This window comes from Paenibacillus suaedae (assembly GCF_032337355.1).
Taxonomy (GTDB): Bacteria; Bacillota; Bacilli; order Paenibacillales; family Paenibacillaceae; genus Paenibacillus_B; species Paenibacillus_B suaedae.
In genome coordinates this window covers 57672-173014 of sequence record NZ_JAVYAA010000005.1, presented here as the reverse complement: position 1 = coordinate 173014, position 115343 = coordinate 57672, and the positions used below count along the sequence as shown (strand labels likewise).

At 47.9% G+C, this 115343-nt stretch carries 100 protein-coding genes and 1 riboswitch (2 of these 101 cut by a window edge); of the genes, 61 read left to right on the top strand and 39 right to left on the bottom strand.

The genetic code is table 11. The annotated features are described in order from the left end of the window. Positions 1-572, top strand: partial view of a DNA alkylation repair protein gene (locus RQP50_RS20270; RefSeq protein WP_072729197.1) — the 3' portion only. The gene continues 136 nt to the left of window position 1, outside the view; only the last 572 of its 708 coding nucleotides appear in the window; its start codon lies off the left edge, out of view; its stop codon occupies positions 570-572. A 76-nt stretch (positions 573-648) separates the two neighbouring features. Here RQP50_RS20270 and dnaN read toward each other — a convergent pair whose 3' ends face one another. Next, positions 649-1791, bottom strand: a complete 1143-nt coding sequence (gene dnaN / locus RQP50_RS20265; protein WP_315746521.1) for a DNA polymerase III subunit beta — start codon at positions 1789-1791, stop codon at positions 649-651. Then, positions 1781-2050, bottom strand: a complete 270-nt coding sequence (locus RQP50_RS20260; protein ID WP_072729195.1) for a ribbon-helix-helix domain-containing protein — start codon at positions 2048-2050, stop codon at positions 1781-1783. Before RQP50_RS20260 ends, dnaN begins: the two co-directional genes overlap by 11 nt. Before the next feature lie 200 nt (positions 2051-2250). On the opposite strand from RQP50_RS20260, the gene RQP50_RS20255 reads away from it, so the two are divergent. After that, positions 2251-3264 carry a medium chain dehydrogenase/reductase family protein gene (locus RQP50_RS20255; protein ID WP_083545117.1) on the top strand — a complete coding sequence of 338 codons (1014 nt, stop codon included), beginning with the start codon at positions 2251-2253 and terminating at the stop codon, positions 3262-3264. 30 nt (positions 3265-3294) lie between these two features. Beyond that, positions 3295-3720, top strand: a complete 426-nt coding sequence (locus tag RQP50_RS20250) for a MerR family transcriptional regulator (RefSeq protein WP_072729194.1) — start codon at positions 3295-3297, stop codon at positions 3718-3720. Positions 3721-3822: 102 nt separating this feature from the next. On the opposite strand, the gene RQP50_RS20245 is transcribed toward RQP50_RS20250, so the two are convergent. After that, complete coding sequence (locus tag RQP50_RS20245) at positions 3823-4584, bottom strand: tyrosine-protein phosphatase (RefSeq protein ID WP_315746519.1); 762 nt, start codon at positions 4582-4584, stop codon at positions 3823-3825. Positions 4585-4711: 127 nt separating this feature from the next. Between RQP50_RS20245 and RQP50_RS20240 the strand changes: the two genes are divergently transcribed. Continuing rightward, the gene (locus RQP50_RS20240; RefSeq protein WP_315746517.1) at positions 4712-6664 is read left to right on the top strand and encodes a TetM/TetW/TetO/TetS family tetracycline resistance ribosomal protection protein; all 1953 of its coding nucleotides are present in this window, start codon (positions 4712-4714) and stop codon (positions 6662-6664) included. Between the two features lie 179 nt (positions 6665-6843). Here the strand turns inward: RQP50_RS20240 and pepT are convergent, their stop codons facing one another. The 3 genes from pepT to RQP50_RS20225 all read right to left on the bottom strand — a co-directional run bounded on the left by pepT (position 6844) and on the right by RQP50_RS20225 (position 10231). Beyond that, positions 6844-8082, bottom strand: a complete 1239-nt coding sequence (gene pepT / locus RQP50_RS20235) for a peptidase T (RefSeq protein ID WP_072729191.1) — start codon at positions 8080-8082, stop codon at positions 6844-6846. 143 nt (positions 8083-8225) lie between these two features. Continuing rightward, entirely contained in the window at positions 8226-9110 is an 885-nt protein-coding gene (locus RQP50_RS20230; RefSeq protein ID WP_072729190.1) for an AraC family transcriptional regulator, read from the bottom strand. Between the two features lie 14 nt (positions 9111-9124). Continuing rightward, positions 9125-10231, bottom strand: coding sequence for a C45 family peptidase (locus tag RQP50_RS20225; protein ID WP_315746516.1), 1107 nt, complete (start codon positions 10229-10231; stop codon positions 9125-9127). 399 nt (positions 10232-10630) lie between these two features. Between RQP50_RS20225 and RQP50_RS20220 the strand changes: the two genes are divergently transcribed. The 4 genes from RQP50_RS20220 (at position 10631) to RQP50_RS20205 (ending at position 14119) form a co-directional block, all read left to right on the top strand. Continuing rightward, on the top strand, positions 10631-11326 hold the full coding sequence (locus RQP50_RS20220; RefSeq protein ID WP_072729188.1) for a response regulator transcription factor: 696 nt from the start codon (positions 10631-10633) through the stop codon (positions 11324-11326). A gap of 23 nt (positions 11327-11349) precedes the next feature. Next, complete coding sequence (locus RQP50_RS20215) at positions 11350-12639, top strand: HAMP domain-containing sensor histidine kinase (RefSeq protein ID WP_315746515.1); 1290 nt, start codon at positions 11350-11352, stop codon at positions 12637-12639. Between the two features lie 224 nt (positions 12640-12863). Next, complete coding sequence (locus RQP50_RS20210) at positions 12864-13622, top strand: threonine/serine exporter family protein (protein ID WP_021257357.1); 759 nt, start codon at positions 12864-12866, stop codon at positions 13620-13622. A 68-nt stretch (positions 13623-13690) separates the two neighbouring features. Then, positions 13691-14119 carry a threonine/serine exporter family protein gene (locus tag RQP50_RS20205; protein WP_072729186.1) on the top strand — a complete coding sequence of 143 codons (429 nt, stop codon included), beginning with the start codon at positions 13691-13693 and terminating at the stop codon, positions 14117-14119. Between the two features lie 180 nt (positions 14120-14299). Here RQP50_RS20205 and RQP50_RS20200 read toward each other — a convergent pair whose 3' ends face one another. From RQP50_RS20200 to RQP50_RS20190, 3 genes are all read right to left on the bottom strand, one after another. Further along, a complete protein-coding gene (locus RQP50_RS20200; RefSeq protein ID WP_315746514.1) occupies positions 14300-14572 on the bottom strand; it encodes a hypothetical protein in 273 nt (90 codons plus the stop codon). Positions 14573-14625: 53 nt separating this feature from the next. Next, positions 14626-15300, bottom strand: coding sequence for a hypothetical protein (locus tag RQP50_RS20195; RefSeq protein WP_072729185.1), 675 nt, complete (start codon positions 15298-15300; stop codon positions 14626-14628). Positions 15301-15661: 361 nt separating this feature from the next. After that, positions 15662-16987, bottom strand: coding sequence for a PepSY-associated TM helix domain-containing protein (locus RQP50_RS20190; protein WP_072729184.1), 1326 nt, complete (start codon positions 16985-16987; stop codon positions 15662-15664). 237 nt (positions 16988-17224) lie between these two features. On the opposite strand from RQP50_RS20190, the gene RQP50_RS20185 reads away from it, so the two are divergent. Together RQP50_RS20185 and RQP50_RS20180 are read left to right on the top strand one after the other, a co-directional pair. Beyond that, the gene (locus tag RQP50_RS20185; protein ID WP_072729183.1) at positions 17225-17488 is read left to right on the top strand and encodes an SMR family transporter; all 264 of its coding nucleotides are present in this window, start codon (positions 17225-17227) and stop codon (positions 17486-17488) included. A 1-nt stretch (position 17489) separates the two neighbouring features. Then, positions 17490-17804 carry a DMT family transporter gene (locus tag RQP50_RS20180; RefSeq protein ID WP_072729182.1) on the top strand — a complete coding sequence of 105 codons (315 nt, stop codon included), beginning with the start codon at positions 17490-17492 and terminating at the stop codon, positions 17802-17804. 123 nt (positions 17805-17927) lie between these two features. Here the strand turns inward: RQP50_RS20180 and RQP50_RS20175 are convergent, their stop codons facing one another. Together RQP50_RS20175 and RQP50_RS20170 are read right to left on the bottom strand one after the other, a co-directional pair. Beyond that, positions 17928-18086: a hypothetical protein gene (locus RQP50_RS20175; protein ID WP_315746513.1), complete on the bottom strand. Its 159-nt coding sequence runs from the start codon at positions 18084-18086 to the stop codon at positions 17928-17930. A gap of 162 nt (positions 18087-18248) precedes the next feature. Continuing rightward, on the bottom strand, positions 18249-19376 hold the full coding sequence (locus RQP50_RS20170; RefSeq protein ID WP_315746512.1) for a stalk domain-containing protein: 1128 nt from the start codon (positions 19374-19376) through the stop codon (positions 18249-18251). Between the two features lie 251 nt (positions 19377-19627). On the opposite strand from RQP50_RS20170, the gene RQP50_RS20165 reads away from it, so the two are divergent. From RQP50_RS20165 to RQP50_RS20150, 4 genes are all read left to right on the top strand, one after another. Continuing rightward, a complete protein-coding gene (locus RQP50_RS20165; RefSeq protein WP_315746511.1) occupies positions 19628-21814 on the top strand; it encodes a helix-turn-helix transcriptional regulator in 2187 nt (728 codons plus the stop codon). Between the two features lie 181 nt (positions 21815-21995). Next, positions 21996-22931: an ABC transporter permease gene (locus RQP50_RS20160; protein ID WP_028533330.1), complete on the top strand. Its 936-nt coding sequence runs from the start codon at positions 21996-21998 to the stop codon at positions 22929-22931. 12 nt (positions 22932-22943) lie between these two features. Next, positions 22944-23810 (top strand): carbohydrate ABC transporter permease, encoded by an 867-nt coding sequence (locus tag RQP50_RS20155; RefSeq protein WP_315746510.1) that lies wholly within the window; start codon positions 22944-22946, stop codon positions 23808-23810. Positions 23811-23840: 30 nt separating this feature from the next. Then, positions 23841-25391 (top strand): extracellular solute-binding protein, encoded by a 1551-nt coding sequence (locus RQP50_RS20150; protein WP_315746509.1) that lies wholly within the window; start codon positions 23841-23843, stop codon positions 25389-25391. 67 nt (positions 25392-25458) lie between these two features. On the opposite strand, the gene qoxD is transcribed toward RQP50_RS20150, so the two are convergent. Genes qoxD through qoxA form a run of 4 tightly spaced genes read right to left on the bottom strand, consistent with a single transcriptional unit; the run spans position 25459 to position 29288 of the window. Next, positions 25459-25746, bottom strand: a complete 288-nt coding sequence (qoxD, locus tag RQP50_RS20145; RefSeq protein ID WP_005545125.1) for a cytochrome aa3 quinol oxidase subunit IV — start codon at positions 25744-25746, stop codon at positions 25459-25461. Position 25747: 1 nt separating this feature from the next. Continuing rightward, a complete protein-coding gene (gene qoxC / locus RQP50_RS20140) occupies positions 25748-26344 on the bottom strand; it encodes a cytochrome aa3 quinol oxidase subunit III (protein WP_021257346.1) in 597 nt (198 codons plus the stop codon). Continuing rightward, the gene (gene qoxB / locus RQP50_RS20135) at positions 26341-28284 is read right to left on the bottom strand and encodes a cytochrome aa3 quinol oxidase subunit I (protein WP_021257345.1); all 1944 of its coding nucleotides are present in this window, start codon (positions 28282-28284) and stop codon (positions 26341-26343) included. The genes qoxC and qoxB overlap by 4 nt, the downstream gene beginning before the upstream one ends. Before the next feature lie 29 nt (positions 28285-28313). Further along, a complete protein-coding gene (gene qoxA, locus RQP50_RS20130; protein ID WP_021260887.1) occupies positions 28314-29288 on the bottom strand; it encodes a cytochrome aa3 quinol oxidase subunit II in 975 nt (324 codons plus the stop codon). A 685-nt stretch (positions 29289-29973) separates the two neighbouring features. On the opposite strand from qoxA, the gene RQP50_RS20125 reads away from it, so the two are divergent. Further along, the gene (locus tag RQP50_RS20125; protein ID WP_315746508.1) at positions 29974-30921 is read left to right on the top strand and encodes a prenyltransferase; all 948 of its coding nucleotides are present in this window, start codon (positions 29974-29976) and stop codon (positions 30919-30921) included. Between the two features lie 112 nt (positions 30922-31033). Here the strand turns inward: RQP50_RS20125 and RQP50_RS20120 are convergent, their stop codons facing one another. From RQP50_RS20120 to RQP50_RS20095, 6 genes are all read right to left on the bottom strand, one after another. Next, complete coding sequence (locus tag RQP50_RS20120) at positions 31034-31402, bottom strand: MmcQ/YjbR family DNA-binding protein (RefSeq protein ID WP_036620387.1); 369 nt, start codon at positions 31400-31402, stop codon at positions 31034-31036. 179 nt (positions 31403-31581) lie between these two features. Then, positions 31582-32790, bottom strand: coding sequence for a cytochrome P450 (locus tag RQP50_RS20115; RefSeq protein WP_072729176.1), 1209 nt, complete (start codon positions 32788-32790; stop codon positions 31582-31584). After that, positions 32774-33319 carry a PadR family transcriptional regulator gene (locus tag RQP50_RS20110; RefSeq protein ID WP_315746507.1) on the bottom strand — a complete coding sequence of 182 codons (546 nt, stop codon included), beginning with the start codon at positions 33317-33319 and terminating at the stop codon, positions 32774-32776. Before RQP50_RS20110 ends, RQP50_RS20115 begins: the two co-directional genes overlap by 17 nt. A gap of 113 nt (positions 33320-33432) precedes the next feature. Beyond that, the gene (locus RQP50_RS20105) at positions 33433-34146 is read right to left on the bottom strand and encodes a GNAT family N-acetyltransferase (RefSeq protein ID WP_315746506.1); all 714 of its coding nucleotides are present in this window, start codon (positions 34144-34146) and stop codon (positions 33433-33435) included. Between the two features lie 255 nt (positions 34147-34401). Then, entirely contained in the window at positions 34402-34533 is a 132-nt protein-coding gene (locus tag RQP50_RS20100) for a DUF4023 family protein (RefSeq protein ID WP_021257338.1), read from the bottom strand. A 98-nt stretch (positions 34534-34631) separates the two neighbouring features. After that, the gene (locus RQP50_RS20095; protein ID WP_315746505.1) at positions 34632-35003 is read right to left on the bottom strand and encodes a hypothetical protein; all 372 of its coding nucleotides are present in this window, start codon (positions 35001-35003) and stop codon (positions 34632-34634) included. Positions 35004-35044: 41 nt separating this feature from the next. Here RQP50_RS20095 and RQP50_RS20090 point away from each other — a divergent pair, with 41 nt between their 5' ends. Beyond that, complete coding sequence (locus RQP50_RS20090; protein WP_315746504.1) at positions 35045-35179, top strand: hypothetical protein; 135 nt, start codon at positions 35045-35047, stop codon at positions 35177-35179. A 253-nt stretch (positions 35180-35432) separates the two neighbouring features. On the opposite strand, the gene RQP50_RS20085 is transcribed toward RQP50_RS20090, so the two are convergent. Continuing rightward, positions 35433-36641, bottom strand: a complete 1209-nt coding sequence (locus RQP50_RS20085) for an MGDG synthase family glycosyltransferase (protein WP_072729173.1) — start codon at positions 36639-36641, stop codon at positions 35433-35435. A gap of 317 nt (positions 36642-36958) precedes the next feature. Between RQP50_RS20085 and RQP50_RS20080 the strand changes: the two genes are divergently transcribed. The 11 genes from RQP50_RS20080 to RQP50_RS20030 all read left to right on the top strand — a co-directional run bounded on the left by RQP50_RS20080 (position 36959) and on the right by RQP50_RS20030 (position 50801). Next, a complete protein-coding gene (locus RQP50_RS20080; protein WP_072729172.1) occupies positions 36959-37663 on the top strand; it encodes a response regulator transcription factor in 705 nt (234 codons plus the stop codon). 9 nt (positions 37664-37672) lie between these two features. Continuing rightward, complete coding sequence (locus RQP50_RS20075) at positions 37673-38608, top strand: sensor histidine kinase (RefSeq protein WP_394358422.1); 936 nt, start codon at positions 37673-37675, stop codon at positions 38606-38608. A 247-nt stretch (positions 38609-38855) separates the two neighbouring features. Beyond that, positions 38856-39779 carry an ABC transporter ATP-binding protein gene (locus RQP50_RS20070; RefSeq protein WP_072729170.1) on the top strand — a complete coding sequence of 308 codons (924 nt, stop codon included), beginning with the start codon at positions 38856-38858 and terminating at the stop codon, positions 39777-39779. Continuing rightward, positions 39772-40461 carry an ABC transporter permease gene (locus RQP50_RS20065; protein ID WP_083545115.1) on the top strand — a complete coding sequence of 230 codons (690 nt, stop codon included), beginning with the start codon at positions 39772-39774 and terminating at the stop codon, positions 40459-40461. The genes RQP50_RS20070 and RQP50_RS20065 overlap by 8 nt, the downstream gene beginning before the upstream one ends. A 374-nt stretch (positions 40462-40835) precedes the next feature. Continuing rightward, positions 40836-42239: a cytochrome ubiquinol oxidase subunit I gene (locus tag RQP50_RS20060; RefSeq protein WP_072729169.1), complete on the top strand. Its 1404-nt coding sequence runs from the start codon at positions 40836-40838 to the stop codon at positions 42237-42239. After that, on the top strand, positions 42226-43242 hold the full coding sequence (gene cydB / locus RQP50_RS20055; RefSeq protein WP_021257329.1) for a cytochrome d ubiquinol oxidase subunit II: 1017 nt from the start codon (positions 42226-42228) through the stop codon (positions 43240-43242). Before RQP50_RS20060 ends, cydB begins: the two co-directional genes overlap by 14 nt. Next, positions 43242-44972, top strand: a complete 1731-nt coding sequence (gene cydD, locus RQP50_RS20050) for a thiol reductant ABC exporter subunit CydD (protein WP_315746502.1) — start codon at positions 43242-43244, stop codon at positions 44970-44972. Before cydB ends, cydD begins: the two co-directional genes overlap by 1 nt. Then, entirely contained in the window at positions 44969-46732 is a 1764-nt protein-coding gene (cydC, locus tag RQP50_RS20045) for a thiol reductant ABC exporter subunit CydC (protein ID WP_315746501.1), read from the top strand. Before cydD ends, cydC begins: the two co-directional genes overlap by 4 nt. Positions 46733-47211: 479 nt before the next feature. Then, entirely contained in the window at positions 47212-47775 is a 564-nt protein-coding gene (gene ahpC, locus RQP50_RS20040; RefSeq protein WP_021257326.1) for an alkyl hydroperoxide reductase subunit C, read from the top strand. Positions 47776-47789: 14 nt separating this feature from the next. Next, on the top strand, positions 47790-49319 hold the full coding sequence (gene ahpF, locus RQP50_RS20035; protein WP_315746500.1) for an alkyl hydroperoxide reductase subunit F: 1530 nt from the start codon (positions 47790-47792) through the stop codon (positions 49317-49319). 255 nt (positions 49320-49574) lie between these two features. Next, positions 49575-50801: a multidrug effflux MFS transporter gene (locus tag RQP50_RS20030; protein ID WP_394358418.1), complete on the top strand. Its 1227-nt coding sequence runs from the start codon at positions 49575-49577 to the stop codon at positions 50799-50801. A 163-nt stretch (positions 50802-50964) separates the two neighbouring features. On the opposite strand, the gene RQP50_RS20025 is transcribed toward RQP50_RS20030, so the two are convergent. After that, complete coding sequence (locus RQP50_RS20025) at positions 50965-52584, bottom strand: PTS sugar transporter (protein WP_315746499.1); 1620 nt, start codon at positions 52582-52584, stop codon at positions 50965-50967. 309 nt (positions 52585-52893) lie between these two features. Beyond that, positions 52894-53436 carry a cob(I)yrinic acid a,c-diamide adenosyltransferase gene (locus RQP50_RS20020; RefSeq protein WP_072729162.1) on the bottom strand — a complete coding sequence of 181 codons (543 nt, stop codon included), beginning with the start codon at positions 53434-53436 and terminating at the stop codon, positions 52894-52896. Positions 53437-53688: 252 nt separating this feature from the next. Between RQP50_RS20020 and RQP50_RS20015 the strand changes: the two genes are divergently transcribed. From RQP50_RS20015 to RQP50_RS19950, 14 genes are all read left to right on the top strand, one after another. Then, entirely contained in the window at positions 53689-56139 is a 2451-nt protein-coding gene (locus RQP50_RS20015; protein WP_315746497.1) for a spore germination protein, read from the top strand. A gap of 35 nt (positions 56140-56174) precedes the next feature. Beyond that, positions 56175-57380: a Ger(x)C family spore germination protein gene (locus tag RQP50_RS20010; RefSeq protein WP_072729161.1), complete on the top strand. Its 1206-nt coding sequence runs from the start codon at positions 56175-56177 to the stop codon at positions 57378-57380. Between the two features lie 5 nt (positions 57381-57385). Continuing rightward, positions 57386-57604, top strand: coding sequence for a hypothetical protein (locus RQP50_RS20005; RefSeq protein ID WP_072729160.1), 219 nt, complete (start codon positions 57386-57388; stop codon positions 57602-57604). 54 nt (positions 57605-57658) lie between these two features. Beyond that, positions 57659-58924: a GerAB/ArcD/ProY family transporter gene (locus tag RQP50_RS20000; RefSeq protein WP_315746496.1), complete on the top strand. Its 1266-nt coding sequence runs from the start codon at positions 57659-57661 to the stop codon at positions 58922-58924. Between the two features lie 74 nt (positions 58925-58998). Next, the gene (gene cls, locus RQP50_RS19995; RefSeq protein WP_315746495.1) at positions 58999-60450 is read left to right on the top strand and encodes a cardiolipin synthase; all 1452 of its coding nucleotides are present in this window, start codon (positions 58999-59001) and stop codon (positions 60448-60450) included. Positions 60451-60528: 78 nt separating this feature from the next. Next, the gene (locus tag RQP50_RS19990; RefSeq protein ID WP_021257316.1) at positions 60529-60942 is read left to right on the top strand and encodes a BlaI/MecI/CopY family transcriptional regulator; all 414 of its coding nucleotides are present in this window, start codon (positions 60529-60531) and stop codon (positions 60940-60942) included. A 3-nt stretch (positions 60943-60945) separates the two neighbouring features. Then, positions 60946-61794 carry a M56 family metallopeptidase gene (locus RQP50_RS19985; protein WP_315746494.1) on the top strand — a complete coding sequence of 283 codons (849 nt, stop codon included), beginning with the start codon at positions 60946-60948 and terminating at the stop codon, positions 61792-61794. A 98-nt stretch (positions 61795-61892) separates the two neighbouring features. Further along, the gene (locus RQP50_RS19980) at positions 61893-62291 is read left to right on the top strand and encodes a DoxX family protein (RefSeq protein ID WP_315746493.1); all 399 of its coding nucleotides are present in this window, start codon (positions 61893-61895) and stop codon (positions 62289-62291) included. A 129-nt stretch (positions 62292-62420) separates the two neighbouring features. After that, positions 62421-63521: an AI-2E family transporter gene (locus RQP50_RS19975; protein ID WP_072729156.1), complete on the top strand. Its 1101-nt coding sequence runs from the start codon at positions 62421-62423 to the stop codon at positions 63519-63521. A gap of 268 nt (positions 63522-63789) precedes the next feature. After that, positions 63790-64443: a hypothetical protein gene (locus RQP50_RS19970; protein WP_072729155.1), complete on the top strand. Its 654-nt coding sequence runs from the start codon at positions 63790-63792 to the stop codon at positions 64441-64443. Positions 64444-64536: 93 nt separating this feature from the next. Then, entirely contained in the window at positions 64537-65112 is a 576-nt protein-coding gene (locus tag RQP50_RS19965; RefSeq protein ID WP_072729154.1) for a putative ABC transporter permease, read from the top strand. A 326-nt stretch (positions 65113-65438) separates the two neighbouring features. Beyond that, on the top strand, positions 65439-68513 hold the full coding sequence (gene ebgA / locus RQP50_RS19960; RefSeq protein ID WP_139295330.1) for a beta-galactosidase subunit alpha: 3075 nt from the start codon (positions 65439-65441) through the stop codon (positions 68511-68513). A 121-nt stretch (positions 68514-68634) separates the two neighbouring features. Beyond that, the gene (locus RQP50_RS19955) at positions 68635-69711 is read left to right on the top strand and encodes a LacI family DNA-binding transcriptional regulator (RefSeq protein ID WP_072729153.1); all 1077 of its coding nucleotides are present in this window, start codon (positions 68635-68637) and stop codon (positions 69709-69711) included. 341 nt (positions 69712-70052) lie between these two features. After that, on the top strand, positions 70053-70694 hold the full coding sequence (locus RQP50_RS19950) for a hypothetical protein (RefSeq protein WP_315746492.1): 642 nt from the start codon (positions 70053-70055) through the stop codon (positions 70692-70694). Positions 70695-70785: 91 nt separating this feature from the next. Here RQP50_RS19950 and RQP50_RS19945 read toward each other — a convergent pair whose 3' ends face one another. After that, on the bottom strand, positions 70786-71031 hold the full coding sequence (locus RQP50_RS19945; RefSeq protein ID WP_315746491.1) for a hypothetical protein: 246 nt from the start codon (positions 71029-71031) through the stop codon (positions 70786-70788). A 150-nt stretch (positions 71032-71181) separates the two neighbouring features. Between RQP50_RS19945 and RQP50_RS19940 the strand changes: the two genes are divergently transcribed. The 3 genes from RQP50_RS19940 to RQP50_RS19930 all read left to right on the top strand — a co-directional run bounded on the left by RQP50_RS19940 (position 71182) and on the right by RQP50_RS19930 (position 74771). Continuing rightward, complete coding sequence (locus RQP50_RS19940; RefSeq protein ID WP_315746490.1) at positions 71182-72438, top strand: lipase family protein; 1257 nt, start codon at positions 71182-71184, stop codon at positions 72436-72438. A 40-nt stretch (positions 72439-72478) separates the two neighbouring features. Then, entirely contained in the window at positions 72479-72769 is a 291-nt protein-coding gene (locus tag RQP50_RS19935; protein ID WP_021257301.1) for a hypothetical protein, read from the top strand. A 67-nt stretch (positions 72770-72836) separates the two neighbouring features. Continuing rightward, a complete protein-coding gene (locus RQP50_RS19930; protein ID WP_315746489.1) occupies positions 72837-74771 on the top strand; it encodes a M48 family metallopeptidase in 1935 nt (644 codons plus the stop codon). Positions 74772-74876: 105 nt separating this feature from the next. On the opposite strand, the gene RQP50_RS19925 is transcribed toward RQP50_RS19930, so the two are convergent. Together RQP50_RS19925 and RQP50_RS19920 are read right to left on the bottom strand one after the other, a co-directional pair. Next, on the bottom strand, positions 74877-75833 hold the full coding sequence (locus RQP50_RS19925) for a cation diffusion facilitator family transporter (protein ID WP_072729146.1): 957 nt from the start codon (positions 75831-75833) through the stop codon (positions 74877-74879). A 617-nt stretch (positions 75834-76450) separates the two neighbouring features. Continuing rightward, on the bottom strand, positions 76451-76939 hold the full coding sequence (locus RQP50_RS19920; RefSeq protein WP_072729145.1) for a hypothetical protein: 489 nt from the start codon (positions 76937-76939) through the stop codon (positions 76451-76453). Between the two features lie 175 nt (positions 76940-77114). Between RQP50_RS19920 and RQP50_RS19915 the strand changes: the two genes are divergently transcribed. From RQP50_RS19915 to RQP50_RS19905, 3 genes are all read left to right on the top strand, one after another. Further along, positions 77115-77336, top strand: a complete 222-nt coding sequence (locus RQP50_RS19915; RefSeq protein WP_021257296.1) for a YwbE family protein — start codon at positions 77115-77117, stop codon at positions 77334-77336. A gap of 63 nt (positions 77337-77399) precedes the next feature. Continuing rightward, positions 77400-78899 (top strand): DEAD/DEAH box helicase, encoded by a 1500-nt coding sequence (locus tag RQP50_RS19910; RefSeq protein ID WP_315746487.1) that lies wholly within the window; start codon positions 77400-77402, stop codon positions 78897-78899. 295 nt (positions 78900-79194) lie between these two features. After that, positions 79195-80982 carry a diguanylate cyclase gene (locus tag RQP50_RS19905; protein ID WP_315746485.1) on the top strand — a complete coding sequence of 596 codons (1788 nt, stop codon included), beginning with the start codon at positions 79195-79197 and terminating at the stop codon, positions 80980-80982. 155 nt (positions 80983-81137) lie between these two features. Here RQP50_RS19905 and RQP50_RS19900 read toward each other — a convergent pair whose 3' ends face one another. Beyond that, positions 81138-82571: an erythromycin esterase family protein gene (locus RQP50_RS19900; RefSeq protein WP_315746484.1), complete on the bottom strand. Its 1434-nt coding sequence runs from the start codon at positions 82569-82571 to the stop codon at positions 81138-81140. 114 nt (positions 82572-82685) lie between these two features. Next, positions 82686-84119: an erythromycin esterase family protein gene (locus tag RQP50_RS19895; protein ID WP_315746483.1), complete on the bottom strand. Its 1434-nt coding sequence runs from the start codon at positions 84117-84119 to the stop codon at positions 82686-82688. 702 nt (positions 84120-84821) lie between these two features. On the opposite strand from RQP50_RS19895, the gene RQP50_RS19890 reads away from it, so the two are divergent. Next, positions 84822-86111 carry an NCS2 family permease gene (locus RQP50_RS19890; RefSeq protein WP_142544902.1) on the top strand — a complete coding sequence of 430 codons (1290 nt, stop codon included), beginning with the start codon at positions 84822-84824 and terminating at the stop codon, positions 86109-86111. 305 nt (positions 86112-86416) lie between these two features. After that, positions 86417-87850 carry an amino acid permease gene (locus RQP50_RS19885; protein WP_251481481.1) on the top strand — a complete coding sequence of 478 codons (1434 nt, stop codon included), beginning with the start codon at positions 86417-86419 and terminating at the stop codon, positions 87848-87850. Between the two features lie 81 nt (positions 87851-87931). Here the strand turns inward: RQP50_RS19885 and RQP50_RS19880 are convergent, their stop codons facing one another. Continuing rightward, entirely contained in the window at positions 87932-88276 is a 345-nt protein-coding gene (locus RQP50_RS19880) for a DUF1360 domain-containing protein (RefSeq protein ID WP_021257289.1), read from the bottom strand. Positions 88277-88375: 99 nt separating this feature from the next. On the opposite strand from RQP50_RS19880, the gene RQP50_RS19875 reads away from it, so the two are divergent. From RQP50_RS19875 to RQP50_RS19850, 6 genes are all read left to right on the top strand, one after another. Further along, entirely contained in the window at positions 88376-88519 is a 144-nt protein-coding gene (locus tag RQP50_RS19875) for a hypothetical protein (protein ID WP_155987347.1), read from the top strand. 324 nt (positions 88520-88843) lie between these two features. Continuing rightward, positions 88844-89419, top strand: a complete 576-nt coding sequence (locus RQP50_RS19870; protein ID WP_315746482.1) for a TetR/AcrR family transcriptional regulator — start codon at positions 88844-88846, stop codon at positions 89417-89419. Between the two features lie 164 nt (positions 89420-89583). Further along, complete coding sequence (locus tag RQP50_RS19865) at positions 89584-90846, top strand: MFS transporter (RefSeq protein ID WP_268624163.1); 1263 nt, start codon at positions 89584-89586, stop codon at positions 90844-90846. Between the two features lie 100 nt (positions 90847-90946). Further along, entirely contained in the window at positions 90947-93565 is a 2619-nt protein-coding gene (gene hrpB / locus RQP50_RS19860; protein ID WP_315746481.1) for an ATP-dependent helicase HrpB, read from the top strand. Between the two features lie 156 nt (positions 93566-93721). Further along, positions 93722-94210, top strand: coding sequence for a CcdC family protein (locus RQP50_RS19855; protein ID WP_021257284.1), 489 nt, complete (start codon positions 93722-93724; stop codon positions 94208-94210). Positions 94211-94632: 422 nt separating this feature from the next. Beyond that, on the top strand, positions 94633-95973 hold the full coding sequence (locus tag RQP50_RS19850; RefSeq protein ID WP_315746669.1) for a radical SAM/SPASM domain-containing protein: 1341 nt from the start codon (positions 94633-94635) through the stop codon (positions 95971-95973). A 335-nt stretch (positions 95974-96308) separates the two neighbouring features. Here the strand turns inward: RQP50_RS19850 and RQP50_RS19845 are convergent, their stop codons facing one another. Next, on the bottom strand, positions 96309-97286 hold the full coding sequence (locus tag RQP50_RS19845) for an aromatic ring-hydroxylating dioxygenase subunit alpha (protein ID WP_315746478.1): 978 nt from the start codon (positions 97284-97286) through the stop codon (positions 96309-96311). Positions 97287-97572: 286 nt separating this feature from the next. Between RQP50_RS19845 and RQP50_RS19840 the strand changes: the two genes are divergently transcribed. Continuing rightward, positions 97573-98934 carry a nucleobase:cation symporter-2 family protein gene (locus RQP50_RS19840; RefSeq protein WP_315746477.1) on the top strand — a complete coding sequence of 454 codons (1362 nt, stop codon included), beginning with the start codon at positions 97573-97575 and terminating at the stop codon, positions 98932-98934. A 120-nt stretch (positions 98935-99054) separates the two neighbouring features. Here RQP50_RS19840 and RQP50_RS19835 read toward each other — a convergent pair whose 3' ends face one another. The 4 genes from RQP50_RS19835 to RQP50_RS19820 all read right to left on the bottom strand — a co-directional run bounded on the left by RQP50_RS19835 (position 99055) and on the right by RQP50_RS19820 (position 105192). Next, entirely contained in the window at positions 99055-100392 is a 1338-nt protein-coding gene (locus RQP50_RS19835) for a TrkH family potassium uptake protein (protein ID WP_028533357.1), read from the bottom strand. A gap of 473 nt (positions 100393-100865) precedes the next feature. Then, positions 100866-101822 (bottom strand): tetratricopeptide repeat protein, encoded by a 957-nt coding sequence (locus RQP50_RS19830; protein ID WP_021257279.1) that lies wholly within the window; start codon positions 101820-101822, stop codon positions 100866-100868. 405 nt (positions 101823-102227) lie between these two features. Further along, on the bottom strand, positions 102228-103523 hold the full coding sequence (locus tag RQP50_RS19825; protein WP_139295328.1) for an MFS transporter: 1296 nt from the start codon (positions 103521-103523) through the stop codon (positions 102228-102230). A gap of 283 nt (positions 103524-103806) precedes the next feature. Next, entirely contained in the window at positions 103807-105192 is a 1386-nt protein-coding gene (locus RQP50_RS19820; protein ID WP_315746476.1) for a YjiH family protein, read from the bottom strand. 281 nt (positions 105193-105473) lie between these two features. Here RQP50_RS19820 and RQP50_RS19815 point away from each other — a divergent pair, with 281 nt between their 5' ends. After that, positions 105474-105767: a YciI family protein gene (locus tag RQP50_RS19815; protein WP_315746475.1), complete on the top strand. Its 294-nt coding sequence runs from the start codon at positions 105474-105476 to the stop codon at positions 105765-105767. 80 nt (positions 105768-105847) lie between these two features. On the opposite strand, the gene RQP50_RS19810 is transcribed toward RQP50_RS19815, so the two are convergent. Further along, positions 105848-106060 carry a hypothetical protein gene (locus RQP50_RS19810; RefSeq protein ID WP_021257275.1) on the bottom strand — a complete coding sequence of 71 codons (213 nt, stop codon included), beginning with the start codon at positions 106058-106060 and terminating at the stop codon, positions 105848-105850. Positions 106061-107253: 1193 nt separating this feature from the next. Here RQP50_RS19810 and RQP50_RS19805 point away from each other — a divergent pair. Beyond that, on the top strand, positions 107254-108117 hold the full coding sequence (locus RQP50_RS19805; protein ID WP_315746474.1) for an MgtC/SapB family protein: 864 nt from the start codon (positions 107254-107256) through the stop codon (positions 108115-108117). A gap of 133 nt (positions 108118-108250) precedes the next feature. On the opposite strand, the gene RQP50_RS19800 is transcribed toward RQP50_RS19805, so the two are convergent. From RQP50_RS19800 to RQP50_RS19790, 3 genes are all read right to left on the bottom strand, one after another. Beyond that, complete coding sequence (locus RQP50_RS19800) at positions 108251-108964, bottom strand: ABC transporter permease (protein WP_072729131.1); 714 nt, start codon at positions 108962-108964, stop codon at positions 108251-108253. Further along, positions 108961-109815 (bottom strand): ABC transporter ATP-binding protein, encoded by an 855-nt coding sequence (locus tag RQP50_RS19795; protein WP_315746473.1) that lies wholly within the window; start codon positions 109813-109815, stop codon positions 108961-108963. The genes RQP50_RS19800 and RQP50_RS19795 overlap by 4 nt, the downstream gene beginning before the upstream one ends. A gap of 263 nt (positions 109816-110078) precedes the next feature. Continuing rightward, a complete protein-coding gene (locus RQP50_RS19790; RefSeq protein WP_315746472.1) occupies positions 110079-111338 on the bottom strand; it encodes a LytTR family transcriptional regulator DNA-binding domain-containing protein in 1260 nt (419 codons plus the stop codon). 313 nt (positions 111339-111651) lie between these two features. Continuing rightward, a riboswitch (purine riboswitch) is annotated at positions 111652-111750 on the top strand. A gap of 100 nt (positions 111751-111850) precedes the next feature. Here RQP50_RS19790 and RQP50_RS19785 point away from each other — a divergent pair. From RQP50_RS19785 to RQP50_RS19775, 3 genes are all read left to right on the top strand, one after another. After that, positions 111851-113287 (top strand): NAD(P)/FAD-dependent oxidoreductase, encoded by a 1437-nt coding sequence (locus RQP50_RS19785; RefSeq protein WP_021257269.1) that lies wholly within the window; start codon positions 111851-111853, stop codon positions 113285-113287. Positions 113288-113586: 299 nt separating this feature from the next. Further along, positions 113587-114474 (top strand): formate/nitrite transporter family protein, encoded by an 888-nt coding sequence (locus RQP50_RS19780; RefSeq protein ID WP_315746471.1) that lies wholly within the window; start codon positions 113587-113589, stop codon positions 114472-114474. A gap of 261 nt (positions 114475-114735) precedes the next feature. Continuing rightward, positions 114736-115343 carry the 5' end (the start) of a beta-N-acetylhexosaminidase gene (locus tag RQP50_RS19775; protein ID WP_315746470.1) on the top strand. The gene runs 1303 nt beyond the window's last position, so only the first 608 of its 1911 coding nucleotides appear in the window; its start codon is at positions 114736-114738; the stop codon falls past the right edge of the window.

The window sequence follows — 115343 nt, the reverse complement described above, 5'->3', positions numbered from 1 at the left end:
TTAAGAAGGATCAGCAGCTTGCGCGTGCGCTTTTCGATACAGGGAATAGCGATGCGATGTATTTGGCAGGGCTAACGGTCGATCCATCTGCAATGCCCAAGGAGCTTCTGCAATCATGGGCTCAACAGGCACACTGGCATATGATTGTAGAATGTACGGTAGCTGGTGTGGCTGCAGAAAGTCCGTATGCTCTCGAATTAGCACGCGAATGGATGGCATCCAGCGAAGAGCTGATTGCGACATGCGGCTGGAGCACCTATCTGCACTATATCTCGATTACGTCTGACGAGAAGCTGGATATCGAAGAATTGAGGAGAATGCTTGCGCTCGTCGAATCGACGGTTCATCAGGAACGCAATCGGGTGAGGTACGTGATGAATCAATTTGTCATTGTCGTAGGCTCGTATGTACTGGCTTTGCATGATGAAGCAATGCGAGTGGCAGAGGTCATTGGCAAGGTGCAGGTCAATATGGGCGAGACAGCTTGCAAAGTACCGGAGGCGGCGGCCTATATCCGCAAAGTGGAGGCCGCAGGCAAGCTCGGCGCTAAGCGCAAGACATGCATATGTTAAGGTGAAGCACAGGAGACGAAATCCTGTGCTTTTATTTATTATCAGCCAGGAGCGTAGAGGCAAGCGATTAGATTTGTCAGGATAAATCGGTAGTGTCACGAGTCCGAATTGGCGTGAGCAGGTATACCAATGGAGATCGGTCATAGGGCTTTATGACGACAGGACTTCGTGTGCCAGACAGTTGAATCGACAGCATATCGCTGCCGATTGAGCGAATGAGCTCGTGTAAATATTTCCCGTTCAGGGCAATGAGGGCATCGTCACCTTCACAATCATGGATATCAATATATTCCGATACATCTCCAATTCCATGAGCCTGGGCGCTAAGCTTCATTCTATGACCTGAAGTCTGCATATGAATAACGTGCGAGTCGCCAGAGAGAAGGATTGCACGTTCAACAGCCTGCTGCAATTGCGAAGTATGAAGCGTGATAGAGCTTTTAAAGGCAGGAGGGACTGTAACAGAGGGGAAATGGCCTCTAAGGAATGTACAGTGCATCATCCAATGCTCCGTGGAAAACTTGGCCTGATTAGAACTGACTCCAACCTCGAGTTCGTTCTGCTTGTCCCCAAGTAATTTCGCTACTTCCAAGAGCTGCTTTGCAGCAATGATAATGGGTGGGTAATCGCCAGACTGGTTGGATTGTATCCGATTCCACTCTACGGTTGTAGAAGCGTAGCGAACCCCATCTGTTGCGCGTAGTGTGAGAGAATCATGACTGATCTCGAACAGCACTCCAGCCAATACTGACGCGTGTTCTGCTGTAGAGGCGGCGAATGCAATTTGCCGAATGGCCTGCTGTAGAGACAGACAGGAGATACGGAACAAAGACGTGTAACGATTAACTGGCACAGCGGGAAATTCATCTGGAACCATGCCACAAATGCGGTAGACGGCCTGTTCCGTTGTAATTTCCATGACATGCTGTTCATTGAGTTGTAAGGATATATTGTCAGCAGGGAGCGCACGGATGATCTCAGTGAAATGCTTAGCAGGGACTACACTGCTTCCTGTTTGTTGAATATCGAGTTTATCTTGCTGTATAGGGACTTCATATTCAAGTATCATGCTGGGTTGACTGGAGGTAAGTGTTAATCCCTTGGAAGTTGCTGTGAGTTTGATTCCGGATAAGATGGAGCTCGTAGTGTGGGAAGAGATAGCTCTGTTCACTACTCGTAGAGCACGGGCAAGGATATCTTGCGAAATGTTAATCCGCATTCGGAATCCCACCTTTAGTCTCGGAGTCTAGAGCAAAATAGGATTCAATAATGTGCCTAATCGCCTCTGAACGTGAAAATTCATTCGCATGGCAATGTTGTTCGAGGGTTTCCCATATTGCTTCAGGTAGGGTTAGAGATATTTTCTTCGTGTCACCGAAGCCTTTTCTGCCTGCCCCTGGACGGGATCCCCCTTTTGTGAAGAGCATACTGATCTGGCCATCCTCGTTCGGAACGCCGATCCTCATATTATTTTGCATGTGACACCCCTGGTCTCTTTTGAATTAAGTAACCATATTCAAATACTACGGTACTTATACTGTAACATGCTTCATGATTGGAAGGCAATATAAGGAAAACAAAGGTTGGCTGCTCGTAATAATAAGATATTGACTTCGAGTTGACTCGAAGTACTACAATACAGCCATCAACGAAGAAGCTGCTGAAGGAGAGATGGCTTGTGTGGAATATCAAGATGACCGTAACTGAATATGGAGGTCCGGAGATGCTGCAGGCTGTGCAAGAGCCGCTGCGTGCGCCCGATGCAGACGAAGTTCGCGTGAAGGTGCAGAGTGCTGGTGTTGCACTGGCGGATATTATGCGCAGGGAAGGTCTGTATCCGATGTCGCCTGAGGTACCTTTTGTTCCCGGATATGATGCGGTTGGGATGGTAGATGCAGTTGGAGCTGGGGTAGAACAATATGCGGTAGGGGATCGCGTTGCTGTATTTTTTAACGGCACAGGCGGATATGCATCACATGTGTATGCCCGAATGGATGAGGTTGTTCCGATCCCTGCGGCAATAGATGCTACTGAGGCGGCAGCTTGTATGCTGAATTATGTGACAGCCTATCAGATGCTGCACCGCATCGCGAATGTATCGGAGGGGGAACGAATCCTTATCCATGGCGCGAGCGGCGGTGTAGGGACAGCGTTGTTGAACTTGGGGCGATTGGCGAAGCTGGAGATGTACGGAACAGCATCGGGAGCGAAGCATCAGGTTGTTGCAGCGTATGGCGCGTTACCGATAGACTATCAAGCAGATGACTTTGTTGAAGTACTCGCGAGCATTGCTCCTGAAGGAATGGCTGCCGTGTTCGATCCGATTGGGGGCTCCAATTGGGAGCGTTCTATGCGGACATTAGGTTCGAATGGACGATTTGTAGGTTATGGCTATACATCCGTACTGGAACAGGGTCATAATAACAACTGGGTCAAGGATTGGACAGGGGTGGCTGCCCGCGGGACAACGGAGAGCGGGAACCCTGTGCATATGTATAGTATTACTGCGCTGAAGAAGGAACGATTGGATTGGTTCCGTGAAGATGTGCAAGCCGTTATGTCCCTACTGGAAGCGGGTAAGATCCATCCGCTTATCTCTCATCGGATACCGCTGCAAGAGGCAGCTTACGCGCAGAATTTGTTGCAAGAATCCCGTTCTGTTGGGAAAATCATTCTTGTGGGAGAGGTGTAGGCGGGATAACTGAGAGGAGCTAATGAAGGGATGTATTCCATTGGGGAAGCAGCACGATTAACCGGGATATCTGCATATACGCTCCGATATTATGAACAGATAGGCCTTCTTCCTAGTCCGCAGCGGCAGGGAGGGAAGCCGGAAGGTGTAAGGCAGTATAATGATCAGGATTTGAGATTCATTCAATTTATCTATGGACTGAAGCAAACGGGCATGAAGCTGGAAGACATCGCCGCGTTTACTGAGGATGGATGTCTATTGTCTGGCGAGCGTCTGCCACATGATATAGAGGATACGTTACATAAACGAATGGATATACTTGATCACCATCTTGCGCGATTATCTGCCCAAATCGAGCAGTTGGAGTCTGTCAGAACGACGGCCGTTGGGAAAAGAAAAATGTATGCCGCAATGCTGCATGAACAGCAAAAGAGCAACAACGATCAAAAGGACTAACCTTACAAGGCTAGTCCTTATTTCTTTTATCGCTCACACGTTTAAGGGCAACTTTCTAAACATTCTGAACATTGCAAACTCGTGACTTCCCACTCATCCTAGTTACGAATCCAGCAGTTTATGTCTCAATGCTTGTACTTTCTCCTCAGGCAATCCAATTGCCGCTAAATAACGCTCTGATCCTCCATATGCTGCATGTAAATGTTGAAGCATCATCTCCATGTTGCTAGGATCGCATCCTAGGAAGCGTTCATATAAGTCAGCGGGCATTCCTTTTGGCCGACCGGCGCGAAGCTCATCCATAATAGGGAGGAGACATTCAGCTGTCATTGCATAATCTTCAATAATGGTTGTATGCGGTACACCTGCCAGATCCAGAAGCAAGGCAGCTACCATACCGGTTCGATCTTTGCCAGCTGTGCAGTGGAAGAGGACGGCTTCGTCAGAAGGATTAGCAAGAATTTCGAATATTCGTAGGAATGCACCTTGGCTATTGTCCAGCATACTGACATACAGATCGCCTAGACTGTTAACTTGAGGTTGGTTCGTGGTCGCTGGATTCAGAAGGTCGACATTATGATAGGCAATGTTGTCGGAATCAGCAAATGCATCCTTGGCGACGCTCACCTCTTGCGCGTGACGCAAGTCGATAACCGTATGAATTCCGCGTCCCAGCAATAGCGCTTGGTCACGCTCGGTCAGCTTGTGCTGGCCATCGCCGCGATAGAAGCGCCCCCATTGGATTGCACGTCCTTCTTTTGTTGAATATCCCCCTAGGTCACGCACATTGCATGCGCCTTCCAAGCTGATGATTCGTTCATTTTGCTTTGGCTGTGGTACGAATTGATTGTTGTCTTCGATCATTGTTTCTATCCGCCTCTCATGAAGTAGGTAAGTCTATGCTATCATAGACAACAGGAAAGGGACATAAGCGGAAATGGGCAAAATAGACGCAGGGGACAGACATTTATAGCAGCAATGAGGTGTCTTTATGAATATTACATTGGGCCTGTTCGCCCATGTGGACGCAGGGAAAACGACCTTTGCCGAGCAAGTGCTGTATCATACGCGAAGCATACAGCAACGGGGAAGGGTAGATAACAAGGATGCATTTCTAGATAGCCATGAGATTGAGAAGGAACGCGGCATCACGATATTTGCGGATCAAGCCGTGATGACATACAAAGGCAACACCTACACACTTATCGATACACCCGGCCACGTCGATTTTTCCGCGGAAATGGAGCGGGCGATACAAGTCATGGATGTGGGCGTCATCATTGTAAGTAGTGTGGAGGGTATTCAAGGGCACACCGAAACGGTATGGAAGCTGCTGCAGGAGCGGGGAGTGCCAACAGTCTTCTTCTTGAACAAAATAGATCGAGTGGGTGCGGATGTAGATCAGGTCATCGCAGATATCTACGAGAATTTGACCCCAGATATCATCAACATGACATCTTATGATCCGGATCAAGGGCTGAGTGAAGAGATCATTGCCTTCATGGCTGAGCGGAATGATCAGTTGTTCGAGCTCTATATGGAGGAAGGCTATGAGCAAGCAGTATGGCTGAGGGAGATGCGGCATATGCTTGCCGAGCGCAGATGGTTCCCTTGCGCATGCGGTTCGGCGCTTCAGGATGTAGGCGTGCAGCAGGCTTTAGAGCTTATCCATCAATTCGTACAGACTGAATATTGTACGACGGGGGAAATGGCGGGACTGGTGTATAAAGTCCGCTATGATGATCAGGGAACTCGTACGACCCATATGAAGGTCACGAGCGGGACGTTGTCTGTTCGGGATGAAATCCGATATGGAACAGAAGCGGATACCATCCTTGAGAAGATTACATCTATTCGTATCTATAATGGGCAGAAGGCGCAGAATGTCGAGCGAGTAGAAGCAGGACAGCTATGTGCGGTTACGGGGCTTACGGCTGCTTCTGCAGGAGTGGGTGTCGGCGCCTATAAGGACACTGCTATCTATCATATTGTACCTACACTCAAGTCTAAGGTTATCTTCCCAGCCGAGTTGCACGTGAAGGAGGTGCTGGCTTGCTTCCACCGGTTGGATGCGGAAGATCCTGCTCTTCGTGTGCAGTGGGATGAGCATGTTCAGGAGATTCACATTCACGTCATGGGTGCTATTCAACTGGAAGTGTTAGCGCGGATCGTGAAGGAACGGTTCGGCATAGCGGTATCCTTTGCGGATCCTGAAATTCTCTATAAAGAAACGATACGCTCTGCTGTGAACGGATGCGGACACTTCGAACCGCTTGGGCACTATGCGGAAGCGCGCTTGCGTCTGGAACCTGGAGAACGAGACAGCGGCATTCAGGTGTTCAACGAGTGTCATCCCGATGAGCTTGGCGTCAATTATCAGAATTTAATTATGCAGCATGCGCTGGAACGGGATCACCATGGGCTGCTAACGGGGGCGCCGCTAACAGATGTGCGGATTACACTGCTTACGGGACGAGCACATAACCGCCATACGAGCGGCGGGGATTTCCGAGAGGCTTCTTTCCGTGCGCTGCGTCAAGGGTTGGAGCAGGCGGATAACGTACTGTTGGAACCGTATTACGACTTCAAAATAACGGTGGATACGGATGATATGGGCAAGGTAATGGCGGATGTGCAGAAGGCGCATGGTACACTTGAACCCCCTGCATTTATCGGCAATAAGGCGGTCATCACAGGGAGGGTTCCGGTCTCCACTTTCATGAACTACAGCACGGAGCTTGCCGCCTATACACAGGGCAAAGGGATGATTCAGCTTCTATTCGGCGGATACGATGTGTGTCATAATGCGGATGAGGTGATTGCACGCAAGAGCTACGACAAGGACGCAGATCCGGCCTATACATCCTCTTCCATCTTCTGTGCCAAGGGACAGGCGTATCGAGTTCCATGGGATGAGGCAGATTCCCATATGCATAGTGAATAACATAGCTAATAACGGAGCTAGAATTTTTGTGCATCAGACCTACGTGTACAAGGAGGATCGTGCCCATAAGATTTCATTTCCGTACTACCATAAAGAAAGGCTGTCCAACAGAATGGGGAATCTCCCAACTTGGACAGCCTTCTTCCGTTCCTCTATTTTAGACAGAACGCGTGAAGCAATTATTCAGCGCCTTGCTGTTCGAACAGCTTCACAATTTCAACAATGACCTCCGTAGCCTTCTGCATATTATCGACGGACACATATTCATAGCGTCCATGATAGTTCTCTCCGCCTGTGAAAATGTTCGGTGTAGGCAGTCCCATATAAGACAATTGTGAACCGTCTGTACCGCCGCGGATCGGCTTGATATCAGGCTCTACGCCAACGTTCTTCATCGCTTTGTAGGCAATGTCGACTATGTGCTTTACAGGTTCGATTTTTTCACGCATATTGTAATACTGATCCTTCAGCTCAATGCTGACGCGTTCAGCTCCATACTTCTCCTGCAAGCTCTTCACGATGTTCTCCATGTTCTGCTTGCGAGCGTTAAAGTTGTCTCGATCGAAATCACGAATAATGTAGCGCAGCTTCGTCATCTCGACATCGCCGCTAATGGAGGACAGATGGTAGAAGCCCTCGTAGCCTTCAGTCGATTCAGGCGCTTCTTCAACAGGCAAATGGCTGTTGAACTCCATGGCTATTTTCGCTGCATTGACCATTTTGTTCTTGGCTGTACCTGGGTGAACGTTCTTGCCCTTGAAGGTCAAGGTAGCCTGTGCAGCATTGAAGCTCTCATATTCCAGCTCGCCAAGCGGGCCTCCGTCTACCGTGTACGCATAACGAGCATTGAAGGCTTCTACATCGAAGCGATGAGGGCCTCTTCCGATTTCCTCGTCTGGCGTGAAGGCAACGCGAACCTTCCCGTGCTTGATTTCTGGATTGTGAATCAAGTACGCCATCGCTGTCATAATTTCAGTAATGCCAGCTTTATCGTCTGCGCCAAGTAGTGTTGTGCCATCAGTTGTAACGAGCGTATGCCCGATGTAATTATGTAGTTCAGGGAAGTCCTTGGGCGAGAGAACAACGCCCTGTGCTTCATTTAGCACGATGTCCTTGCCGTCGTAATTCTCAACCAGTTGAGGATTCACGCCTTCGCCCGATAGTTCGGTAGCTGTGTCCACATGGGAGAGGAAGCCGATTGTAGGAATGTCCTTGTCTGTATTGGCAGGAAGCGTAGCCATGACGTATCCGTTCTCGTCCATTGTCACTTCTTCCATGCCGAGCGCTTTCAGCTCATCTACGAGCAGGCGAGCCAAGTCGAGCTGTCCAGGTGTGGAAGGGCAAGTTTCGCTGTCGTCATTGGATTGGGTATTCACTTTAACATAGGATGTAAAGCGTTCAATTAGTTCTTGTTTCACGACATTTCACCTCTGAATAGTAGCGTATCAATCTCCTTTCATCTTACCACGAATAGCAGGACTTTACCCTATTTGTGGCAGCGTCCCCTTGGAACATGTTTAAGAGGGGAGGGGGTGCCATTCCAACTTCTCATGAACCCTCCCTATTTTTGAATGGGGATGTGAATCCATATCGTCGACTGTGGATGCTGTGGTCCATAGAAGTCACGTCCATATACCTCGAAGTCTGCCCGATCATCGAGGCGAAGCGGTGTGTTGTTCAGCCATGTTCCCCAGATGTAATCGTAGGTGCTCCGGAGCTGCTGGGTAGAACCCTGATGCTTGAAGACAGCATAGGTACCGGCAGATATGGTGTACGACCGCATGCCGTGCGGAATGTCAGCAATACGCTCCACGGCGAATCCAGCCATATGCCCAAAAGTCGAATGCTCCGTGATGTCTCGGAACCTGACATCTTGTTGGGGTGGACATATTCCGTAGCTTGTGAGTTCCGACGTCAGAGCGCGGATTTCATGACGACGTTGAAGTAGTTCCTTCCACAGTTCCGGTATCGTATTGTGATCGGGAGAGACAGCCCCACTAACCCCTACGACATGAATATCATTCACGATATCTGTAATGCTTGGGACAAGGCTAATGGAGTCAAGCCGATGCTGCAGGCGATCGTCCAGCAGTGCATCCTTCTCGAGGAAGATGGGACGTCTGCTGCGCTTACGGAAACTGCCGGGCGTTGTACCGAAGACTTGCTTGAATGAGCGGGAGAAGGCCTCTTGGGACTCAAACTGAAACTCTAAGGCAATGTCCAATATGGAGCGCTCACTCGACAGTAAGACTACAGCAGCTTCGGTTAGTCTACGTTTGCGAATGTAGTCGCCGAGTTTCTCCCCTGTCATTGCAGCAAAGATACGATGAAAATGATAGTACGACAAATGGACAGAGGCGGCTACACGCTCTGCATCCAGCCGCTCTGTCAGATGCGATTCGATGAATCGAATCGCTTGTTCAATCTGTTCCTTATAGGTTTGCATAACCGGATCACCACTTATTTCATTTGCCAAAAATCAGGTGCATAATCATGATGACGTATCGATATCTGCACATGATCTACTGGCATTTTCCCGCCTACGGGCACAGTATACCATGGATTATCAATTGGAGAACCAAAGCATATATTGATCGTTCGATCATCCAAGTCGAACAGCATGGAACGCAATGTGCCGAACCACTGGTTGTAATTATGAACAGCCAAGCCTTGCGGGTATTCAGTTGAAACTAAGGATTGCAGATCCTCCATCGTTACAGAATCAGGCCGCTCCAGGAACTGCTGCAAGATGTGCTGGCGGACGACCGAATGATTCAATTTGCCGGGCTCCAATTGCTCAATATCCGCGAACAGCGGATGATTCGTGGCTGCGATATAAGGGGCTTGGCTTGTTTCGCTTACCTCGCGAATCGCTTTGTGCCCATCGAAGGTCTCGACCAATGCTGCATGGCCATGCGGATCGCAGATGATGAGATTCATGTTGGATGCAATCGGCATCTCCTTCACGAGATGCAGGGCTTCGCTGACGTCGCGGCACTGTTCTAGTAAAGCGCGCACGACTGCCCAGAATTGCAAGCCGCTAGCTCTAGGGGGTCTCATACCGGGTGCATTGCCTACAGGCATACCGCAAGCAGAGAAGGTGACGCATAGTCCATGCTCATTCATGCCTTCTGTTCTGCCGAACAGAAATACGGAAAAGCCAGTATGCCTATACGCCTTCTCAATGGATGTAGAGCATAGCCTCATATCATCCACATTGGGGGAGAGATCGTAATTGCGGAGCATGTACGTGTGCCCATTCTCGGTTTTAGCTGGAAGAATTGCACAATGGCTGCATCCTGAATGAAGCGCAGAGCTGGCATAATAAGAAATCAGCGACGGCGGCACTTCTAATGCTGCACAGAATCCGTCAATCTCCTCCGTTATTCCTGGACAATATTGTTCAAGCAGTGCGGCTGTTTCTTTCCATTGATCATCAGGTAACGGCTCGTTCAATAATATGCCCTGCAAAAAATGAGGATGCTTCTTCGCAAACTCTCCTTGCTGGTACCCCGCCTCAAAACGCGTTCCCTCGATATAAGAAAAATAGCCTTGGATTTGCTGCATACATAAATCCCCCTTCATGACATTGTTAGCTCTTGTTCTAGTGTAGCGGGATAAGCTTCCCGCGTTATGATATTTCCTGCTGTCTTCTCAGGGGTGTGCAGCAATACGGCATATTCAGATGTCTCTTGTCTCTGGTTGAAGGTCAATCCTTATCAAATTCTTAATTTCTTAACATTCACTTAACGGCAGGAACAATCCCCCTAACTGAGCGTCCTATTATATATCGCTTATTATCGCTTATTACGTAAGCTGCAGAGTTGGAACGGCGTAAGGGGTTCGTCCTCATCCCGCTGTTAGAAGAGGAGTAAGTAGTTGGAAGTCGAATTAATATGTACCAAGGGAAGACGCTCCTTCAAGCAGAAGCGTTTTGTTAGCATACATGGAAAGGGAGATAGTCACATGGGCAAGGAAACGATTCTTGTCGTTGATGATGAGAAGGAAATTATTGAACTGCTGCAAATTTATTTGAAGAATGAAGGGTACGAGCTGCTTCAGGCATCCAATGGAATCGAGGCTTTGGATCTACTGGAGAAGCATGAGGTGCAGCTGATTATTCTGGATGTGATGATGCCTCATATGGATGGCATTCAGGCATGCATGAAGATTCGGGAGGAACGCAATACACCTATTATTATGCTGTCCGCGAAGGATCAGGATATAGATAAAATTACAGGGCTTAGCATTGGCGCCGATGATTATGAGACGAAGCCGTTCAATCCGCTCGTGCTGATGGCGCGAATCAAATCTCTGCTGCGGAGAACGAAACAGCTCCGGCAAGAGGAAAATCCGCACACTGAACATGAAATCTTCATTGATGATATGGTGATCAATACAGCGACCTACACGGTAATGGTGGACGATATTCCGGTAAAGCTGACGCCGCGGGAGTTCTCCATATTGAAGCTGCTTGCAGTCAATCGTGGGATTGTGCTCAGCATGGAGAAGATATACGAAGAAGTGTGGAACGAACCCTTCATGGAATCTAAAAACACGGTAATGGTACATATTCGTAAGATAAGGGAAAAAATTGAGAAGGATCGCCAAAACCCGCAATATATTAAGACGGTCTGGGGAATCGGCTATAAAATGGGATAGGAGCGGATATGGAGAAGCGAAACATGACGACGAAATGGCTGAATTCGATTCGATGGAAGTTCCTGATTACGTTTATTGCGAGTATTGGTGCCACGGGTATTTTTTTGCTGCTCGGACAGCTGCTGGCCTCTTATTTGCTGCAGCACAGTCCGTATAATATAGCGCTGAAATGGGTGATCAACAATATCGGCTCCCAGCCCGTGTTTGTCATGTCGGGATGTCTGTTATTTATATTTAGCTACTATCAACTGAGTCGCCCTATAGTAAGTCAATTCACGCATATCTCGGATGGGCTTCAGGAGATGGCGAACGGGAACTTTGCTGTGAAGATCCAAATCGATTCGTCGGACGAATTAGGCGATATTGCACAAAGGATCAATGGCGTAGCGACTGAATTGGACAGCTACCTGCAAGAGATTACTCATGGATTGGGTGAAATCGCCACGGGCGAGCTCCAGCATGAAATACCGGTAAGATCAGCTCAAATGCTGGGCAATGTGGCGGAGAGCATTAACCAAATGAGCCGGCAGTTAAGCCAATCGATTGAGGAAGAACGGAAGGCGGAGAAAACAAAGAGCGATCTCATTACGGGGGTATCGCATGATTTGCGCACACCGCTGACATCGATACTCGGCTTCCTCGAGCTCATTGAGAAGGATCGCTATCATGACGAGGTGGAGATTCGTTATTATGTCAACATTGCCTATGAAAAAGCGCTCGACTTGAAAAAACTAATCGATGATTTGTTCGAGTACACACGCATCAATAACGGACTTCCGCTTCAAGTACAGGAACTGCACATTACGAGCTTCATCCGTCAATTAGTAGAGGAATTCGTACCGAGTCTGGAGAAGGCAGGCTTGGAATGCAGACTGCATGTAGAGAAGGACACGCTCAAGGTACTGGCAGACGGCGACAGGCTCGTTCGAGCTTATGAGAATTTATTGTCAAACGCAATTCAATATGGCCGCAAGGGGCGGTATATCGATATTGAGATCCAGTCGCTGGACGAACAGGCGGTTATTCGCATTATCAATTACGGGGATCCGATACCGGAACGGGATCTGCCATTCATCTTCGACCGATTCTATCGTGTGGAGCAGTCTCGTTCCAAGGAGACAGGCGGTACGGGGCTCGGGCTGGCCATTACGAAAAGTATTATCGAAGTTCATGGAGGACAAATCGCGGCATACAGCAATCCGTATCAGACGACATTCGAGACGATACTGCCAGCAGTATCGAAGAATTCATCGAGCAATGGAGTAATCGTTACAGCACCAACGATGTCCCGTTCAAGTGCTTCCGCAAGGTGATAGCGGAGGCATTCAACAAGGAGTTGAGGCATGAGCTCACTGCTTGAGCTCAGCGGTATGGCAAGGCTCATTGAAAACTCAATGGGCCTTTTTGAGATGTCGCTCATGCGCAAGGGGCATACCCCAAGGCTTGCGAATAGCCGCATAATCAGCAGGCATAGACTAAAGATTGTCCTGTCGGTTACAATATGGGAAATTCATGCCATTCATAGGGGAGACATCGGATGAGCCTACAAGCAAATGAAAGCTATGAAATTACACAGCTGTGCTTATTAGCCGGAAAGATTATGCTGCAGAGCGGCGGAGAGACGAATCGGGTGGAAGATACCATGATACGTATTGCTGCTTCCTATGGATACGAGAATTGCCACAGCTTCGTGACACCGACAGGTATTATTTTCGCGATAGATGGTTCAGCACCGATTACACGCTTGTATCGAATATCCGAGCGGTCGACTGATCTGAAGAAGGTGACACTCGTGAATGATATTTCACGGAAGATCAGCAGCGGCAGCTTGTCCTATACAGAGGCTCATCGTTTACTGAAAAAGATTGAGGTATCCAATCTGGCTTACCCCGTATGGCTGCAGATTGCTGCTGCGATGCTGTCGAGCGGCTGCTTTACGATTATGTTCCGGGGCGGATGGCCTGAGTTCATTCCCTCGCTGCTTGCTGGCGGGCTTGGATTTTCACTCTTTCTGTATTTCCATCGCTTATCGCGGATTAAGTTTTTCTCTGAATTTCTAGCATCGATTGTAGTCGGAACAGTGTCCTATTTCTGTGTGCAGTATGGTCTGGGTCGTGATCTCGATAAGATCGTCATCGGGTCGGTGATGCCGCTTGTTCCTGGGCTGCTTATTACGAATGCAGTTCGTGATTTGATGGCGGGACACTTAGTATCTGGGATCTCGAAGGGAGCGGAAGCATTTTTGACTGCCTTCGCGATTGGAGCAGGGGTCGCTTGTGTCTTGTCATTTGCCTAGGATCGCAATTAGGTAGTGGATTTAGAACTCAACACGATGGACATATAGACTGAGGGAGGCACTTGGTTATGATTGAGCAGCTCATTGTGAGCTTCGTTGCTTCGGCTGCGTTCGGAATTCTATTCAACAGTCCGCCTAAGCTGATGCTTCAATGTGGATTTGTCGGCATGGCAGGCTGGTTCGTATATATTCTGTGCACGGACAATAATATTGGCCCTATTCCTGCGAGCTTGGCCGCATCATTCGTCATTGCGATGATGAGCCATTTGTTCGCTAAGCTGTATCGCACCCCGATTATTGTGTTCAACGTTGCCGGTGTCATTCCGCTTGTACCCGGTGGTATCGCATATGATGCGATGCGAAATATTGTAGAAGATCAGTACGATCAGGCGATTCAGCTTGCCTTCAAGGCGTCGATGATATCGGGTGCTATCGCGATCGGAATCATTTTTTCAGAAGTGCTTCATCAGGTGATGCGCAGGCGAGTAAGAAGATGATCTAAAACCGTGATAAGAATAAGCAAGTAATCTCAAAATATTTCCATCGTCTGGTTTGGGATTTTTTGCCGTTAGCTGAACAAAAGGCCGAGTATGGGCGCAAATTTAAACCCGTACTCGACCAGTTTTAAGACTGATGGTCTTATTGTATGAAATTCAAGGAAACTTCCCCTAAAGAAACTACTTCTTGGCTTTCATTTTTAAATGTACTGAACAGGATACTGCTAAAATGATCATCATGAATGTTGTAAATAAATCTATACGGTATCCATAAATGATTTTTGAAAGTAATTGTATAACAATAACTGTACATGAAAGAATTAGAGTGAGAATAGCAAGTCTGTGATTTGGATACTTTGCACGTTTAAAAACAAAGAAAAATACACCAATTACTAACGAGGCATAGAAAAGTAATAAAGCCATTACACCAATTAAAGCGCCAAGGTGAGCCATTTTATCACCTCCCATTAATACGGTTCATGGCGATTATAACATACGGGAACGGACTATTGGTTTTTCGTCACCTCATAATATGTAATGGGCAACCAGTGCAGATTCAGTGTAACTCCTTTAGAATTATTGTAGTGCGTAATACTTCTGGAAATTAGCCCCGCTCCTAATGCAACAATCGCACCGGCAGCTGACGCTGCCCATGCTGCAGGACCTCCAATAATGCCTCCAATAATGCCCGCTACTGCAGCTTCAGTTGCAAATCCATCTTTAATTTGCTCTAAACTATAAGCAAAGTCCTTCGCTTCCGACTCGGTCATTGTTATTGCTACTCCCCACCAATAAGTGTTGGAAAAGGCACTCTTGATGTTGGAGCTGTAATTAAAATTAGGAACTACTAAACGTTTAGCGGTATCGACTGTTGATTCTCCAGACACAATTGTCAGATTCAAAATAGATACGCCTTTACTGACAAGTTCATAAGTCTCTGAAGGCACGACTTCTTTTCCCTTTTCATCCAAATGAAGCAACCCATTCGAGCCAACAGAGATGTAAGGTTCTAATAGGTGGGCAGAACTTGCAGCATCTTTAATGCTCGTAATTTTGAAAGAACTAGAGCTGGAATTGAAACTAATTGGTGCAGACGTGGATTGGGCAAAAGAAGTCGAATTAGCCAACGAACTGAAAATCAATCCTACTGAAAGAACAGTAGCGATAATTTTCTTGTACATAGAATACACTCCTTATTATGGGATTAGTACCATATAATAGATACCTAATTAGTATTCTACAAGGAGATGGAAATTCCTCTAATTTCCATAAAAATTATAAATATTTGATGTTACTTCGCGTATTTCCTGTATAGGATCTTTAAGGGTGTTTAGAAATCATATTGGTTTTTCAGAGGAAATCTTGATAGGAGAGTATATGGGTGGTGAATGCAGGTGAAGTGTCTGTACGGTTGAATGGTTTCTATGGATAGTTACGCTTTATAAACATGTGTGTAGCAAGAAACAAGGTTTTGTTAAAACGAGTATAGATGCAGGTAAAAAAAGGGGAAAGCCCATGCCTCCCCTTTTCAATACCCAATAGTTAACCGGTTACTGATTTCGCTGATTTCCCTCGGAACAGCAGGAAACGTATCAGTTCAATGACTGCAATCACAAGCAGGGACATGCCAAGCAGCGGCATGAGCAGACCGAGAATGATTAAAATGACAAAGAAACCGATCATTGATTTCGTGTACGGCTGTCTTGGAGGTGCTGCAAGTCTTCCGCGAGGTCTGCGCATCCACCACATCTTAACTCCCCAGTATACAATGGCAAGCAGTGCAACTACCGTCAGCAGGCATAGGATCTGGTTCGGCCAACCGAATAAATGCCCTTCATGCAAAGGAATCCCATAAGTGAACCACTGGGCGATAAGTCCATAATCACGGTAGTCGATCTTATGAATCTGTGTACCGCTATATTGATCGAAGTAAGCTGTTATTTCCTCGCTAGGCTTGATAACATCCATTCCGGTAATGCCTGATCCTGCGGATTTAGATGCCGTGTAGACATCTTTCTCATCTGCTGGCAAGCTCAGGACAAATGGCTTCGTCACTCCGTAATGGTGAAGCATATGCTCAATATCATCTACAGAGAGTTGCAGGTAGCCTGACGAGGATTGCGGAGCCTTCTCCTTGCGAGTGGCCCATGGCAGCTCCTTCGCTTCGGATTGCGGCGGGCTTACATACAGCTTCGGATACCCTAGTGATTCATTGCTTGCTGCTAGTTGATAGATCTGGTTGCCCATGAAGCCTGACCAAGGCAGCCCAGTAACGATAAGAATAAGCAACGGGATGGTGAATATAATACCGAAGACCGTATGTCTTGATTTCACCTTCTCACGTTTTGTCCCAGCTGCCGATGCCCTCTTCTTCCAACTCATATACAGGCCGGAGACGATCAGAAATACCGCCCAGCATGCTGCAAGCTCCACCAAGTAGTTGATGACGGTTCCACCCACTAACAATGAACTATGCAAATTCCGAGTAATATTGCCAAAAGTATCGTCGGCAAGGATGCTTCCAACGAGTTGTTTGTTACGATCTACAAATACATATCTTTCTTGACCGGCTTCATCACGCATGGAGAATCTGGTGTTGCGCGATTCATCATCGAAGTAACTGACCTTCGTCACTCGTTCTCCCGGGTACGCTTGCTCCGCAGCTGCAATCGCTTGACTTGTTGTTAAGGTCTGGGTGTTGGCGCTCTGTCCAAAGTAAAGCGATTTGTATGCGATATCCTCAATTTCCGATTTGAACAGATATCCAATTCCACTAAGCGATAACGTAATCAGCAGGGGGGCAATGAACAACCCCGCATAGAAATGCCACCGCCAAAACATATGGCTAAGTCTGTTGTTTGTCTTCATACTATGATGTTCCTCCTCTAAAAACAGGGGCTAGGTTGCAATACTAGGTCATTGTATGTTGATGCGAAAAAGCAGACAAGACTCGATCGGGCTATATTTCACCGCATTTATTGAAAATTTAGTTACTTAATTTCGAGATAATCGTAGTAGAGAATTATTAGATAATGGTATATATAGGAAAAATGATGACAGAAGAAAGGGGGAAATGAAGTAGTAGAAGGTCATAAGTAGAACGCCATAAGCGGCTTCAAGTACGAGCAGATTCCACCGTTAGTTGTTCTTGTAGCGCTGCTGCTTAGTTTTGACCTTATTATCCGTGCTGCTGCGGTCATCCCAATCGGGACAACGTATGCCGTATTTGCAGGTATTGGGACTGTTGGGACGGTCGTTGTAGAAGCCGTTATGTCTAATACGTTTCATCCGCTCAAAATCGGAATCATACTGCTGCTTTTGCTGTTCATCATGGGCTTGAAGCTGACGAGTGGGAAGGAGGGGCACTGAGATGGCGTGGATAACTTTAATTGCGGCAGGGCTGCTTGAAGTCATCGGTGTCATTGGTATTAAAAGGGTAGCTGAGAAGAACAATTGGCCAAATAACATTATGATGATTGCCGCCTTCTTCCTCAGCTTTAAATTGCTTATTGGTGCCACGCAGATGATACCGCTGTCGACCGCTTATGCTGTATGGACAGGAGTCGGTACGGTAGGTTCGGCATTAGTGGGGATGCTGATATACCGAGAGTCGAAGCATCCATTTCGCCTGTTATGCATATTAGGGATCATTGGCTGCGTGGTCGGCTTGAAGCTGCTTGATTAACCGGATCGCTGACAGCAGCCCAACGGGGGGGCCAAGATTCCTTTATAGACTGCAACAGTACAAGATGTGTAAATGGATTCTTGGCCAGCCTCATGCCTAAAGCGTGCAGCTAGTATGTCGTATTCAATTGCCAAGCGGAAAACTTATTGTCTGGCAGGAATGTAATGCTCGTTCCTGTATCTTGAGTAATACCGATTGTCCGTAATCTTCCTTGCGGAATACCCTTCCTTCACGGCGAATCTCCACGGAAAGCGTGGATGAGAGCGCATTAACGACCGCCATGCTAATCCCCTGCTCTCCCCCGGGAGCAGTGAACGAAGCGCTTCTTGAGAACCTTCCCATATCCGTTAGAATGGATTGTGCCTGTGTAATATCATGACCGGGAAGCAGGTTCACCGGGATGCCTGACCCAAATGAGGTCAGTTCCAGAGGCTCTTTGTCCTACTACTTCAGTTGATATGTATACGAGTTTGGATTCGCGCCAGCGATCCGACGAGTAAAATAGAGCACGTCTCCCTTTATACGATTGAAGTAAAGACTGTCGCCATCCTTGTTCAATCCGTTGGCCAATGCGGAGTCGATCGATGCTTGTTCCTCGCTAGTCATGAGATGTTTGTATAAAGCTATCGATTCTTTGGTCTTCCTATTGAAGAGATACAGGATTTTCTGTCTGGATGGGCGTACGAGTAAGTAATCGTCGAAGGCTTCCTCCACCGTAAACGTATCGTTCTCTCCGAAGATCTCCTGTGCGAAATAGGATGCTTTGATTGTCCCGTCCGATGCAACGAGCTTCAAGGTGCTGTCATCGATCATAACCCATAAGTCTCCGACTCTATCAATGCTTTTAACAGTATTTCCGCTTCTCTTGTACTGGGCTAAGGACGAAATCGCCACTTTATGATGTTGGATGATCGCTCTATAGATAACATAGCCTGTAATAGTGTCATCCTCGATTTGCAGCATATAGCTGTCATTACTGATCTGGGATGCAGCTAATATGCTGGTATCCGAAGTTTTCAAGTTTATATTTTTAAGTAAAAATGGCTTATTGCCTGTACTCATATACAGGTCACCTATACTTTTGCGAAACCAAAATGCAGCACCCTTCTCTTTTGCGAATATATACGGCGTGTTATACGTAATATCCACGGTGCCAGTCCTGCTTTCCCAAGACATCGGTACTTGCAATACGGAAGAGAACAGCTGAAGCGGAACATACAGCGCGTTGTTATGTATAATCGGGGCTCCCTCAAGCTGCATCGTTTTGCCGAAGGATTTGACTTGAGATTCCCCTACCTTCATGATGACCTCTTGTCCGGGAACAAGCACGCGAAAGGAATCGTTGGAACTATCCATCCAGGTGAAAAAGGATAAATAATGGCCAAGTGAAAACATCGGCACGTATATGCGTCCCGACTGAAATATGGGTTTACCGTTTAGTTCTGCCTCTGCATGGTTAATCCGGATGGTAATATCGGACTCTAAACCGATTTTGGGACGGAAGAGGAAGACGGCGGCTGTCAACAATACGGCGGCGGCCAAAACATAGTTCAACCACTTTAGGATCTTCAAGGATCTCCCTCCAAATAGGTATATACATCCTATATTACAGGACGAATCTGGAAAGGGGAAGGCAACAGGTCAAGGGATCGGCCACGATCAATAGGCGACTATAAAGCTTGGACACATGGAAATTGGGCGAAAGAGAACTTGACGGAAGATCGAGAACTAGGCAATTGCGGGGAGGTTCGGCTAAGATAGTACTCATAAGTTTCCAGACAACTGTCTGTTCAGATCGTCGAGGAGGGGGGCAGTTTACGGTTATGTTCAAATCTACGTATTTGCGCATTTTTGTATGGAGTGGCATATTTATCACCCTCATCATTATTCCGTTCTCCTTGTTTCTTGTTCAGCGTTTCTCAGATTATGCCACTGTGCAGCTAGGTACGATGAATCGGGAGAGAATTGAGGAGACGAGGGAGCGGACGGAATTTATTCTGTCGAAGCTGAAAGGGTATGGCCTGACTATGTATGGGGATCAGACCATTCAGAACTGGATGTATTCGAATCAAGATGATCCACTGCAGGATGCAGCAGCACTCCAAACCCTATCCAAGTACCTATCGAAAGAACCCTTTTTTGAAGGCGCTTACTTATTGAATATGCGCAGAGAAAAAGTGATTGATTTCAATGTAGGGCTGATCGACTTTCAGGAATTCTCCGACCATACGATTCTCGAGAAAGTGAAGCAAGGCGCTCCCACTCTATTGCAATATTTTCATCATGAAGTAGGAAACAAATCCTACATAGGCTTATTGCTTCCGTCCTCCTATATCCGTAAGGAGCAGTATGGCTATCTCGTAGTATTGTTGAATAAGCGTGCAATGGAGCAGTACCTCATCGCGGGAGACGCTGATCCGGATTATCAAGTCGCGTTATTAGACCGGTCGGGGAGACAGGTGCTTGGCGCAATCAACGAGTCAATTATGCCTGAGGTTATTCAGTCCAGATCGAATGATAAACACGGTGCTCTCGAACTCAAGACCGAGGGGGAGAGACTGTACATCAACTATATCGACTTAGAAGCGCAAGGCTGGACCCTATATTCGCTCTCGGGAATGAAGCAATTCCGGCAGCAGGCGACGACTTTTCAGCAGACGATCGTGCTGTACTCGGTACTTCTGCTAGTTGTCCTGCTCATCGTTGTATTTTGGAATTCACATCTCTTCTTCAAGCCCTTCCGAAGACTGGCGAATCAGGTTCACGGGAAGCTTGGAGTTCATGCTGTCAGTGATTACGATGCGATTCAGCAGAGTGTCACGCTGCTGCGCGATCATTACCCCCTTATCAAGACGGAATACCTGCGTCAATGGATTCTTCAGGGCAGATTGGGAGACAGCACGCGGGCAGCGCTTGCTCGTGAATCGAGGATTCTTCAACACGAATGGATAAGGCTGTCTGTCGTGAAGATTGATGGCTTCTATGACATTGCGGAGCAATATGACTTTATGTCCCGGAAGCTGCTCAAGTATGCAGTTGGCAATATTGCGGAAGAACTTCTAGGCAGCGAGAGCCGAACGATCGAAGTAGTCGACTTTGGCGGTGATCACCTGCTGCTTCTGATTGGAGTTGCCGAACCTGCAGATGATGTGATGGAGCAATTAACGGAGCTCCGTCGTCAGGCTAAGGAGCATGTGCAGATGAACATCACTGTTGCTTATAGTGCAGCCAAGCATGTTCGCGATGATATGCGTGTTGTCTATGATGAGCTATGTGAGGTGACATTGTTCAAGTTCGTTAGCGGCGAGGATCGCATTTATACGGAGCAGGAGTATGAACGATACGCAGATTTGCACTGTCAGCCGGATGGTATATTGCTGGATCAGCTCATCCAGTCTATTCGGAGCGGCAAGGAAGAGCAATCCTTGAACCTCCTGGAGCAATTATTTGCAAGATTGCAGACGATGAGGTATTCAGAATGTCAGTTCCAGCTGCGGCTATTATTCTTCTCTTTCGTCAAATCCTTCAGCAAGCTGACTTCCATTGATAGTGTGGAGGGGATGGAGCAGCGCCTGAAGAGGTTCACGAAGCTGGAGGATATCCATATGTGGATGAAGGAAGAGATAGTCCGTATCATGTCGCTGCTTGGCAATCAGAAGAGCTTGAACCGTAAGGGGAAGATCGTTCAAGAGGTGGTCGAATATATTCAATATCATATTCACGATCCAGCACTGTCCGTCGATGATATCGCAGACCATATTGCACTCTCCGCCAAATACGTGCGCCAGCTATTTCTCGATCATTATGGATACTCCATGTCTCAGTACATACTCAATAAGCGTATCGAAATGGTGAAGGAATTGCTGCTGCATTCCGATTTGAGTGTTGCAGATATTTCACAGCAGGCAGGCTTCCAGACCAAGAGCCACTTCTTCACCGCCTTCAAAAAATCAACTGGGATGACACCAGCACAGTACCGACTGGAGCAGGTGCAAGAGGCAAGTGGTTAGCGTAGGGAATGAGCCGTAAACGAAATAGAAGCCAAATCGGCAAAATAAGAACCCTGACATATACCACAGCAGAACCTGATTCGGCCAATGAGAACTAGTGAGATCCATAGGTGAACTGCTACGATGACCCTATTACTCAATGGTTTCACACATAGATCGTGAATAGTGAGGAGGGGAGGCTTTGCGACGTACAAAAAGAGGAGGCCATGGATTTGTTTATGAGATAAGGAAGAATCGATACCTATACTTACTCGCTCTGCCAGGTCTGCTGTTTCTTCTTCTATTTGCTTATATGCCAATGCTGGGGCACTTGCTGGCTTTCCAGAGGTACCGGCTTGCCGATGGACTATTCGGCAGTGAGTGGATAGGCTTCCAGAACTTCGAGTTCTTCTTTCAAGGCAATGACTGGCTGCGCGTCACATGGAACACCGTATTTCTAAACGGACTGTTTCTCGTGTTCGGTCTTGGGACAGCAGTTGTGCTCGCCATTCTGTTGAATGAGGTCACAGGCAAGTGGTTTAAGAAGACCGCGCAATCATTTGTCTTTCTGCCCTACTTCATTTCTTGGCTCGTTGTCAGCATGATGGTGCAGACGATGTTCAGCTCTACAGAAGGAATGATGAATCAGGCATTGACGGCGCTTGGCTTTGAAGGGGTGGATTGGTATCTATCCCCTGGAGTATGGCCTTATATTCTAACCTTCGTGTACGTATGGAAGGTAGCGGGATACAACTCCATTATCTTTCTGGCATCGATTACGAGTATTTCTTCTGAATATTATGAATGTGCCAAAATGGAAGGGGCGAGCCGCTTCCAGCAAATCATGTATATCACGCTTCCGCTATTGCGTCCGATCATCATCATTATGACACTGCTTGGCATCGGCCGAATATTCTACGGGGATTTTGGTATGATATACGCCATTATTGGAGATGTTGGCGTATTATTCCCAACGACGGATGTCATTGATACGTATGCATATCGCGCGCTGCGGCAGATGGGCAACTTCAGCATGTCCTCTGCGATTATCCTCTATCAGTCTCTTATGGGACTCATCGCCGTTGTTTTTTTCAATTGGTTGACACGGAAGGTTGACCCAGATTCTAGATTGTTCTAAGGTGTGATGAACATGCGTGAACGATTGTTTCTTGTCATTGTATATGGTTTTCTAATTGGTTTCGCCCTGATTTGCTTCATCCCGTTTTGGATTGTGTTGATCAATTCCTTTGCGAACGAATCCTATATCCAGACTGCTGGATATCAGTTGTTCCCCACGTCCTTCAGCTTAGATGCGTATGCCATGCTCTTGTCCGGAGATCAGGTCTTCCGGAGCTATGGTGTCACGTTATTTGTCACCATTACCGGAACGGTGCTTGGCGTTCTCCTTACAGCTTCCTATGCATACGTGCTGAGTCATCCGAAGGTGAAATATCGGAATATTCTGTCCTTCCTAACCTTCTTCACGATGCTGTTCGGTGCAGGACTTGTAGGATTCTACATGCTCATTGCGAACTGGCTTAATCTGAAAGACTCTTTATGGGCTCTTGTCCTGCCATACTTGCTGAACCCGTTCTATGCCTTCATCCTTGTGTCCTATTATCGGTCTCTGCCTTATGAGTTGAACGAAGCAGCCACTGTGGATGGGGCCAATGACATTCGTATCTTCTTCCGTGTCATATGGCCGATTTCCCTGCCGGTCATTGCAACGGTTGCTCTGTTCTATGCGCTGCAATATTGGAATGACTGGTACTTGTCGCTGCTATTTATTGATAACTATAAGCTTCATCCGCTGCAGATGATGATTAGACAGCTGATGTCTAACTTGAATGCCATGGCATACGTGGCAGGGAGCAAGACGGAATACAATATTGTCGTCCCAACCTACGGCATGCAGCTTGCTATTGTCTGCATCACTATTGGGCCGATTGTGTTCGTATATCCATTTGTGCAGAAATATTTCATTAAAGGCATGACATTAGGATCCGTGAAAGGCTAATTCATATCTTGTTGTAGGGGGGACGAAGAAATGAAAATGAAACGCTGGTGGAACATCTCGCTTGTGTTGCTATTGTCCTTGTCTCTGATTGTGGGCTGCTCAAAAGGGACGGAAGGATCGTCCAGCACGGATGCCTCGAAGGGGAGCGAGTCGTTAGGCAGTAAATTGGAACCGGTTACATTGAAGATTATGATCCCGGGAGACCGTCCGCCAGATATGGATCTTGTCATTGCTGAAGCAGAAAAGCGGATGAAGGATACGATTAACGTCAAGCTGGACATCGTATTCGTGCCGTGGGCTGACTTGGGGCAGAAGACACAGGTGACCCTTGCTTCTGGTGAAAATATCGATCTGATCTTCGATGCACCATGGCTGCATATCAATCAAATGATTGCAGACGGCTACTATGAGCCGCTAGATGATCTGCTCAAGCAGTATGGCAAGAACGTGTTAGAGAAGCGTCCACAGCAAATGTGGGATGCGAACAAGTATGACGGCAAAATCATGGCAGTGCCGCTTGGATTAGTCTACATGGCGGGCAACGCTTATGTCGTGCGCAAGGATATTCGTGAGAAGCTGGGTGTGCCGCCTATCAAGACCTATAAGGAGTTAATTGATTTTGCTTACAAGGTGAAGGATAAGGAGCCGGGCATTGCGCCGTTTACGGCGGCAGGAACTACCGGGCAGCAGACGTATTCGATTGTCGGCCAGCGCAGTCTTCATGATTACATTACGCATGCGCGGTTTACCCATGCACTCGGAAGCAGTCTGACCTTATACTACAAAAATAATGATGGCAAAGTATTCAATCTGTTCGAGGATAAGGAACCGATTATGACATGGTTGAAGGAGGCCAGACAGATGTATAAAGATGGCCTCGTATACAAGGATATTTTGACTGCGAAGGATTTCATTCAGCCTTTCATGAGCGGGAAAGCCGCTATCGTGACGAAGGGATCGTTCGGTACAGGACTCTCCTTCGATCAGCAGTTCAAGAGCAATGTTCCTAACGGTGATCTGGAGACCGTGACCTTCTTCGATCCGACCAAAGGGGCAAATATCTCGAACTTCAAGCAGTGGAACTTCCTTGCTGTTCCGAAGGTAAGCAAAAATAAGGAACGCGCTGTCATGTTTATGGATTGGGCGAATCAGAAGGAAAATTATGACCTGCTGTCCTACGGGATACAAGGGAAACATTGGGAAGCTCTTGGCGACAAGGAATTCAAATTGCTCGATACGAAGGGGTATTCGCAATTCGGCTATGTATGGGTATGGAATCCAATCGATGAGCGGACAGATGTGGAAGCAGACAAAACGTACGAACACTTCGATGCTGTACTCCGCGATGCAGACAGCTTCACGAAGGATATATTGACGGGATTCGAATTCGATTCCTCTACTGTACAGAATGACCTTAGCCAATATAATACGGTCGAGGCGAAGTACTATCCTGCATTGTTCAATGGCGTCCTTGATCCTGAGGAGACACTGAAGAAATTCGAGGTTGAAGCAGGGCCTTCCCTCAAGCGGATTCAGCAGGAGCTGCAGCGTCAAATTGATGCCTTCTTGGCAAAGAAGTAGCTCATCACTGCAAAAAAAGAGGCTATCCTTGAAGTCGCAAGACTTCGGGATAGCCTCTTCGTTCTTCTTACAAGTAACCCCAGATCATCGTGAACAGTGTACCGAACAACGTCACGAGAGCTACGAATAATGCGTACAGAATATTCGTATAGTTGGCTGTTTTCGTTGTCTTATCTTCATCGATATGCATGAACAGGAACAATTGCACGGCAGCCTGGATAGCTGCGCAGATGATCAAGATTGTAAGTCCTGTTGTGAATGACATATCCCATACAATGACGGCTAACGCAACGACAGAAAGGACGAGAGAGAAGACATAACCCATTACATGACGTATCGGGAATAGTTGTTTCATATCACATCATTCCTTTCAAGTATACGAAGCTGAAGATAAAGATCCATACTACGTCAAGGAAGTGCCAGTACAGCGAGAAGATGAACGACTTGTTCGCTGTATCATGTGTAAATCCTTCACGCTTGATTTGCATCATCAATCCGGATCCCCACAGAAGACCCATCGTTACGTGCGCACCGTGTGTTCCAAGCAAGACGAACAAGCTGGACAGGAAGGCAGAAGTTTGCAGTGTTGCACCTTCATGCACGTAAGTGACGAATTCGAAAATCTCAACGCCCAGGAAGCCTAGGCCGAGCAGCAGCGTGATTCCGAAGAAGACCATGGCTGGCTTCTTCAGTTTCATGCGCATACTGTGAATCGCAAGTCCGCAAGTGAAGCTACTCGTTAAGAGCAGGAATGTCTCCAGCAATACAGGCTTGATTTCAAAGATTTCTTTGGCAGACGGGCCGTTGCCCGTACGAGTCCACAGTGTAAAGTAAACGGCGAACAAAGTCGCGAAGAGTACAATCTCCGCGCCGAGGAACAGCCAGAAGCCGAAGATTCGGTTACGGTTCTCCTCTGTCTGATATTCTAGCGGCAGCGTATTATCGATCTTCATGCTCTATCACCCCGCAATTGTTGTTCCGTCTTTTTGATTTCCTTCACCGAGATATGGCGGCCATGATCCCGTTCAAAGGAACGTACTGCAAGCATAATCAGAATGAGGAAGCTTGTGATAATGGCAGGTGTCCACCACATAAATACCATAAAGAATCCCCAGAAGAAGAAGATAACACCGAGAATGAACGGCTGGCCGTTATTGTTCGGCATATGGATTTCTTCAAGCTCACCTTCGAACAATGGTTGCTTGTTCTTTTTCCAGAGCCAGAAGGCATCAAGGCTCTTCACCTTTGGAACGATAGCAAAGTTATATTCAGGCACCGGACTGTGCGTTGCCCATTCAAGCGAGCGTGCATCCCACGGATCGCTCGTTGTATCTCTAGGCTGGTAGCGGAAGCTCCAGTAAATGTTGTACACGAGAATCGCGAAGCCGATAGCAAGACCGACAGAACCGATTGTTGCAAGCAAGTTGAGCGGGCCGAAGCCAGTTTCTGCAGAGTACGTGTACATACGGCGTGTCATACCTTTCAGTCCCAAGAAGAACAATGGAAGGAATGTCACGTTAAAGAAGATTGCGATGAACCAGAAGCTGATCTTACCAAGACGCTCGTTCAGGCGGAAGCCGAACAATTTAGGGAACCAGTAGTACATACCTGCGATAACCGCAAATACGGTACCTGGAATCAATACGTAGTGGAAGTGAGCAACCAAGAACATCGTATTGTGATACTGATAGTCAGCACTTGCCATTGCAAGCATAACGCCCGTTACGCCACCAATCGTGAAGATTGGAATGAAGGCAAGAGAGTACAGCATCGGTGTTGTGAACTGTATCTTACCCTTTCGCAGGGTGAACAGCCAGTTAAATATCTTAACCCCGGTCGGAATCGAGATCGCCATCGTACTAACGGAGAAGAATCCGTTAACCATTGCGCCGTGACCCATCGTGTAGAAGTGATGCGCCCACACGAGGAAGGACAAGAGCGAGATGGCTACCATACTGACAACCATCGATTTGTAACCGTACAAGTTCTTGCGAGAGAACGTTGAGATAATTTCACTATATATACCGAAGGCCGGCAAGATAACGATATATACCTCAGGATGTCCCCATACCCAGAACAGGTTGGCCCAGAGCATATCCATACCGCCGTTGGCCATCGAGAAGAACTGAGAGCCGAACATGCGGTCGAATGTCATAAGCGCAAGCGCTACAGTCAATACAGGGAATGCGAACAAAATGATAACGTTCGTGATCAGAACCGACCACGTGAACATTGGCATTTTCATCAATGTCATGCCAGGTGCGCGCATTCTCAAGATCGTAACGATGAAGTTGACGCCTGTCATCAAAGTACCAAGACCTGCAATCTGCAATGCGATCGCATAGAAGTTATTCCCGATCTTCGGTGCAAGCTCAGGACCTGCAAGCGGGAAGTAAGATGTCCAGCCCGCATCCGGGGAGCCCCCGATAACGAACGAGATGTTGAACAGCATTGCTCCCCAGAAGAACAGCCAGAAGCTGACTGCGTTCAGGCGAGGGAATGCGACGTCGCGTGCCCCGATTTGGAGCGGAATAACTACGTTCATCAAGCCGATAATAAATGGCATCGCCATAAAGAGAATCATAATAACGCCGTGCGTTGTAAATACTTCATTATAGTGCTGGGCATCCAGGAACTTCATATCAGGTGCAGCCAGCTGCGTACGCATCATCAGAGCGTCCATACCGCCGCGGAACAGCATGACCAGGGCACTCAGGATGTACATGATACCGATTTTCTTATGGTCAACGGTTGTCAGCCATTCCCGCCACAGATAGCCCCATTTTTTGAAATAGGTCAAGCTGAAGATGATGGCTATCGTCACGAGCACGATGCTGGCCATAGCGCCATAAATCATCGGTTCGCCGGTAACGAAAAATTCGTCCCATTTCATAGTCTCAAATTACTCCTTTCTTGTTCAATCTAGTTGCCATGTTGAGAATGATCCATCTCTTGGTGTTCATCGTTGGAATGTTCCATGTTCGAATGATCCATTTTCGAGTGATCCATTTCTTTATCCGATTCCTTATGAGAGTCGTCATGAGACGATCCACCATGATTGTGGCCGCCATGTTCGCCCTCTGGTGCTGGTCTGAATGTCAAGTGTGTGGAGGAATAAGATTTCCGTCCCACAAATTCGGTCTTCAGCAAGGAGTTGAATTCCTCTTCTGTCAATTCAGAAGCGGTACCCTTCACTTCTTTTACCCACTCTGTGTACTTGGTAGGGGACATTGCGAGCACTTCGAATTGCATGTGCGCAAAGCCTTTACCGCTGAAGTTCGAGTTTTTACCCATAAATGAACCTTCATGATCAGCTGCAAGGTGAAGCGTCGTCACCATGTCGCTCATCGCGTACTTCTGACCGCCAAGCTGCGGTACCCAGAAGCTTGTAATCGGTCCGTAAGAATAGAGACGGAACTCGATTGGGCGATTCGTAGGGATATTCAGATAGTTCACTGTTTCAATGCCTTCTTCTGGATAGCTGAAATGCCATTTGAAGTTGGATGATGCGGCATAAATAACGAGTGGCTTCTGATTGTCATAGCCTTCTGGAGGCGATTCTACTGCAACAGTAGAGCGAATCGTCACAACAGATAGCACGGTTACAATAATGACCGGAATTAACGTCCACGTAATTTCCAGCCACTTGCTGCCTTCCTCATGAGGAGGCTCATAATCAGGTGCTGATTTTGAAGCGCGATACTTCGTTAACATGAAAATATAAAGTGCGTACACGACGAACAAAATTCCTGCCATCATAATCATGGAGAAAATAATGACGTCGGACTGCGTCTTGGCCTGAGGACCTTTCGGATTCAAAACATCTAATGAATCACAACCGGTCAAGAGGACAAGAAGAGCTGCGAATAAGGTGAATAACAACCCTTTCTTTTTCATCAAGGTACCCCTTTCTCTGTTGGTTGGCTTTATATATAGTAGGAAATCGGGATATTGTAACCATGCTATATCTTATTAGGAAGCACTCTGAATTACAAATGACATAGTGATCCTTAGTTGACATAGATATCCATATAAGGATCAATTTTTCCTGCCCAAATTGAGCCCAAAAGCCGAAAAAGTGATAAATATCATTGAATTTCCGCCAAAATCGCCGTTTTTGAAATTTGTTCATAATTGCCTCTAAGACCATCAAGTGTACCAATACTGTCACAATTGTGCACCCTTCAAAGGCGGTAATACCCACATTATTCCTCAATTTTAAAGGATTTGTGTACAGCAGAAGTAAATGTGCATGTTGGTATGAACCGTGGTAGATAAGCAATGGTGAGATCCGAATTGCTCGTTCTAGCGCACGCTCACTCCGTTTTGTAATACATCGTATACGAACAGCACAGAATAACCATTCATAACGATTGTTAGGAAATAATTCTAATTTTAAGTAGGATAGAGTGTTTTTAGCTCTAATTACTCGTGAATTCGCGGGTTTTCGCTAGAATACGACACCTTATGAGGTAGAATATATCATCCGCTATCCGAGGAAGGCGGATTTTGATATATTTTTATGTGGGTTCAAGAACAGTGGCGGTACACCAATTTATTTGCGGAACATGGGGGTAACGAGGTGAAGGTTGGGCAATTTCTTAGGTTAGTTGAAATCCAAACGAAAGTAGCGAGCATGATACCGTTCTTCATCGGAACGTTATACGCGCTATATCGATTTCATGAATTTCGGCTAGTTCCATTTCTACTTATGTTCGCCTCATTATTGTCTTTCGACATGGCGACCACGGCCATTAATAATTATATTGATTACAAAAAGGCGATTAAAACACACGGGTATGGTTATGAAGTACACAATGCGATTGTATCCTATGGACTCAAGGAGTCGAGGGTAGTTGGGGTCATTGTTATGCTTCTTGTAACGGCCATAAGCTCTGGGGTTGCCTTGGTGCTGCAGACGGATATTCTTATTCTTGGGTTAGGAGGCTTGTCTTTCCTTGTAGGTTTCCTCTATTCGCTGGGTCCGATTGCGATATCACGAATGCCGCTTGGTGAGTTGTTCTCGGGATTGTTTATGGGGTTCGTTATCATTTTCATTTCTACATACATACATGTAGACAAGGAACAGCTTGTATCACTGGCGATTGACTTTCGGATGGCTCATCTCGATATCAATCTAATAGAAGTGCTGTTGGTGTTCGCGATATCGATTCCAGCTGTTCTGAGCATAGCGAATATTATGCTGGCGAATAATATTTGCGACATTGAGGACGATCTGGCGAACAAGCGGTATACACTGCCTGTATATATCGGGAAGCCGAGCGCACTGTTGTTGTTCCAATGGATGTATGTGGCGGCGTACCTGGACGTCATTGTCCTCTTTGCCATCGGGGTACACCCTGTGCTGTTGCTGCTTATTGTGGCAACGTTCATTCCTGTACGAAGAAATATGAAGAAATTCATAACGAAGCAGACGAAGGAACATACCTTTGTACTGGCCGTGAAGAACTTCATTCTGATGAATGCTGCTCGTATCCTTGTGTTGGGATTAGCAATCTTATTCTCTTGAACATAAGACAAGGGATGTGCCGCTTGGCACATCCCCTGTCTTATTTGTCCGCAAAAAGACGTCATCCATGTAGGACATTGACGTCCTCCGAACCGTAAAGGTGAATGATCACCTACACTCGCCCCATCAATTGATTTGCGGTAATGACAGCTTTCTCTTCTCTCGTCAGAGACTTAAAGACGAGATCATAAGAGTGGTCAATGAGCATCTGAATATCTTGATCACTCAAGCTGCCATTGAGCGCCACCGTGTTCCAATGTCGCTTGTTCATGTGATAACCCGGTGTGATCTCGGCGAATTGCTCGCGCAGGGACTCGGCACGGAAGGGGTCACACTTCAACGTAACACTTGGACAACCGTCCGTTTCACGGAACAAAGCAAATATTTTGCCACCTACACGGAATACGGGGACATCGTCTCCGAACGGGTAGGTCAGACGAGCGCCTTGTTTGTCAAAACAATAGTCATTCCAATCCTGCATGTCGAAACATTCCTTTTCATAGATGAAGATAGTTATCTTTAGCATATCGAAAGGTTGATAGAAATGCAACGGGGCGGATTGACTTCTGTAAGTTCATTTAAAAAATTTGTCGAATTTGCTAAAAATACGGCGATAGATTTCTCTTGTTGCGGAAAAGTAGAGTTGGAGAAGGAAATGGACTATCCATGAATTCGGATCGGTAGGCTGGAGAGTTTGTGGCTGTGATCAGGCATATGCTCGTCAAGGTAGAAGGTCTCCGATGCGGAAGCGAAAGGGAACCGCTTGACGAAGGATGTTAGCGCATATTCTGCCTCCAGCCGGGCAAGTGGTGCGCCAAGACAGAAATGGTGGCCGCTGCCGAAGGTCAAATGCTTGTCGTTGCCTATGCGATGAATATCGAATTTCTCTGGATAGGCAAATTGTCTGTCGTCCCGATTCGCGGAACTCATCCAAGCGATCACGATCTGCCCCTTCTTCATAGGCGGGCCGAACACATTCGTATCCTGCGTGATTGTACGATCAATGGAGATGTGGAACCGGTGGCGCAGTGTTTCGTCGATCGCTTGCGGGGCAAACTCAGGATGTTTGCGCAGCTCTTTATAAGCAGAAGGTTGATCATAGAGCAGACTATAGAAACAATTCGTAATGAGTGTAGTTGTCGTTTCATTTCCGGCACCCAAGAGGCCGATACCGGTTCTTGCGATTTCCTCATCGGTCAATCGGCTTCCTTCGTATTCTGCCATGGTCAGGTCGGACAAGATGTCGTCTTGAGGGTGTGCTCGTTTCTCCAAAACAAGGGGGAGTAAATATGCTGAGAATTCTTTAATGGCCGTGTCTTTTTGAAGCTTCTGCTGCTCAATGCTCCCCCGATGATGGCCCATGAACAAAATGTTGGACCAGTGTTTGATCTGTTCCCAATCCCGTGACGGCACGCCAAGCAGGTTGGCAATTACGGTCACAGGCAGCGGGACAGCGTATGCCTTCACAATGTCCACCGTGCTCTGTGATTGCATGTTGTCAAGTAATCCATCGACGATTGCTTGAATTTTCGGCTTCCACTGATCCAAGCTGCGTGGAACGAATGCTTTGGCAATAAGCGCACGTCGCTTCCGATGTATCGGCGGATCCGAGAGGGTCAGGCTGATACCGCTGTTATCCCTCGGAACGGGGACGATACTGCGCTCGCGAACGCTGGAGAAGAGTTGATGATCAGAGAGAACTCGCTTTGCTTCCTCATAGCGGAATACATTCCACACATCCTGCTCTGCGTCGTAATAGACAGGGTTCTTTTCACGCATATGCTGGAACCAGGCATACGGATTCCACAACTGCTCTTTCGTTTTGAACCCAGTAATCTCATGAATAAAAATTTCACCCTTTGTTTTCAATTGATTTACCTCCTCCGTAATTGTATAGCTGGTCGTTAAGAGTTTCGATCCAGTCCAGTTCGCTTTGAAGCTTCTTGATCAGGAATTGAAATGTGCTCATGGCGAACGGTTTGCCTTCGGTGAGCGACTGTCCTTGGGTAATGATTTCGAGTTGGCTGCGAAGATAATCGGTTCGGGCGTTCAAAATCGCCTGCTGTTCGGGAAGTTGCAAATAATCGAACAAACTAACGCGAACAATGAATTCATGCTCATGAGCTGCAAATTCCGGGGGGAAATCCCGCAGCAGCTTATGGAACATCTTTTTTCCTAGCTCAGTAATGGCGTACATGTGGCGGGAAGGCTTTCCAGGACGGGCGTCCACTTCCTTCGTAATGGCTCCCATCTGTTCGAACTTGCGAAGGGAGGGATAGAGCATGTTGTTGTTGACGCGGATGGAGTCGGCGAACAGACGCTCCAACTGCTTCTTTACCTCATAGCCGTGCTTAGGCTTAATCATGAGATGATGAAGCAACAGTATATCGATGTACATATGTCCTCCTGTTCGTATATAAATTAGAGCATAGGTTATTTTAACCTATGCTCAGGGATAATTTATCATATGCGGCTCAGTAAATGTAAATACATGTAAAAAGTATGAATTAACTATTTATCAGGACGATACACCATGCAGTATTGTTGGGATACGCTGTTCCCGGGCATTGGGATTGTATCCACCACTTCGAATCCATAATGTCCATACAAGGAAATGTTGCTCGGGTTATGCGTCTCCAGCGTGCAAGGAATGCCACGCGCATCGCACTCAGAGAGCAAGGGCCTCATTAATTGGCTGACAAAACCCTGACCGCGGAATTGCGGCTGCACGACAAGCATGTCCAAATGGATATAATCCTGCTCGTTCAGTTCGGATATCCAGGCGGAGCTCATAGAGTTAAGCGTTGACAATCCACGTATAAATTGATGGATGCTGATATAACGGCACATCGGGATTGATTTGATAATAGCACAAGCAATTCGGTACAAGTACCTTGCATGCGAGAACCGGGACACTCCTGCCCGCTCAGAGCGGAACACGAGGGCAACGGCTTCAAGCCGTTCGGACGTTGCATACAGGTCGGCTTCCTCATACAGCATGGCAATATAGTTGCGGAAGAAGATGATGAGCACCTCAAGGCGGGTTGTCCGTTCCGGAAGCATGTGCTCATATAGCGGGTCATCCATGAAGCCTTGCGCAAGGACGACAGCAGCTTGGCGGATATCTGTGCGGCGTAGTTTTACGGAGTAAGGTTCGGTAGTTCTGTTCGTTATAACGTTAGCGTGACTTGCTCTTGAATTACAAATGGTTCCACCTCGGATCATGATTCAATGTAAATAAGGCTCCACGTTAGGCTTTCCTTGCTTGTTCATTTAGTCGGCCGAATTTCGGAAACCTCCTGTCTATCGTACTGCTGCGCATTCGTTTAAGTCAACGCATGCGCCCCCCTTCGTTTGCTGTTGTGGATGAAGTTCGAGTGTACAGGTTGAATAATATTCCCTATATAGTAAACAAGCCGTGCAGGACTCCTTACCGCGATTGAATGCGGCTTCGGGATCTTTTGCGCGGCTTTTCTTTTTTTATTTGTTAGTGCTGTGCTGCTTTCCCGGCAAGCTCGAACCCGGGTTGCCTTCGCCATGGCGCTGCTGGTTGCGCTTTGCCTTCTGCTGGTCTTCATGCAGCTTATCCACGAATTGCTTGGTGTCTTCCATTGAACAGATCCCTCCTTGTTAGGCATTCCTTGATACTATAACCGGTTGAAGGGAAAATCATGTCCACATAAGTGGGATTTATTGAATTGTGGCTCCTGTTACTTGTTCCGCCTTATCAAATAGATGATGCCTAAAATAGTGGCATAGGTATAGGTGAACACCCTTGAAGTCATTTTCATTGTTTCATCATCGGTAAATAGTTGGATGAAAAAATGAATGCCCAGAACGATGCCGAAACCGATGTAAATTCCTTTGTAAAATTCCGAATAAATTCCCTTCGATTTTTGCGCTTCGCCTGGTTGTTGCCTATCGTCCTTTCTTTTTAGAAGGATTATCAAAATAAAGAAATATAAAATGGCGCTCGAAACGGCAATGTCTTTTATGAGTGGATTGGGATTGAAAAGGTAAGCGAAAATGGCAAATGCTACGATGACCGCCAACAGAATGTAATTGACTGTAGTTTTTTTCAATTTAAATCACTCCTGTTTGAGCCGATCCGAATTTCGTTGAAGTGGAAAGAGCTCTTGCTGCAATTGCCGGCGGAACTGTGAAGTTCGTGACAAAATTGCTGGAAACCTACAAAGTGGCCAAAGGAATGGGCTTGTCTACGATGGAGGCTATCAAAATGGGTGTGCAAGAGCGGTGAGGTCTATTTTTATTCTGTCAAATCACACTCCCTCCTTTTTTATTAGATCATATTATTACACTGTCTCTATATGACTCCTAACAAATTTCGTGAAAGATAGAATCTGATGGTTACTCATATGATATGTGATCGTGCAGTATAAAGAAAAATGCCAGGTGCATGGCCTAAAAAAGAGCTACTCTGCTTTATACGTTGTATAAAGTGAATAGCCCTATGCGGTAGGTGAAGATAAATTGCAAAGCAAATTAACAAGTTACACAATTGTCTCGTTCAGCCATTGCTCCATTGTGTGGCGTCGCGATAAGGAGTATCTCTGGGCATTCACGATCGCATCCATCGCATGGAATGGGGAACGTGGAGCCTCTTCTTGCGCGCGCTCTCGCATCCATTGCAGTGTCTCCGGATGTCGGGAGAAGATCGACAACTGCGCAACCAATTCTTCTGCATCCTCCGCACAGCAGGCAACCCCACTGCGCAGCAAGTAGCGAATGTTATCCTGTTCTTGACCAGGAAGTGGCTTATAGACGAGTAGTGGAAGCTGTTGGACAACTGCCTCGGAGGTAGTAACACCGCCGGATTTCGTAATCATTAGGTCGGACATCGCCATATATTCGTGCACAGGCTTCACATAGCCTTCAATACGAACATGCAGCGGGCTGGATTCGGCCCAGCGTTCTAATTGTGAACGAAGCTTATCGTTGCTGCCACAAATGATGATAAATTGCATATCCTGTGCCCATCCAGCTTGCTCAATGACATCCAACATGGATGGATCCATCAAACCGCAGCCACCGCCCATCAGAAGAACGGTCAGCTTGGAGGAATCAAGTCCGTACTTCTTGCGCAGTTCTGTCTTCGAATAGGATTCATAGAAGGCTGGACGAACCGGAATTCCCGTCACCTGAATGCGGGATTGAGGAACACCCTGCTCAATCAATTGCGTCTTGGCATCTTCAGAGCCAGCTAAATATAAATCTGTATAGGGATGCAGCCAGAAGCTGTGATCTGTATGGTCAGTAATGACCGTAACAGCTGGGCAATCAATCATGCCGCGCTCCTTCAGCTTCGATACTGCTGCACTGGCAGCAGGGAACGTACTGACAATGACAGTTGGCTTCATCTGCTCTACGAGCTTTATCAGCGGGCGCAAGCTTGTGAAGCGGACTCCCTTCAATAACTGTGCTAGCTTACGATCCTTGCGAGTCATATTGAACAAATACCCGTACATGCTAGGGAACAGCTTCACCCATTGTACGAAGCAATACGTGCCGACACTGTGCAAGTGAGGAGATACCTGCTCCATATAATCAACAACGTGTACATCTGCTTCTGTGCCGTACCAACGTTCAGCCGTTTCTTTAATTGCTTGTGCAGTCTGCATATGGCCGTGGCCAATCGAGCCTGATAGTACAAGCACCTTCGCCCTGCCCGGTGTGGACGGTGCTTCCATCCGTTCGAACATGTTCATAACACTCCTTCGCCGTAATTGAGTCTTCGTCTATATATTCGATTGCGCTGATCTGCCAATCGTTTCCTTGTTATCTGGTACTAATATCGTATCCTAACTCCCTATTCATGAAAATGGCCCTCAGTTCGGTTATATCCTAGACCTGAGTCGGGCATGCTGTCCGGACTCTATTCCAGTTCTATCCGCTATTGGTCCTATTTATGGGGATTTTCAGCTTTTTTTATTACTTACCTTTTCCAATGGGATTTGACCCAAAATTAAGTAATTGTTCTATAATGAACGAGAAGGTCTGAGAAAGGTGTGAGTCTGGCATGCAGCATAAGCTGTTGATCGTAGAAGATGACGCTTCTATTGTAGAAATGGTATCGGATTATTTGAGTAGGGAAGGATTTTATGTAGTGACCGCAACCAATGGTGAAGAAGGCATGGCCAAGTTCACCTCTGACACATACGATATGATGATTGTCGATCTGATGATGCCGAAGCTAGATGGATTTGAGATGATTAAGCTTGTTCGAGAGCGGAGCGCAATCCCAATTCTCATTATGTCCGCGAAGGACAGCGATGTAGACAAGGCACTCGGACTTGGCTTCGGCGCAGATGATTATATCGCGAAGCCCTTCTCGATGCTAGAAATCTCTGCGAGAATCAAGGCGGCAATTAGACGTGCAACGAAGTACGTTCAGATCGATGCGGTGAAGCCAATGCCCGAACAGAACGTCATTCAGGCAGGCCAACTGCTAATCGATCTTGATAATTATCTTGTACAGAAGCAAGAAGAAACTATGAAACTCACTTCCAAAGAATTCGATATTTTAAAGTTATTCGTAACCAACCCGAATCGTGTGTTCACAAAAGCACAAATATATGGATTTGTATGGAACGATGAATACTATGGCGATGAAAATGTCATTAATGTTCACATTCGCCGGCTGCGGGAGAAGATAGAGGACGATCCGTCGAATCCTACCCATATTAAGACCTTGTGGGGGATCGGCTACAAGTGGGAAGGTTGAGCAATGATGATAACGGGCCTTTTATCTATATGTATGGTAATCCTGTTGATCGTAGTCTACACGCAGCATGTGAATCATTCAAGACGCAATCAGCAATTAACAGAAATTCAAAAAAAGCTGGAACAAATTCATCGAACACAATCTGCGGAGAAGCTCCTGCTGTTCACGGATGATAAGCAGATTATTGGGGTCATTGAGCAAATAAATGAATTACTGGTCGATCATGAGAAGGCACTGGCGAATTATGCGAAGACGGAGATCGCGATGAGGAAGATGATATCGAACATCTCTCATGATCTGAAGACCCCGCTTACCGTTGTACTTGGTTACTTGGAGACGCTGAATCTGAGCAGTGAGCGCATCAGTGACGAAGAACGGAATCGCCTGCTCACACGGGTGCATGGCAAGACGGTAGAAGTGATAGAGCTTATACATACCTTTTTTGATTTAGCGAAGCTAGAATCTGGGGACAAGCATGTCGAGCTGACTCGAGTCGATATGAGCGAGCTATGCCGCAAAAATATTCTCCAATTTTATGAGCGGCTTACAAAGAGGGGGTTCGAGGTTGATATTCAGATTCCGGAAGCTTCTCTCTATGCGAGAGGGAATGAAGACGCACTGGATCGCATACTGAACAATCTCATCTCCAATGCGATAGAGTATGGGGCTGATGGCCGTGTGCTGGGCATAGCTCTGCGCAGTGATGATACGCATCTGTTCGTTGATGTATGGGATCGTGGCAAGGGGATTCCGGAACAGCACCAAGACCGTGTTTTTGAGCGCATGTATACACTGGAGGATTCCCGCAACAAAAATTACGAAGGCAGCGGATTGGGGTTAACGATCACGAAGCGGCTCGCTGAATCAATGGGCGGATCAATAGAACTCCATAGTAAGCCTTTTAAGAAAACGATTTTTACAATTAAGCTCCTGCGAATGTCTTGAGGTATTCTACGAGAAACCGGTCAGTGCTGGCTGTGAATGAATAGACGGTTCAGGTCTGATGACGTCGAAGGAAGGGTCACGAGGTTCGAAGAGATTTTGCTGTGCTGTAACCAGTATGGCACTCTGCGGACCTTATTTGTATGTCAAGACGGAAAGAACGTAAGGAATTCGTAAGGATTAGGTAAGAAATAAGAAATAGCTAATCGATACAATGAAGACATCAGAAGAGATGAGAGGGGTAAATGAAATGACCTTCCTTGTACGGACGCATCGATTGACGAAGAATTATCAAGGCAAAGATGTCGTATCGAATGTGAGCATGAATATTAAGAAGGGCGAGATATACGGATTCCTTGGCCCCAATGGGGCGGGGAAGACAACGATTATGAAAATGATGACGAATCTCGTGCAGCCAACGAGTGGTGAGATTGAGATGTTCGGCGAGAAGATGACACCCTCATCCTATTCCTTGCTATCTCGCATGGGGACAATTATTGAGCAGCCAATCTTCTATGATCGTCTTACTGCGCAGGAGAATCTGGAGCTTCATTGCGAATACATGGGCTACCATAATAAGAAGGCGATTGAGGAAGCACTGGAACTGGTAGGACTGAACGGCATTGAACGCAAGCAGGTGAAGGACTTCTCCCTCGGGATGAAGCAGCGTCTAGGCATCGCGCGGGCCATATCGATCAAGCCAGAGCTGCTGCTCCTGGATGAGCCGATTAATGGTCTGGACCCAATTGGGATTAAGGAGATACGTGACCTGTTCAAGAAGCTGTCACGCGAGTTCGGCATTACGCTCTTGATCTCCAGCCACATCTTAGGGGAAATGGAGCTGGTTGCAGACACGATCGGTGTCATTAACCATGGGGTGCTGTTGGAGGAAGTGCCCATGGAGCGGGTTCGGGCGCAGCAGTCCGAATTCATTGAGGTCATCACTGATAATGCGAGCAAGGCGGCCTATGTGCTTGAAGAAGTCATGCATATTTCGAATTTCCGTATTACAGACAACCGGATCATCCGCATCTATCAATCGGGGGTGTCTCAGCAAGATATTACGAAGGCATTTGTTATGAACGATGTCATGGTAGAGTCTGTCCATAAGAAGCATCATTCCTTGGAGGATTACTTTATGAAGCTGTTGAATGGAGGGGATGCTCGTGAATAAGCTCATTCGACTGGAACTGAAGAAATTCCGGTTTGCTACCTATATACGTACGGCCATGTATGTCACGATCGGGATTTTCCTCTTTATTTTGCTTGGAATCTATGGGGATACACAAGGTATCGCGTTCCATGATATATCCGAGGTATTCGGTATCATCGATACGTTTGTGAAGGTATCCTTCATTATTACGGCCTCGGTATTGCTAAGCCGAATGGTTATTGATGAGTTCAAGAGCAAGTCTATAACGGTCATGTTCATGTACCCGATTCCACGGAAGAAGCTCATAACAGCTAAGCTAATCATTGTGGTCTTGTACACCTTTATTGCCATTATTCTAGCAAATATTGTACTTATCAGTGGATTCCTCTTATACAATTCTTATGCGCACACTGTACCTGGCACGGCGACAATAAGTATGGTTACGCATCAAGTGTCAACTAGTGTTATCAACTCCTTAGCAGCAAGCTGCTTAAGTCTGATTCCATTATGGTTCGGCATGCGCAAATATTCAGCGGCTGCGACCATTACGAGCTCCATTCTAATTGCAGGCTTTCTAGGCTCGTCGACTGGCGGATTTACCTTGTGGTCCATTATCGCAGTGCCATTTGCTTTTGCTGCGCTTGGTATAGTGATTGGTTACTTGACGATTCGCAAGATTGATACGATCGACCTGTATAAATAAAAATAGATGCAGCAAAATACCTTGTTGTGACAGCGATGTGACATGCCCAAATTCGTGACAAATTTCAGAATAACTTTTGGTAAAAAGGTGCAGCACATTGCGGGCTGCTTGTAAAGGGGAAAGAAGGCACAATGTCTTTTTTCTTCTTTTTTTCACTTTTTTTCGACATATTTGTGAAATTCGACACAATGTTCTTATTTTGATCAAGTAATTGCTTTAAAATTGTGATTAATATCACATTGCAGCGTTTCTGTATCTGACAGAATACAACTGGAACATGTAATCAACGTCATTGATACCGTGTTCGACGCAGGTATTACAGCCTATTCAGCATAGGAATGAGAGTATAAATAGAAAGGTGGAAGGACAACGATATGTGGGATACGATCTTATTATCGCGCATTCAGTTTGCATCGACGACGATTTTTCACTTCTTCTTCGTACCGGTATCGATTGGTCTAGCATTGCTCATCGCAATGATGGAGACGATGTATGTCGTCAAGGGAAATGAAGAGTACAAGAAGATGACGAAGTTCTGGGGGAAGCTGTTCCTCATTAACTTCGGTGTCGGTGTTGTCACTGGTATTATTCAGGAATTCCAGTTCGGGATGAACTGGTCGAACTATTCTCGCTTCGTCGGAGACGTATTTGGTGCGCCGCTTGCGATTGAAGCATTGCTGGCATTCTTTATGGAATCAACGTTTATCGGATTATGGATATTTGGATGGGATCGCTTATCGAAGAAGGTGCACTGCTTGTGCATTTGGCTTGTAGCCATTGGTACAACGTTGTCCGCCTTGTGGATCTTGGCGGCGAACTCCTTCATGCAGCGTCCGGTCGGATTCGAGATTAACAATGGCCGTGCGGAAATGAACGATTTCTTCGCGCTGCTGACAAATGGTCAGCTGCTTGTTGAATTCCCGCATACGATTTTCGGTGCATTTGCAACAGGAGCGTTCCTCATCACTGGGGTGAGTGCTTATAAACTGCTGAAGAAGCAGGACGTTTCTTTCTTCCAAAAATCGTTCAAGATTGGTGTTATCGTAGCTACGGTCTCTTCCATTCTGGTTGCGGTTTTCGGTCACCAGCAGGCACAATATTTGATGCATACCCAACCAATGAAGATGGCGGCAAGTGAAGGCTTGTGGGAAACAAGTGGCGACCCTGCACCGTGGACGGTATTTGCAGCCATTAATACAGACAAGCAAGAGAACAGCATGGAATTCAAAGTTCCATACTTGCTTAGCTTCCTATCTTATAGTAAGTTCTCCGGTGAAGTTCGCGGGATGAAGGAACTGCAAGCGGAGTATGAACAGTTGTATGGCCCTGGCGATTACATTCCGCCGGTGAAGACAACATTCTGGAGCTTCCGCATCATGGTTCTTGCCGGAACATTGATGATTCTGCTTGGCATGTATGGCTGGTTCTTGGCAGCACGCAAGAAGCTGGGCAATCCGAATAAGTGGTTTATGCGTTTCATGCTCTATGCAATCTCATTGCCGTTCATTGCGAATACAGCAGGCTGGATTATGACGGAAATTGGTCGTCAGCCGTGGACGGTATTTGGTCTCATGCGGACAGAAGACAGTATTTCGCCGAGCGTGTCGGGCGGTCAAGTGCTATTCTCCCTTATCGCATTCTCGACAATTTACACCGTACTTGCTATCGTGCTTGTGTATTTGTTCGTTCGTGTCATCAAAAAGGGTCCGAATGAAGTAATGAAGGCAGAACATTCGAATGACCCGTTTGATCAGGAGGGACAACATGTTATCTCTTAATGAATTGTGGTTTCTACTAGTTGGAGTGTTGTTTGTCGGATTCTTCTTCTTGGAAGGCTTCGACTTCGGTGTCGGCATGTCGACGAAGTTCTTGGCCCGTACAGATGGGGAGAAACGCGTATTAATCAACTCGATCGGTCCGTTCTGGGATGCCAATGAAGTATGGCTGCTTACGGCTGGCGGGGCGATGTTCGCTGCGTTCCCGAACTGGTATGCTACGCTGTTTAGTGGATATTACACGCCATTTGTCGTTTTGCTGCTTGCATTAATTGGACGCGGTGTCGCATTCGAATTCCGCGGCAAGAAAGAGACAGAACGCTGGAAGAAGTCTTGGGATTGGGCGATTTTCTTAGGAAGTCTGCTTCCTCCATTCCTGTGCGGGGTTGTATTCGCAGGACTGATTCAAGGCTTGCCAATTGACGGCCAGATGGAAATGAAGGCTGGACTGTTCGATATGGTGAATGTGTATACATTGCTTGGCGGGGTAACCGTTACGGTACTGTGCCTCGTGCATGGCTTGATGTTCACAACGCTGCGCACAATTGGCTCCTTGCAGGAGCGTGCACGTAAGCAGGCGAAGATGCTGCTAGTGCCTTTGGCGGTATTGTTTGTTGCTTTCGGTGCTATGACATACTTCAAGACGGATGTATTTGAGGTTCGCGGTGGGATCTTGACAGCTGTTGCTGTAGTTGGGGTTATTGTTTATGTGCTTGCTGGCTACTTCATGGCGAAGAAGCGCGATGGCTGGGCATTCGGCATGACGGGCGGAGTTATCATTCTATCGATCGCGTCTGTCTTTATCGGATTATTCCCGCGTGTTATGATTAGCTCGATTGATAAGGCATTCGACTTAACGATTCATAACGCAGCTTCCGGGCAATACTCATTGAAAGTGATGACGATCGTAGCCTTAACCTTGCTGCCGTTCGTGCTAGGATATCAAATTTGGAGTTATTTCGTCTTCCATAAACGGCTTCATGAGAAGGAGCATTTAGAATACTAATGGATAAAAATTTGCTCAAGTATGAGGGAGCAAGGCCGACAATGTTCATCATTGCCGTCCTTACTCTCGTGCAAACACTATCCATCATAGGTCTGGCAATCAAGCTGGCGGAGGTTATCTCCGCCTTGTTTGCCGGCGCGCCGTTGCAGGAACAAACCGCAAATATGGGTCTGTTCCTGCTTGCGTTTACCGTCCGTCAAGTGACGACCTTGCTCATGCAGAAGGTAGCCTACAACTTCGCCGAGAAGACAGGGGTAAACTTGCGGCGTCAGTTGATGGATAAGTTGTTCCAGTATGGACCTCGCTTTGCCAAGTCAGAAGGTACGGGCAATCTCGTTACTCTTGTACTTGAAGGGGTCTCCCAGTTCCGCACGTACGTGGAACTGATTCTTCCTCGGATGATGAGTACGGGCATTACGCCAATTCTCATCCTACTCTATGTACTCACGCTAGATACGGCGTCCGGTATTATTTTGATTGTGACGCTGCCGATTTTGATTATATTTCTGATACTAGTTGGGCTTGCTGCGCGCAAGCAGATGGATCGACAATGGGAGTCGTACCGCATTTTATCGAATCACTTTGTCGATGCGCTTCGAGGCCTGGAGACGCTTCGTTTTCTGGGGCAGAGCCGCAAGCACAGTGATACGATTGGGCAAGTGAGTGACAAGTATCGCTCTGCGACAATGCGTACGCTTCGTGTTGCTTTTCTCTCCTCCTTCGCCCTTGACTTCTTTACGATGTTATCCGTTGCCTCTGTAGCAGTCGGCCTGGGTCTTCGTCTTATTAATGGAGAAATGACATTGGTGACGGGGCTTACGGTGCTGATTCTAGCCCCTGAGTATTTCCTGCCTGTTCGCATGGTTGGCGCTGATTATCACGCGACATTGAACGGGAAAGAAGCTGGAAAAGCAATTGATGCGATCATTAAACATGAAACTGAAGTAGGGGAAAGTGCCTCACAGCATCCATCCTCTCTTGCTTGGACGAAGGATAGCACAATCGCCTTGTCCGGCATAGGTGTGAAGCATGAAGCGGATGGGCCGTCTTCACTGGATGATGTAACATGTGAGGTGACGGGGCTTCTGAAAGTCGGCATTGTCGGCGAGAGCGGGGCAGGCAAGTCTACGCTCATTGATGTGCTTGGCGGTTTCCTTCGTCCGACATCAGGACAGTTCACCTTGAACGGCGCGGACGTGCCATCGCTTGATGAGGAAGCTTGGCGTCAGCTGACGACTTATATTCCGCAGCATCCGTATCTTTTCAACGTGTCGCTCGCTGACAATATCCGATTCTATGCGCCTGAAGCTTCTGATGAAGAAGTGGATCGCGCCCTTGCAGCCGCTGGTTTGTCTACATTGACTGCTGAGCTGCCAAATGGTCGGGATGAGCTTATTGGCAATGGAGGCCGCTCTCTTAGCGGCGGTCAGGAGCAGCGTGTGGCGCTTGCTCGTGCATTCCTGAGCGACAGACCGATTATGATGCTGGATGAGCCTACGGCACATCTGGATATTGAGACAGAATATGAGCTGAAGCAGACGATGCTATCGCTGTTCGAAGGCAAGCTGGTCTTCTTTGCGACGCATCGCCTGCATTGGATGGAAGATATGGATTGGATTATCGTCATGGATCATGGAAAGGTAGCAGAGGCAGGTACGCACCAAGAGCTGCTTGAACGCCAAGGCGTGTATTACAGCATGTTGATTTCGCAGCAGGAGGGGATATCGTGACACGTGAACAGAATCAATGGCTGCGCCCTTATTTGCGGCGCTACTGCGGTCGCTTCGCGCTCATTATTTTCCTCGGCATGCTGACAGTACTGTGCGCGAGTGCGCTCATGTTCACCTCCGGATTCTTGATATCCAAATCAGCTGCACGTCCGGAGAACATTCTCATGGTGTATGTACCGATTGTGCTTGTGCGCACATTTGGTATTGGCAGAGCCGTCGTGCATTATGTAGAGCGGCTTGTAGGTCATGATGCCGTGCTTCGCATCTTATCGAAGATGCGTGTTCGCCTGTACCGGATTTTGGAGCCGCAAGCTTTATTCATTCGTTCCCGATTCCGCACAGGGGATGTGCTTGGCGTGCTGGCAGATGATATTGAACATTTGCAAAATGTCTATGTACGTACTATTTTTCCGAGCATTGTCGCGATTGTAATGTATGCGGCAGGGATCGCAGCCCTGGGCTGGTTCGATCTCCCGTTCGCACTGCTGATGGCATTGTATATAGCAGTACTCGTCTTCATTCTGCCATGGATATCGCTATGGTTCACACGTCGAAAGCACCGCCTTATGAAGCAGGAGCGCAGCGGGCTATATCGGAAGTTGACGGATGCGGTACTTGGTATGAGCGACTGGGTCATTAGCGGACGCGCTTCTCAATTTGTCGACTCCTATGAAGCAGATGAGGCGCGGGTGGCTCGTATTGACCGAGATTTACGGATGTGGGCGCGGTGGAGAACGCTAATCGCACAATCTGTCGTCGGCTTGACGGTCATTACGATGGTGTACTGGGCCGGCGGCCAAGCGGCCGATGGGAATATGCCTGCCGTCATGATTGCGGCGTTCGGTCTTGTGGTGTTCCCGTTGATGGACGCTTTCCTGCCGGTATCGGAAGCGGTAGAGAAGCTTCCTCAGTATGAAGATTCGTTGGAACGCCTGTCGAGCATGGGAGAGGCGACTGTTGAGCAAACTGCTGGCAGCGCAGCGAATGTGAAGCCAGAGCTGCTGCAGCAAGTGCGTGAGTCTGCCCATATCCGTTTGGATCAAGTCAGCTTCCGTCATACAGGCTCAGCATCCTTAACGATTGATGGGGTATCACTTGATGTGCCGCAAGGCAAGAAGGTTGCGCTTATCGGACGAAGCGGTGCCGGCAAGTCCACATTGTCTACCTTAATTCAAGGTGCGCTTATGCCGGAGTCTGGCAGCGTCATGATCAATAATGTTCGCGCTGACGAGTATGGTGAGCATATCCCAGAGATTCTGTCTGTGCTAAATCAACGTCCACATCTATTCGATACGACAGTAGCGAACAATATTCGTCTAGGACGGCGCAGTGCCTCGGATGAAGAGATTCGTCAGGTAGCGGAACAAGTGAAGCTGGATACACTTATTGCTTCGCTTCCGAGAGGGTATGATACGGCGATGATGGAGACCGGACAGCGCTTCTCAGGTGGTGAACGGCAGCGCATCGCGCTGGCGCGGGTACTGCTTCAGCATACGCCAGTCGTCATCCTCGATGAGCCGACAGTTGGTCTCGATCCGAAGACGGAGCGGGAGCTGCTGGCGACCATGTTCGAGACGATGAAGGGCAAATCGCTCATCTGGATTACCCACCATCTTGTTGGTGTTGAGCAGATGGATGAGATCGTCTTTATCGAAAATGGTCAGGTGGAAATGCGCGGTACGCATGCCGAGCTTATGGAGCAATATCCGCGTTACCGCAACTTGTATCATTTAGATCGCCCAGGCAAAGGGTTACTGTAATCTTCATAGCGTTTGAAGCTTTGTCTTTTATGCTTCTATATAGAAGAAATAGAAAAGGTCAGGATAGCATCAGGGTGAGACTCTGGTGCTATTTTTTCAATATGAGTACTTTCTTTGCTATCGTTCCCGATGTTTTTCGTAAACAGGAAGGAAGATGGACAGGGTAATCGAATTTCTAATGAAGGAGATTGCTAACGGTTCAATTAGGGTAATAAATAAGTAGCATTGAACTGCAGCTCGGCATTCACCTAAGAATGAAAAATGAATACTTCACCTTATTTAACAGCATAATGAAGAAGGTATGTCTGAATTATGACCTAATTGAGAAAGAATATCATTTTCATATTATAATTATTATAAAATAGCTTGACAGATTGAATCGTTTAGTTAATAATAATTATTATAAAGTGTGTTACCGAGTGTGTTGTTACCGACATGCTCTAAATAAACCATAAATCAAAGTAGAGGAGATAGTAACTATGTCACTTATCGGAAAAGAAGTACTGCCATTCAAAGCAAATGCATTCCAAAAAGGTCAATTCATCGAAGTTACAGAAGAGAACTTCAAAGGTAAATGGAGCGTAGTGTGCTTCTATCCAGCTGACTTCACATTTGTCTGCCCTACTGAGCTCGAAGACTTGCAAAACCAATATGCAGAGCTGAAGAAATTGGGTGTTGAAGTGTACTCCGTATCCACAGATACACACTTCACGCACAAAGCTTGGCATGAAAGCTCCCAGGCTATCGGCAAAGTTGAATATATTATGATCGGCGACCCATCCCATATCGTATCCCGCAACTTCGACGTATTGATCGAAGAAGCAGGTCTTGCAGACCGCGGTACGTTCATTATCGACCCAGATGGAATCATTCAAGCAGCTGAAATCAACGCTGGCGGCATCGGTCGTGATGCAAGTGCTCTTATCAACAAGATCAAAGCGGCACAATATGTTCGCAACAATCCAGGTGAAGTTTGCCCAGCGAAATGGCAAGAAGGCGGCAAAACATTGAAGCCAAGCCTTGACCTCGTGGGTAAAATCTAAGGAGTGTCCTTACAATGGCATTAGATCAAGATATCAAAGCACAACTAGAACAATATCTCCAGCTTCTTGAGGGAGATATTGTTCTCAAGGTCAGCGCTGGCTCTGATGATGCGTCTTCGGAGATGCTGTCCTTGGTGGAGGAACTCGCTGGCATGTCGTCTCGGATTACTGTGGAGAAGATACAGTTGTCCCGCACTCCAAGCTTTAGTGTGAACCGTGTAGGTGAAGATACAGGCGTTACTTTTGCCGGTACTCCGCTCGGACATGAGTTTACCTCTTTGGTATTGGCTTTGCTGCAAGTGAGCGGTAGAGCTCCTAAGGTAGAGCAGAGTGTGATTGATCAAATTAAAAGCATTCGCGGCGAATATAAGTTTGAAACTTATATCAGCCTGAGCTGCCATAACTGTCCGGATGTTGTGCAGGCGCTGAACCTGATGAGCATTCTTAACCCTGGCATTTCGCACACGATGATTGACGGTGCCGTATTCAAGGAAGAGGTAGAGAGCAAGGATGTTATGTCTGTACCTAGCGTATACCTGAACGGCGAATTCTTCGGCGGCGGACGTATGACCGTTGAAGAAATTCTGGCTAAGCTCGGTACAGCTCCAGATGCATCCGAGTTCGATAATAAAGATCCATTCGATGTTCTTGTTATCGGCGGCGGGCCTTCCGGTGCGAGTGCGGCGATTTATGCAGCACGCAAAGGGATCCGCACAGGCATCGTTGCAGAGCGCTTCGGTGGTCAGGTCAACGATACGCTCGGCATTGAGAACTTTATCAGTGTGAAATACACGGAAGGTCCTCAGCTCGTAGCGAATATTGAAAATCAAGTGAAAGAGTACAATATCGATGTCATGAAGCTTCAGCGTGCAAAACGCTTGGAGAAGAAGGATCTTATCGAAATTGAACTCGAAAACGGTGCTGTACTGAAAAGTAAGACCGTCATCGTATCGACAGGTGCTCGTTGGCGGAACGTAGGCGTCCCTGGTGAAGCAGAGTTCAAGAACAAAGGGGTAGCTTACTGCCCGCATTGTGATGGACCTCTGTTCACAGGCAAGGATGTGGCAGTCATTGGCGGCGGCAACTCTGGCATAGAGGCAGCAATCGATCTTGCGGGTATTGTAAAACATGTGACGGTACTTGAGTTCGCTCCAGAACTGAAAGCCGATGCTGTATTGCAAGACCGCTTGTACAGCCTACCGAATGTAACGGTATTGAAGAATGTGCAAACGTCTGAAATTACCGGTACAGACAAGGTTGACGGCATTTCCTATATCGATCGCGCTACAGGGGAGACGAAGCATGTTGAGCTGCAAGGCGTATTCGTACAAATCGGTCTTGTGCCGAACACAGACTGGTTAGCTGATACCGTTGAGCGCACTCGCATGGGTGAAATCGTAGTAGACAGCCATGGTGCAACAAGCGTACCTGGTGTATTTGCAGCCGGCGATTGCACGAATAGCCCATACAAGCAGATCATCATCTCGATGGGATCTGGTGCTACAGCAGCATTGGGTGCATTCGATTATCTCATTCGCAATTAATCGATATCATCATGAATAGATACGCTTCTTGCCTCGTGGCAGGTCAAGCGAGCGACGGCCCTCATTTCTTACATGAAGTGGGGGCTGTTGTTATTTGCCTATCAATACGGAACAGAGAGCTTTATAGGATTTAGGGTTGATTCGCTAAAATGTTGTAACTATAATGGTTACATGTATGTAGGTTGAAATTGACATATCTTGTATTGTTGGTTACAGCCGTGATTACGATTGAAGAAAGGAATTGAAAAACCATCTATGAGTATACCTGTGCAACACAGTAATACGGCCTCAGCCTTGACTGCACCTACTCGGAAGCAGAGACTGTCCATGGCCGTTATTCTCGGATCGATGACAGCGATTGGCCCGTTGTCGATTGATATGTATCTGCCTTCCCTGCCGATGTTGGCGAGTGACTTGCAGACGAGCACTTCCTTCGCGCAATTGAGCTTAACTGCCTGTCTCATGGGCTTAGCTCTTGGTCAGTTGATGCTTGGACCTCTTAGTGACGCAAGAGGGCGCCGGAAGCCGCTGATCCTCTCACTTGCCATTTACGTGATAGCTTCTGTTCTCTGTGCTATTGTTCCGTCCATAGGGGGGCTGATTGCCCTCCGCTTCATTCAGGGCATGGCTGGGTCTGGAGGCATTGTCATTGCCCGTGCCATGGTGCGCGACATGTATTCGGGCAGTGAACTGACGAAGTTCTTCTCCCTGCTCATGCTTATTAACGGTTTGGCTCCAATATTAGCGCCGATTGCTGGAGGGCAGCTGCTTCAGTTTACGACTTGGCATGGGGTGTTTATCGTGCTCGGCTTGCTCGGTCTGCTTATGATGATCGCCGCATGGTTCGGTTTGCCGGAGACACTTCAGCCTGAGCGCCGTTCTACCGGCGGTCTGCGCACGACGATGGCAACCTTCCGTACACTGCTGTCTGATCGTGAATTCATGGGATATGCATGCACACAAGGCTTCGTTTTCGCTGCGATGTTCGGTTATATATCGGGATCACCCTTTGTGCTGCAGGAAATTTACGGCGCATCCCCGCAAGCATACAGCCTGTTTTTTGCACTCAATGGCCTTGGGCTCATCATTGCGACACAAATTACGGGCCGCTTGGCGTCTCGCTTCCATGAGAAGCGGCTCTTCATTGCAGGAATTGTTCAAACCGTTAGTGGTGGTCTGCTGCTCTTAGCTGCGATACTGCTGCAGGCACCGTTAATTGCAGTTGTCATCGCCCTGTTCATTGTTGTATCGAGTACAGGGGTGGTCAATACGGCAGGCTTCTCTCTAGCGATGCAGAGCCAAGGGGAGAGAGCGGGCAGCGCATCGGCTATGCTGGGCTTGATGTCCTTCATTGCAGGCTCGCTTGCTGCTCCGCTTGTCGGCATTGCTGGCAGCCATACAGCCGTTCCGATGGGTGTTGTTATTGCGTGCTGCGGACTTGGCGCGGTAATGAGCTACTTGTTCATGATTCGCAAGCGGTAACGTCATAGACTTGTATCTTGTGCACAGTTGAACTCATATCATGTAACTTTTATTTATATGTATGTCCACATACAAAAGCGCTGGAGCAAGCGGAATGGTTCGCGAAGTCTCCAGCGCTTTTTAGTTTGGTGATGGGTTGAAGGTTGTAATATGAATGCTTAGCTTATCCGGCAAGATTGTCGGTCTGCACCTTTTGCTTGGTCACATGCTCAAGCCGCTTGGATCTGCGTGACAGTTGGTTGACGGTCAAAGTAATCATGAAGGCAGATAAGAGGCTCCCGACCATCGCAACGATGAATCCAGTCATGTTATTGGATAACAGAGGCGCCATGAACGAAGGAACGTATGCGGTGCCTTGTACTTCGAACATTCCGACCAATAAGCCGCCCAGCCCTGCGGATACGATAGCACCGCCGAAGATGAATTTGTTCGAGAACATGAAGGGATACGCTGCTTCTACGAATGTGCCGAACCCGATATTAATCAGAAAGCCAGGTACGGCGACGGCTGCTTCTCCCTTATCGCGAGGGGCAATTATATTCGCTAACGTGATACCGGCAGATACCATGACAAGTCCAGCCATGTCTACAGCTCCAAGGAAGCTATTACCGGTCCGCTCCATTTCGAGCAGGACAATGGGCAGGATGGCTGCATGATATACACCGCCTAGAATGGCAGGCCATATGAGCAGTCCAGCGAGCAGTCCGGCTAGTATTGAGCTTGTAGATACAGCTGCTTCCAGCAGCCAGCGAATACCTTCACCGGCTTGCAGGGCGATTGGAGCAATCATGAAATAGACGATAAGCCCAGAAATTAAGCCGGAGAGTCCGCCGGCTACAATGTTGATAGTTGTAGCAGGGAAGCGCCACTGCACACATTTACGAAAGAGAGCATGCCCGAGCAGTCCAGCCCCAATCCCCCCAATGATTCCTCCAATAATGCCGCCCTCGACAGACATGACTCCAGCGATGATACCTGAGACGATGGATACCTCATCAAGATCCGAGATTTGCTTCGCTGCAATTGCTGCCAGTATGACAGGGAGCGCCTTGATCATAATGTCGAATATCTCGCTAAGTCCGGCCAGTGCAGGGATTTTACTTAAGGCAAGCAGCAGTGCCATCGCAATAAAGCCGGGCAGAGAGGCGAGCATAATGCCGCGTATGCTAATGCGTCTCCAAGGCGAGCCCTCTCCTGTTCTGCCAGATGAGGCATCAGCAGTTGCGCCGATAATTGGCCGATAGGTCAATCCCCAATGCTGACATAGTGTGGTCACGAACGTGACTGCTCTTGTACGATTCGTCGTTCCGGTCGTGCCAGACACGGCCAGCACATTCGCTCCCTTGGCACTGGTGAGAGCCATGGACGTGCCGCCAGTTCCTGTGATTGGCAGATTCATATCTATCGCTGCTTCCACGGCATATGCGTTGGTGCGGGTAGGATCTGCACTCATCATAATGAGTGCGCCAATACGACCCTGGCGAATCTGCGCCGCAATATCTTGATCCAATTGCGTGGCAACCTGATTAATCTCATCTAGTGATCCTTCTGCAAGTGGCTTCGGAGTCTGGAGCGACTCATCCCAGCCATACAGGGCAGCCTGCGTAGAGCCTTTGGCGTTGTCCATTGATGCGTCTGCGCCAACGAACTGAATCGCTCCACAGCCGATCCCAGCACTCTCCAATTGGATGACAAGTTCTTGGAGCAGTTTAAGAGGGTCTTTGCCTCCTAAGTTATATAGGTTGCCTCCGCTGCTTCCGATGATTGCGATTGTTTTTGCCATAAACGATCCTCCTGTCTGCGGTGGAAAGAAGCTGTTCCATCTTTTTTCTATATTATAGTAAAGTGGTAAATGGTTGAAGTAACAATCTATATGGCATGGAAAAAAGAGGAATAATTAGCCTCATTTCAATAAAAAAATAGGCAAATTGTGCAATGAGGAATGTTGGAAAGTAAGTCAGGGTCATCGGAGTGTTGCCGCGGTTTGCTAAGAGGGACGCAGGTAATAGAATAAGGCTGCTTGTCTCCAGGTAGAGATCGTAGGGACATGCAGCCTTAATGAAGGGAATAATCGAGAGATAGATAGAATGAATTAAAATTCAAGTCCCAGCACGGCAGGAATGCCTTCTTCGTAGTAATGCTTCACGGGCTGAATTTCCGATACGAGATCTGCAATTTCCATGATTTCCGGACAAGCTGAACGTCCTGTTATCACGATGTTCAGATGCTCGTGACGATTCTTAATTACTTCGATGATCTCAGCCCTTGGCAGAACATCATCAATCGGGAAGCTTGTAATTGCAAGTGCGTTGTTCAATTCATCCAGTACGATGAGATCATAATCACCAGACTGGATTTCCTGCTTCGCAATCGCCCATGCCTGCTTGAATGCTTCACGGTGCTCCTCCGGTGTCTTCAGCCAAGTAAATCCGATCCCCAGCTGTCTTACTTCAACACCCAGCTTCTCCAACGAAGCCTGTTCTCCGTAAGAGCGCTTGGGACTCTTGATGAACTGGAGCATCAGTACCTTGAAGCCATGTCCAACCGCTCTGACGCATAGCCCGACTGCTGCTGTCGTCTTCCCTTTGCCATCACCTGTATATACGAGCGTCATTCCTCTGGTTCGTGTCGCCATGTTGGCTGTCCCTCCTGTATGAGCCGGCATGCATCTTTCCAGCGTGCTGGCATAATCTTGGTAGCATATATTACTCCCATAGTATCACTGAGGGGAAGGCCTGTCGACTAAGAGGGAGGGGATGAACCGACTGGCGGTTTATCTGGCTGAACGCACGGCAATACTGGAAAACAGAATCTATGGCTGTCGGTGGAAAGCCAGCAGCACAACAAGCAGGCATGCGATCAACTGCAGAAGTGAGGAAGGACGTCTATGGATCAGCTGCAAGCAAGCTTACAACGCAATCTGGATTATATTCGGACGAAGCTCGGCAATAGCTCTGATATTGTGATTCGTGAATTGCGAGTCGGGGGCAAGGGTGAGCAAAGAATCGCATTAATATATACGGATGGACTAGTCGATCAGGCGATTATAACTGATTTTATGATGGAGTCGCTCTTGAACGATAGTCAAATATTGCAAGGTGATAATTCCACACAGCAAGCAGATTCAGCTGCATCACAAGGTACCATGGCCACGAACAGTAGGCCGGATCAGCTGGGAGGCTCGGGCGGATCTGCATGGTCTGTATCTGCACCTTCTACCGCCTCCTCGAACGGAGATCAATCAAGTTCCCAATTTAACTTACAACAAAGCTCGCAGCAAGGCCCGCAACAAGGTTCGCAACAGAGCTCGCAACAAAGCTGGCAACAAGACCCGCAACAAGGTTCGCAACAGAGCTCGCAACAAAGCTGGCAACAAGACCCGCAACAAGGTGCGCAACAAGGTTCGCACCAGAGCTCGCAACAAAGCTCGCAGCAAGGCCCGCAACAAGGCTCGCAACAAAGCTGGCAACAGGACCCGCAGCAAGGCCCGCAACAAGGCGCGCAACAAGGTTCGCACCAGAGCTCGCAACAAAGCTCGCAGCAAGGCACGCAACAAGGCCCGCAACAAGGTACGCAACAAAGCTGGCAACAAGACCCGCAACAAGGCTCGCAACAAGGTTCGCACCAGAGCTCGCAACAAGGCCCGCAACAAGGTACGCAACAAAGCTGGCAACAAGACCCGCAACAAGGTTCGCACCAGAGCTCGCAACAAAGCTCGCAGCAAGGCCCGCAACAAGGCGCGCAACAAAGCTGGCAACAGGGCGCGCAGCAAGGCTCGCAACAAGGTACGCAACAAGGTACGCAACAAGGCACGCAACAAAGCTCGCAGCAAGGCTCGCAACAAGGTACGCAACAAGGCACGCAACAAAGCTCGCAGCAAGGCTCGCAACAGAGCCCGCAACAAAGCTCGCAGCAAGGCCCGCAACAAGGCGCGCAACAAAGCTGGCAACAAGACCCGCAACAAGGTTCGCAACAGAGCTCGCACCAGAGTTCGCAACAAAGCTGGCAACAAAGCTCGCAATCAGGCTCACAGCCTGGGACGGGTGGGTCAACAGATATGATTAAGCTATTGCAAGAGCGAGTACTTGCGGTAGGGGATATTCAGTCTGTAGCCTGCTTCGAGGATGTATTCCAAGAGGTGTTGTCCGGCAATACGGTACTGCTCTTAGATGGCTATACGACGGGGTTGTCAGCCAGCACACAGGGATGGAAGGATCGCGGTGTAGTAGAGGCAACAACAGAACCATCTGTTCGAGGATCTCGTGAGGCGTTCTCTGAGACACTACGAACGAATACATCACTGGTTCGGAGAAGGATCAAGCATCAGGATTTACGCGTGGAGACGAAGTCGTTCGGTCGTCTCACACAAACGAATGTCGCCATTATGTTCATTCAAGGGATCGCCAATGACAAGGTCGTACAAGAGGTACGAGACCGTATGGCTCGAATCGATATTGACGGCATTCTGGAGAGTGGATACATCGAAGAATTGATTCAGGACAAGACGTTCACGCCCTTCCCGACGGTATACAATACAGAGCGCCCTGATGTCATCGCCGCAGAGCTGCTGGAAGGGAAGATCGCCATTATCGTGGATGGCACACCGTCCGTGCTCGTAGTGCCTGCGCTATTCGTATCCTTCCTCCATGCGGCTGAGGATTACTTCTTCCGATCGGACATCAGCACTCTTGTTCGAATCCTTCGCTATATCGGCATCTTCATCGCGCTGTTAGGGCCATCACTATATGTCGCCATTACGACATTCCACCAGGAGATGCTTCCAACGCAGCTGCTGATCAGCTTGGCGGCACAGCGGGAAGGGATTCCTTTCCCTGCTGTCTTCGAGGCGATTATGATGGAGATTCTGTTCGAGCTGCTTCGGGAAGCAGGAATCCGAATGCCGAGAATGATTGGGCCAGCGGTATCGGTTGTGGGAACGCTCGTTATTGGACAAGCTGCGGTCGATGCAGGTATCGTCTCTGCTGCAATGGTCATCGTTGTGTCGACGACGGCGATTTGCAGCTTCGTATTTCCCGCATACAGCATGTCGAATGCGTTCCGCATGCTTCGCTTTCCACTCATGCTGCTCGCTGCATCTTTTGGGCTGTTCGGGGTCTGTATTGGTCTGATCGCCATTGTGCTCCACTTGTGCAGCCTGCGCTCTTTTGGCGTCCCTTATATGAGTCCGCTGGCACCTATCATTATCAAAGATCAGAAAGATACGATCTTTCGGTTGCCACAGTGGGCAATGCGGACAAGACCAAGCTATATGAGTCCGAACAATAAGAATCGGCAGCAGCCTCCGGCGCAAGCTAAGCCCAAGCCGCCAATAAAATAACAACATAATCAAGTGAAAAAAAGGGGGCGACAGTCATGAAGCGGAGATCCGCTCTCCTCAGCTGCTTGTTACTTCTGCTGCTTGGTCTGCTCGTCTCCGGCTGCTGGAATCGGCGTGAGATGAATGATTTGGCCATAGCGGTAGGGATGGGAATTGATAAAGCAGACAATGGGCAGTATGAGGTATTTGTGCAGGTTGTCGATCCAAGCGAGGTATCGGCACGCAAACCGAGCGGCAACAGGGCTCCTGTAACGCTATATAGTGCAAAAGGAAATACGGTGTTCCAAGCGATACGACGCATGACCACGATTACACCTCGCAAGGTGTATTTCTCGCATCTGCGAATTTTTGTTTTTGGAGAAGAAATGGCGCGTGAAGGCATCAGCAAGCCGCTCGATTTCCTATCACGTGATCAAGAGCTGCGTACTGATTTTTATCTCGTGGTTGCCAAGGGAACTACGGCGAGAGATATATTGAATTTCTATACGCCGCTCGATAAAATACCTGCCAATAAAATGTACAAGTCGCTAGAGGTGTCGGATAAGACGTGGGCACCGACAGTGGGTGTTCGGTTAGATGATTTGATAACCAATTTAACCAGTTACGGAAAGGACGCAGTGCTGACAGGCATATTGATTCAGGGGGATCGTGAGGCAGGGAAGAAGAAGGGGAATGTGGAGCTGATCGAGACCCAGGCGCTATTAAAGTATTCAGGCATAGCCATCTTCAAGGGAGACAGACTCGTGGGGTGGATGAATGAGGCGGAGAGCAAGGGATACAGCAACTTGACTGATAATTTGCAGAACACCTACGTTCAAGTTCCCTGCGAGTCTGGGGGGAAGGCGGGGGTGGAGGTCATTCGCTCCAAGACCAAGGTGAAGGCGAAGGTTGTAAATAATAGACCAGAAATCAACGTCTTCATACGAACAGAGGCTAATGTTGCAGATGTTGAATGCAATATCGATACAAGCCAGCAGTCTACTCTTGATCAATTGGAGAAGGCGGCAGAACAAGTGATGATTAACCATTCAACTAAATCACTGCAGCGAGCGCAGGCAGTAAGTGCAGATATATTCGGATTTGGAGAAGCTGTCCACCGGGCATATCCGGGCTACTGGAATCAACATAAGGAACGGTGGGCTGAATTGTTCAAGGAGCTACCTGTCCACATTCAAGTGGATTTGAAAATCGTACGGACAGGGACAATTGGCAACTCATTCTTACGTGACGTGAAGGAGTAGGGGAGATGTGGATCAGTATTGGCTCAATTGTAATTGCGGTGATCACCTTCCTGTCTGAATCCTCTCGTATGAAGCGGCAGCAATTATACAAGGAACGCTGGGTGCTGCTGATCATGCTGCTCATCGCTGCTGGGTTTGGTATAGCCCTCGGGATGAAAATGAGGATACCGAATCCTATGGATTGGATCATGATGATGTTTAAGCCTTTGAGGCGATTTCTGTAGTAAAGAACGACAAGCAAGCTAGTGAGATGCAGCATCAAGGAGGTGATAGGGCGGATGAAGGATCAATCCATCATAAGTATTCGTCAGCTGACAATCTTGACGGCACTATTTATTATCGGAAGTGCGATCTTGATTATCCCATCGAGCCTAGCGGAAGAAGCCCGGCAGGATGGATGGCTATCCGCTCTATTATCCTTAGTTCTTGGCCTGCTCGTCGTCCCCCTGTACTCCGCCCTATGCCGAAGATACCCGGGACAATCGATAGCAGAATATTGTGAGTTGATCCTTGGCAAGGTGCTCGGCAAGGCAGCATCGCTTTGCTTCATTATCGGATTTGCACTTACTACAGCGGCGCTTACTCTGCGGGATATCGGCGATTTCATAACGATGCAGATTATGCCGGAGACACCGGCTGTGGCGACTCATATTGTCTTTATGTTCATCATCATTTTCGGTGCCTATCTTGGAATTGAAGTGTTTGCGCGAGGAGCTGAGATATTTTTCCCATGGGTGCTGCTTCTATTTATTTGCTTTATTTTGTTTGTAATGCCGCAAGTTGAAGTGAAGCAGTTCTTGCCGGTTCTCGAACGTGGATTTGTGCCGGTCATGCGCGGGGGATTGACCTTCTTCAGCTTTCCTTTCCTCGACATGGCAATCTTGCTGCTGATTCTTCCTTCAGTTAAGAACCAAGGCAAAGTGGCAAATGCTTTACTGTGGGGATGCATAATTGGCGGGGCGTTCCTGATCATTACAACGTTATTGTCTATATTGGCCCTTGGAGCCGAGAGTACGGCGAGGCATATGTATCCGACCTATGCACTGGCCAAAAAAATCAGCATCGGTAATTTCTTGGAGCGGATCGAGGCGGTGATGGCGGTTATTTGGTTTTTGACGACTTATTTCCGCATGGCGCTGCTTCTGTATGCAACTGCGGTAGGCCTCGCCCAATCCTTGAAGCTAGCTGAACATCGCTTCCTCATCATTCCGCTAGGGATGATCACGGTCAGCTGGTCGATCTTATTCATCCCGAATTCTCCCTATCTTAGCAAGCTGCTCGATCATTGGGCGACCTATGCGCTTCTGCCCGGGCTTGTCCTGCCCTTGCTCCTGCTGTTAGTTGATACGTACCGATCCAACGCTCAGGCGAAGACACAGCAAGAAGAGAGTGCTCCGCAGAATGAATCATGCAAAGAGCAAGGGGCTGCGATTGAGAACGGATCCACCTTCATTGATAAAGGAGGCGGAAGTGATGTTCCCATGGATGATGCTCCTACTGCTCTTCGGCCAAGCAGTGGACGAACATCTCCTCCTGAACGCTAAGTACATGAATGACTGAGCATGCACCTCTCTCATGGTACAATGGATTCATCTTAAGGAACAGGAGCGGCTTATCTATGTGGACACATCTATTGGAGCTGGCGGCGATATGGATACCGATAATTAATTTATTATTTGCGGCAATCGTTATTTTTCTAGAGAGACGCAATGTAGGGGGAACGTGGGCATGGTTAATGCTCCTCTTGCTGCTCCCATTCATCGGATTCCTATTCTATATTTTGTTCGGTCAGAATCTGGCTCGACGGAAGGTCTATCGAATCAAGCCTCGGAATGAACGTCTTGTTCGAGATGAAATTGCAGCTCAAGTGCGGCGAATTCGGGAGGGAACCTTCGAATATCAGGATGATGGCGTGAAATACTATGAACCGCTTATTTATATGAACTTGGTAAGCAGCTACTCTCCTTTAACACAGGACAACAAGGTGAATGTCATTGCAGACGGGGACGAGATGATGGATCGGCTAGTTGATCGAATTCAAAATGCTGAAGATCATGTCCATTTGCTGTATTACAAGCTGGCTGGGGATTCGACCGGACGCAGAATCATTGACGCATTGACGGAGCGCGCTGCGAATGGTGTCGAGGTAAGGCTGCTGTATGACGATATTGGATCGCCTGCCTTGAAGGATAGGGATCTTGCAGCTCTGCGTGAAGCAGGTGGAGAAGTATACCGCTTCTTCCCATCGCGGATCCCTTATCTTAATTTGCGTGTCAACTATCGCAATCACCGAAAAATCGCGGTTATGGATGGCAAGGTTGGGTTTGTTGGCGGATTCAATATCGGTGATGAGTACGTCGGACTCGATCCGAAGATTGGACATTGGCGTGATACTCATCTTGAGCTGCAAGGAGGGGCTGTTCATCGGCTTCAAGGGCAATTCCTACTCGATTGGTCCATTGCGTCTGAACAGTATCTTGCCTTTAATGAGCATTACTTCCCTGCACCCGTTCACACTGGGACTACCGCTGTCCAAATTGTCGCCAGTGGGCCGGATTCAGATAAGCAGCAAATCCGAAATGGACTGCTTAAGCTAATATTTGAAGCCAAGGATCGCATCTATGTGCAGACACCGTATCTCGTGCCAGATGATAGTGTGCTCATCGCGTTAAAGGTTGCCGTGCAATCTGGGGTTGATGTGCGCATCATGATTCCGAAGAAGGGGGACAGTCAGTTGGTACAGTGGGCATCAAATGCGTATCTTGGTGAATTGCTTCGTGCTGGTGCCAAGTGCTATTGGTATGAGAAGGGCTTCCTGCATGCCAAGACGATGGTTGTAGATGGATGGGCTGCTACGGTTGGTACGGCGAATCTGGATCATCGCAGCTTCAGCCTGAACTTCGAAGTTAATGCCTTCCTCTATGACAAAGCGGTAGCGGGAGAGCTCGACAAGTTGTTCGAGCAGGATATGAAGGAGTCTATCGCGTTAAATTGGAATACGTACCAGAAGCGGTCAATTCGTCACCGATTTGTAGAATCCATCGCACGATTGGTGTCGCCAATTTTATAAATGTCTAATGCCTATTTATGGACATACTTGACATAGGTTTGCGATCACACTACAATTTGTAGTGGGAGGAATTCCACGATGAAAATTCATAACTTCAAATTCCACGAGAGTGGATTGAACCGGTTCTTCGGGCCGCTGGAGGCCAAGGTTATGTCTGTCCTGTGGGAAGGTTCTGAAATGACGATTAAGGACGTGCAGAAGAAGCTTGAGGCAGAGAAGTGTGTCAACTTCAACACCGTCATGACGGTCATGAACCGACTCGTGGATAAGGGAGTCCTGGTCAAGCGCACGGAGGGGCGTTCTTCCTTATTCCGCCCAGTATTGTGTCGAGATGCCTTCCTCGATACGCAGTCCAAGGAATTAACGCATGAGCTGATGGATGAATTCGGTCCGCTTGTCGTGAATCACATGCTGGATGCCTTGGAGGATGTAGATGAGGGGCTGCTGGACAAATTGGAACAAAAAATCAAGCAATTGAAAAAGGATAAATAGACAATGTGGAAAAATCGATCTACGTTCATTTTCAGTTCGATGCTTCTAATTGCAGCCGTGTTGTTCTGTCAAATGGTACTATATGCGATGAAGGTGCTTGCCGGATGGGAACTGCACTTCAATCTCGTCGAGGCGTGCTCCACGCTCATGCAGAACTACGGATTGTCCAAGTTCGTGTACGTGCTTGATGCCTATGTGTTCTGTACGCTTATTAGCGTACTGATCCTGTTCATCCGGCAGATGTGGTTGTCTCGCAAAGCATACTGGAAGCTGCATACGTATCGCAGTCAGGAGCTGACGCTTCAGATGAATAGTCGGTTCTATGAAGGTAAGCAGCGAATGATGATTGTCGAGCATGCTTCCCCGATCGCCTTCACGATGGGGCTATGGTTGCCAATCGTGGTCGTATCGACCGGCTTAATGGAACTGCTTGATGATGATGAGCTGGAAGCAGTTGTCCAACATGAGGCTTTCCATCAGATGCACCGAGATCCATTGCGGATGTTCATTCTGTCTCTTCTCGCTTCGGTCATGTGGTACATGCCAATTATGAGATGGTCGAAGCAGCAGTATAACATCATCCGTGAAGTGCTGGCCGATCATTACGCCATTGGACGTCTCGGAACATCGGCACACTTAGGAAGCGCACTGCTCAAGATGTTGAAGCAAGGCAAGGCGCCGCGCATGCCATTTGCGTATGTCTCATTCGCAGATACATCGATTAATTACCGGATTCGTCAGCTGTTGGAGCCAGATACAGATATTCCAATGAAGCTGCCGTTTACGCGGGCTATTGTGTCACTGCAAGTATTGCTTGCTTTATGTTTATTGTTCTTTGCTGCTATGCCTTAATTTTTTTTAGAGTTTTACACTACAATGCGTAGTTTTAATTGAAGATTCATGAATCAACCATACTAACACATATTATGTTAAATAGGAGGCGTTTTATTATGTCAGTAAATCAAGGATTAGGTACATTGTTCATCAGGCTTGCGTTAGGGATTATTTTCTTCATTCACGGCCTAGAGAAATTCCAAGGGGGTCTCGACAATACAGCAGGCTTCTTCGAAAGTCTGGGTATTCCGGGATTCATGGGATACGTTGTCGCGGCTGTTGAATTGATTGGAGGCCTTCTGCTCATCGTTGGTCTGGGTACAAGATGGATTGGGGCGGCGTTTACCGTCATTATGCTTATGGCTATCTTCACGGTGAAGCTGCAAATGGGCTTCGTAGGCGGCTATGAATTGGATATTGCGCTTGCAGCCATGTCGTTGTACTTAGTAGTAAGCGGAGGGGCGGACTACTCGTTAGACCGTGTATTGTTCCGCCGCGGTAAGGCAGCTCAATAAGAGCGCAATATGAAGCATTTTCTCATCGATGATGTCGATGGGGAAATGCTTTTTTTCATATTTATTTCATTTCTTGTGAAAATCGATATACTAAGTTATACGTGACGAATTTGCAATCAGGGGGATGCCATGCTTAAGAATCGAAGAACACTGCGCTACTTGGGGCTATTCACCATTGCAGTGATAGTGTACAAGCTCATCGACAATATTGCTTATGTGCTTAGTGGAGTTGTAGCCTTATTGTCTATGCTTACACCGTTTTTTATCGCTTGTTTTATTGCCTACCTTCTTCGCCCGCTTGTTAATCTCTTGGAGAAGAGACTGTTGGCCAGGACAAAATCGAAGCGATTTGTTAGTATTATAGCCGTGTATACCTTGTTTTTCGGCATTATTGTGCTGCTGATTACGGTCATTACACCGCGAGTGATTGAGAGTGTAAGCACATTGCTGGCTGATATGCCGATTTATATGGAGAGTACGAAGATATGGCTGCAGGCCAATGTCATGAGTAAGGAATGGTTCATTCAATCCGGAATCTCGAGCAGCATTAGCGAGCATTTCAGCTCTGTCTCCAGTCAAATTAGTGACTTCTTGAAGCTGATGCTGAATAATTTGCTGTCCAGCTTGTTTACCTTTACGTCTGCGCTGTTGAATCTCGTTATCGGTTTTATCGTTTCGATCTACTTGTTGAAGGACAAGGAGAAGATCGGGACAGGCGCGAAGCGCACTTTGCATGGCCTGCTTAAAAAGGAACGGGCTGAAGGCGTCATCGATTTCGTGAGAAAAATGGACATGATTTTCTCGCAATATTTTGTAGGGGTCATTTTGGATGCAACGGTCGTAGGCAGTATCGTATTCATTGGACTCCTTATTATTCAAGCGCCATATGCGCTGTTGTCCGCTTTGCTCGTGGCCGTAACGAATGTGATCCCGTACTTCGGCCCATTTATGGGGATGTTGTTCGTTGGTATCATTACGTTGTTTGTATCACCAGAACAGACGCTATGGATTACGTTGTTTATTTTCATTGTCCAACAGTTCGACGGTTATTATATCGGTCCGAAAATTGTGGGTAATAAAGTGGGCATAGGTCCCATTTGGATTATCTTTGCGATTATTATTGGAGGCGCTATGTTCGGTATTTTGGGCATGTTCATTGCCGTCCCAGTTGTTGCAGTGCTTAAGACGGCGGTAGATTCATTTATTCAACGTCGTATTGGTGAGCAGTAGGAACGAACAGATAATAAGGAATAAGGTGCCAAAGGGGGATCGTGTGCTCTCCCTCTGGCACCTTTTTATATGCTAGCGGTAAATCTAGTAAGGGCAGGACTGGACATAAGCAAGACACATATAGGATTGAATACATATTCAAATTATTTTTTATGCAACATTATGCATACTTCCTCCGTCTATGAAGACAAACCGAATAATCGTAAGGCATCAAGAAGTAGGTACATAGGTGTGCCCTAACAACATGAGATTAGAGGAGGAATTTAAAATGAAAAAATGGAACAAGGGCTTGGCAATTGCATCAATTATGGCGGTACTTAGCGTACCATTCGCTGGAGCAGTAGCTGCTGAGGCCATTCAAGGTCATGTCGTATCGTCTCACCCTGTAGAGGAGGGCTCGACATTGCCAGAAGAACATGTGACATCACAAGGAATTATTGAGTCGGGGAACGGAAGTAAATTTGTTCTCCGTGGTCAACAATATTTGCATATTAATGTACAAGACAACACGGTTATCGTGAACGAGAAGGGACAGACGCTCAGCAAAGATGCCTTGAAAGAGGGCGCAATTGTTGAGGTTCAATTTGGACCGATTATGCTCATGACCTTCCCGGGAACAGTCGGAGCCGAGAAAATTGTTGTCAAAGGCGAAACAACGGCTAAGGAAGGCAAGGTGCTTAGCGTAACGAAGACAGAAGGCGATGTAAATGGTCGTGTTCATGTCGATGTTGATAATGATGGCAATATCAATAATGACGTCGTTTTGAATATCTCGAAAGAAACATACATCATGGACAAGCAAGGTGTAGCTTTGAAATTGGCGGATTTGAAGGAAGGGCAGAAAGTGAAGGCATTCCACTCTCTGGCAATGACTTTCTCCCTTCCAGGACAGTCGCACGCTAGCCTTATTATCGTTGAATAATCGAGAAAACAGGGAATAAGTGGTGTAGAATATAACCATACTACGTGTAGCTTGAGATATGCCGCTGATGCAGGCATAAGGAGGTTATGCGTTATGGTGGCACATGTGCCGATTCCGCTGCAAGTTACAGGAGCGGCAGCCAACGATGCATTGGCTGCCGTTTTTTATTTTATGGTCTACTCGTTCGGAGGGTGGCTGCTTGAGAACATATACAGTAAGTTAACAACGGGCCGTTTCTGGAAGGAGGGCTTCCTGCAAGGGCCATTCAAACCTATGTATGGAGTTGCCCCTCTTCTCTTGCTTCCTTATGTCGAAAAAGGGGGCAATTGGGGCCTCATTCTGCTGCTGAGCTTCGTCATTCCGACGGCTGTCGAATATATGAGCGGCTTAATGCTGGAAAAGGTATTTTATCGCAAATGGTGGGACTATTCTTCATATCGGATACAGATTCAAGGTCATGTTTGTCTATCCTTTTCACTATGCTGGATGTTCTTATCGCTAGCAGTTGTGTACGGGCTGCATCCCTTGCTAGAGGCTGGCTACGTGCAAATATCAGCAATCTGGAATATGGCATGCCCAATGTTCGTCATTTATTTTTGGGTGGACATGGCGTGGACCGTATGGTCGCGAAGACGTGAAGGAAAGTTGATGGCAGACAGTCGAAGCTGAGTAAAATTTAGGTAAAATAATAGTAAAATCAAGGTTGCGAGAGCGGAGACAAAACGTCTTCGCTCTTCTTTTTGTTGATATTACCCATTTTACAGGGAAAACATGTATTTACTAAAAGTTTTACTGACACCATGTAATAGTTAGTAAAAAAATAAATGATCAGTAAAATATTTTACTAAAACGATTGTGAATTTTACTAATCTCAGGTAAAATTTTATTAGAAAGTGAAAATGTGATTCATCCAACATCTCAGACGGAACGAATGGTGAGACGGATGGAAATGGATGTCGTTCGTGTGATGAATCCCCGTGGCAGGAGGCCGTACTATGCGTGTGATGAAGCAATGGGAAAATGTGGGTGTTACAAATTGTAACCGTATGAAAGGGAGAGCGTACTTTCGCTCCTATCCGAATCGACAACTAGCCTTGCTGGACGAGCCGAAGTATGCGCATCAATGGAAGAGCTTGAATGGTACATGGAAGTTCGCTTATTTGGAAGCGCCTGAGTATTCGCCGCCGGGATTCGAGCGGCCATCATTTGATTGCTCGAACTGGGACGACATTACGGTGCCGAGCAACTGGCAGCTTGAGGGTTATGGCAATATGCATTACTCGGATTTATGGTACAACTTCCCGATTAATCCGCCTTATGTGCCGACAGACAACCCGACAGGAATATATAAGCGCAGCTTTGCGATTAGCCCGCAATGGCTGGACAATCAGCAGGTGATTTTGCGATTCCATGGCGTTGATTCCGCATTCCATGTATGGGTGAACGGGCAGGAAGTCGGTTACAGCAAGGGTGCAAGACTGCTGAGTGAATTTGATATTACAAGCTATGTAGAAGCAGGGCAGAATGAAGTGTGTGTCCGCGTGTATCAATGGTCGGATGGAACGTACATTGAAGATCAGGACATGTGGTGGCTGAGCGGTATATTCCGTGATGTCGAATTGTATGCCCAGCCGCTTGCGGGGATTGAAGACTTTACAGTGGTCACAGAGCTGGATTCTACTTTTACGAATGCGATCCTTCGCCTGAGCGCAGATATTCGTGGTGCGAAGCAGGGACACACGCTGTCTTACGAGCTGCTTGATGCAGTTGGACAACGGGTAGCCTGCGGCGATATGCCTGCGGGCGAACGCATCGCGACTGCTGTCCCAATTGCGGCTCCGAAGTTATGGAGTGCGGAGACGCCGTACTTATATACCCTTCTCTTCACCTTAACAGACGGGGATGAGGTCATTGAGGTCATTCCACAGCAGGTGGGCTTCCGCGCTGTTGAATTGAAGGGGGACACATTCACCGTCAATGGGATTGCCATCAAGCTGAAGGGTGTCAACCGCCATGATGCGCATCCGATTACAGGACGTGTTGTATCGCGCGATGATATCGAGAAGGATATTCGCCTCATGAAGCAGCACAATATTAATGCGATCCGTACGGCGCATTATCCGAATTCGCCTTGCTTATATGAGCTGTGCAATGTGTATGGCATGTATGTGATCGATGAGACGGATCTGGAGTGCCACGGCTTCGAGCTGACAGACAACTTTAATTGGATTACGGATGATCCGGCATGGGAGAAAGCATACGTCGATCGTATTGAGCGCATGATTGAGCGGGATAAGAATCATCCTTGTATTATCATGTGGTCGCTTGGCAACGAATCAGGCTATGGCCGCAACTTCAGAGCGATGGGTCTCCGTGCGAAGGAAATGGATCCGACACGCCTCGTCCACTATGAAGGGGACAGAGATACGGATATTGCGGACGTGTACTCGACGATGTATACGTGGCTGGATCATCCGGAGCGGAAGACGATGCAGTATATTATTGAGAACTCTACGAAGCCGCATATTCTATGCGAGTACGCTCATGCGATGGGGAATGGACCGGGCAATATGCAAGAGTATCAAGATCTATTCTACGCACATGATAAGCTGCAAGGCGGATTCGTCTGGGAATGGTGTGATCACGGCATCCAGACAATCGATGAGCGGGGTCGTGTCTATTATCGTTATGGCGGAGACTTCGGCGATGATCCGACGAATGGAGCCTTCTGTATTGACGGGCTTGTCATGCCAGATCGTACCCCTTCACCGGGATTGTTGGAATATAAAAAGGTCATTGAACCTGTTCATACGCATGAGGTTGATTTGCAGCGCGGCTTGATCCGCGTCAGCAACAAATATGACTTTGCATCGCTGGATCAATTGGCACTGCGTTTCTCGATTGTGAAGGATGACTGCATTTTGCAGACAGGCGAAGCAGACATTACTGGAATCGCTGCACGCACAAGCAAGGAGGTAGAGCTCGGATACTCACTCGATTTCACGCCTGAACCGGGAACGGACTACTATGTGAATCTTTCTTATACGTTGAAGAGTGACTGTGCCTGGGCACAAGCAGGACATGAATTGGCGACGGCGCAATTCCTCCTGCCGATTGCTGGTGAGATGCTGTACATCGAGCCGAGCGGTACGCTTACGATGGAAGAGGGACACTGTGAGCTCATCGTCCGCGGGGAAGAGTTCAGCATTCGCTTCGATACGGTCAAGGGCCGCATGACCTCATGGACACATCATGGCACTACGGTTGTGGAAGAGGGTCCAAAGCTTCAGTTCTGGCGCGCGCCGATCGATAATGATATGTATGTCGTGGATGATTACCGAACTAAGACATTTATGCATTTGATGCATGAAATTGTAGAAGGAGTCACCTATTCACAGGAAGGCGATGTTGTCCGTGTGACGGTGTCTGTCTTGAATGGGACGACGAACGCCGCTTGGCATTACCGTTCCCGCTATGATTATTGTATCTACCCGAATGGCGATGTGCTGCTCGATGTGAGCGGAGAGCCGGGTGGCGTGAAGGAACAGGCGCCGGAGATGATTCCGCGCGTTGGTGTGGAACTTCGTGTACGTGCTGCTTGTGAGAATGGCAAATGGTATGGCAGAGGTCCTGGGGAGTCGTATGTAGATTCCAAGCAGGCAAATCAGTTTGGCGTCTATGAGCGGACGGTGGATGAAATGTTCACGAATTACGTGCATCCACAGGAAAATGGCAATCATACGGACTGCCGCTGGGTTCGCTTGGCGGATCGTTATGGGGTAGGGATCATGGCAGTTGCGTATCCAAAGATGGACTTTAGTGCTTCTTATTATGAAGTTAAGGATTTGGATGCTGCCAAGCATACGGTTGATTTGAAGAAGCGGGATTACATTGTGCTGCATCTCGATGCGAAGCAGAATGGTCTAGGCTCGAATTCCTGCGGACAGCGCCAGCTGAGTCAATATCGCAGTGGATTTGAGCCGTTCGAGCTGAATCTGAAGCTGTCTGTATATTCGAATAAGGAAATCTCAGATGTGATGAAGGCGAAGGAAACAGTGCGCCGCAACTAGCAATCGCGAGGCTTTCCTCTATGCTTTTGGGCAAGAATACAGTACAATCGTAAGGAAATGAAAGAATGACGGAATAACGGAATGACGGATTGCTGGCGACGCATAACGATTGGAGGGCGAAATGGCTACCCTGAAACAAATTGCGGAGCGGGCTGGTGTGTCGATATCCACGGTGTCTCGCGTGCTGAACTTCGATGAGACATTGTCGGTATCAGACGAGACGCGGCGCCGCATTATGGAAACGACTGAAGAGCTCGGCTATAACAAGTACAAGCGGAAGAAGCGAACGATGGATATGGCTGCGCCGGAGCCTTCGATGCCCGTGCCGATAGCGGAACCGCCTGCTCCTGTGCAAATCAGGGCGAGTCAGAACACGATCGGAATTGTCATGACCTATGACAAGAGTGAGGAGCTGAATGATCCGTATTATTTGACGGTGCGGCTTGCGATAGAAGAAGCAGCTCGGGAGCGAGGCGTGCAGCTTGTAGAGGTAGGCAAGAAGGGAGAACGATCCCTTCCTGCTTCTGCTGCATCGGGGTTCATCGTGGTTGGGCCGATTGGGTCAGGTCAGCTGCATGAGCTCCAACGCTCCTCCTCTCCAATCGTATATGTGGATGATGTTCCTTGGGATCGCAAGTCGGATATTGTGACGGTCGATCTGCATGATGCTGTAGAACAGGCACTGGTGCATATTCGTGCATTAGGACATGAGCGAATTGCGTATGTCGGCGGAAGAGACATGCTGGATGGAGCCTCAACAGCGGATCGGCGAGAGGTCGCCTATGAGAAGTGGATGAAGGAAGCGGGAATCTTTGATTCATCCTTGGTGCGTGTCGGAACCTTCTCAGCCGAGGATGGCTACCGTTTGACGAAGGAATTAATTGCATCTGGTCGCGGCTGTACCGCCGTCCTTGCGGCGAATGACTCTATGGCAATCGGTGCGATTCGGGCCATTCAGGAGCACGGCATGCGAGTGCCGGAGGATATTAGTGTGGTTGGCTTCAATGATATTGCGGTTGCTCAATTCATGACCCCTGCGCTTACCACAGTAAGACTGCATAGTGACTGTATCGGGGATACAGCGCTGGAGCTCATGATGGAGCGGCTGGAGAAGCAGCGGATCATTGGCAAGAAGGTTATGATACCAACAGAGCTGATCGTGCGGGAGAGCTGCGGGCCAGCTGCCAGACTGCGTTAAGATGTAGAACACAATGGCAATGGTATACCTGGAACGGTGAAGGAGTCTAATTCTTAGGAATTAGGCTCCTTTTGTGTACATGGAGGGATCTAGAAATGCATATTCACGAAAATAATGGAAGGGACGGTCATACATTGTGGATGAATCCGCTAATAAGGAGTGGGTGGTGGCTGCATTATAAGGTGAATCTGAGAGACCATATCGGTTGAATGCAATCACCTGAATGTGCTCACCCGACGAAAGTCCAGTTCGGAACCCGTCGCCAGCACGTGTCTGGGTATATGTTCAATATATAAAATGGATTCAACAGCAATACAGAGAGCGATAGGGGCGAATGTAGCATGGGTGGATGGATGGACAGCACAATCAATGCGGGAACGGGCACAGAACAGGGTGATGCGAAGAGGTATCCGATTTATATCGTACTGACCGATACAGGAACACTGTTTTCTAAGCTTATTCGAATGTACACCAAGGCACCGCTGAATCATGTATCTATAGCCTTCGATCCGGCATTGCAGGAAGTATATAGCTTCGGACAGAAGCCTTCCCGAAATCCGTTAACAGCAGGCTTCATGCGTGAAGAGGTAGAGCGTGATCTACTGCGTGCTGACGGTAAGCCAACGATATGCGCCATGTACCGTTGTATGGTGAATGCTGCGCAATACCATATGATTCGTGCCCGCATCATCACCATGATGTTCAATGAAGCTAAATATTCGTATAACTTGCTTGGTGTGCTAGGCATTCCATTCAAGCTGCAGGTTGAGCGGGAGAAGGCATTTTTCTGTTCTCAATTCGTTGCGTCGCTATTCGAGGAATGCGGCCTGAACGTCGTCGGTAAGCCTGCGGCAGCTGTAGAGCCCGATGATTTCCGCAGCTCCGAGCTGCTGGAACTTGTATTTAAGGGTGACCTGCGCAATCTGGTACAGCCTGTTTACCAAGAGGAACTGGAATGGGGCGGCATGTCTGTGGCGTTGTAAATATGAGCTTACTGATAAGGGAAGAACCCTCATGATGAGGGTTCTTTGTGCATCGGTTCAGGTAGATTCAAGTTGAATCTACTTTTTATTTTTATGTAATTTCTTCTTTCGGGTGCACCGAACTGATCACTTCGAACGTCTTGTAATTGATAAGAATGTAAATGTTGTCCTCAGGCTTGTCTTTGACATGCCCGTATAACGCAATGTGACTGGAGGCATGTTCAGGCTGGAATTGATGCTCTGTCCATTCCGTCTCCAAACCGTATTTGTCCTTAAAATATTCAGTTCCTGTTGCCATTGCTTGTTGAACAGCTGCTTGCTTTTGTTCAGGGTTCATAGCGGCTTCACATCCTATTAAGATTGCAAAAATGAGAATTAAAAAACCTGTATAGCGGACATTTTTTTGCATAACGTCTTCACTCCTACAGGAAGTATTTTTATAATATTGTATGATAGATACCAAAAAATGAAAAGACAGGAGAATCCTATGGCCCAAAAAAAACGCATATCAGATGAAGATTATTGGAAAATGTCCAGTTCAGCTTATGATAAGGTTCCACCTGGCGCATATGATGGCGCAAGTGGCTCGTGGGAGGTTGTTGAGCCAAAGGGTACGATGTTGCATGATTCTGAATCTGGATTCGATGCAGTCGTGTATCGCAATAAGGATACGAAGCAAGTAGTTGTTGGATTTCGAGGTACAGAAGGGTCTTCTAGCCTTGATCGTTCACTACCTGATTTCAAGACTGATTTAAATGATGTTGTTCTCGGCAAGGCGAAGGATTTGGAGGAACGATTCAGTTCCAGGGAAAATATAATTCTCTCGTACCTAGACCCGAGGAAAAATATGGAGCAAGATATACATGACTACAAGCATAATCAGTTCCGGCAAGCTGATGTGCTTGTGAGGCAGGTGAAGGAGGAGTACCCCGAATATGAGGTTACGTTGACCGGACACTCCCTTGGCGGCGGCTTGGCGCAGTATGCTGGCGCTAAAAATAGTGTTGGTGCGGTAACGTACAGTGCACCAAGCGTAACGAATCTGCTGCCTGACAAATTAGCGGAAAAGGCCAAAAATGGAGAGTTTGACGATAAAATTATCAATTATGTGCACCCGAGCGATTCGATAGGAGCGGGACCGCTCAAAGAGTATGATAGCCATGTTGGCTCAACATATTATCTTGGCGAAGATTTTAAGACCGCAAATAGCGAATACAAGGGTATTAAGGGACGAATCAAACGGTTTATTGATACCATATCCGGCGACAAAAATTTCCATTCCTTGGATCAATACAAGTTCAATAAGGATGGCGATATCAAGAATGAGCTGATCAATCGGGCAACAGGGGAAAAATTGACGATTTCGCCGCGTGCGCTGCTTGAAGGCGATTCCGTTCTTCTTGCGGGGATGTCATTAGGCGGGGGGCTCGTTCAAGCTGCGTTAAGCGCGGCCATGGGGGGACTAGGTGGAGGCAAGCTGATTGCGCTTCGCCCCGAAGAGCTCAGCAGCGTGGCGCGAACGCTAGAGCAGCATGTTGGACAATTCCATGATCAGGCGGGCACGGCAGTTGGCAGTATTACGAAGTTGATTCATACGAGTCAGAGCAAGCGCATCGTATCGATAGCGGAGAACACCACGCAAGAACTTACGCAGATGACGGAATGGTATGCGACTGCAGTGCAGGAGCTTGCAGGCTATATTGATCGCAAGGCCAATGAGTTCAAGGCAGCTGATTTGGCTTAATGGAATGAATGGAAGGTCGAGAAGCAAAGGAGGGAATGTGATGAACGACCGTATCCTGGTCGAATTGAATGATTTGCGCCAAGCGCACAAGCAGATTGGTCAGTTGGCAGAGCTGCTGGAGCGCAATGAGCAGTATGTTCAGCAGCAGCTTGCAAGGCTTCAGGATTGGGTTGGCATCTCTGCTGATGAGATGAAGCAGCGGTTAAGCAAGTTCCAATCAGAGCTTGTCATGCGAAGGCGCCTCCTGACGGAGCGTCAGCAAGAGCTGCTCCGGTATATTCAGGATATGGAACGTGCGGATCAGTCTGCGGCTTCAGTACGCTGGATGTGAGGGGTTGAAGGAAGCAGCATGATAGATATCGCATGTATGACTACATAAGAAGCAGGTGCATAACAGAATGGAAGTCGATTACGAGAAGTTCGCAGCTCTCATCGAACGTCTAGAGAAGTCCGCGAAGCGCTCTCCGCAAGGATACAAGCTGCGCGTACTTGGATTAACAGTGCTTGGATTCAGCTATATTTATCTCATTTTAGCAATTCTGCTTGGTTTAGTAGGCGGTCTCATCTGGTATTCCATCTCCACTGGACGAGTCAATGCAGGTGAAGTGAAGCTATTCATTATTCTTATTCCGCTTGCGCTTATTATTCTACGTTCATTATGGGTTCGTTTCGAGCAGCCGGAAGGACGCGTGTTGTTGCGTTCGGAAGCGCCGGAACTGTATGCAGAGGTCGATCGAATGGCGCGTGAATTGAAGGCTCCCCGCGTGGACAGCATCATCGTGGATGAACAATTCAATGCTGCGATGCTGCAGTATCCTCGCTTAGGTATGTTTGGTTGGCACAAAAATATATTGATTGTTGGATTGCCTTACATGATGGCCTCTACGCCAGAAGAGTTCCGTTCGACAATCGCGCATGAGCTTGGGCATTTGTCTGGCGGTGACAGCCGGTTCTCAGGCTGGGTATACCGGGTCGTGAAGACATGGGGAACGATTGTAGGGAAGCTGGAGGAGAAAAATCAGTTCGGTACAGGGTTGTTCAAGAAATTCTTTAACAAGTTCTATCCTTACTACTCCGCATATACATTCGTACTGCGGCGGGCGAACGAATATAGTGCAGACCGCGCCTCAGTGCAGCTGGCTGGCGCAGAAGTAACAGCCTCCTCCCTGTATAAGGTCCATGTGTTAGGCGCTTATTTGTCGGAAGTATTTTGGCCGAAGCAGTATCGGGCTGCACAGCGCGTATCGGAACCTCCTCGTATTTACGTTTCGTTGGAACGTTTCTTGAAAGAGGGCCTTCCAGAACGTACGGTGCGGCAATGGGGGCAGGCGGCACTAGCTGAACGAACGGGACTGACGGACACGCATCCGTCCTTGTCGGATCGGCTGCAGGCAATTCAGCAGTCTCCTGATGCACCTCATGTTCCTTCATGGGAATCGTTAAGCGGCTCTACGGCGGCAGAATATTTTCTAGGCAGCTTGTACAAGGTGCTGCTGGAAGAAGTGGACAACCGCTGGATTGCACAAATTGCAACAAGCTGGCAAGAGCGACACCACGAATATGCGCCGGTACGGGCGGAGCATGAAGAGCTGAAGCAAGAGCTTCAGCAGCAAGGCAAGCTGAGCTTCGAGCAGGGGTGCCGCTATGCGCATACAACGGAATTGCTGTATGGCGGCGAAGAGGCTCTTCCTCTTCTAAAACGTATTAATGAGGAGTATGTGGATCAGATTGAGCCGCTGCAAGAAGAAGGACGCATCCGCTTGCAGTATTTAGATGAAGGCGGAATTCATCTGCTTGAACGAGTGATGAAGCTGGATATGTTCCGGACGAATCAGATGTGCCGGTGGATCTACAATTATCTGGTTCACATGGGGCGATATGAGGAAGCTGATTCTTATGCGGAACGCGCGATGGATTGGATGGAAGAGAACAAGGATGCGATTGAGGAACGTACGCATCTAACCTTTCAGGACAACACCTATATCCATCATGGGCTGAGTGAGCAAGAGCTGAAGGATGCCAGAGAGAAGCTTGCTTCTATCCCTATCATCCAAGAAGCGTATCTGGTTCAGAAGAAATTGGAGCATTTCCCTGATCAATATGGAGTGTACCTGTATGGGGTAGTTGTTGACGTACCGCAGGAGGCTGCTGGCCAAGAGGCAGAGTGGCTCTCCGAATTTACGGACAAATGTGCGGAAGAACTGGATTTACCAGGGGCCTATGTGTACATGATCGATTACGCTACCTATCATGGTGTGATCGAACAGATGAAATCAATTCCTGGGTCGTATATTTATCATGTAAGTCATATAGGCGAGCAAGAAGTCGGTTGATTCTGTTTATTTCCCTTATATCCTAAAAAGAAAGCAGCTTGCTGAGCAGTAACTCGGCAGGCTGCTTTCCATTGTGGCGACTAGGATACTCGCGAGGCTTATCTCTTACACTGGGTTAGCTTCTGCGCTCCCCGCTTGTTGCAAAAATTGCTTGCCATATTCACCATGATCATGCATGGCAGGATGCTCAATTTGAATCGTGGTGTGCTCAATGCCGTACTTCGCCTTAAGCATATGATTGATAGCCAGAATGACGCAGAAGGGCTGAATATCCTCACGGATGAAGACATGCGCTGTCAATGAATAGTGATCGGTAGATACCGCCCACAGATGAAGCTCATGGACATCTTCTACTCCTTCCACCTGATTCATTTCCGCACGTATTTCCTCCAGATCGTATTTGTCAGGGACAGCCTCCATTAATATGAGGATGGATTCGCGAATGATTTTCGCGCCGCCAATGCAAATGATGGCCCCAATCACCATACTAATCAATGGATCCAACACGTACAGTCCTGTGAAATAGATGAGAATGGCCGATATAATAACACCTACAGAGCTGAGTAAGTCACCGATAAAGTGCCACAAGGCACTCTTTACATTCAGGTTGTCCTCTTCCTTCGTGCTATGACTCAATACGAGCGTCAGGACAATGTTTACGATCAAGCCGATCGTAGCGATAATCAGCATCAGCCGCAGATCAACATCTTGCGGATGAACCATCCGCTTAACACCTTCGACAACGATTCCAATTGCAATCACAATCAGAGCCAGTCCATTTAGGAAGGATGCAATAATTTCGAATCGGAGATAGCCAAACGTATATCGCTGGTTGGGTTCCCGAGTTGCCATGTAAATGGCGGTCATACTGAGACCTAACGCGATAACATCCGATATCATATGAGCAGAGTCGGATAAGAGAGCAAGTGAGTTGGACAGAAGCCCGCCCACAATTTCAACAATGGTGAAGAATAGGGTCAAGGCTAATGTAATCCACAATGTACGCTTCGAAGTGACTTGTTCCTTCACATGGTTGAGATGGTGGTAGTCGTGGTGAGTCATAAGGAACCATCCTTTTTATTAAAGTAAAATTCTCATACAGGAATGAGTATGATGTATTGTATCCATACCTCGCTTTTTTCTCAAATGAACGTTTTATGGATAATACAATTGATTTTCATTCTTATAAATTGTGCTTGTTCGCATACTACGTATCGGGCATGTTGGTGCGATTAAGGAGACAGGCTGCTCCTTGTCCTAGTCGTTTATTTCCGGCTATTGCAAATCCAGCATTGTTCACGAGAAGAAGAACGCTCCTATTCGTGTCAAGGATATATTGTGCAGTGGCGGCAATGCTATTCGAATCAGTTGCATCGAGCGCTTGAATGTTGATCCGCTGCTTATACGCCCTGTGCTTCTGCCTCCATTAGGCGGGAGGAGTGATGGGGATTGCGCATGGTGGCTACTCTATATGTATGAGTGAATTGCTTGATAGCGTCGTTCCCTTGTCTGTTTGAAAAAGAGGTGAAGCGTGGAGTGTGTACGGTAGTGATATCCATGGTTGGATATGCATGAAGTGCAAGGAGGCATATAGTAAGCTGAATATGCAAGAAATCATAAAGTTAGGGGAAAGATCCTGCCTGAGTCTGTACGGCACTTCTTTCCCCCTTCGCTGGCTGCTATGAATTTGCAGGTGAGAAGCCTTCCTCTTGCAAGTACTCCTCTGCTTCCTCACGCGTCTCGAATGTCATTTCCAGGCTCTCGTCCGCATAGATGTTCCACAACTCAAAGTCATACTCGAGCCATAGTGTCTCGTTGTTGTCATTGATATAGCGCTCTCTGCTGCTCTCTTCAGCAGTGTCTCCCATCTCGACGTCAGCCTCCTGTGAAGCAGGCGACATGGAATCAATGGAGGCGCGAATGAGCTTGCGAAGCTCCTCTTCCGAGTATTCACGGATGTTGACCATGCCTTTGGCATCTGTATCATAACCCGATACATAGCCGGCATAGACGAATCCGTTGCCGTTCGGATGCAGGTGATAGACGACAGTCTTCTTCTCCACAATGCTGTCTTCATAGTGGAAGTTCACTCGTCCCAGTGATACATTATTACGCTCAAGCTCTGGGAACGATTCGATAACCGCTAGTTTCTGTTCAAACGTCAGCATGTTACCTCCTGAATTTATACGATAGAATCGATATTGATGGTCCATTATACCATAGGGACGTTTCCGTGTATAATATGTGGATACCGATGTCGATCATATGCATGGAAATATCGGCGAAGTCGGTTCAACTGCAAGTTTGCAGCGAAGGATAGAATGAGCAAGGAGCAGTGTCTTCATGGAACAGAATGGACAGCAGCGAAAGCATATATTTGCTGGTCTTGAGGTGGATATTGTGCTGAAGCAGGATCAGCGTACGGGCAAGACGACAAGAGGTATCGTGAAGGATATTCTGACGAATTCTCCATCTCATCCGCACGGCATCAAGGTACGCCTGCAGGATGGACAAGTAGGCAGAGTGAAGTCGATTTTCCATACATCATCACAAGATAGGGACTAGATTGAATTATACAGAAATGGGGTGGCCTGTCTGACGGGCTTAAATCAACGAGGATTCGCACAATTGGGAGTAACGGAGCAATTGGTGCACACATTGAATCAACATGGAATTGCGGTGCCAACACCGGTTCAGGCTGAGACGATTCCGGTCGTACTGTCGGGAGAAGATGTTGTATCCCAGGCACAGACGGGGACAGGCAAGACGCTGGCCTTCCTGCTGCCAATTATTCAACGCATTGATGCAAGTTCAACACATGTTCAGGCATTGATTGTTGCACCTACACGAGAGCTGGCTCTGCAAATTACGGCAGAAGCGAAGAAGCTTATCGAGGCTTATGAAGGCGTGAACGTGCTTGCTGTATACGGTGGACAAGATGTAGAACGTCAAATGCGCAAGCTCCAGGGCGGTCGTCAGCTTGTCATCGGAACGCCAGGTCGATTGCTTGATCATCTGAGACGCGGGACAATCTCGCTGTCGAAAGTGAAGACATTGGTATTGGATGAGGCGGATCAAATGCTTCATATGGGCTTCCTTGGGGAAGTGGAGGAAATTATTCGCCAGATTCCAACGAATCGCCAGACGCTGCTGTTCTCTGCTACTATGCCAGTGAATGTAAGACGCTTGGCGGAGCGATTTATGCGCAGTCCGATTGATATCCATGTGCAGAGCGAGCGTATTACCGTGAAGAACGTGAAGCAGATTGTCGTGCAAACGACAGATCGTGCCAAGCAGGCGACTCTGTGCAAGCTTATTGATGAGCATCGCCCTTATCAAGCCATTATTTTCTGCCGGACGAAGCGCAGAGCAAGCAAGCTGAATGAAGAATTGCTTGAAATGGGCTATGATTCGGACGAACTGCATGGCGACTTGTCGCAGTCGAAGCGGGAGCAGGTTATGGAACGCTTCCGCAAGGTGAAGATGCAACTGCTTGTCGCGACGGATGTTGCGGCACGAGGGCTGGATGTAGAGGGTATTACACATGTGTTCAACTATGATGTCCCTCAGGATGCAGAGAGCTATATCCACCGCATTGGCCGTACAGGCCGCGCAGGTGCGCAAGGGATCGCGATCACATTCGCTTCTCCTAGAGATCGTATGGCTGTGGAGCTGATCGAGCGCGGCATCGGACAGAAGCTGGAGCGTCGTAATCAAGATGGGGAGCATACTGAGGTTGCTGGCGATGTTCGGACTGGTCGTGGCAAGAAGTCAGATAATGAACGCAGTTCCGGACGTGGCGGACGCGGCAATAGTCGTGGAACACGAAGCGACGCGAAGGATGCACGCGGTCAAGGTGCAGGTCGAGGTGGACGCGGTGCTGCTCGCGGCAAGCAAGGCAGTGATGCGGGTGGCCGTGGCGGACGGCGTGAAGCAAGAAATGAAGGCCATGGCGGACGCAGCAGTGCGCGCGACGGACGAGGCCAGGGCCGTAGTTCTCGTTCGCAGTCAAGCCAAGGCGCTGGTCGCCAAGAGAGCCGCGGCAAGTCTGGTGGCCAATCCAGCGGCCGTTCGAGCCAAGGTGGAGGTCGTTCATCCGGTCGTGGCGGCGGACGTCGTTCTCGATAGAGCATGTTACATTTAAATACAATAATCGTGTAAGGCGGTTATAATAGGAGGGCTGTCTCGAATTGGGCAGCCTTTTTGCCCATGGTGATACAGTTGCTTTTGTTTCAATAGCAGGCTGATTTCGTTATATAGTAAAAAGGACACAAATGTGGCAGTTACTTGGGGCTAAGGTATCTTCATGTCTTGTAATTGTTAGTATTTAAGCCTGTCTTCCTGTAGATATATGATACTATGTTACTAATCACAACATGATTCGGATTGAAACAAGTGATAGGCGGAAAGGTTGAGAGCATCAATGCATCGCATACGAGATCCACTGACAAGCTTATTTAGTATACCGACTGTGCCTAAACAGAAAAGGATAGCCTTGGTTATCGGCTTCGTCGCGCTGGTTAGCACTCTTGTGGTCATACCGTATGCTTCAACGCCGCTATGGGGGGTAACTCCCTTTTTCCCGATCTTTATTGCATGGAACATGTTTGGTGATTTCATGACTTCGCACTTGCTTTATATCCAATATCGTGCAACTGGTTATAAGCCAATTTTGATTTTATCGGGGACGTTTTTTTTTACGGGGCTAATTATGATTCCACATCTTCTGACTTTCCCAGGCATATTCAGTGATAAGGGGGTTCTGTACGCAGGGACTCGGGCTTCGGTATGGTTCTGGGGATGTTGGCATGCGGGATTTCCAGCAGGGATATTGCTGTATACGTTCAGTATCCAGAAGCAGTCCTATTCGCGATCAGAGCACAAGAATAAGACGGCTGCTTCAACTGTGATGTTTATTGTTGTAGTGCTGGTTGTCGGGATGATTACGTATATATTGGCAGGTCAGCATGAATGGCTGCCTACGCTTATTTCGGATAGCAGCCATGGTCTTCTCCTTTCAACAGGTATAGGCCCTATTGTATGGGTAATTAGTCTTGTGGCTTGTGTGTATTTGTATGTGGTAACTCGTGGAAGGAGCCTGCTGCACTTATGGCTTCTTTTGTCTGTTTTCACATTCTTTTTGGATGTGTCGATCACTTTGCTGGCCAACGATAGATACACGCTTGGCTGGTACGCGGCATGCGTTTACTCATTGCTGTCGGCAACAGTTGTACTATTTGTCTTCTTTTATCAGATGAATCAGCTCAATGTGAAGCTCCATCATTCTCAAAGGGCGCTCCACAATTCACAGGAACAAATTGCAATTATTCTTGATAGCATTACCGATGCCTTTCTTGCAGTAGACAAGCAGTGGTGCTATACGTATATGAATAAGGAAGCGGAGAAGTATTTGGGGTTCTCCTTCGAAGTTGTAAAAGGGCGATCCATTTGGGATATTAATCCCCATTTGAAGCAGACCAAGCTGTACGAGGTGTGCCACCAAGTCATGGAGCGGGGAGAACCGGCGGAGATTACGGAGTTTGATCAGCTGCATGGCAGATGGCTGGAGAATCGCGTATTTCCGTCTCGCAACGGGGTGTCGGTGTACTTCCATGATGTAACTGAACGGATTGTAGCGGAAGAGCAGATGAAGGAAGCAAATAAGAAGCTGCAAATGGCGAATCGGCTCCTAACTGATTTCTCCTATACCGACGGGTTGACCGGGGTTTACAACCGCAGATACTTCGATCAGATGATGAATCAGGAGTGGGAGCGGGTTAAGCTGCAGAAGAGTCCACTATCACTAATTATGCTTGATGTCGATTATTTCAAAAAATATAACGATACGTATGGTCATCTAGCTGGGGATGAATGCTTGCGACGAGTAGCGCAGGCAGTTCAGAATACGGTTACACCGCCGCTTGCCGTTGTTGCCAGATACGGTGGGGAAGAGTTCGGCGTGATCTTGCCAATGACGGATCTTCGTCAGGCTGAGGCCATCGGTGAGCAAATTCGTCTTCATGTAGAGTCGCTTAAAGTACCGCACGCTGGCTCAGAGGTGAGTCTAGTTGTGACCTGCTCGCTTGGTGTTGCATCCTGCAGCATTGAGGATATTCAGGACTCAGAACCGAATACGCTGGTTGCCATGGCGGATCAGAAGCTGTACCGGGCGAAGCAGTCTGGCCGCAATCGATTAGTAGCAGTGGATTAATGAAGGATAGGGGATTCAGAAGCAGTTGAATCCCTCTATCCTAATTTTTTTATGCATTTACAATGCTGCATAAGCTGGGACGTGATTGCTTATCAGCGTACCTAGCTGCAAGCTTCATAATAATGAAGTTTCGGAGCTTGACAACTATTTATTTTTTATTTCTCCAAATATGTTGGAGGTGTGACATCGTTGATGAACAAGATGCCATCATATTGCTCGCTCGGAATGCTGCTTATTGGCGAGATTCCTGTTACGTATGACGTCATTGGCTGTGACATCCATGTTGTGCCTGGAACGGCAGGCGCGTTACTCATATCAATGAATGAGAAGGGCTTGCCGATGCTTGTCATAAGCTCTTCTATAGAATGCGGCATAGGCGGAAGTACGTCATAGATTTCGCGTGTGACATGCGCGTTCTGTCCTTTGCCTAGGAATAAGCCCATCACGTATCCTTGGTCTTTGTACTTGGTTGTTTGCATAATCTCGCCCATATTGCGAAGCGGCAATGCTATGCCGAATTCTTTGGAATGTGCCTTGCTAATATGTCCGTTGTGTGCCCATACGATGATTTTCTCGTTTTTATAGACGTTGTCAGCGAGCCATACCAAGTTATCTGCCATCATTTGGTCGCGATACTCCCACGATTGGATCATGGACATATAATCGAGGTTTTTGCCCTCCATATATAGAGTAGACTTAATTGTCAGTTCCATGTATTCACGAACAATTTGAATTCGGTTGTCGATTGCGCGTTGTACAAGCTGTACGATATGCGGGTTGTCCGGGAACTGCTTGCGCAGCGCCTGTTCACGCTTTGGAATGGTCGCTTTTATTTGTTCATACAGCTTCAAGTAGCCTGGTTTTACCTTCTGATACCCCTCCAGATCCGAGCTCATTTCCCATTCGTCCAGTGCTAGTTCAATCTCCTGAAACTGCTTGGCAAGCTTTGCATCGCCCATCCAATCAGCAGCGAACATGACGCCCTGCGGCTGCATATCGTATCCGGCCAGCGTGAGCGGCTTATCGGTACGCTTCGTATCTTGAATGTATTGATACAGTGGCACGGTCTCTTGTGCTTGCCAGATGCGGAATATGGAATCTTTCATTGTCGCAATCGGCTTTTGCGAGCTTACATTGCCATAAGCGCCGGCTGCATTGCCTAAGTTCGTCTCGAAGGCGATGACATTGAACCCAAGCTCCTGATGTAAATATTGAATGAGACGTGTTTTGGCGGAGTTGTATTGAGCTGCTCCATGTGAACTCTCGCCCAAATAGACGATTCGCTTGTCTTGCAGTAATGGCTTTAAGGCCTCTAAATCGGCAAATTTCTCGGGTGCGATTCGTGCGTCTGATCCAGTCTGTTCAGGATTGATCGAATTAAGCGAGACTGCGTTGTCGCTCAGCCAGTTCTTCCAATCTTCACGTGTTTGTGAGCTGGTACGTGCTTGCTCCAACTGACCTTCCTGCTTATCGGATGAAGCCTGGGCATGTATAGGTGCTCCGAAGGAGAGCATTGTGCCAAGTGCGATAACGGAAGCGAGTGCTAGAGATAAGCTTTGACGTTTCCATGTTCCTTTTTTTGATTTCATCGGATTGTCCTCCAAGTGTTAGGTATCGCAGCTGCGATTCATTGTGTTGCATTGTTCGCTTACCGGCTGCGGTTTCATTCAATCGTTCGAAGCATCTATTGGTGCAAGCAGTTGTTACTTAATCGGTGTTGGTGGCTGTACCTTGTCGATGTAGAGAATCCCGTCGTATTGCTCGCGAGGTACGAATACCTCTGGCAGCACTCCGAAGTACAGTGCGGTACGCGGCTCGTCCATCCATGATGTACCAGAGCCTTTCATTGCATAGCGCATATCGACGAAGGAATACGGCTGATTAGCTGCCTTCATAATGGATTCGATGGAGCTAGGCGGGAGCGGTTGAACCTCTAACGGCTCGCCCAAATTGTCATGGGTAGTTCCGCTTCCTGCATAGAGACCAATCGTGTAGCTGTAAGGTCCGAACATCGATTCCTGCATAAGTTCACCCATAAATCGCCCCGCGACAGGCATGAAGGACTGCTCCATTTTTGATTCGGCCTTGCTGATATGGGCATTGTGTCCCCAGACGATAATCTTTTCCATTGGATAGATTTCAGTTGCCAGCCAGAGCAGATTGTCGGCCATCGCCTTATCCCGCCATTCCATCATCTTCGTCGCTACTGCATAGTCGCCAGTCTGCGCAGCAATATTCGACTTGATCGACAGCTCGATGTACTCATTTACGACGCGAAGGCGGTCATCCAGCGTTCGGTTCACCATTGCAACGATATGCGGATTGCCCGGGTACAGGGCCTTCAACTGAGCTTCGTTGGCTGCAACCTTTGTCTTAACGTCTTTGTACAGCTTTTGCAATTCCGGCTTCACTGCGGAGTAAGCAGCAAGGTCTTCGGAATTGGTCCAGCGGAACAGCTTCTTCTCGGTTTCAGCAAATTGCGTTGCCAGCTTTTCATCCTTCAGGATCTCTCCGTTGAGAAATGGTCCCAAGGATTGCATGTCAAATCCAGCAAGCTTAATCGGCGTTTCCGTTGACTGTGAATCTTGGATGTATTGGAACAATGGAGTCGTTTCTTTAGCCCACCATTGTGGAAATACGGATTTCTTCATCAATTGCTCCGCCTCGCTTGTCTTTACATTGCCGAACGCGGTTGCTGCATTACCGAGCGGTGATTCGAAGGCGACGACATTGAACCCAAGCTCCTGATGGAGAAATTGAATTAATCGTGTCTTGGCGGAATTGAATTCGCCTACACCATGAGAGCTTTCGCCCAAGTATACGATGCGTTTATCCGACAAAAGCGGTTTCAGCATGTCCAAGTCTTTGAAACGCTCGCCTGTGACGGCCCCGTCTTTCGTACTCTCTGGGGTGATGGTATCTAATGTATAAGCATTATTTTTAATCCATTTGTGCCAATCCTCTGTAAATTTTGTTGAAGATGTTCCGGCAATTGTTGTGCTTTGCATGCTAGTTGCTGCTGTTGCGGCTTGACCATGTACAGTTGACTGCCAACTAAGCATTGAGCCTAACGCAATGACGGATGCAAACAATACAGGAATGCTTTTTCGTTTCCAAGTCGTCGAAAATGATTTCATAAAATGATGTCTCCTTACGATTTATAGTGATGAGTATGTAAACTGATATTATTTTCCGGGAAATACCGGTGAATAGGATTGTAGCAGGAATGATTGGTTTAAGCCATATGTTTGATGACGTATACGACAAGTATTGATACTCCGCAAGCAAGCAAGAATTGCAGACCCATCTTCGTTGTAGTCTTGTTCATAAACTCCCGGGCTCCTCTCGTGTCGTTGATGATCCAAGCATATCCTAAATGGAAGGCAATTGCCGTATATTCTGCTTGAATAGAGCAGCTTCTGGGGTGAATGGAGCAGTTTGGGGGATGAATAGAAATGATGATTCTATGTGGACATTGTCGGAATGCCCCGGAAAAACGGTGTTTGAAGAATGTGAGGACTTCAATTGTAGACATACTATCCATAAGGGGAGCAGACAAGCATTGAAGAATCTCTCTCGCATGGAAGGGAACACTTATATAGATCGTTGTTTCATTTAGTCACAATTGGTAAAGATGGGCTTACTCGGCTTGTGATGAAATTGGTTGATAAACATATTGTTCGTATTTAGCTGGGTTATCCGGCTAATTTTCTGTGTTATATTGGAATATATGTGACCTAAAAACGAATAAATGTACAAATTTATTGACAAAGAATCGCCTTTCTAATAAGATGCCTAAGTGTTAGTTTTGTTGCTTATGAAAGGAGCAGCTTGATCCAATGGAAAAATGGTTTAAATTGAAAGAAAACGGAACGAACGCGCGCACAGAAGTGACGGCGGGCATTACAACGTTCTTAACGATGGTATATATCGTTGTCGTGAATCCAGCGATATTGTCGAGTGCTGGAGTTCCATTCCAGCAAGTGTTTACCGCAACGGTAATCTCGGCAATTATCGGTACGTTATATATGGCTTTGTTCGCGAATCACCCAATTGCTGTAGCACCAGGAATGGGGATGAATGCATACTTTGCTTCTGTAGTAGCTTCACAGGGTGTGAGCTATCAGGCTGTATTTGGAGCAGTGTTCCTGGCAGGTATTATCTTCTTGTTGCTGACGTTTACGAAACTGCGTGAAACGCTTATTGAGTCAATTCCCAGTTCGTTGAAGTTTGGGATTACGGCAGGCATAGGCCTCTTTATCGCTTTTATCGGCTTGAAATCCTCCGGTATTGTCGTGCCGAATGAGGCAACCATGGTTGCTTTCGGGGATTTGCATAAACCGGTAACGGTGCTAACCTTGGCGGGATTGTTCATCACGCTTATCCTGATGGCCCGTAAGATACAGGGTGCCTTGTTCATCGGTATGGCAGCTACGGCGATTATCGGTTACTTCATGGGCTTGATGAAGTTTGACGGCTTTATTGCACTTCCAACAGCACCTGTGCTGTTCGATGTGGATATAGCGGGTGTATTCTCTCATGGCCTATATACAGTTGTATTCGCCTTCTTGCTCGTTACGATTTTCGATACAACGGGTACGATGATTGGGGTAGCGGAGCAGGCAGGTCTAATGAAGAACAATCAATTTCCGCGTGCGAAACAGGCATTGATGGCGGATGCGCTTGCGACAACAGCAGGTTCTTTGATGGGAACGACACCATCCAGTGCGTACATTGAATCTTCGGCAGGTGTTGCTGCTGGTGGACGTACAGGATTGACCTCCGTTGTTGTAGCGGGGTTGTTCTTCCTGTCCCTATTCTTCTCGCCGGTTCTCGCAGGGATTTCATCCTTGCCAGCGATTACAGCTCCAGTGCTTATTATTGTTGGCTGCTTCATGATGGATGGATTGGCGCGTATTGAATGGAAGCATTTCGATGAAGCTTTCCCGGCATTTGCAATCCTGATCAGTATGCCGCTTACATCCAGCATTGCTACAGGGATTGCGATCGGCTTCATTACGTATCCGCTTATGAAGCTATTTAGCGGCAAAGGGAAAGAAGTCCATCCGATTCTATATGTATTTGGCGTAATTTTCGCTATTCAAATGGCTTTCTTCCCAGCCCACTAAGGTTGTTGGCAGGAATCCAATATCGTAAGGAAAAGCCTCGGAACTCAGCTCCGGGGCTTTTTTATATTTTTGAATTCGGATCAAACCCTTATTTGTTGTAAGTCGTCTGATAGGCTAGGAGTGGTCGTAGTGGCATAAAGTGTACACGAACTGGGAAATTTATAGGTAATGTGGATGCCCCAATATGATCCAACAAATGAAGAAGTTTCTTTATGAATCCATATCTTGATAATTGTATACTAATAAAGTGTCTGCACACATAATTGTAACATATTTCCACAAGTAGTGAGAGGAGCTTTTGCAACATGAACCGCAACGACGATAACAAAAAGCTTCGATGGTATAACATTGCCTTGATAGCTTTCGTCTCCGTGTGGGGGTTTGGCAACGTTGTTAATAACTATGCAAACCAAGGGTTAACGGTTGTAACATCTTGGATACTTATTATCGCGCTGTATTTCGTGCCTTACGCACTGATGGTTGGACAAATGGGTTCAACATTCAAAAACGATCAAGGCGGCGTTAGTTCCTGGGTAAAAGAAACGATGGGACCTACAGTCGCTTATTTGGCTGCTTGGACGTACTGGGTTGTTCACATTCCATATCTGGCTCAGAAGCCGCAAGGGATCCTGATCGCACTCGGCTGGACAGTAACAGGCAGTGGGAACTTTATTAATCAGTTTTCCACATTGACGCTGCAGCTTATCTGCTTGGCCGTATTTCTCGTATTCCTGTGGGTTGCTTCCCGCGGGCTCAATTCCTTGAAGAAGATCGGTACGATTGCAGGGATGTCCATCTTCATTATGTCGCTTCTGTACATTGTACTTGCGGTGACAGCACCTGCACTGACGGGCGCGACGATTGCGACGGCAGATATGTCGGTCAGCTCGTTCATTCCGGACTTTAACTTCGCGTACTTTACAACATTGTCCATGCTCGTATTTGCCGTAGGTGGAGCAGAGAAAATCTCACCATACGTCAACAATACGAACAATCCTTCGAAGGAATTCCCTCGCGGGATGCTGATTCTGGCGGGGATGGTTGCTGTATGTGCCTTGCTCGGTTCGTTCGCAATGGGCATGATGTTCGATTCGAACAACATTCCGGCAGATTTGAAGATGAACGGACAGTACTATGCGTTCAAGATGCTTGGTGAATATTATGGAATCGGCAATACATTCCTCGTACTGTATGCGATAGCGAACACACTTGCGCAAATTTCGGCGTTGGCCTTCTCTATCGATGCACCGCTGAAAGTATTGCTGCTTGATGCGGACAAGAAGTTCGTGCCTCAGAAGCTGATGAAGACGAACGAGCGCAATACGCCAGTCAATGGATACATTATGACGGCTGTGCTTGTAGGGATTTTGATTGTTATTCCGGCGATCGGAATTGGCAACATGAACTCTCTCTTCAACTGGCTGCTTGATCTGAACTCGATCGTAATGCCGCTTCGTTACCTATGGGTATTCGCAGCCTTCATGGCGCTCATGAAGCTAGGGGACAAGTTCCAATCCGATTATAAATTTGTGAAAAATCGCAAGATCGGCTTCATGATTGGTTTGTGGTGTTTCGTCTTTACGGCATTCGCTTGTATTATGGGGATGTTCCCTAAGGTTGAAGCATTTACGTCAGAATGGTACTTCCAACTATTGCTGAACGTCATTACGCCATTCATATTGCTTGGTTTAGGCTTGATTTTGCCGATGATCGCAAGACTGGGCAAGAACAAACGATAATGATCGTTTTATGAATAGGACAGGAGCTCAAGCTAAAAAGCTTGGGCTCCTTTTTTGTGCTTGCCTAGCAAGCGTGCATCATTACATCTTTCGCAGCAAGTAGGTCTCGATTAGCGCAGCAATGCCAGCGACAGCTAATAATACGATAAATGGATAGGTGACGGGGGCGTAGAACTGCAGTGCTGTCAGCAAGGTGGCACACCAAATGCCTGTACACCAATGGCAGCTTATTAGTGAGCCCAGCCAATAGCGAAGCCCCTTGCCTCTTGGTTCCGTAATTCGCGACACATTGCCATTCTCATCGGTTACATACGTAACAGACAAAAAAGGCTTGCGCAGCCATTCCATAATGTCGTCATAGACGAGCAGATGGGTCAGGCGAAAGGAAGCCAGCGCTAATATGAACAGCTCAATCCAGGTGATCATCATACATTCTCCTTTCCGCTTGGCAGATGTCGACATGTCCAATCCATCTAGTGAGAGACTGCATATGCTAGAAATGGATATAGGGAATGGAGGTGACAGATGATGTGCTTCTGCAACCAGATGAATAAGGTCAGCAGCCCAATCAAGGTCATTCAGAGTGATGCGAAGCCGCAATCTCCGCAGGGCATCCAGATGACAGCACGGAAAGTTGAAGCGGTATCTGCAATTAAGCCGATTCGATAAGTCATGTAGCTGGTAAGATGTACTCCAACATATGCATTGGTCCACAGCAAGGTGATTTCAGTTCATGGGAAGGCTCCTGCTCCTACCTTAAGGCCTGTTCCGTCATAAGACGGGCAGGCTCTTTTTGTGTTACCTATCAAATTGGACTTGAGCAGACACACTTCTTATCATACGGAGTGTGTTTTCTTTGCTTTTCTGTGTGAAAAAGAGGGGTGTTTTTACGGCCTTGCTTGTTGTCAAAAAGGTAGGGTATAATAGTGACATTAACTAAGAAAACTACTTTTGTTTTTATAGTTTTATGTCGGCGTGAATGGAGGGAATTTCATGCGCGAACGGATTATGAAGGCATTTATAGAGGAGTTGCAAGACAAAGGGATCAAATTCACGATGGATGATTTGGCGCGTCGACTTGGGATGAGCAAGCGCACTTTGTATGAGCATTTCTCTTCAAAAGCGGAACTGCTAGATACGATCATAGAGCAGACGATGCACGAAAGTGATGCGAAGACTGAAGAAATCATGAAGAATGACACCTTGTCGCTTCTGGATAAATTGAAAGCGGTAATGACCGTGCTTCCGAATCACTTTGAGCTGTATGATAACCGAATCTTGGAGCAAATGAAGCGCGTATACCCTGAGCAGTGGTCAAAGATTGATAAGGCTCTCCGGGATGATTGGGAGATGCTACGAATCTTGCTGGAGCAGGGGATGGAGGAAGGCGTCATATTAAGGCACAATGCGGCCTTTATCGTGAAGGTAATTACGGATGCGTTCAATTCAACCTTGGATCAGCGATTTTTTGCTAAGCAGAACATTTCGCTGCCGGATGCATTAAAGTCGATTGCAGATATTATGCTGTATGGGCTTGTTGCTAGAGATCAATCTGAGGAACAAAGATAATCCATGCAAGTGATTTATCTTATCGCTAATGCAAGGCTCATGCTTCACACTGGGGACATGAGGTCGTTCATATTGGAATCATCAGGTTATATCGACTGAACCATTAGGCTCAGTCTTTTGCCTAAGAAAACTTATAAAAACAAATTAGTTTTAGGAGTGGGATTATGTCTTTCATGAGGCAGATTAGTCGCGCACAGTGGATTGGCCTCGTGCTCGTTATCGGTATTTTATTTATTGACATGTTGTTGTACAGTTTGTTCATTCCAGTCGTGCCGTATTTTACAACCGAGTATGCGATGTCTTCGACCACACTTGGTATTCTGTTCGGCAGTTATGCAGCAGCTCTGTTCATTACGACGCCTTTTTTCGGGCGGGTTGCAGATAAACTTGGCAGACGCAAGACGATCTTAACGGGTCTTGTGTTCATGATGATATCTACCATGCTGTTCGTATTCTCGCAAACGACGGCAATGCTCATTACGGCTCGCTTCCTGCAAGGCTTAGCTGCGGCTGCGTCATGGACAGCAGCAATGGCGCTGCTGGCTGATCTGTTCTCTGGGCCGGTACGCGGAGCGGCAATGGGCTTCGCCATGACAGGGATATCATCGGGCTCCCTGCTCGGAGCTCCAATTGGAGGCTGGTTGTTTGAGATTGGCGATCACCATACGCCATTCTGGTTCGCAGCAGCATTGACGGCAGTTATTTCGATCATTGTCGTGTTTGCACTGCGCGAACCTGTCAGAGAGGAGCGTCAGGCCGAAGGAGGAGGCACGTTCTCCCTGCTGCGGCATCGGACGATTCTGTTCGTTGCTTCGATTATCCTGCTTGCTGAGACGACATTGACGATGCTGGAGCCGCTCCTTCCGGTCTATGTTACTGAGCAATTCCAGATGTCTCCGCTTGCGCTTGGCATGCTGTTCGGTGTCATGACACTGAGCTATGGAATGATCGCTCCAATAGCGGGAACACTTACAGCTAAGCATAATCCTTTCCGACTCATGCTAATAGGGCTTGTTGGTTTGGCGCTCACGTTACCATTAATCGCATTTGCAGGCAATGTGACTCTATTGATGATGGCAGGCTGCTTGGTAGGGGCAGCAGTAGGATTTACGCTTTCGCCGACATTGCCAACATTAGGTGCCATCGTGGATGGCGATTCATCGGGCGGTGATTATGGGGTGGCATATGCCCTATTCAATATGATTCATGCGGCGGGGATGATGCTTGGACCAATCGCTGGAGGAGTGTTGACGGATGCGCTGCCAGTGTCGTCCTCGCTCATTGTCATCAGCGTGATCATTGTATCAGCCGTGTTCGGCTTGAGCTTGCTGAAGCGCCGCCATAAGCAGACCTTCTCCATAAGCATGAGCGGAGTAGAACCAGCGCAGACGATGAAGGCTAACGGCAAGAGCGTATATAATAATTGATGATCGGAATCAATGAAGTGTAATTTCGATAATCTTGATGTAGGGAAGCTGTCTCGTCTATGATGGATGAGACAGCTTTTTTATCGTATGGAGGATGGAAATGAGCGGGAATCATTTACCGATAGATGATGTATTGCCAGAATTGAAATCGGCGCTGAGCAGCCATGCAGGGGTGGTATTGGTAGCTGAGCCAGGTGCGGGGAAGACGACCCGTGTACCGCTGTCGCTGCTGGATGAGTCATGGCTCCAAGGACTGCGGATTCTCATGCTGGAGCCGCGGCGTATTGCAGCGCGTTCTGCTGCACGCTACATGGCTCGTGCATTGGGTGAGCAGGCCGGTGAGACAGTAGGATATCGCGTACGTTTGGATACGTGCATAAGTGAAAAGACGCGCATTGAGGTCATTACGGAGGGAATTCTGACGCGCATGCTCCAAGAGGATCCTTCCTTGGAAGGGATAGGACTCGTTATATTCGATGAATTCCATGAGCGGCATTTGCATGCAGATGTCGGCTTGGCCCTCACCGCCGAATCACAATCTGTCTTGCGCGAGGATCTCCGTATCCTCGTGATGTCGGCGACGCTTGAGGCAGAACCAGTCGCGGCCATGCTGGGAGGAGCGCCAATAGTGGTCAGCAAGGGTCGCAGTTATCCGGTCGAGACGATATATGCTGAACGGCGTGAAGATACTCTACTTGAGCCGCGTATCGTAAGGACGATTATGCTGGCGCTTCATCGTCATGAAGGAGACATCATGGTATTCCTTCCTGGAGCGGGGGAGATTCGGCGCGTGCAGACTGCTCTGGAGCAGGAGTTGACGAAGAACGGGTGGATTGAACGTGCATATATTGCCCCGTTATATGGACAGCTGTCAGCGGCTGCACAGGATGCTGCGATTAGCCCCTCAACGAATGGGATGCGCAAGATCGTGCTGGCTACTGCCATAGCAGAGACGAGTCTAACTGTGGAAGGAGTCCGGATCGTGATCGACAGCGGCCAGATGCGTGTGCCGCGCTTCTCTCCACGGACAGGCCTTACACGGCTGGATACGGTTCCGGTGTCACGTGCCTCAGCCGATCAGCGCCGCGGTCGTGCGGGTCGTCTTGGGCCTGGGGTCTGTTACCGATTGTGGACGAGAGAAGAAGAGAGACAGCTCCCTGCACATCATGTGCCGGAGATACTTGTGGCTGATCTCGCCTCGTTAGCATTGGAGCTGGCTGCATGGGGGACGGAGGCATCTGATCTGAAGTGGCTGACTCCGCCGCCTCCTGCAGCACTGCAACAAGCGGAAGAACTGCTCGTTCAGCTCGGAGCGCTGTCCGATTCCGGCACACTGACTTCGCACGGTCGTACGCTGGCCAAGTTGGGGCTTCATCCTCGCTTCGCACATATGATCGTGAAGGGGATGGAGCTTGGACTGGGAGAAGCAGCATGTACGCTAGCTGCGCTGCTGGAGGAGCGGGATGTCATTCGCCATAGTGGTACCAGTGCTAACGCAAGGGGGGGATTCGGGCAAGCGGGACAGACACCTGCAGCGTTGAACCCCGATTTAGGACTGCGCATGGAACTGTTGACGTTAGGAACACATTCACCATTACGTCATTCTCGTCAAGGGGATGTCGATGAGAGTGTGCTGCGACGGATTCATGAGCAGACGAAGCAGTACAGACTGGCCTTCCGTATGGGACAGGATGATAAGCAACAGGTACAGCGCAATGCGGATTTGGCCGACGAGGATGCATGGAGCTTGCTTGCTGCCTTCGCTTATCCGGATCGGATTGCCGAGCGTCGTTCAGATGGGCGCTACTTGCTGCGCAATGGACGTGGCGCGGCCTTTACGCAAGCTGCTGCAAGCGGAACCCTGCTGGCACAGTCGCCTTATATTGTGGCGGTGCAGCTTGACGATGCTGGCACCGATGGTCGAATTGTGCTTGCAGCGTCACTTGGCAGGGCGGTGCTGGAGCGTTACTTCGCGAGGGAGTTTACACGGGAAGACCTGATTGCTTGGGATCGGACGACCCAGTCGGTTCGAGCTCGGGAACGCGTTCGTCTAGGGGCGCTCACGCTTAAGGATATGCAGCATAGCGCACCTGATGCAGATGCGGTGCAGCATGCCTTGCTGGAAGGCATCGCCCAAGAGGGGCTTGCCCTCCTGCCATGGACGAAGCCGGCCCACCAGTGGCAGGCGAGGCTCCAATTCATGCATCGGCATCTGCCTGAGGAATGGCCAGATGCCAGTGAAGAAGCCCTCTTAGCCACCTTGGAGGAGTGGCTAGGCCCGCATATATACGGTATGCGCAGCCGTGATGAACTTGGCAAGCTTAGCCTTACGACGGTCTTCGAGTCGATGCTAACGTGGGAACAGCGCCAGCAGCTTGATAAGGAGGCGCCGACACATATTGCAGTGCCTAGTGGCTCGCGCATTGCGGTCGATTATCAGGATCCTGATCGTCCGCTGCTGGCTGTACGGCTGCAGGAAGTATTCGGCCTACACGATACGCCGCGCATTGCGGGCGGACGAGTGGCACTGACGATGCACTTGCTCTCGCCAGCACAGAGGCCTGTACAGGTAACGCAGGATTTGGCCAGCTTCTGGGCGACGACTTATTTTGACGTGAAGAAGGATTTGAAGGGGCGCTATCCCAAACATTATTGGCCGGATAATCCTCTAGAGGCGATTGCGACTCGGCGCACCAGACCGGCTCCGGATAAGAAATAGACTTGGGTATGCAATGTTAAGATCCCTCACTGGCTATTGGTATGTGAATGTAAAATTCGATATAATAGATCATACAGGAAATGACCAACGGGTCTAATGAATAGTAGGTAGTAGTAACGATAACTATAGGCTTGTACTTAGTGGAGGTGATGGTGCATGTCACATGCACTCGTGTCATCACAGTTGATGTCACTGATTGTGTCCTTGTGTGCGGGGACGGGGGTAATCGTACTGCGTCTGCGTGCGGCGAACAAGCCGACCTCAATGAAGAAGATAATTATGCCGCCTATCGGTATGGCAACTGGATTCGGTATGTTCATCATACCTGCGATGCGTATACCGTGGCTATGGGCGATCGGAGCTTTCCTCGCAGGGGCATTGATCTTCGCCTATCCGCTTATTCGCACATCCCGGTTCGAACGAATTGGCGAGGAAGTATATTTGAAGCGATCGAATATGTTCATTGTCGTCATTGTTGGATTGCTCGTACTGCGGCTCATTCTGCATGATGTTGTGGAGCAGTATGTGTCAATCTCACAGAGTGCGTCCATGTTCTTTATTCTGGCATTCGGCATGCTGCTGCCATGGCGCTTGGCTATGATGATGCAGTATAAGAAGCTGATGGCAGAAAGAGTGGAGCAGTAAGAATTGTTGAGAGGTTAAGGTAAATAAGAAGCTGTACCCGCCTTCATTGTAAGGTTGGGTGCAGCTTTTTTGCATTGTGTTAGAAGGACGGAGGGTTGCTGGATTTGAATACCTGTCCACGAGAACGTGACGGGTGTCATTGTCCTGTTGTGTGCTGAGCGTCATCATGGAAGGACTAGAAGCACGTGTGCTAACAGGAAAAAGGATGGGATTACGACATGGCACAACAAGACTCACAACATACTTCTCGGCAAGCTTCCTCATCTAACATGCAGCAGCCTTATCAGGGTGCGGCTTGCGCGAAACAAGAGCCGAATTCAGAAAACAATGAGGGCGCCTCTATCTGTTCACAAGGAGCTTCAACTTCAACCACTCATTGCAATAGCCAATATGCAGCTGACAAGGCTTCTTCTAGTCAGCCTATGGTGACATGGCGTCCTTCACGGTTCAATGCGCAGACTAAGGTTGATGATGGAGGGCTCGTATTATATAACAGCTATTCTGGAGCAATTGCTTCGTTCTCTGCGGAAGAACAGACACGAGTGCTGTCTTGGCTGCGGCCGGGACAGGCTGAGGTGGAACCGAACAATGCCGTCTATCGCGATTTATTGGAGCACGGCTTCCTTGTTCCGGCTGACACGGACGAGATGCGGCGCGCACAGTTCCTTCATCAGGCGATGCACCAGCTTGATGCGATGCATTTGGTACTGCTTGTAACAGAAGCGTGCAACTTCCGCTGCAACTACTGTTACGAATACTTCCCACGGGGCAATATGCGGGACGAAATCGTAGAGGGATTAATCGCCTATATGGAGCAGCGGGCCAAGACGCTCAACTTCTTGACCATCAGCTGGCATGGGGGCGAGCCGCTGCTTGCTCCGCATGTGATCGAGCAGCTGTCGACCGCGTTCATCGATGTTTGCGACAAATACGATGTCGCTTATCAAGCGGAAATATCCACGAATGGATATTACTTAACACGAGAGCTGTTCGAACAACTGCTAGATTTACATATTGATCGGTACATGGTTACGGTTGATGGCCCTGCTGAAGTGCACAATGCGCGAAGAGGATTATTTGGGGGCGGAGATACCTATGAGCGCATCATTGCGAATTTGCTCTCGCTTAAACAGGTGAAGCGCCCATTCGAGATTAACATTCGCGTGAACTTTGACAACAGTAATCTGGATGCGGTTCATGCATTCATCCCTGTGCTGCATGACTTGTTCGGCGATGACAAGCGGTTCTCCGTCTACTTCCGTCCAGTCGGCTGCATGGGGGGAGAGAATGATCTGATGCTCCCGGTATGTGATGCCCTCACTAAGGATAAGGAGATATGGGCATTGAATGAAGAAGCCATCCAGGCAGGCTTGCAAGTAAGCTCCTTCATTAAGGACATTTTGCTGCCGACAGGGGCGGTCTGCTATGCGGCGAAGCCGAACTCGATGATTGTCGGATCAGATGGCAATTTGTATAAGTGCTCGGTAGCACTTGAACAAGCGAACAATCAATTAGGGTGTATTCATGGAGATGGGACATTAGAGCTCGATATGGACAAAATGGCCGTCTGGACCACTTCCGGTGAAGAGACAGATGAGAACTGTCAATCCTGCTTCTTCCGCCCAGCCTGTCAGGGCAATCACTGCCCTTTATATCGGATGCGGTCAGGCGAGCGGCCATGCTCCTATGAGAAGCGGCAGATTAAGCAGGTGCTGCGTACGATTTGGCTTCAATCTGTAGAGCACATGTCAGCTATTCAATAACTATAGCGACCTAGGCCTTGTCATTCTGACAGCGGGTCTTGCATATGCTGAACATCCAATGATCGCAAGGAGGTGAGTAAGAAAGTGAAAGTGATTCGCCCAGCAGCGAAGACAACATCCATCAAGACTGGACGCTTGTCCAAGTCTGTACCTGGAAGCTTGAGCTAATCCATATTCATATGTCTAAGCTTATGTTTGTCACAGCAGAAATGCTGCGATTGTATGTAACGCCAAAAGCCTGGGAACCCCACGCCCAGGCTTTTCTCTATTTCCCTGCAACAAGAATTAATCGCAACAAGGCATGAAAGGATAGACATCTCAACATTCCGGTTACTTTACGCCGTTCCCCACACAACACCAAGCTCTTTCAGATATTGGCGGTAGGCGATGCTGACACGGTCGCATTTTAGTGACAGCTCGACTTGCAAATCAAGCGGCAGATCCTCTGGTTTCTGATTTTCTACGATTGGCTTGTCCTGTGCGAATATCATGTCTTGGAACTTTACGATCTCTTCGTCTGATAGGCCCGGATCATAACTGAAGGACAGAACCCCGTAAGCTACAGAGGTCGTTGCATCCTTCGGCTGCACCGTAAGCAGAATAGACATGAGATGTCCGGTCTCCTTATCGCGCTTCGTGAACTGCACTGTAAGCGGACGGGCAATCTCGTACGTATAATAGACATTCTTCGCTTGACCGGAACCGTCTGGATCGGGCTGAAATACTTCAATCTCCTCGGAACGGATGCCCTCCGGTACACGATGAACCCGGTAATCTCCAATCTCTGTGTGCGTTTCTACGCCTAAGTAGCCCTCATGGACGACAGCGAGATGACCAACATCTAGGAAGTTTTCTACAATGCGCGGCGGCTTGGCTTCTACGGATTGCGGTCCCCATATCACATTGCGCCAGCCTTCGGCACCGAACTCTTCAAATGGGAACCATGGTGTCTCCGTGTTGCCAAGGTTGACCCAAATAAGGCCATAGCGCTCCTCACAACCGTACGTAATCGCATGCGCCTTCTTCGGAATGGCTTGATCCGTTGGCAGCTGTGGAATGCGTGAACAAGCGCCGGAGCCCTCGAACTCCCATGCATGATACGGACAGACAAGCTTCCCATCCTTCACACAGCCTAGCGACAGTGCAGCCCCGCGATGCACACACAAATCCTTGAACGCATGCACGCCTTCTTCTGTACGGAAAATGACGACACGTTCTCCCATTATCAGCACCTGCAGCGGCTTCTCCTGCACATCCTGTGCACGGCAAGCAACAATCCATTCATTACGCAATACGGCATCATTTACGATCATGATGTAGACAGTCTCCTTTTTAATGATCCGGGTATCCATGGCTGAATCCGAATGTAATGTTCTTAATCTATTGGATGAAATACATGAAATCTTCGTATTATTGCTGTTTACACATCTATTTTAGGAAATATATTGGGATGAGTCAACACAAAACACGAACAATAATTAAATATAAATAATAAACATTCGTAATTTATCTATACAAAATGAAATGTTCCCTCTATAATCAGGGTGTGATCAAAATCATAACGAACGTTACAGCATACGTGGGGGGAAATGAGCACACATGGAACAATCAGCGAAGTCGAACACGCTTGTCGTTGGGGTGGATGATAAGATTGGCGCCGGGAAGGCCTTTCTATTAGGACTCCAGCACGTGTTGGCTATGGATTTGTACATCGCACCGATCATTATTGCAGGCTTGCTGTCACTAAATGCAACTGACACATCATTCTTTATTCAAATGTGCTTTATCGGAACAGGAATTGCGACCTTAATCCAAACGGGCTTCGGCTTGCGACTGCCAGTCGTACAGGGGCCGTCCTATGTGCCTATTGGCGCAATGGGGGCGATTGGAAGCAAGCTTGGATTAGGGGCCATGACAGGGAGCTTAATACCGGGGGCATTGCTCATGATGCTGCTCGGCATGCCGATGAAATGGTTCGCGAAGGCTGTACGCCGTATGATTCCGCCGCTGGTAGGGGGAACCGTAATACTGATTGTCGGTATTTCCTTGATGCCAACGGGAATGAACAATATTTATCGCGCAGAAGGCGACTTGTGGACGAATATCCTCATCGCTGCTGTATCGGCGGGGATTCTTATTGTTTGTATGCTTCTTGGACGGCAATCGAAGAAGCTGGGTACGGTATCGCGCCTCATTTCGGTCATTGTGGCTATTGTCGCGGGTACGCTGTTTGCATCCATGTTTGGCAAGGTTGATTTCTCACGGGTAGCAGAGGCTGACGCATTTTCGATTCCTAGCTTTTTCCCATTCGGTGCGCCTGAATTCAATCTTAGTGCGATTATGACGATGATGTTCGTCTACTTCATCATTCTGATTGAAACAACTGGAACGTGGTTCGTTATTTCTTCCATTACAGGCAAGGAGCTCACGGATGAGCGCTTGAACCGTGCAGCGGCTGGGGAAGGGCTAGGCTGCTTCGTTGGGGCATTGTTCGGAGGAACGCCAATGACAGGCTATTCTTCCAATGCAGGACTGATCGCGGTTACAGGCGTAGGAAGCCGGATGGCAATTATGGCAGGCGGCGGTATCTTGATAGCGCTTGGTCTGATGCCGAAGCTGTCTGCAGCGATTACGTGCATTCCAGAGCCGGTTATTAACGGCATATTCGGTGTTGTCTGTGTAGCCATTGTCGTGAATGGATTGAAGGTTATTCAATTCGTTGACTTGGATGAGCGTGCGATGATGATTATTGGTGTGCCAATCCTGCTTACGATGGCTGTAACTGTACTTCCTGAGGGCGCCTTGACGGGGCTGCCTGATTTCGCGGTATACGTATTGTCCTCCGGTATTACTGTCGGGGCGCTGGCGGCATTGATTCTGAATTTGGTCATCCCAAGCGGCAAGAGGAAAGGTATGTCGGAATCCACTGTGGTGGGTTCTGGCGGGGAACAGACGGCCTAGTAGAACCTTGTGTGCTTATGGTTCAATCTGAAGTACGTTTTGCGTAATTCAATAGTAGTCATATATACAGAGAAATAAAGAAGGCAGCAAGCGATGCTTGCTGCCTTTTGCTGTGTTGTTCTATCCAATCATGATCTTGCCCTCTGGGTAACGATACAGAGACTGTTCCTTGCGGTTGCCGAGCGCATAGGCGAGTGTCATTGGACCAATCCGGCCGATGAACATGGTGGCACAGATGACGAACTTGCCGAATGCCGACATTTCAGGCGTAAGCCCCATAGACAATCCTACTGTTGCTACAGCGGACACTGTCTCGAAGAGCAAGGTGATAAACGGCTGATCTTCCGTTATCGCCAGCAGCATAGATACACCGAGTACCATGAAGATGGCAAGGAAGATAATCGTCAACGCCTTGATGATCTGATCCTTAGCAAGCCGATGACGGAACAGCACCGCATCTTCGCGTCCGCGCAGCATCGCATATACGGCAGCCAAGAGGATAGCGAACGTCGTCGTCTTAATCCCGCCGCCCGCAGAGCCTGGAGAAGCGCCGATGAACATAAGAATAATAAGACCGAACTGTGTGACCTGTTTCATATGAGACACATCTACCGTTGTCGTTCCCGAGGAACGAGCGGAGATGGACTGGAAGAAGGAAGCGTATATTTTGCCGTCCCAATTGAGCGATCCTAGCGTGTATGCATTTTGGAACTCGAAGATAAAGATGAAGATAGCTCCTGCGACGACCAGAATACCGGTCATGGATAAAACCACCTTCGAGTGCAGCGTCAATCGTCGCGATTTCGGAAATTCATACAATTCTGCAAGTACGATGAAGCCAAGTCCGCCAGATAGCACGAGGAAGATGGCAACTACATTCGTTACGAAATCATCAACATGCAATTGGAAGCTGGAACCGAACAGATCGAATCCCCCGTTGTTGAACAGGGAGATCGAATGGAACAGTCCGTAATAGAAGGATTGCAGCAGCGGCATGTCGAATGCCCAGCGCAATGTCAGTATAATGGTTCCTGTTCCCTGGATGATAAAAACAAATATAATCACGCGGCGAATGGTCCGCACAATGCCTTCCATGCTATTTGCGTTGATCGACTCCTGCAAAATAAGTCGCTCCCGCAAGGAAATGCGCTTGCCGAGCATGAGATAGAAGAGCAGGGCCACGGACATGAAGCCGATGCCGCCAATTTGTACGAGTGATATAATTACGCCTTGTCCAAATGCAGAGTAGGTTGTCCCAATATCAACAACAACCAGACCGGTTACGCATACCGCAGAAGTAGCGGTGAACAAGGCATCAATGAAGGAAAGGGAGTGTCCAGCTGCCAATGATATCGGCAGCATCAAGATGCATGTCCCAATTGTGATAATGGACAAAAAACCAAGAACCAGCACACGGGCAGGCGTCCAATGCATCGTCCGTTTTCTCCATGAAGTCATGTGAACGTCTCCTTTAGCCATAAATAAGTAGTGAGGAAGGATCGAATCCTGTTTCAATATCTTGCGTACGTTGGATCATCATTCGGGTCGATCATTTTCCAAAACGTTCACTAGTATATCGTTCCCCAGAGTGGATGTAAATGGTCGATTTTCATTTACGAACATTTTCCTATTTTATAAAGAACATTGCAAGGGCAGTTGAACAGTCGGCTAAGTGAGTTCATAAGGGGTCGAGATGTGATAGATCTGAATGGGAAAGTGGAGAGAAGTTGACGCTGTGGAGAGGCACTGGGAGAGTGCTTATCGAGTCAAAGAAAAATGAGGAACCGGGTTGCATTCGGACTAACATTTTAAATCGAGCCGCTTGAGTTATGAGCTTGTACTTAGGTGTGGAGCGTTGTTCGGATGTTATCTTATGTGCTCAAATGATGGGATGGCATGCTGTCGAGACTTTGAGAAGAGTAGGGTGCCGTTCAAGACACCCATAACTTTCCATATACCTTCCAATTTACGAATCCGCGGCTAATCCAATATGTCGATACATGAAGCACGATAAATGCGATAAGCAATGTTGGTTGAATAATTGCAAATGCAGCCCATAATATGACTAAAATCCATGGAGACAGCTTCTGCAGCATCTGCGCAGGCCACCATACGAAGCGGAACCAAGGGTGAGATTTCTGCAGGGCATCCATATATTCTACTCTTACCTGATTATCTTCAGGATTAAGACGTATGGCATCTTGCATGAATTGCATGGCGCGTTCGGGCTCACCGCGCTGATCCGCTGCCCAAGCAAGCTGCATAAGCGTGTAGGAATGTCTTTCCTGCCATGCTAATGCATTGCGTTCTGCTTCGCGGGATTCTGGATAACGCTTTAATTGCGCCAGTACATAGCTATAGGTAGCGTAAGCAATGCCAGCAGGCTCAATGTCAATGCTGCGTTCCAGCGACAGGAGCGCTTGATCCAGTGCGCCTTTGCGCAGCTGGTACTGTGCAAGCAGCAGATGAGGCGTAGGATCTTCCTCAGTTACCGCAGCAAGCTGCCTCGCAGCAGTCTCGAAGGCTGGCCATTCTTGACGCTCGTAATAGATGGACATGCGCACGCGCCAGGCGTCAGGCAGTCTTGTATCGCGTTTCAACGCTTCAGAGGCCCAATAGAGCGCTTGATCGGGTGCGACAGGCTTATGGACGACTGCTGTCAGCGCCATGACGGTCGGGTGCTCTGGATACTGCTGCTGCAGACGCATTGCTTCCTCCAGTGCTTCTTGGTATCTCTGCTTCTGATATAATTCATTCACGTGATGAATCGCCTCTTGGAGACGGACTCTAGCCTCTACTTCCTCAGCTGTGGCTTGCTCTTCAGCGGTCTCACTCGGCTGTTCATTCACCGTGGCTTGTTCTCGTTCCTCATTGTCTACTTGTGGCATCCTCCATCACCTCCATGATGTACTCCATTGTTGTCTGTATTGCATTGCAAATCCATGATTGTTGAAATGATGGATTGACGTGTATACCTTATCAGTCCTCATCGTTATGTGTCCGGTTTTGGGTTCATTCCTTCACTTATCTATGGGAGGACATCGTCTCTTAGACTGCAATGAATGGCATTAACCCCTCAAGTGAAGTTGACAATATTGTAGACCTACATCGCGTCTGGGGCAAGGGGAAGCGGGCTTCCATTTTCTAATAATATTCAATTCGATATGCTGCAGGGGAAGGTTCAAGGGTGAATTTGCACGAATAGCCGATGCTACCCAGCACCTGTTCAATCAAGTGCCGGATAGCATTGGGACATAAGAGGTGTGTTGTTCATTGGAGCTGACAACGACATGCTACGATATTTCTTTTGCCCATTGATGGAGCGTGTTGTCGTTTGGCAGCATCCAAGTGAGGAGGCCGATTAAGGGGAGAAATCCACACACGATCATTACAGCTTCAATCCCCCATGTATCAATGAAATAACCAAGTGCCAATGCGCCAATCCCGCCCATTCCGAAGGCAAATCCCGTAATTAGCCCCGATACGGTTCCGATGTTGCCGGGATGCAGCAGCTGCGCGTATATGACGGTAACCGAGAAGCTGGATAAGAGGATGAATCCTGTAATCGCGAGCACAACACCGGCCCAGAACAGCGGCAGATAAGGTAGTACAAGGGCAAGGGGAGCAGTGCCGAGCATCGATGCTAGAATGAGATTGCGTCTTCCAAAACGATCAGCAAGCGGACCGCCGAAGAATGTTCCCACTGCCCCTGCTCCGAGGAATAAGAAAATATAAATTTGCGCATCATCGAGCGTCAAATGATAGGCTTCCATCAAGTAAAACGAATAATAGCTGCCGATGGCGGCAGTGTACCAAGAACGCGCGAAGACGAGCACAACTAAAATAATCGTAGCGGATTGAATACGGCTGCGCTTCGATGGATCCATCGTGCGTGCCTGGTGCCGCTTCTTGAATGCATAACCACTATCGAGCATCGCTCGATACCAGCGTGCAATATAGGTTTGTACCGCGATGCCTGCCCCTGCAACGAATGTAAATACGAGTGCGCCTGATTGTCCGAAGGGGATGAATATCCACTTGGTCAGCATCGGTGCAAGGGATTGCCCTGCATTGCCGCCAACTTGGAAGATGGATTGAGCCAGCCCTTTGCGGGCGCCGGCAGCCATATGGGCTACTCTCATCCCTTCTGGATGGAAGGCGGCTGATCCGAAGCCGACGAGCACAACGGCAAGCAGCACCAGAATATAATTCGGAGCATAGGCAAGCAGCAATACACCAGCGAAGGTGAAGCACATGCCGATAGGAAGCAGTGCAGGTGTTGGTCTGCGATCCGCAGCATACCCAACCACAGGCTGAAGCAGGGAGGCAGTCACGTTAATCGCAAAGGAGATCCAACCGATCTGGGCGTATGTAAGATTCATCGATGACTTGAGGATAGGGAAGATTGCTGGAATAACAGCCTGAATCGAATCATTGAACAAGTGAACGAAGCTGATCGCAAGCAGAATGCGGAATATGGTGTCCGCTTGGAGATGTGCTTTTGGCTCCAAGCTTGGGGACTCCGTTCGTGATGGCGAGTGTCCCTGCGAGGATGCTGCAATAGATGATGAAGATGATTTGTTGTCCATGGAAGAACTCCTTTCCTGAGGCGAATCCATAGCAGAGCAGTGATCGACATTGGAAATCAGGCGAAAGAGCTGCCTTGTCGGCTCAGCTTGTGGTTCATAGTTCTAATAAGATGAAGTTTCAAGGATGAGAGAAAATCTATTTCTAAGGTGAACGTTGTCATAAGGATGGAATGATGTAACGATAATCGTTTTTGATCATTGTTGCAATATAGAAAATGGCCCTGATCTTGGAGAAAATTAGAAAATATCTCGCAAGACAGAGCCATATCTTAGATTTTCACAATCAGAACAGTAGATGTGCAGCGATTGCGATAATCGGCAATGTAATTAACGTACGGAGCAGGAAAATAATAAATAGATCCTTCATATTAACAGGCAGCTTGGAGCCTAACAGCAATCCACCTACCTCAGACATATAGATGAGCTGCGTGACGGATAGAGCGGCAATGACGAACCTGGTCATCTCACTTTCGATGCCGGAACCCAGCACCGTAGGCAGAAACATGTCCGCGAATCCAACCAATATCGTCTGCGATGCCGCCGCTGCTTCGGGGAGTCCCAACAGCTGCAAAATCGGGATGAACGGTGCGCCGAGCCATTGGAAGATTGGGGTATACTCTGCAATGGCTACGGCGATGGTGCCGATGGCCATAACAACGGGAATCACGCCAATCCATAGGTCAATCGTATTTTTACAGCCTTCCCGCATGAAGGAACCGGCTCCTTCATGTTGTCGTGCCTTGCTTACCGCTTGACGAAGTCCCCATTGCCTAGGGCTCCACGCAGATGGGATCGATTCATCCTCTGCTGGGGTTGCGCCTGGCGCATACGTGTCTGGCTTGCGCGACAACGGCGGTATGCGCGGCATAATGATGGCTGCAATCATGCCAGCTAATGTGACCGTCACATAGAACGGAAGAAACATATGCGCCAGGTTCACGTTGCTTAAAACGATGAAGCTGAAAGTTATAGATACAGCTGTGAATGTTGTGCCGATTACGGCAGCTTCACGCTTCGTATAGTACCCAGCCTCGTACTGTTTGCTTGTCATCATGACTCCGATTGTACCGTCGCCAAGCCATGATGCCATGCAGTTGATGGAAGAACGGCCCGGCAAGGTGAAGATAGGCCGCATAATCTTGGTCATAAGCGTACCGAAAAATTCAAGAAGTCCGAAATCAACCAATAGCGGCAGGAGTAAGCCAGCGAGCATAAATACGACGAACAAGCCTGGAATCAAGCTCGTAAGCAGCATGCCTCCAGTATGCTCCGACCATATCCACTCAGGTCCAATCTGGAAATAGGTGATGAAGGCAAATACCATGCCTACCGTCCGTGCGGCGAACCAGAAGGGAGAGATGGCGAACAGTGCCTTCCATAACGGCAGTTGCAGCAGATTAGCTGGCTTCCGCAAGTAAGTATAAGCCGTCCCCAGCCACGCCAATACAATGATAACTGTGGCGGCAAGCGGGAGCCACGGCGCAAGCCATTGTCCGATGAGCTTGGCCAGAAATGCAATGGGTACGGTCACTTCACCATTCCATGGAATCGGAATGACGAAGAGAAACAATCCGAGCAAGGATGGAATTGCGAAATGCAGCAGACCACCCATATTCAATTGCTGGGAATGCAAGGGATCTTGCTGATTGTTGTCGTTCTTAGCTATCATGTATGAATAAGTCTCCTTGGAGTGCGGTATATTTATGCAACATCGTTTACTTTAATACAAATAGAGTTGAATTCCAAGAGTTGAATGGTTAGCAAAAAGTGACAATAAAATAAGGTACAGCACACCTGTATTTTCTATGTTTTGATAATCCCTTCTAAGTCATTCATTGCGAGGTGTATCCGGGAGTCAACAGAGCAGTTCTTGACTTCATTCGGTTCGTGCGAAATACTTGATGCATCGGCTGCTTCTATGTATGAAGCAGATCAGGGAGGAGTACAAGCATGTATGTTGTAGAGCTAAGCTATACGAAGCCGATGAGCGATGTGGATGTGCATTTGGATGCCCATCGTGCGTTTTTGGACGAGCATTATGCGAAGGGTGTATTTCTGCTATCCGGGCCGAAGGAGCCTCGTACAGGCGGAATTATCGTCGTTGATGCGCAGACAGAGGAGGAAGCTCGCTCTTATATCGAGCAGGATCCTTTCTTTGTACATCACGTGGCTGAATATCACTATATTGCCTTCCGTCCTACGAAGGCAGATCCGAGCCTGCAAGCGCGCTTATTTCAGAAGTAAGGCGGTTAAGCAGGGCTGATAACACTAAAAAAGCGAGACTGTTCGCCGTGTTCGGCAGTCTCGCTTCATTTATGTACAGCTTATCCTTCTGCATGCTGTGTGCTAACTTGTCTCTGATACGTCTTCCACATGGCCTCACCGGTACATAAGCCAACAGCCACGAATGTACCCAGATTATTAGTAAGATGACCCAAAACCGCACCTAATGCGATTCCGGAATATAACCAAAATGCTCTCTTCGATTTCAATGCGCTCCAAGTCCAAGTGTTCTTTTCATTTTGCTTCTTCATCATTTGTTTCAACGTCCCCTCGATTGATTTGATACCCTTATTCTATAGGCATCTATACGTCCATTCCTTATATTCCGGTTGAAAAGTGTCTTTTGTCGGTTGAAAGGAGCAATAGGAGGGGGGAATGGAAACATATTTGAAATAACGAACAGCGGAGCAGTAGAGCAGAAGCGCTGAGCTGCATAGGCTATAGTAAAAGCACGAGCTGCAGGTATTCCGTATAATTATCGCCAGGAAGGCGACGATTTGTTCAGATTTTAAAACATCGATAAATGCTTCAAGTTCTTCTACGGAATTGAATTTCATTCTTTCCGAAGAATCGGTAGAGTTCAAGGATAACTGTTCTGATCCAATAGAATCAGGAAAGAAAATTTCAACATCGCCGTATACTTTTTTTCAATATCCTTCAATTGCTCCTTCTGCTCGAACGTTAAAACATTTTTTCCTTCTTCAGCAAACGCAGAACTTGCCAGTGAAAAAATCGGTACTAGTGAAAAAACAATGAAGTAAGTTTTTAGACATGTAATACTCTCCTAATTTTTTGTGTATATGTAAATTTCAATGGTAAAAAGGAGATTGTGTTGATGAGAAGTAAATATATTTTTGTTGTTAGCTTGATTTAGCCTATTCTATTATTACTAATTGGAAATAATGTCAAACAATTAGGATTTCCGGTTCCCTTTGTTTTTTATGGTCCAAAGGAGCCGTTAGGTCATGCAAGTGAAGTTTTTTTATGGAGAAATGCAGTAGAATGTTCATGGAGGCTTGATTTATATGCGGTAAATGTCTTTATCGTGTATGGCATTCTACTTTTAGTACGAAATACAGTTAAACAGGTAACAACAAGAATTTTTTGTAAGTGAGAGTATAATCTCTCAAGTGTCACTTATCGAATGAAGAATAATAAACGATTCGTTCTACTTTGGTGACAAGCGCATATAATCCAGATTATATACTCGATTTTCCCGCCTTACTTATATGGAGCAGGAACTCTAAGGTTTATTCGAAGAGACGATGATGTTCAACATGGATATTGCTTGAGAAGCTGCATCCAGATATAGTGCGGGGGTGAGAGGAGTTAACAAAACTCTTACAGGAAGCGCTTACAAAAAATAATAACAATGTGCCCATACTCATTCTCCACTATTTGATCTGCGGTTGGAACCGGGCATCTACGAATGAGGCTGATACGAATTATGGAATTAGGCGTTCATCCAGAAGTATGGCAAATCGGCATGCTGGAGCTTACCCTGCGTGTTGTCACTGCCGTTGTGTTGGGCGGAGCAATTGGATTGGAGCGCGAATTTGGGGAGCATGCGGCTGGATTCCGTACGCATATTCTCGTTTGTCTTGGTTCTGCGCTCATTATGATGTTGTCGAGTTACGGCTTTTCAAGCTTTATTTATGAAACGAATGTACGCATGGACCCTGCCCGGCTAGCAGCTCAAGTGATTAGTGGGATCGGATTTCTTGGTGCGGGAACGATACTTAGGACGGGCATGACCGTATCAGGACTAACGACTGCCGCCTCTTTATGGGTAGTTGCCGCGATAGGCTTGGCGGTTGGAGCAGGCTTCTACTACGGAGCGCTACTGACCGCATTTACAGCATTCTTCAGCTTATTCATGTTGAACAAGCTGGAGAAGAAATTCTCACTCTTCTCGAAATCTGCCTCTGTAAGGCAGCTTGCGCTTGTTATTTCGGACGGACCGCTTCATATCGGGAAGGTTCTATTTATTCTGAAGGAACAGAACATTGCCATATCGGACATTTCCATTGAACCTGTGGATCGAGGAGCGGAGGCTAGAGCAACCGTCTATCCACCATTAGAGGAATCAAGTGAACTAGATAGCTATTGCTGTGTGCTGCTGCAGGCAACATTGAAATGCCGTACATGGCATATCGATAAGCTGCTGGAGAAGCTGCTTTCTGAGCCGTGCGTGAGGGCTGTGAAGCATTTTGGCATCGATGAATCGACCACGGAGAAGAGCAGATGGGGTCTTAGTGACTTGTTCGAACGCAAGCAGGAGGGTCAATCTGTAGAAGAGCAATCCAAGTAATACCTGCATCACACAAAGACAGCACAGCCGAGAGCGTGTACTCTTCCAGGGCTGTGCTGTTCGTGTTGCAGCTTGAGTAGAAAGACGCCGTATATTTCTCGGGAAATAATGGTGTTCCTGTCGGACAAGCTCATTATGCGTCGTAACGCTTGCTGCGATATACAATCAATGTAATGATAATCGCTGCAGCCATCCAGATGGAGATGATGCCAGTATGGATTAAAATGGATGATATTCCTTGTCCATCCCACAGTTTCTCGGCTGCTGCTGACAATTGAGATGTTGGCAAGTAATCCACAATCGTATTTACCAGGGTGCTATTAAAGATAGACTTGAACATTGGCCCCATCAAGAAGATGATCATCAGCGGCATACCTACAAAAGAAGTTTCCATCATCGTACGGGAAAGCAAACCGGTAAGAGTTCCGAATGCTACATACATGATCAGACTTGGTACAATCAGCATAACAAGACCGACAAGCGGAAGAGCTGGTGTATTTGCAATCAGAAATGTTGCGACAAGCGCACATACGGTCAAGAATACGGAGATTGCGCTCTTGCCCAGCAATACTTCGATCGGCTTGGCAGGGGACAGCATCAGTACGCGCAGCGTATGCTTCTCCTTCTCTTCCGCAACGATCATAGATTGAACAAATAAACAGGTCATGAGCAGCGCCATATTAACTGGCATCATCAGAAGAGTGGCGCCATCACTGGCTTCTCCTTTGCTGAACATAAAAGCGAAAATAAGCGGCAAAGCGGCAGTGATTAAAAGCATTTGATTCTTCAGAGCGTCTTTCCATTCCTTCTGAATCATTGCAGATACACGATTTATCGAAAATGTCATTGTAATACGCCTCCAGTCACTTTAATGAAAATATCACTTAATGTCGGTTCGTTCGAATGGATCGATACTAGCTTGCCGGAAGCCATCCAGTCATGAATGCGCTTGGCTCCACTCTCGTCGCGCTCAACGGTGTGGGTTCCATCTGTTGTAACAACCGTAATGCCATGATCCATATGGGCTAGCCGCAGCTGCTGAGGTGTATCCATGGCAGCAATGCATCCATTATGGAGGAATGCAATGCGATCGCACAGCGATTCTGCTTCTTCCATGTCATGTGTCGTCAGGAAAATGGTTGTGCCCATGCGGTTAAGTTCGCGTAAAGCCTCATGAATTCGTTTTGTATTTGTTGGATCAAGAGCAGATGTCGGTTCATCTAAGAACAAAACATCAGGTTTATGGAGCAAGGCACGTGCGAGAGTTACCCGCTGCTTCATCCCTTTGGACAACTGTTTGACGGCCGTTTTGCGTTCATTCGTTAAGTTAACCTGCTCCAGCGCTTCCTGTACTCGGCTCGTTGGCACATTATACAGCTTGCAGAACAATACAAGATTGTCTTCAATGGTGAGCCGATCGTACAAGGTACTGTTATCCGTTAATATGCCGATGCGAGACAGATGCTGCTGGCGTTGCGAATCCTTCATCTTTGCGATGTCTACGCCAAATACGCGGGCTGTGCCTGACGTAGGAAGCAGTTGACCAGTCAGTATCTTAACGGTTGTCGTCTTGCCGGAGCCGCTAGGCCCCAGAAATCCGAAGATTTCACCGCGTTCAATTGTGAAGTCAATTGGCTTGATGGCTTGCTTATTGCCGAATGTCTTGGTCATTGCTCTCACTTCGATAATTGGTTCCATGTGAGTCACCCTCGCTTTATATAAATGATATTGTGTACGATATGAATGCCGGTGCCGCTATTATTCGCTTGCGGCTGAGTCGGCTCATTGCCGCGTTGCCGTCCCTGTCGACATCCTTATCGTATCGCGAAAGGGTGATCATCACCTCAAAAACCCCGCGAATAGAGTGCTCCAGAGGTTGAATGGAGCATTTCGCGGGGGGAATGGAACCAATGAGAGAGTGGATAATACAGCTTTTCCTGATGAATGGCGCAGATGACGAATTATCCGATCCCCATAATGGCCTTCATTTCTTCATATTTATTCTTGGAGAGTGGTACCTTGCTCTTATTCTCATCATCGAGGACAAGGCTGTAGCTGTTGCGCGACCAAATAATGACCTCGCGTACACGCTGCAGGTTGACTAAGTAAGAACGGTGGCAGCGGAAAAACCCGAATGCCTTAAGCTTGCGCTCCAGTTCCGTCAGCGTCATTGTACAGGGGAGGGAACCCGAATGCATATGAAGCTGGGAAGCCCCGTCTTGGCTTTCAATATAATTCAGTTCCAGTGGATCGATAAGCACGATTTTGTCTTCGATGCGCGCTGGAATCTTATCGAAGCTGATTTGAGGGACGAAGCGTTGTCCAGCTGCAGCGGATTCAGGCTCATCCTCTTCGTTCTCAGCGGCTTGTATTGTGGACTTCTTGTCCTTGGTTGATGGTTGGCTGCTAACATCTTCATTCAGAGACTTCGTCGTTCCGGTACCTTCTTGTCCACCATCTTCGGCTTCCGCTGCTAGCACTTGCTGAACAGCATCGGTTGTGTGTTCGTCATTTTCAATGATCTCAACTTCCGGAAGTGCCCCTGTTTCAGGTGCCTCATCCTCAATGATAACGGACTTGAAGCCCGATGGTGTTAAGCGAACGACATGATTGGTCATCGTAAGCGCGCTTTCTAAGGAAGGCACGGTCATGAAAATTGAAGCGCCTTCTTCGCACATAGTGTTGATCCATTGCCGAAGCAGGTAGCTGCTCTCCAAATCCATGTGGAATTCGGGATCCTCGATGACGATTAGTTCCGGACGATGAGCAGCGGCTCTCGCCAAGTGGAATCGGCGCTGCTCAGATAACGTACATTTGCCAAGCGGCGTATTCACGCACTCATGCAGACCGGTTAACTTCAATAGCTGCTCAAGTCGATCTTTATGGTAGGCTCCATACATCTTCATATAGAAGATAAGGGCATCCTTCGGTGTTAATCGCTCGTAGAGGGGATCGCCCTGCCGAATCCAGCCGATCTTGGACGCGAGTGAGGCAGAGGAGAGTGGCACTCCACGCCAGGTTACACTGCCGGCAGAGGGCTTAGCGCGATTCATAAGCAAATCGATAATTAACTGTCCCGTAATATGGTTGCTTTGCACTGCAATGCATTGTCCGGGATGTATTTGTACGCTCAGCGCGTCTAAAAGTGTGGAATTGCCCTTCGTCACATATAACTTATCAATAATAAGTCCTTCCCCGTAGGGGGGTTCCTGCGCGTTCATACGCGAACCTCCAATCAGTATGCCCATTCATTGGTGTGAGTTAGATCATATAGGTAAATGATATATCGAGAACCTAGATTTGGGTAGATGCTAACCTGACGAACGATGTATTTACCCTTCTATGGTAAGAAACTCCTCAAAGAGGCTGTGTATTAATGTTCGGGTTTTACCTCTTTAACTATCTACTATAATGGATTGAAATGATAATTAAAAATAATTCACGAACATTGGGCGGGAATAATGTTGACTTGTTCGCTAAATTTCGATACAATAAGGTTGCTCCCACAGAAGTGGGTGGCAAGGATTGATTGGCCTTTTTTTTGTTTATCCTGTTCGTATATCCCAGAGATAAGGTCTAGGGGTCTCTACCAGGAGCCGTAAATTCCTGACTACGAGTAGGTATGCTTTGGCATACCTGAACGTAACGGGATATTTTTTTTGCCCAAATAGGTGCAGGCTCATCGGATAGAAGAGAAATAGACCGAGACATCGTGAGCATCGAGGAGGAAACAATGAGTAAATATGATGTAATTGTTGTAGGAGCAGGTCCGGCCGGTATTTTCACTTGTTATGAATTATCTTTGAAGGCACCGCAATTGAAGGTTTTGCTTGTAGATAAGGGACATGATATTTATCGCCGCAACTGTCCGATTTTGGAGGAGAAGATTCAGAAATGTCCTCCAGCGGCAGGGAAGAAGGACTTTGCTGGCTGTCTTCCAGCTTGTTCGATTACGAACGGCTTCGGCGGAGCAGGGGCATATAGTGATGGGAAATTTAACGTAACTACAGAGTTCGGGGGTTGGCTGACAGATTTCTTGCCAGCTTCGCAAGTACTGGACTTGATTAAATATGTAGATGCAATCAACTTGGAGCACGGAGCGACGACGGACATTACCGATCCAACGACAGAAACGGTTCGCCGTATTGAGCAGCTTGGATATTCCGCTGGCTTGAAGCTGCTGCGCGCACAAGTTCGACATCTGGGCACTGAACAGAACTTGGAGATTTTAAAATCCATTTATGAATATTTGAAGACTCGTATCGATATGGCTTATAAGACCGAAGTAGCGGATCTGATTACAGAGAAGCAGGATGGACGCCATATTGTGAAGGGGATTGAACTGAAGAGCGGCGAGAAGCATGAAGCGGATCAGGTGGTCATCGTACCAGGACGTGACGGTTCTGCATGGCTGACGGAGATATTGAAGAAGCGCCGCTTGAAAATGTACAACAACCAAGTGGACGTTGGGGTGCGTGTGGAGACATCGGATATCGTCATGCGCGAAATCAACGAGCACCTGTATGAAGGGAAATTCGTGTTCAACACGTCTGTCGGCACACAAGTGCGTACCTTCTGCAGCAATCCATCTGGCCATGTCGTGGTCGAGAACCACAGTGGGATCATGTGTGCCAATGGGCACTCCTACAAGGATCCGAAGCTTGGTTCTGCGAATACGAACTTTGCATTGCTTGTCTCGCACAAGTTCACGGAACCGTTCGACAAGCCAAATGAGTACGCTCGTGAAATCTGCAAGCGTGCGAATGATTTGTCCGGAGGCGGGATTATCGTTCAGAAGTACGGGGATATCATTCGCGGCCGCCGCTCCACAGAGAAGCGCATTCAAGAGGGCTTCTTGGAGCCTACCTTGAAAGAAGCTGTTGCTGGAGATTTGGGTCTTGTGCTTCCGTATAATACGATGAAGAGTCTTATCGAAATGGTTGAAGCGCTTGATCGCGTAACACCAGGTATCGCTTCTGAGCATACGTTATTCTATGGGGTAGAGGCGAAGTTCTACTCCGCTCGTCCGAAGCTGGACACGACGTTGGAGTCTGAAATTGATGGCTTGTACTGCGGTGGAGACGGCGCGGGCATTACGCGTGGACTCGCACAAGCGGGTGCTGCAGGTGTACACATTGCACGGAGCATTGTTGCAAAGCGCGGCGCATAATTTCACATTGCAGGTCAACAACATATACAGCTTAAGGCCAGTGAGTCGATTGTGCGACTTACTGGCTTTTTTGCGTAGATCGGATATGCACGGGGTTATACGCAAAATGGACAATATTTGAAATATGCTTTGTGATAAAATGCACAACATCGGAATTGGGGCTCCGTTACAATAAATTTGCAACCTGTTCAGCTGACATTCCAACTGGAATTATTCGTATCTGAGTAGGTGCGGATGGGGTGTGGCCTTGGAAATGATGGGGCTTGCATCCGAATAAGCATAAGCAGGAGGTCATGTCGATGTCAGGTTATTTGAAGCCGCAGCAGATTGCGGAAGCGACAGTAGATACCGGAACAATTAAAGCGAAGAACCCATTGTCCGCCATGATGATTCTAGGATTCCTTGCCGGCGCATTTATTGCACTTGGTTATCTCTTATATATACGTGTAACAGCTGGAGCACCTGCGGAATGGGGAAGCATCAATAGCCTAATTGGAGCGTCGCTGTTCCCGGTTGGTCTTATTCTGGTCTTGTTAGCAGGCGGCGAGCTATTGACAGGGAATATGATGGCTGTGCCACTTGCTCGGATGAAGGGACGCATATCTACGGTAGAGGTCATTCGCAATCTTGTCGTCATTACGATTGCCAACTTCTTAGGTGCGCTGTTCGTGGCATACTTCTTCGGTCATGTGGTCGGTTTGACTGGCTCCGGTGTTTATTTGCAGAAGACGGTAGATGTGGCTGCGCATAAGCTGGACGATAGTTTCATTCAAGCCTTTGTCAGCGGCATTGGCTGCAACTGGTTAGTTGCACTTGCGGTATGGCTTGCCTATGGAGCGAAGAGCTTCAGCGGCAAAATCATGGGAATATGGTTCCCAACGATGGCGTTCGTTGCGATTGGCTTCCAGCACGTTGTAGCGAATATGTTCGTAATTCCGGCTGCGATCTTTGAGGGCCATTTTAGCTGGGGACAATATTTGACGAACTTCGTGCCGGTATGGCTGGGCAATTTGGTTGGAGGCGTCGTGTTCGTTGCAGGGGCTTACTATATAGTATATTTGCGTTCGCAGCAAGAGCAGAAGCAGGGAGCTGCGGCAGGTGTCTCAAACACATCAACGAATGTGCAAGAAGTGGGCAATGCAAGCAAGGTGGCATCGTCAGGAAGTGCAAGTGCACCTGTCCATTAGAGGGTATTGGGGTTAGAGCATGCCAAGTGATGTTGAATAAGAAGATTGGTAAGGTCTAGTCCATCGAGGCTAGGCCTTTTTTGCGTCATCGATATGACGTTTTTTTCATAGGAATTCACGGGCTTGTCACTTTCGCAGGGGATAGATGTGGTAAACTACGGGTGACAAATTTATTTCCGCATTTCGCATTCTATAGAAAGAAACCGATACCTCGCTGTATCTGTAAGCGTATCCAACTAACTCGTGGGGAGGGATCTGGCTGTGAAGTTGCATTTTACGGGCAGTATCGAACATGTATTACCAGGAATTCTCGAATTGAAGTCATTATTGAAGGTGGAAGTGGGGACAGAAGGCACTACAGTTCGCGTAGAGCAGGGAGAGGGGCCGCTTCGTGCCGCATGGGATGGTGCAGAAGGCTTGATCCGCTATGAGTCGGATATTCATTTCTTCCGTGCACTGGGCTTGTTCGTTGAGCAGCTGCGCAAGGGGCAGCCATTCGATATTATAGAGCATCCACAATTCACGTATAACGGAACGATGATTGATGCATCTCGGAACGCAGTTCCGAATGTACATATGATGAAGCAGACGCTGCGCTCAATGGCGTTAATGGGCTTGAACGGCGCAATGATATATACCGAAGATACGTATGAGGTTCCAGGCCGTCCGTATTTCGGCTACATGCGCGGACGCTATACCGCGGAGGAACTCTATGAGATTGACCAGTATGCCGCGTTGTTCGGAATTGAGGTAGTGGCATGCATCCAGACACTTGGTCACTTGGCGCAGGCGCTGAAGTGGGACTATGCGAATGAGATGAAGGATACGGAAGACGTCCTTCTTGTAGGGGAAGAGGAGACCTATCGATT

Coding starts and splice junctions, on each gene's coding strand:
- RQP50_RS19870 (WP_315746482.1), top strand. CDS start 88,844: ATGCGCGAACGGATTATGAAGGCATTTATAGAGGAGTTGCAAGACAAA.
- cls (WP_315746495.1), top strand. CDS start 58,999: ATGTGGACACATCTATTGGAGCTGGCGGCGATATGGATACCGATAATT.
- RQP50_RS19865 (WP_268624163.1), top strand. CDS start 89,584: ATGTCTTTCATGAGGCAGATTAGTCGCGCACAGTGGATTGGCCTCGTG.
- RQP50_RS19790 (WP_315746472.1), bottom strand. CDS start 111,338: ATGAACGCGCAGGAACCCCCCTACGGGGAAGGACTTATTATTGATAAG.
- qoxC (WP_021257346.1), bottom strand. CDS start 26,344: ATGAAGATCGATAATACGCTGCCGCTAGAATATCAGACAGAGGAGAAC.
- RQP50_RS19935 (WP_021257301.1), top strand. CDS start 72,479: ATGAACGACCGTATCCTGGTCGAATTGAATGATTTGCGCCAAGCGCAC.
- RQP50_RS20085 (WP_072729173.1), bottom strand. CDS start 36,641: ATGTTCGAACGGATGGAAGCACCGTCCACACCGGGCAGGGCGAAGGTG.
- RQP50_RS19920 (WP_072729145.1), bottom strand. CDS start 76,939: ATGCTGACGTTTGAACAGAAACTAGCGGTTATCGAATCGTTCCCAGAG.
- RQP50_RS19855 (WP_021257284.1), top strand. CDS start 93,722: ATGTCACATGCACTCGTGTCATCACAGTTGATGTCACTGATTGTGTCC.
- RQP50_RS20180 (WP_072729182.1), top strand. CDS start 17,490: ATGGCGTGGATAACTTTAATTGCGGCAGGGCTGCTTGAAGTCATCGGT.
- RQP50_RS20245 (WP_315746519.1), bottom strand. CDS start 4,584: ATGATCGAAGACAACAATCAATTCGTACCACAGCCAAAGCAAAATGAA.
- RQP50_RS20205 (WP_072729186.1), top strand. CDS start 13,691: ATGATTGAGCAGCTCATTGTGAGCTTCGTTGCTTCGGCTGCGTTCGGA.
- dnaN (WP_315746521.1), bottom strand. CDS start 1,791: ATGCGGATTAACATTTCGCAAGATATCCTTGCCCGTGCTCTACGAGTA.
- RQP50_RS19975 (WP_072729156.1), top strand. CDS start 62,421: ATGCTTAAGAATCGAAGAACACTGCGCTACTTGGGGCTATTCACCATT.
- RQP50_RS19990 (WP_021257316.1), top strand. CDS start 60,529: ATGAAAATTCATAACTTCAAATTCCACGAGAGTGGATTGAACCGGTTC.
- RQP50_RS20110 (WP_315746507.1), bottom strand. CDS start 33,319: ATGTACATCGATATACTGTTGCTTCATCATCTCATGATTAAGCCTAAG.
- RQP50_RS20190 (WP_072729184.1), bottom strand. CDS start 16,987: ATGAAGACAAACAACAGACTTAGCCATATGTTTTGGCGGTGGCATTTC.
- RQP50_RS19885 (WP_251481481.1), top strand. CDS start 86,417: ATGAACCGCAACGACGATAACAAAAAGCTTCGATGGTATAACATTGCC.
- RQP50_RS19845 (WP_315746478.1), bottom strand. CDS start 97,286: ATGATCGTAAATGATGCCGTATTGCGTAATGAATGGATTGTTGCTTGC.
- RQP50_RS19955 (WP_072729153.1), top strand. CDS start 68,635: ATGGCTACCCTGAAACAAATTGCGGAGCGGGCTGGTGTGTCGATATCC.
- RQP50_RS20060 (WP_072729169.1), top strand. CDS start 40,836: ATGTGGGATACGATCTTATTATCGCGCATTCAGTTTGCATCGACGACG.
- hrpB (WP_315746481.1), top strand. CDS start 90,947: ATGAGCGGGAATCATTTACCGATAGATGATGTATTGCCAGAATTGAAA.
- RQP50_RS19945 (WP_315746491.1), bottom strand. CDS start 71,031: ATGAACCCTGAACAAAAGCAAGCAGCTGTTCAACAAGCAATGGCAACA.
- RQP50_RS20165 (WP_315746511.1), top strand. CDS start 19,628: ATGTTCAAATCTACGTATTTGCGCATTTTTGTATGGAGTGGCATATTT.
- RQP50_RS20175 (WP_315746513.1), bottom strand. CDS start 18,086: ATGGCGGTCGTTAATGCGCTCTCATCCACGCTTTCCGTGGAGATTCGC.
- qoxD (WP_005545125.1), bottom strand. CDS start 25,746: ATGAAACAACTATTCCCGATACGTCATGTAATGGGTTATGTCTTCTCT.
- RQP50_RS20000 (WP_315746496.1), top strand. CDS start 57,659: ATGAAGGATCAATCCATCATAAGTATTCGTCAGCTGACAATCTTGACG.
- RQP50_RS20100 (WP_021257338.1), bottom strand. CDS start 34,533: ATGGAAGACACCAAGCAATTCGTGGATAAGCTGCATGAAGACCAGCAG.
- RQP50_RS20200 (WP_315746514.1), bottom strand. CDS start 14,572: ATGGCTCACCTTGGCGCTTTAATTGGTGTAATGGCTTTATTACTTTTC.
- RQP50_RS20195 (WP_072729185.1), bottom strand. CDS start 15,300: ATGTACAAGAAAATTATCGCTACTGTTCTTTCAGTAGGATTGATTTTC.
- RQP50_RS19810 (WP_021257275.1), bottom strand. CDS start 106,060: ATGATGAAGAAGCAAAATGAAAAGAACACTTGGACTTGGAGCGCATTG.
- RQP50_RS19850 (WP_315746669.1), top strand. CDS start 94,633: ATGGTGACATGGCGTCCTTCACGGTTCAATGCGCAGACTAAGGTTGAT.
- RQP50_RS20120 (WP_036620387.1), bottom strand. CDS start 31,402: ATGCAGGATTGGAATGACTATTGTTTTGACAAACAAGGCGCTCGTCTG.
- RQP50_RS19930 (WP_315746489.1), top strand. CDS start 72,837: ATGGAAGTCGATTACGAGAAGTTCGCAGCTCTCATCGAACGTCTAGAG.
- RQP50_RS19835 (WP_028533357.1), bottom strand. CDS start 100,392: ATGACTTCATGGAGAAAACGGACGATGCATTGGACGCCTGCCCGTGTG.
- cydD (WP_315746502.1), top strand. CDS start 43,242: ATGGATAAAAATTTGCTCAAGTATGAGGGAGCAAGGCCGACAATGTTC.
- RQP50_RS19905 (WP_315746485.1), top strand. CDS start 79,195: ATGCATCGCATACGAGATCCACTGACAAGCTTATTTAGTATACCGACT.
- RQP50_RS19970 (WP_072729155.1), top strand. CDS start 63,790: ATGAAAAAATGGAACAAGGGCTTGGCAATTGCATCAATTATGGCGGTA.
- RQP50_RS20005 (WP_072729160.1), top strand. CDS start 57,386: ATGTGGATCAGTATTGGCTCAATTGTAATTGCGGTGATCACCTTCCTG.
- RQP50_RS20240 (WP_315746517.1), top strand. CDS start 4,712: ATGAATATTACATTGGGCCTGTTCGCCCATGTGGACGCAGGGAAAACG.
- RQP50_RS19815 (WP_315746475.1), top strand. CDS start 105,474: ATGTATGTTGTAGAGCTAAGCTATACGAAGCCGATGAGCGATGTGGAT.
- RQP50_RS19895 (WP_315746483.1), bottom strand. CDS start 84,119: ATGAAATCATTTTCGACGACTTGGAAACGAAAAAGCATTCCTGTATTG.
- RQP50_RS20105 (WP_315746506.1), bottom strand. CDS start 34,146: ATGATCCGAGGTGGAACCATTTGTAATTCAAGAGCAAGTCACGCTAAC.
- qoxA (WP_021260887.1), bottom strand. CDS start 29,288: ATGAAAAAGAAAGGGTTGTTATTCACCTTATTCGCAGCTCTTCTTGTC.
- RQP50_RS19780 (WP_315746471.1), top strand. CDS start 113,587: ATGTCAGGTTATTTGAAGCCGCAGCAGATTGCGGAAGCGACAGTAGAT.
- RQP50_RS20080 (WP_072729172.1), top strand. CDS start 36,959: ATGCAGCATAAGCTGTTGATCGTAGAAGATGACGCTTCTATTGTAGAA.
- RQP50_RS20010 (WP_072729161.1), top strand. CDS start 56,175: ATGAAGCGGAGATCCGCTCTCCTCAGCTGCTTGTTACTTCTGCTGCTT.
- RQP50_RS19795 (WP_315746473.1), bottom strand. CDS start 109,815: ATGGAACCAATTATCGAAGTGAGAGCAATGACCAAGACATTCGGCAAT.
- RQP50_RS19785 (WP_021257269.1), top strand. CDS start 111,851: ATGAGTAAATATGATGTAATTGTTGTAGGAGCAGGTCCGGCCGGTATT.
- RQP50_RS20260 (WP_072729195.1), bottom strand. CDS start 2,050: ATGCAAAATAATATGAGGATCGGCGTTCCGAACGAGGATGGCCAGATC.
- RQP50_RS20155 (WP_315746510.1), top strand. CDS start 22,944: ATGCGTGAACGATTGTTTCTTGTCATTGTATATGGTTTTCTAATTGGT.
- RQP50_RS20210 (WP_021257357.1), top strand. CDS start 12,864: ATGAGCCTACAAGCAAATGAAAGCTATGAAATTACACAGCTGTGCTTA.
- RQP50_RS19820 (WP_315746476.1), bottom strand. CDS start 105,192: ATGATAGCTAAGAACGACAACAATCAGCAAGATCCCTTGCATTCCCAG.
- qoxB (WP_021257345.1), bottom strand. CDS start 28,284: ATGAAATGGGACGAATTTTTCGTTACCGGCGAACCGATGATTTATGGC.
- RQP50_RS19840 (WP_315746477.1), top strand. CDS start 97,573: ATGGAACAATCAGCGAAGTCGAACACGCTTGTCGTTGGGGTGGATGAT.
- RQP50_RS20230 (WP_072729190.1), bottom strand. CDS start 9,110: ATGCAAACCTATAAGGAACAGATTGAACAAGCGATTCGATTCATCGAA.
- RQP50_RS20225 (WP_315746516.1), bottom strand. CDS start 10,231: ATGCAGCAAATCCAAGGCTATTTTTCTTATATCGAGGGAACGCGTTTT.
- RQP50_RS19965 (WP_072729154.1), top strand. CDS start 64,537: ATGGTGGCACATGTGCCGATTCCGCTGCAAGTTACAGGAGCGGCAGCC.
- RQP50_RS19980 (WP_315746493.1), top strand. CDS start 61,893: ATGTCAGTAAATCAAGGATTAGGTACATTGTTCATCAGGCTTGCGTTA.
- RQP50_RS19890 (WP_142544902.1), top strand. CDS start 84,822: ATGGAAAAATGGTTTAAATTGAAAGAAAACGGAACGAACGCGCGCACA.
- RQP50_RS20025 (WP_315746499.1), bottom strand. CDS start 52,584: ATGGCAAAAACAATCGCAATCATCGGAAGCAGCGGAGGCAACCTATAT.
- RQP50_RS20215 (WP_315746515.1), top strand. CDS start 11,350: ATGACGACGAAATGGCTGAATTCGATTCGATGGAAGTTCCTGATTACG.
- RQP50_RS20150 (WP_315746509.1), top strand. CDS start 23,841: ATGAAAATGAAACGCTGGTGGAACATCTCGCTTGTGTTGCTATTGTCC.
- RQP50_RS19805 (WP_315746474.1), top strand. CDS start 107,254: ATGGAATTAGGCGTTCATCCAGAAGTATGGCAAATCGGCATGCTGGAG.
- RQP50_RS20070 (WP_072729170.1), top strand. CDS start 38,856: ATGACCTTCCTTGTACGGACGCATCGATTGACGAAGAATTATCAAGGC.
- RQP50_RS20030 (WP_394358418.1), top strand. CDS start 49,575: ATGAGTATACCTGTGCAACACAGTAATACGGCCTCAGCCTTGACTGCA.
- RQP50_RS19880 (WP_021257289.1), bottom strand. CDS start 88,276: ATGATCACCTGGATTGAGCTGTTCATATTAGCGCTGGCTTCCTTTCGC.
- ahpF (WP_315746500.1), top strand. CDS start 47,790: ATGGCATTAGATCAAGATATCAAAGCACAACTAGAACAATATCTCCAG.
- RQP50_RS19830 (WP_021257279.1), bottom strand. CDS start 101,822: ATGCCACAAGTAGACAATGAGGAACGAGAACAAGCCACGGTGAATGAA.
- RQP50_RS19825 (WP_139295328.1), bottom strand. CDS start 103,523: ATGGACAACAAATCATCTTCATCATCTATTGCAGCATCCTCGCAGGGA.
- RQP50_RS19800 (WP_072729131.1), bottom strand. CDS start 108,964: ATGACATTTTCGATAAATCGTGTATCTGCAATGATTCAGAAGGAATGG.
- RQP50_RS19875 (WP_155987347.1), top strand. CDS start 88,376: ATGATGTGCTTCTGCAACCAGATGAATAAGGTCAGCAGCCCAATCAAG.
- RQP50_RS19940 (WP_315746490.1), top strand. CDS start 71,182: ATGGCCCAAAAAAAACGCATATCAGATGAAGATTATTGGAAAATGTCC.
- RQP50_RS19985 (WP_315746494.1), top strand. CDS start 60,946: ATGTGGAAAAATCGATCTACGTTCATTTTCAGTTCGATGCTTCTAATT.
- ebgA (WP_139295330.1), top strand. CDS start 65,439: ATGCGTGTGATGAAGCAATGGGAAAATGTGGGTGTTACAAATTGTAAC.
- ahpC (WP_021257326.1), top strand. CDS start 47,212: ATGTCACTTATCGGAAAAGAAGTACTGCCATTCAAAGCAAATGCATTC.
- RQP50_RS19950 (WP_315746492.1), top strand. CDS start 70,053: ATGGGTGGATGGATGGACAGCACAATCAATGCGGGAACGGGCACAGAA.
- RQP50_RS20015 (WP_315746497.1), top strand. CDS start 53,689: ATGGATCAGCTGCAAGCAAGCTTACAACGCAATCTGGATTATATTCGG.
- RQP50_RS19925 (WP_072729146.1), bottom strand. CDS start 75,833: ATGACTCACCACGACTACCACCATCTCAACCATGTGAAGGAACAAGTC.
- RQP50_RS19900 (WP_315746484.1), bottom strand. CDS start 82,571: ATGAAATCAAAAAAAGGAACATGGAAACGTCAAAGCTTATCTCTAGCA.
- RQP50_RS19915 (WP_021257296.1), top strand. CDS start 77,115: ATGGAACAGAATGGACAGCAGCGAAAGCATATATTTGCTGGTCTTGAG.
- RQP50_RS20220 (WP_072729188.1), top strand. CDS start 10,631: ATGGGCAAGGAAACGATTCTTGTCGTTGATGATGAGAAGGAAATTATT.
- RQP50_RS20020 (WP_072729162.1), bottom strand. CDS start 53,436: ATGGCGACACGAACCAGAGGAATGACGCTCGTATATACAGGTGATGGC.
- cydB (WP_021257329.1), top strand. CDS start 42,226: ATGTTATCTCTTAATGAATTGTGGTTTCTACTAGTTGGAGTGTTGTTT.
- RQP50_RS20250 (WP_072729194.1), top strand. CDS start 3,295: ATGTATTCCATTGGGGAAGCAGCACGATTAACCGGGATATCTGCATAT.